At 65.7% G+C, this 110,875-nt stretch carries 111 protein-coding genes and 1 tRNA gene (2 of these 112 cut by a window edge); 73 read left to right on the top strand and 39 right to left on the bottom strand.

Features of this window, described 5'->3' with window-relative positions:
• The 3 genes in view from ACGHN1_RS14445 to ACGHN1_RS14435 are tightly spaced (at most 5 nt apart) and all read left to right on the top strand, a layout consistent with a single transcriptional unit that may run on beyond the window.
• Window positions 1–462: the final stretch of a long-chain fatty acid--CoA ligase gene (locus ACGHN1_RS14445; protein WP_390551579.1), read on the top strand. 1,143 nt of this gene lie to the left of the window's left edge; only the last 462 of its 1,605 coding nucleotides appear in the window; its start codon lies off the left edge, out of view; the stop codon is at window positions 460–462.
• 5 nt (window positions 463–467) lie between these two features.
• The gene (locus ACGHN1_RS14440) at window positions 468–686 is read left to right on the top strand and encodes a hypothetical protein (protein WP_390551562.1); all 219 of its coding nucleotides are present in this window, start codon (window positions 468–470) and stop codon (window positions 684–686) included.
• Window positions 683–1,114, top strand: a complete 432-nt coding sequence (locus ACGHN1_RS14435) for a DUF1330 domain-containing protein (protein ID WP_390551561.1) — start codon at window positions 683–685, stop codon at window positions 1,112–1,114. The genes ACGHN1_RS14440 and ACGHN1_RS14435 overlap by 4 nt, the downstream gene beginning before the upstream one ends.
• A gap of 5 nt (window positions 1,115–1,119) precedes the next feature.
• On the opposite strand, the gene ACGHN1_RS14430 is transcribed toward ACGHN1_RS14435, so the two are convergent.
• The 5 genes from ACGHN1_RS14430 to ACGHN1_RS14410 are packed head-to-tail and all read right to left on the bottom strand — an operon-like array spanning window position 1,120 to window position 5,651.
• Entirely contained in the window at window positions 1,120–1,497 is a 378-nt protein-coding gene (locus ACGHN1_RS14430; RefSeq protein ID WP_390551560.1) for a VOC family protein, read from the bottom strand.
• Between the two features lie 49 nt (window positions 1,498–1,546).
• Window positions 1,547–2,632 carry a PA0069 family radical SAM protein gene (locus tag ACGHN1_RS14425; protein WP_390551559.1) on the bottom strand — a complete coding sequence of 362 codons (1,086 nt, stop codon included), beginning with the start codon at window positions 2,630–2,632 and terminating at the stop codon, window positions 1,547–1,549.
• 40 nt (window positions 2,633–2,672) lie between these two features.
• Window positions 2,673–3,200 carry a molybdenum cofactor biosynthesis protein B gene (gene moaB, locus ACGHN1_RS14420; protein ID WP_390551558.1) on the bottom strand — a complete coding sequence of 176 codons (528 nt, stop codon included), beginning with the start codon at window positions 3,198–3,200 and terminating at the stop codon, window positions 2,673–2,675.
• A 1-nt stretch (window position 3,201) separates the two neighbouring features.
• Window positions 3,202–4,920, bottom strand: a complete 1,719-nt coding sequence (locus ACGHN1_RS14415) for a lytic transglycosylase domain-containing protein (RefSeq protein WP_390551557.1) — start codon at window positions 4,918–4,920, stop codon at window positions 3,202–3,204.
• Complete coding sequence (locus tag ACGHN1_RS14410; protein WP_390551556.1) at window positions 4,917–5,651, bottom strand: hypothetical protein; 735 nt, start codon at window positions 5,649–5,651, stop codon at window positions 4,917–4,919. Before ACGHN1_RS14410 ends, ACGHN1_RS14415 begins: the two co-directional genes overlap by 4 nt.
• An 84-nt stretch (window positions 5,652–5,735) precedes the next feature.
• Between ACGHN1_RS14410 and ACGHN1_RS14405 the strand changes: the two genes are divergently transcribed.
• Genes ACGHN1_RS14405 through ACGHN1_RS14380 form a run of 6 tightly spaced genes read left to right on the top strand, consistent with a single transcriptional unit; the run spans window position 5,736 to window position 11,901 of the window.
• On the top strand, window positions 5,736–7,379 hold the full coding sequence (locus tag ACGHN1_RS14405; protein WP_390551555.1) for an electron transfer flavoprotein-ubiquinone oxidoreductase: 1,644 nt from the start codon (window positions 5,736–5,738) through the stop codon (window positions 7,377–7,379).
• A 12-nt stretch (window positions 7,380–7,391) separates the two neighbouring features.
• Window positions 7,392–8,201 (top strand): 4-(cytidine 5'-diphospho)-2-C-methyl-D-erythritol kinase, encoded by an 810-nt coding sequence (locus ACGHN1_RS14400; RefSeq protein ID WP_390551554.1) that lies wholly within the window; start codon window positions 7,392–7,394, stop codon window positions 8,199–8,201.
• Entirely contained in the window at window positions 8,198–8,926 is a 729-nt protein-coding gene (locus ACGHN1_RS14395) for an N-formylglutamate amidohydrolase (RefSeq protein ID WP_390551553.1), read from the top strand. The genes ACGHN1_RS14400 and ACGHN1_RS14395 overlap by 4 nt, the downstream gene beginning before the upstream one ends.
• Before the next feature lie 40 nt (window positions 8,927–8,966).
• A complete protein-coding gene (locus ACGHN1_RS14390; RefSeq protein ID WP_390551552.1) occupies window positions 8,967–9,320 on the top strand; it encodes a hypothetical protein in 354 nt (117 codons plus the stop codon).
• Window positions 9,317–10,708 carry an NAD(P)H-hydrate dehydratase gene (locus tag ACGHN1_RS14385; protein WP_390551551.1) on the top strand — a complete coding sequence of 464 codons (1,392 nt, stop codon included), beginning with the start codon at window positions 9,317–9,319 and terminating at the stop codon, window positions 10,706–10,708. Before ACGHN1_RS14390 ends, ACGHN1_RS14385 begins: the two co-directional genes overlap by 4 nt.
• A complete protein-coding gene (locus ACGHN1_RS14380; protein ID WP_390551550.1) occupies window positions 10,705–11,901 on the top strand; it encodes a class I SAM-dependent RNA methyltransferase in 1,197 nt (398 codons plus the stop codon). The genes ACGHN1_RS14385 and ACGHN1_RS14380 overlap by 4 nt, the downstream gene beginning before the upstream one ends.
• On the opposite strand, the gene ACGHN1_RS14375 is transcribed toward ACGHN1_RS14380, so the two are convergent.
• Genes ACGHN1_RS14375 through ACGHN1_RS14360 form a run of 4 tightly spaced genes read right to left on the bottom strand, consistent with a single transcriptional unit; the run spans window position 11,898 to window position 14,735 of the window.
• Window positions 11,898–12,686 (bottom strand): hydrolase 1, exosortase A system-associated, encoded by a 789-nt coding sequence (locus ACGHN1_RS14375; RefSeq protein ID WP_390551549.1) that lies wholly within the window; start codon window positions 12,684–12,686, stop codon window positions 11,898–11,900. The genes ACGHN1_RS14380 and ACGHN1_RS14375 overlap by 4 nt on opposite strands.
• Window positions 12,683–13,366 carry a hypothetical protein gene (locus ACGHN1_RS14370; RefSeq protein WP_390551548.1) on the bottom strand — a complete coding sequence of 228 codons (684 nt, stop codon included), beginning with the start codon at window positions 13,364–13,366 and terminating at the stop codon, window positions 12,683–12,685. The genes ACGHN1_RS14375 and ACGHN1_RS14370 overlap by 4 nt, the downstream gene beginning before the upstream one ends.
• 9 nt (window positions 13,367–13,375) lie before the next feature.
• A complete protein-coding gene (locus ACGHN1_RS14365) occupies window positions 13,376–13,714 on the bottom strand; it encodes an acyl carrier protein (protein ID WP_390551547.1) in 339 nt (112 codons plus the stop codon).
• 34 nt (window positions 13,715–13,748) lie between these two features.
• Window positions 13,749–14,735 (bottom strand): GNAT family N-acetyltransferase, encoded by a 987-nt coding sequence (locus ACGHN1_RS14360; protein WP_390551546.1) that lies wholly within the window; start codon window positions 14,733–14,735, stop codon window positions 13,749–13,751.
• A 28-nt stretch (window positions 14,736–14,763) separates the two neighbouring features.
• Between ACGHN1_RS14360 and ACGHN1_RS14355 the strand changes: the two genes are divergently transcribed.
• From ACGHN1_RS14355 to ACGHN1_RS14295, 13 genes are all read left to right on the top strand, one after another.
• Window positions 14,764–16,281 carry an acyl-CoA ligase (AMP-forming), exosortase A system-associated gene (locus tag ACGHN1_RS14355; RefSeq protein ID WP_390551578.1) on the top strand — a complete coding sequence of 506 codons (1,518 nt, stop codon included), beginning with the start codon at window positions 14,764–14,766 and terminating at the stop codon, window positions 16,279–16,281.
• Window positions 16,282–16,289: 8 nt separating this feature from the next.
• Window positions 16,290–17,528 (top strand): pyridoxal-dependent decarboxylase, exosortase A system-associated, encoded by a 1,239-nt coding sequence (locus tag ACGHN1_RS14350; protein WP_390551577.1) that lies wholly within the window; start codon window positions 16,290–16,292, stop codon window positions 17,526–17,528.
• A 189-nt stretch (window positions 17,529–17,717) separates the two neighbouring features.
• Complete coding sequence (locus tag ACGHN1_RS14345; protein ID WP_390551545.1) at window positions 17,718–18,362, top strand: XrtA/PEP-CTERM system exopolysaccharide export protein; 645 nt, start codon at window positions 17,718–17,720, stop codon at window positions 18,360–18,362.
• Between the two features lie 15 nt (window positions 18,363–18,377).
• Window positions 18,378–19,898 (top strand): XrtA system polysaccharide chain length determinant, encoded by a 1,521-nt coding sequence (locus ACGHN1_RS14340; RefSeq protein WP_390551544.1) that lies wholly within the window; start codon window positions 18,378–18,380, stop codon window positions 19,896–19,898.
• Between the two features lie 11 nt (window positions 19,899–19,909).
• A complete protein-coding gene (locus ACGHN1_RS14335) occupies window positions 19,910–20,944 on the top strand; it encodes an AAA family ATPase (protein WP_390551543.1) in 1,035 nt (344 codons plus the stop codon).
• A gap of 4 nt (window positions 20,945–20,948) precedes the next feature.
• A complete protein-coding gene (locus ACGHN1_RS14330; RefSeq protein WP_390551542.1) occupies window positions 20,949–22,613 on the top strand; it encodes a preprotein translocase subunit YajC in 1,665 nt (554 codons plus the stop codon).
• Window positions 22,614–22,626: 13 nt separating this feature from the next.
• Window positions 22,627–23,808: an AAA family ATPase gene (locus ACGHN1_RS14325; protein WP_390551541.1), complete on the top strand. Its 1,182-nt coding sequence runs from the start codon at window positions 22,627–22,629 to the stop codon at window positions 23,806–23,808.
• A gap of 79 nt (window positions 23,809–23,887) precedes the next feature.
• Window positions 23,888–24,733, top strand: a complete 846-nt coding sequence (locus ACGHN1_RS14320) for an XrtA system polysaccharide deacetylase (protein WP_390551576.1) — start codon at window positions 23,888–23,890, stop codon at window positions 24,731–24,733.
• Entirely contained in the window at window positions 24,730–25,794 is a 1,065-nt protein-coding gene (locus ACGHN1_RS14315) for a FemAB family XrtA/PEP-CTERM system-associated protein (RefSeq protein WP_390551540.1), read from the top strand. Before ACGHN1_RS14320 ends, ACGHN1_RS14315 begins: the two co-directional genes overlap by 4 nt.
• 12 nt (window positions 25,795–25,806) lie before the next feature.
• Entirely contained in the window at window positions 25,807–27,039 is a 1,233-nt protein-coding gene (locus ACGHN1_RS14310; protein WP_390551539.1) for a TIGR03087 family PEP-CTERM/XrtA system glycosyltransferase, read from the top strand.
• 70 nt (window positions 27,040–27,109) lie between these two features.
• Entirely contained in the window at window positions 27,110–28,045 is a 936-nt protein-coding gene (gene xrtA / locus ACGHN1_RS14305; protein WP_390551575.1) for an exosortase A, read from the top strand.
• An 11-nt stretch (window positions 28,046–28,056) separates the two neighbouring features.
• Window positions 28,057–29,955, top strand: coding sequence for an XrtA/PEP-CTERM system amidotransferase (locus tag ACGHN1_RS14300; protein ID WP_390551538.1), 1,899 nt, complete (start codon window positions 28,057–28,059; stop codon window positions 29,953–29,955).
• A 189-nt stretch (window positions 29,956–30,144) separates the two neighbouring features.
• Window positions 30,145–31,095: a crotonase/enoyl-CoA hydratase family protein gene (locus tag ACGHN1_RS14295; protein ID WP_390551537.1), complete on the top strand. Its 951-nt coding sequence runs from the start codon at window positions 30,145–30,147 to the stop codon at window positions 31,093–31,095.
• Window positions 31,096–31,098: 3 nt separating this feature from the next.
• Here ACGHN1_RS14295 and ACGHN1_RS14290 read toward each other — a convergent pair whose 3' ends face one another.
• The 6 genes from ACGHN1_RS14290 to ACGHN1_RS14265 form a co-directional block, all read right to left on the bottom strand.
• On the bottom strand, window positions 31,099–31,797 hold the full coding sequence (locus tag ACGHN1_RS14290; protein ID WP_390551536.1) for a pirin family protein: 699 nt from the start codon (window positions 31,795–31,797) through the stop codon (window positions 31,099–31,101).
• A gap of 83 nt (window positions 31,798–31,880) precedes the next feature.
• Entirely contained in the window at window positions 31,881–33,002 is a 1,122-nt protein-coding gene (zapE, locus tag ACGHN1_RS14285; RefSeq protein ID WP_390551535.1) for a cell division protein ZapE, read from the bottom strand.
• Window positions 32,999–33,469: a PaaI family thioesterase gene (locus ACGHN1_RS14280; RefSeq protein ID WP_390551534.1), complete on the bottom strand. Its 471-nt coding sequence runs from the start codon at window positions 33,467–33,469 to the stop codon at window positions 32,999–33,001. The genes zapE and ACGHN1_RS14280 overlap by 4 nt, the downstream gene beginning before the upstream one ends.
• 1 nt (window position 33,470) lies before the next feature.
• Entirely contained in the window at window positions 33,471–34,253 is a 783-nt protein-coding gene (locus ACGHN1_RS14275) for a succinate dehydrogenase iron-sulfur subunit (RefSeq protein WP_390551533.1), read from the bottom strand.
• A 67-nt stretch (window positions 34,254–34,320) separates the two neighbouring features.
• Window positions 34,321–35,487 carry a sugar-transfer associated ATP-grasp domain-containing protein gene (locus ACGHN1_RS14270; protein WP_390551532.1) on the bottom strand — a complete coding sequence of 389 codons (1,167 nt, stop codon included), beginning with the start codon at window positions 35,485–35,487 and terminating at the stop codon, window positions 34,321–34,323.
• Window positions 35,488–35,498: 11 nt separating this feature from the next.
• Window positions 35,499–36,521, bottom strand: coding sequence for a phosphoribosylglycinamide synthetase (locus ACGHN1_RS14265; protein WP_390551531.1), 1,023 nt, complete (start codon window positions 36,519–36,521; stop codon window positions 35,499–35,501).
• Between the two features lie 158 nt (window positions 36,522–36,679).
• Here ACGHN1_RS14265 and ACGHN1_RS14260 point away from each other — a divergent pair, with 158 nt between their 5' ends.
• Window positions 36,680–37,315, top strand: a complete 636-nt coding sequence (locus tag ACGHN1_RS14260; protein ID WP_390551530.1) for a class I SAM-dependent methyltransferase — start codon at window positions 36,680–36,682, stop codon at window positions 37,313–37,315.
• 14 nt (window positions 37,316–37,329) lie between these two features.
• Here the strand turns inward: ACGHN1_RS14260 and ACGHN1_RS14255 are convergent, their stop codons facing one another.
• A complete protein-coding gene (locus ACGHN1_RS14255; protein ID WP_390551529.1) occupies window positions 37,330–40,038 on the bottom strand; it encodes an Rne/Rng family ribonuclease in 2,709 nt (902 codons plus the stop codon).
• Window positions 40,039–40,446: 408 nt separating this feature from the next.
• Here ACGHN1_RS14255 and ACGHN1_RS14250 point away from each other — a divergent pair, with 408 nt between their 5' ends.
• From ACGHN1_RS14250 to ACGHN1_RS14230, 5 genes are all read left to right on the top strand, one after another.
• Window positions 40,447–41,343, top strand: a complete 897-nt coding sequence (locus tag ACGHN1_RS14250; RefSeq protein WP_390551528.1) for an N-acetylmuramoyl-L-alanine amidase — start codon at window positions 40,447–40,449, stop codon at window positions 41,341–41,343.
• Window positions 41,344–41,426: 83 nt separating this feature from the next.
• The gene (locus ACGHN1_RS14245; protein WP_390551527.1) at window positions 41,427–43,943 is read left to right on the top strand and encodes a penicillin-binding protein 1A; all 2,517 of its coding nucleotides are present in this window, start codon (window positions 41,427–41,429) and stop codon (window positions 43,941–43,943) included.
• 84 nt (window positions 43,944–44,027) lie between these two features.
• Entirely contained in the window at window positions 44,028–45,155 is a 1,128-nt protein-coding gene (gene prfB / locus ACGHN1_RS14240) for a peptide chain release factor 2 (RefSeq protein ID WP_390551526.1), read from the top strand.
• Window positions 45,152–45,889, top strand: coding sequence for a class I SAM-dependent methyltransferase (locus tag ACGHN1_RS14235; protein ID WP_390551525.1), 738 nt, complete (start codon window positions 45,152–45,154; stop codon window positions 45,887–45,889). The genes prfB and ACGHN1_RS14235 overlap by 4 nt, the downstream gene beginning before the upstream one ends.
• Window positions 45,890–45,925: 36 nt before the next feature.
• Window positions 45,926–47,332, top strand: coding sequence for an NAD(P)H-dependent flavin oxidoreductase (locus ACGHN1_RS14230; protein ID WP_390551524.1), 1,407 nt, complete (start codon window positions 45,926–45,928; stop codon window positions 47,330–47,332).
• 27 nt (window positions 47,333–47,359) lie between these two features.
• On the opposite strand, the gene ACGHN1_RS14225 is transcribed toward ACGHN1_RS14230, so the two are convergent.
• A complete protein-coding gene (locus ACGHN1_RS14225; RefSeq protein WP_390551523.1) occupies window positions 47,360–47,788 on the bottom strand; it encodes a nuclear transport factor 2 family protein in 429 nt (142 codons plus the stop codon).
• A gap of 41 nt (window positions 47,789–47,829) precedes the next feature.
• Window positions 47,830–48,840: a 2-hydroxyacid dehydrogenase gene (locus ACGHN1_RS14220; RefSeq protein WP_390551522.1), complete on the bottom strand. Its 1,011-nt coding sequence runs from the start codon at window positions 48,838–48,840 to the stop codon at window positions 47,830–47,832.
• A 126-nt stretch (window positions 48,841–48,966) separates the two neighbouring features.
• On the opposite strand from ACGHN1_RS14220, the gene ACGHN1_RS14215 reads away from it, so the two are divergent.
• The gene (locus tag ACGHN1_RS14215; RefSeq protein WP_390551521.1) at window positions 48,967–49,437 is read left to right on the top strand and encodes an SH3 domain-containing protein; all 471 of its coding nucleotides are present in this window, start codon (window positions 48,967–48,969) and stop codon (window positions 49,435–49,437) included.
• A gap of 10 nt (window positions 49,438–49,447) precedes the next feature.
• Here ACGHN1_RS14215 and ACGHN1_RS14210 read toward each other — a convergent pair whose 3' ends face one another.
• Both ACGHN1_RS14210 and ACGHN1_RS14205 read right to left on the bottom strand, forming a co-directional pair.
• Entirely contained in the window at window positions 49,448–49,864 is a 417-nt protein-coding gene (locus ACGHN1_RS14210; protein WP_390551520.1) for a hypothetical protein, read from the bottom strand.
• A gap of 57 nt (window positions 49,865–49,921) precedes the next feature.
• Window positions 49,922–51,118, bottom strand: coding sequence for a thiolase family protein (locus ACGHN1_RS14205; RefSeq protein WP_390551519.1), 1,197 nt, complete (start codon window positions 51,116–51,118; stop codon window positions 49,922–49,924).
• 50 nt (window positions 51,119–51,168) lie between these two features.
• Between ACGHN1_RS14205 and ACGHN1_RS14200 the strand changes: the two genes are divergently transcribed.
• From ACGHN1_RS14200 to ACGHN1_RS14075, 26 genes are all read left to right on the top strand, one after another.
• On the top strand, window positions 51,169–52,635 hold the full coding sequence (locus tag ACGHN1_RS14200) for a coniferyl aldehyde dehydrogenase (RefSeq protein ID WP_390551518.1): 1,467 nt from the start codon (window positions 51,169–51,171) through the stop codon (window positions 52,633–52,635).
• 119 nt (window positions 52,636–52,754) lie between these two features.
• The gene (gene ndhC, locus ACGHN1_RS14195) at window positions 52,755–53,129 is read left to right on the top strand and encodes an NADH-quinone oxidoreductase subunit A (protein ID WP_390551517.1); all 375 of its coding nucleotides are present in this window, start codon (window positions 52,755–52,757) and stop codon (window positions 53,127–53,129) included.
• Window positions 53,120–53,704 carry a NuoB/complex I 20 kDa subunit family protein gene (locus ACGHN1_RS14190; protein ID WP_390551516.1) on the top strand — a complete coding sequence of 195 codons (585 nt, stop codon included), beginning with the start codon at window positions 53,120–53,122 and terminating at the stop codon, window positions 53,702–53,704. The genes ndhC and ACGHN1_RS14190 overlap by 10 nt, the downstream gene beginning before the upstream one ends.
• A 1-nt stretch (window position 53,705) precedes the next feature.
• Window positions 53,706–54,548, top strand: coding sequence for an NADH-quinone oxidoreductase subunit C (locus ACGHN1_RS14185; RefSeq protein ID WP_390551515.1), 843 nt, complete (start codon window positions 53,706–53,708; stop codon window positions 54,546–54,548).
• Window positions 54,545–55,057 (top strand): hypothetical protein, encoded by a 513-nt coding sequence (locus ACGHN1_RS14180; RefSeq protein WP_390551514.1) that lies wholly within the window; start codon window positions 54,545–54,547, stop codon window positions 55,055–55,057. Before ACGHN1_RS14185 ends, ACGHN1_RS14180 begins: the two co-directional genes overlap by 4 nt.
• On the top strand, window positions 55,054–56,271 hold the full coding sequence (locus ACGHN1_RS14175; RefSeq protein WP_390551513.1) for an NADH-quinone oxidoreductase subunit D: 1,218 nt from the start codon (window positions 55,054–55,056) through the stop codon (window positions 56,269–56,271). The genes ACGHN1_RS14180 and ACGHN1_RS14175 overlap by 4 nt, the downstream gene beginning before the upstream one ends.
• The gene (locus tag ACGHN1_RS14170; protein ID WP_390551512.1) at window positions 56,268–56,444 is read left to right on the top strand and encodes a hypothetical protein; all 177 of its coding nucleotides are present in this window, start codon (window positions 56,268–56,270) and stop codon (window positions 56,442–56,444) included. The genes ACGHN1_RS14175 and ACGHN1_RS14170 overlap by 4 nt, the downstream gene beginning before the upstream one ends.
• Complete coding sequence (nuoE, locus tag ACGHN1_RS14165; protein WP_390551511.1) at window positions 56,437–57,105, top strand: NADH-quinone oxidoreductase subunit NuoE; 669 nt, start codon at window positions 56,437–56,439, stop codon at window positions 57,103–57,105. The genes ACGHN1_RS14170 and nuoE overlap by 8 nt, the downstream gene beginning before the upstream one ends.
• Window positions 57,105–57,269, top strand: coding sequence for a hypothetical protein (locus tag ACGHN1_RS14160; RefSeq protein ID WP_390551510.1), 165 nt, complete (start codon window positions 57,105–57,107; stop codon window positions 57,267–57,269). The genes nuoE and ACGHN1_RS14160 overlap by 1 nt, the downstream gene beginning before the upstream one ends.
• The gene (locus tag ACGHN1_RS14155; RefSeq protein WP_390551509.1) at window positions 57,269–57,409 is read left to right on the top strand and encodes a hypothetical protein; all 141 of its coding nucleotides are present in this window, start codon (window positions 57,269–57,271) and stop codon (window positions 57,407–57,409) included. Before ACGHN1_RS14160 ends, ACGHN1_RS14155 begins: the two co-directional genes overlap by 1 nt.
• Window positions 57,406–57,600, top strand: coding sequence for a hypothetical protein (locus ACGHN1_RS14150; RefSeq protein ID WP_390551508.1), 195 nt, complete (start codon window positions 57,406–57,408; stop codon window positions 57,598–57,600). The genes ACGHN1_RS14155 and ACGHN1_RS14150 overlap by 4 nt, the downstream gene beginning before the upstream one ends.
• Complete coding sequence (gene nuoF, locus ACGHN1_RS14145; protein WP_390551507.1) at window positions 57,587–58,879, top strand: NADH-quinone oxidoreductase subunit NuoF; 1,293 nt, start codon at window positions 57,587–57,589, stop codon at window positions 58,877–58,879. The genes ACGHN1_RS14150 and nuoF overlap by 14 nt, the downstream gene beginning before the upstream one ends.
• Window positions 58,876–59,505, top strand: a complete 630-nt coding sequence (locus ACGHN1_RS14140) for a hypothetical protein (protein WP_390551506.1) — start codon at window positions 58,876–58,878, stop codon at window positions 59,503–59,505. Before nuoF ends, ACGHN1_RS14140 begins: the two co-directional genes overlap by 4 nt.
• Complete coding sequence (gene nuoG / locus ACGHN1_RS14135) at window positions 59,498–61,486, top strand: NADH-quinone oxidoreductase subunit NuoG (RefSeq protein ID WP_390551505.1); 1,989 nt, start codon at window positions 59,498–59,500, stop codon at window positions 61,484–61,486. Before ACGHN1_RS14140 ends, nuoG begins: the two co-directional genes overlap by 8 nt.
• Window positions 61,486–61,662, top strand: coding sequence for a hypothetical protein (locus ACGHN1_RS14130; RefSeq protein WP_390551504.1), 177 nt, complete (start codon window positions 61,486–61,488; stop codon window positions 61,660–61,662). Before nuoG ends, ACGHN1_RS14130 begins: the two co-directional genes overlap by 1 nt.
• On the top strand, window positions 61,659–62,708 hold the full coding sequence (nuoH, locus tag ACGHN1_RS14125) for an NADH-quinone oxidoreductase subunit NuoH (protein ID WP_390551503.1): 1,050 nt from the start codon (window positions 61,659–61,661) through the stop codon (window positions 62,706–62,708). Before ACGHN1_RS14130 ends, nuoH begins: the two co-directional genes overlap by 4 nt.
• Window positions 62,705–63,190 carry an NADH-quinone oxidoreductase subunit NuoI gene (nuoI, locus tag ACGHN1_RS14120; protein ID WP_390551502.1) on the top strand — a complete coding sequence of 162 codons (486 nt, stop codon included), beginning with the start codon at window positions 62,705–62,707 and terminating at the stop codon, window positions 63,188–63,190. The genes nuoH and nuoI overlap by 4 nt, the downstream gene beginning before the upstream one ends.
• Window positions 63,191–63,229: 39 nt before the next feature.
• Window positions 63,230–63,850, top strand: a complete 621-nt coding sequence (locus tag ACGHN1_RS14115; protein WP_390551501.1) for an NADH-quinone oxidoreductase subunit J — start codon at window positions 63,230–63,232, stop codon at window positions 63,848–63,850.
• Complete coding sequence (nuoK, locus tag ACGHN1_RS14110; protein ID WP_390551500.1) at window positions 63,847–64,152, top strand: NADH-quinone oxidoreductase subunit NuoK; 306 nt, start codon at window positions 63,847–63,849, stop codon at window positions 64,150–64,152. Before ACGHN1_RS14115 ends, nuoK begins: the two co-directional genes overlap by 4 nt.
• A 6-nt stretch (window positions 64,153–64,158) precedes the next feature.
• Window positions 64,159–66,222 (top strand): NADH-quinone oxidoreductase subunit L, encoded by a 2,064-nt coding sequence (gene nuoL / locus ACGHN1_RS14105; protein ID WP_390551499.1) that lies wholly within the window; start codon window positions 64,159–64,161, stop codon window positions 66,220–66,222.
• On the top strand, window positions 66,222–67,763 hold the full coding sequence (locus tag ACGHN1_RS14100) for an NADH-quinone oxidoreductase subunit M (RefSeq protein ID WP_390551498.1): 1,542 nt from the start codon (window positions 66,222–66,224) through the stop codon (window positions 67,761–67,763). The genes nuoL and ACGHN1_RS14100 overlap by 1 nt, the downstream gene beginning before the upstream one ends.
• Complete coding sequence (gene nuoN, locus ACGHN1_RS14095) at window positions 67,763–69,226, top strand: NADH-quinone oxidoreductase subunit NuoN (RefSeq protein WP_390551497.1); 1,464 nt, start codon at window positions 67,763–67,765, stop codon at window positions 69,224–69,226. The genes ACGHN1_RS14100 and nuoN overlap by 1 nt, the downstream gene beginning before the upstream one ends.
• On the top strand, window positions 69,223–69,960 hold the full coding sequence (locus ACGHN1_RS14090) for a biotin--[acetyl-CoA-carboxylase] ligase (protein ID WP_390551496.1): 738 nt from the start codon (window positions 69,223–69,225) through the stop codon (window positions 69,958–69,960). Before nuoN ends, ACGHN1_RS14090 begins: the two co-directional genes overlap by 4 nt.
• Window positions 69,961–70,752, top strand: coding sequence for a type III pantothenate kinase (locus ACGHN1_RS14085; protein WP_390551495.1), 792 nt, complete (start codon window positions 69,961–69,963; stop codon window positions 70,750–70,752). It abuts the gene before it with no gap.
• Window positions 70,749–72,398 (top strand): ribonuclease J, encoded by a 1,650-nt coding sequence (locus ACGHN1_RS14080; protein ID WP_390551494.1) that lies wholly within the window; start codon window positions 70,749–70,751, stop codon window positions 72,396–72,398. Before ACGHN1_RS14085 ends, ACGHN1_RS14080 begins: the two co-directional genes overlap by 4 nt.
• Before the next feature lie 4 nt (window positions 72,399–72,402).
• A complete protein-coding gene (locus tag ACGHN1_RS14075) occupies window positions 72,403–72,675 on the top strand; it encodes a DUF1467 family protein (RefSeq protein ID WP_390551493.1) in 273 nt (90 codons plus the stop codon).
• Window positions 72,676–72,678: 3 nt separating this feature from the next.
• Here the strand turns inward: ACGHN1_RS14075 and ACGHN1_RS14070 are convergent, their stop codons facing one another.
• Window positions 72,679–75,234 (bottom strand): ATPase, encoded by a 2,556-nt coding sequence (locus ACGHN1_RS14070; RefSeq protein WP_390551492.1) that lies wholly within the window; start codon window positions 75,232–75,234, stop codon window positions 72,679–72,681.
• A gap of 68 nt (window positions 75,235–75,302) precedes the next feature.
• Here ACGHN1_RS14070 and ACGHN1_RS14065 point away from each other — a divergent pair, with 68 nt between their 5' ends.
• The 4 genes from ACGHN1_RS14065 to ACGHN1_RS14050 all read left to right on the top strand — a co-directional run bounded on the left by ACGHN1_RS14065 (window position 75,303) and on the right by ACGHN1_RS14050 (window position 79,290).
• Complete coding sequence (locus ACGHN1_RS14065; RefSeq protein ID WP_390551491.1) at window positions 75,303–75,614, top strand: Hpt domain-containing protein; 312 nt, start codon at window positions 75,303–75,305, stop codon at window positions 75,612–75,614.
• A 101-nt stretch (window positions 75,615–75,715) separates the two neighbouring features.
• Complete coding sequence (locus tag ACGHN1_RS14060; RefSeq protein WP_390551490.1) at window positions 75,716–76,876, top strand: hypothetical protein; 1,161 nt, start codon at window positions 75,716–75,718, stop codon at window positions 76,874–76,876.
• A gap of 42 nt (window positions 76,877–76,918) precedes the next feature.
• Entirely contained in the window at window positions 76,919–77,857 is a 939-nt protein-coding gene (locus ACGHN1_RS14055; protein ID WP_390551489.1) for a hypothetical protein, read from the top strand.
• Window positions 77,857–79,290: a sensor histidine kinase gene (locus ACGHN1_RS14050; protein WP_390551488.1), complete on the top strand. Its 1,434-nt coding sequence runs from the start codon at window positions 77,857–77,859 to the stop codon at window positions 79,288–79,290. The genes ACGHN1_RS14055 and ACGHN1_RS14050 overlap by 1 nt, the downstream gene beginning before the upstream one ends.
• Window positions 79,291–79,293: 3 nt before the next feature.
• Here ACGHN1_RS14050 and ACGHN1_RS14045 read toward each other — a convergent pair whose 3' ends face one another.
• Both ACGHN1_RS14045 and gltX read right to left on the bottom strand, forming a co-directional pair.
• A complete protein-coding gene (locus ACGHN1_RS14045) occupies window positions 79,294–80,580 on the bottom strand; it encodes a citrate synthase (protein ID WP_390551487.1) in 1,287 nt (428 codons plus the stop codon).
• 20 nt (window positions 80,581–80,600) lie between these two features.
• Complete coding sequence (gene gltX / locus ACGHN1_RS14040; RefSeq protein WP_390551486.1) at window positions 80,601–82,040, bottom strand: glutamate--tRNA ligase; 1,440 nt, start codon at window positions 82,038–82,040, stop codon at window positions 80,601–80,603.
• Window positions 82,041–82,068: 28 nt separating this feature from the next.
• Between gltX and ACGHN1_RS14035 the strand changes: the two genes are divergently transcribed.
• On the top strand, window positions 82,069–84,246 hold the full coding sequence (locus ACGHN1_RS14035) for a ComEC/Rec2 family competence protein (protein ID WP_390551485.1): 2,178 nt from the start codon (window positions 82,069–82,071) through the stop codon (window positions 84,244–84,246).
• An 18-nt stretch (window positions 84,247–84,264) separates the two neighbouring features.
• On the opposite strand, the gene lexA is transcribed toward ACGHN1_RS14035, so the two are convergent.
• The 9 genes from lexA to ACGHN1_RS13990 all read right to left on the bottom strand — a co-directional run bounded on the left by lexA (window position 84,265) and on the right by ACGHN1_RS13990 (window position 93,494).
• Window positions 84,265–84,960 carry a transcriptional repressor LexA gene (gene lexA / locus ACGHN1_RS14030; RefSeq protein ID WP_390551484.1) on the bottom strand — a complete coding sequence of 232 codons (696 nt, stop codon included), beginning with the start codon at window positions 84,958–84,960 and terminating at the stop codon, window positions 84,265–84,267.
• Window positions 84,961–85,199: 239 nt separating this feature from the next.
• Complete coding sequence (moaC, locus tag ACGHN1_RS14025) at window positions 85,200–85,673, bottom strand: cyclic pyranopterin monophosphate synthase MoaC (RefSeq protein ID WP_390551574.1); 474 nt, start codon at window positions 85,671–85,673, stop codon at window positions 85,200–85,202.
• Window positions 85,674–85,827: 154 nt separating this feature from the next.
• Entirely contained in the window at window positions 85,828–86,616 is a 789-nt protein-coding gene (gene trpC / locus ACGHN1_RS14020; protein WP_390551483.1) for an indole-3-glycerol phosphate synthase TrpC, read from the bottom strand.
• On the bottom strand, window positions 86,613–87,605 hold the full coding sequence (gene trpD / locus ACGHN1_RS14015) for an anthranilate phosphoribosyltransferase (RefSeq protein ID WP_390551482.1): 993 nt from the start codon (window positions 87,603–87,605) through the stop codon (window positions 86,613–86,615). Before trpD ends, trpC begins: the two co-directional genes overlap by 4 nt.
• Entirely contained in the window at window positions 87,602–88,207 is a 606-nt protein-coding gene (locus ACGHN1_RS14010) for an anthranilate synthase component II (RefSeq protein WP_390551481.1), read from the bottom strand. The genes trpD and ACGHN1_RS14010 overlap by 4 nt, the downstream gene beginning before the upstream one ends.
• Window positions 88,208–88,217: 10 nt before the next feature.
• Window positions 88,218–89,180, bottom strand: a complete 963-nt coding sequence (pip, locus tag ACGHN1_RS14005) for a prolyl aminopeptidase (protein ID WP_390551480.1) — start codon at window positions 89,178–89,180, stop codon at window positions 88,218–88,220.
• Window positions 89,177–90,016 (bottom strand): phosphodiester glycosidase family protein, encoded by an 840-nt coding sequence (locus ACGHN1_RS14000; protein ID WP_390551479.1) that lies wholly within the window; start codon window positions 90,014–90,016, stop codon window positions 89,177–89,179. The genes pip and ACGHN1_RS14000 overlap by 4 nt, the downstream gene beginning before the upstream one ends.
• Window positions 90,013–91,500 carry an anthranilate synthase component I gene (trpE, locus tag ACGHN1_RS13995; RefSeq protein ID WP_390551478.1) on the bottom strand — a complete coding sequence of 496 codons (1,488 nt, stop codon included), beginning with the start codon at window positions 91,498–91,500 and terminating at the stop codon, window positions 90,013–90,015. Before trpE ends, ACGHN1_RS14000 begins: the two co-directional genes overlap by 4 nt.
• A gap of 44 nt (window positions 91,501–91,544) precedes the next feature.
• Window positions 91,545–93,494, bottom strand: coding sequence for a SurA N-terminal domain-containing protein (locus ACGHN1_RS13990; protein WP_390551477.1), 1,950 nt, complete (start codon window positions 93,492–93,494; stop codon window positions 91,545–91,547).
• Between the two features lie 204 nt (window positions 93,495–93,698).
• Here ACGHN1_RS13990 and tpiA point away from each other — a divergent pair, with 204 nt between their 5' ends.
• The 3 genes from tpiA (at window position 93,699) to ACGHN1_RS13975 (ending at window position 96,637) form a co-directional block, all read left to right on the top strand.
• Complete coding sequence (tpiA, locus tag ACGHN1_RS13985; protein WP_390551476.1) at window positions 93,699–94,460, top strand: triose-phosphate isomerase; 762 nt, start codon at window positions 93,699–93,701, stop codon at window positions 94,458–94,460.
• A 64-nt stretch (window positions 94,461–94,524) separates the two neighbouring features.
• Window positions 94,525–94,905: a preprotein translocase subunit SecG gene (gene secG, locus ACGHN1_RS13980; RefSeq protein WP_390551475.1), complete on the top strand. Its 381-nt coding sequence runs from the start codon at window positions 94,525–94,527 to the stop codon at window positions 94,903–94,905.
• Between the two features lie 97 nt (window positions 94,906–95,002).
• The gene (locus ACGHN1_RS13975; RefSeq protein ID WP_390551474.1) at window positions 95,003–96,637 is read left to right on the top strand and encodes a CTP synthase; all 1,635 of its coding nucleotides are present in this window, start codon (window positions 95,003–95,005) and stop codon (window positions 96,635–96,637) included.
• A 302-nt stretch (window positions 96,638–96,939) separates the two neighbouring features.
• On the opposite strand, the gene ACGHN1_RS13970 is transcribed toward ACGHN1_RS13975, so the two are convergent.
• Complete coding sequence (locus tag ACGHN1_RS13970; protein WP_390551473.1) at window positions 96,940–97,425, bottom strand: Hsp20 family protein; 486 nt, start codon at window positions 97,423–97,425, stop codon at window positions 96,940–96,942.
• Between the two features lie 164 nt (window positions 97,426–97,589).
• On the opposite strand from ACGHN1_RS13970, the gene grxC reads away from it, so the two are divergent.
• The 4 genes from grxC to ACGHN1_RS13950 all read left to right on the top strand — a co-directional run bounded on the left by grxC (window position 97,590) and on the right by ACGHN1_RS13950 (window position 99,258).
• Window positions 97,590–97,853, top strand: coding sequence for a glutaredoxin 3 (grxC, locus tag ACGHN1_RS13965; protein ID WP_390551472.1), 264 nt, complete (start codon window positions 97,590–97,592; stop codon window positions 97,851–97,853).
• 1 nt (window position 97,854) lies between these two features.
• Window positions 97,855–98,670 carry a carbon-nitrogen hydrolase family protein gene (locus ACGHN1_RS13960; protein WP_390551471.1) on the top strand — a complete coding sequence of 272 codons (816 nt, stop codon included), beginning with the start codon at window positions 97,855–97,857 and terminating at the stop codon, window positions 98,668–98,670.
• Window positions 98,671–98,677: 7 nt separating this feature from the next.
• Entirely contained in the window at window positions 98,678–99,145 is a 468-nt protein-coding gene (locus tag ACGHN1_RS13955) for a DUF1178 family protein (RefSeq protein WP_390551470.1), read from the top strand.
• 36 nt (window positions 99,146–99,181) lie between these two features.
• Window positions 99,182–99,258, top strand: a tRNA-Arg gene (locus tag ACGHN1_RS13950).
• A 17-nt stretch (window positions 99,259–99,275) separates the two neighbouring features.
• Here ACGHN1_RS13950 and ACGHN1_RS13945 read toward each other — a convergent pair.
• The 4 genes from ACGHN1_RS13945 to hppD form a co-directional block, all read right to left on the bottom strand.
• Entirely contained in the window at window positions 99,276–99,533 is a 258-nt protein-coding gene (locus tag ACGHN1_RS13945) for a hypothetical protein (protein WP_390551469.1), read from the bottom strand.
• A 144-nt stretch (window positions 99,534–99,677) separates the two neighbouring features.
• Window positions 99,678–100,550, bottom strand: coding sequence for a mechanosensitive ion channel family protein (locus ACGHN1_RS13940; RefSeq protein ID WP_390551468.1), 873 nt, complete (start codon window positions 100,548–100,550; stop codon window positions 99,678–99,680).
• 58 nt (window positions 100,551–100,608) lie between these two features.
• The gene (locus tag ACGHN1_RS13935; RefSeq protein WP_390551467.1) at window positions 100,609–101,178 is read right to left on the bottom strand and encodes a VOC family protein; all 570 of its coding nucleotides are present in this window, start codon (window positions 101,176–101,178) and stop codon (window positions 100,609–100,611) included.
• Window positions 101,175–102,296 carry a 4-hydroxyphenylpyruvate dioxygenase gene (gene hppD / locus ACGHN1_RS13930; RefSeq protein ID WP_390551466.1) on the bottom strand — a complete coding sequence of 374 codons (1,122 nt, stop codon included), beginning with the start codon at window positions 102,294–102,296 and terminating at the stop codon, window positions 101,175–101,177. The genes ACGHN1_RS13935 and hppD overlap by 4 nt, the downstream gene beginning before the upstream one ends.
• A 145-nt stretch (window positions 102,297–102,441) precedes the next feature.
• On the opposite strand from hppD, the gene ACGHN1_RS13925 reads away from it, so the two are divergent.
• The 5 genes from ACGHN1_RS13925 (at window position 102,442) to ACGHN1_RS13905 (ending at window position 106,551) form a co-directional block, all read left to right on the top strand.
• Entirely contained in the window at window positions 102,442–102,756 is a 315-nt protein-coding gene (locus tag ACGHN1_RS13925) for a septum formation initiator family protein (RefSeq protein ID WP_390551465.1), read from the top strand.
• Window positions 102,757–102,898: 142 nt separating this feature from the next.
• Window positions 102,899–103,978 carry a pyruvate dehydrogenase (acetyl-transferring) E1 component subunit alpha gene (gene pdhA, locus ACGHN1_RS13920; protein WP_390551464.1) on the top strand — a complete coding sequence of 360 codons (1,080 nt, stop codon included), beginning with the start codon at window positions 102,899–102,901 and terminating at the stop codon, window positions 103,976–103,978.
• A gap of 3 nt (window positions 103,979–103,981) precedes the next feature.
• Window positions 103,982–105,379 carry a pyruvate dehydrogenase complex E1 component subunit beta gene (locus tag ACGHN1_RS13915; RefSeq protein WP_390551463.1) on the top strand — a complete coding sequence of 466 codons (1,398 nt, stop codon included), beginning with the start codon at window positions 103,982–103,984 and terminating at the stop codon, window positions 105,377–105,379.
• A 30-nt stretch (window positions 105,380–105,409) separates the two neighbouring features.
• The gene (locus tag ACGHN1_RS13910) at window positions 105,410–106,057 is read left to right on the top strand and encodes a hypothetical protein (protein WP_390551462.1); all 648 of its coding nucleotides are present in this window, start codon (window positions 105,410–105,412) and stop codon (window positions 106,055–106,057) included.
• Between the two features lie 29 nt (window positions 106,058–106,086).
• Window positions 106,087–106,551, top strand: a complete 465-nt coding sequence (locus tag ACGHN1_RS13905) for a hypothetical protein (RefSeq protein ID WP_390551461.1) — start codon at window positions 106,087–106,089, stop codon at window positions 106,549–106,551.
• On the opposite strand, the gene trmFO is transcribed toward ACGHN1_RS13905, so the two are convergent.
• Window positions 106,548–107,927 carry a methylenetetrahydrofolate--tRNA-(uracil(54)-C(5))-methyltransferase (FADH(2)-oxidizing) TrmFO gene (gene trmFO / locus ACGHN1_RS13900; RefSeq protein WP_390551460.1) on the bottom strand — a complete coding sequence of 460 codons (1,380 nt, stop codon included), beginning with the start codon at window positions 107,925–107,927 and terminating at the stop codon, window positions 106,548–106,550. The genes ACGHN1_RS13905 and trmFO overlap by 4 nt on opposite strands.
• A gap of 67 nt (window positions 107,928–107,994) precedes the next feature.
• On the opposite strand from trmFO, the gene ACGHN1_RS13895 reads away from it, so the two are divergent.
• Window positions 107,995–108,669: a lysoplasmalogenase gene (locus tag ACGHN1_RS13895; RefSeq protein WP_390551459.1), complete on the top strand. Its 675-nt coding sequence runs from the start codon at window positions 107,995–107,997 to the stop codon at window positions 108,667–108,669.
• 7 nt (window positions 108,670–108,676) lie between these two features.
• On the opposite strand, the gene gyrA is transcribed toward ACGHN1_RS13895, so the two are convergent.
• A protein-coding gene (gene gyrA / locus ACGHN1_RS13890; RefSeq protein WP_390551458.1) for a DNA gyrase subunit A crosses the window boundary here: on the bottom strand, window positions 108,677–110,875 show its 3' portion. 645 nt of this gene lie beyond the right edge of the window; 2,199 of the gene's 2,844 nt are visible here — the last part of the coding sequence; its start codon lies off the right edge, out of view — the gene reads right to left on this strand; its stop codon occupies window positions 108,677–108,679.

Genomic DNA, 110,875 nt, shown 5'->3' with positions numbered 1-110,875 from the left:
CTGCAGATCCGCGGTCCCTGGGTGCTCAAGCGGTATTTCAAGGCGGAGGAGGACGCCGTGGATGCCGAAGGCTGGTTCGACACCGGAGATGTCGGGGTGCTTCATCCCGACGGCACGCTTCAGCTCACCGACCGCACCAAGGACGTCATCAAGTCGGGCGGCGAATGGATCAGCTCGGTCGAACTGGAGAACGCCGCGGTCGGGCACCCCGCCGTTGCCGAAGCGGCCTGTATCGGCATGGCGCATCCCAAATGGGACGAGCGCCCGGTGTTGTTCGTGGTGAGGAAGGAAGGCGCCGAATGCCGCGGCGAGGAGATCGTGGAGTTCCTTTCCGACAAGGTTGCGAAATGGTGGCTTCCTGACGCGGTGGAATTCGTCGACGACATCCCCCACACCGCCACCGGCAAGATCAGCAAGAAGGATCTGCGCGAGCGGTTCAGCGACTACCGGCTGGAGGCCTGAGCCCGGTGGCGACCAGCAGCAAGACCTGCCCCAAATGCGGCCGCCGGATGGAGGAGGGCTTTACCATCGACGCCGGCGATTACAATTCTCCCACCGTTCCCGGCTGGCATCCGGGACAGCCGGACAAGAGATGGTACGGGCTCAAGGTCGACAAGGCCGAGAAACGCCCCGTCGCGACATGGCGCTGCACGAGCTGCGGCTATCTGGAGAGCTACGCCTTATGACCCGACCCTACATCGATCCTACACCCGATGGCTTCGAGGCTTTCAAGGGCCTGCCCCGCGACGAGCCGATCCACATGCTCAACCTGCTGCTTTACCGAGAAAGCGCGGAATATCCCGAGGGCCATGCAAACGCGGACAAGCAATGGACCGGGCGCGAGGCCTACCGAGAATACGGGCGGACGAGCGGCCCGATCTTCCGCCGCGTCGGCGGCAGCATCGTCTGGCGCGGCGCGTTTCAGTGCATGGTCACCGGGCCCGAAACCCGCGAATGGCACGATGGCTTCGTCGCGCAATATCCGAACAGCGCGGCCTTCTTCGAAATGATCAAGGATCCCGAGTATCAGAAGGCGGTCGTCAACCGCACCGCGGCGCTGGCCGACAGCCGGCTTGTGCGGTTCAAGCCAGGGGCAGTCGGCAAGGTTTTCTAGCCGGTTCAGTCCGCCATGAAGGTCAGCGCTTCGATCTTGTTGCCATCGGGGTCCTGCACGAAGGCGGCGAAGTAGTTCGCATCGTATTCCGGGCGCAGGCCCGGTGCGCCGGCATCCGTTCCACCCTGCGCAAGAGCGACCCGGTGGAAGGCCGCAACCTGTTCGCGGCTTTCCACTTCGAAGGCCACGTGGACCCCGTTGCCCCGTTCCGCCTTGCCCCCATCGGCGGGCAAGTTGAGACTGAAAACGGTGATGCCCGCGCCGTATCCCACCGCTTCGTCGACATCGAGCGTGCGCCGCAGTCCCAGTTCGCGCATGACGGGGTCGTAGAAGGCCCGGGCCCTGTCGAGGTCGCTGGTTCCGAAGGAAACGTGATGCAGCATGACGGATCAATCGGGTTCGAGGCCGCCCGGTTCCCGTCTGGCGTTGCGATCATAGCAGACGCATCTGCCCGCCGACCTCCGGCTTGCGGAAGCGGGTGCAATCGAGCTCGAATTTCGCAGCGCCGAAGCCCGCGCGCCTGCACGCCAGATTGAACCGGGCGCGGAAGAGATCGGCCCAGACCCCGGTAGGGCGGAGGCGCGAGAAGAAGCTCGGATCGTTGTCCTTCCCGTTGCGGATCGAGCGGACGATGCTCATGACCTTGTCGCCCCGCTCGGGGAAGTGAACCGACAGCCACTCGCGGAACAGTGGCGCGACCTCGTGCGGCAGGCGCAGCGGTATCCATCCGGCGCTGTCCACTCCCAGGGCCGAAGCGCGCGCGACGATTTCTTCCATGAACTCGTCCGTGATGGCGGGAATGACCGGAGCGATCGAACAATGGGTCGGGATGCCGGCTTCGGCGAGTTTGCCCAGCGCCGCCAGTCGTTTGGCAGGCGAAGATGCGCGCGGCTCGAGCTTGCCGGACAGCTTCGGGTCGAGGCTGGTCACCGAAATCGCGACCGCGACCAGCCTCCGGTCCGCCATAGCGCGAAGCAGGTCGATGTCGGCACAAACCCGATCCGATTTGGTGGTAATCGTGACGGGATGCCGCGCCTCCAGGCAGACCTCCAACAGCTCGCGGGTGATGCGGTAGCGTCCCTCGATCGGCTGGTAGGGATCGGTGTTCGTGCCCATCGCGATCGGCTTTGGCTTGTACCCCGGCTTCGCCAGCGTCTTGCGCAGCAACTCCGCCGCGTTGGGCTTGGCGAAGAGCCGGGTTTCGAAATCGAGGCCGGGCGAAAGGTCGTGAAAGGCGTGGGTGGGCCGCGCGAAGCAATAGACGCAACCATGCTCGCAGCCGCGATAGGCGTTGACCGAACGGTCGAAAAAAATGTCCGGCGAGCCGTTGAAGCTCAGGATGGTCTTCGGCTTCTCCTCGGTGACATGGGTGCGCAGGGGCGGCGGGGTGCCGTCGAGGTGCTCGACCCAGTCGCGCCAGTCCCCGTCGATCTCGCGGGTCGCCAGGCCGAACCGGGTGGGCACGGCGGCGGATTGTGCGCCGCGACCGGCCACCTTCGGTTCGAATCGGCGTTCCATTTATGAGAACATATAGGGAACGAAGCCGCGCGAACAGCCCTTACCGTTCTCGCAATCTCGGCATAAGCTCGACGAAGTTGCAGGGCCGGTTGCGGCTGTCGAGCTGTTCGGCGAGGATCCGGTCCCAGCCATCCTTTACCGCCCCGTTGGAGCCGGGGAGGGCGAAGATATAGGTTCCGCGTGCCAGCACCGCACAGGCGCGGCTCTGGATGGTGCTGGTGCCGATGGTCTCGTAGCTCACCCAGCGGAACAGCTCGCCGAAACCGGGGATGTCCTTGTCCTTCACCCGGTCGAGCGCTTCGGGCGTGACGTCGCGTCCGGTCAGGCCGGTGCCGCCGGTGGTGAGGATCGCGTCCACATCGGGATCGTCGATCCAGCGATGGAGGTGCGCGGCGATCTCGTTGGTGTCGTCACGGCTGATCTCGCGCGCGGCGATTGCATGACCGGCACCTTCGATGCGACCGGCGAGGATATCGCCCGACGTGTCCTCCGCCAATGTGCGGCTGTCCGATATCGTCAGCAGGGCGATGTGGAGCGGGATGAACTTCCTCGTCTCGTCGATGGGCATGCTATCGCTCGCTCGGGAACAGGGGCCAGTCGTTCTGCGCCAGCGCCACGCGGCTCGGGGCCGGGGCATCGGCCTGGCGCAGGTACATCCAGTAATTGCGCATGACGATGTTCACGTAGCTGCGCGTCTCCCAGTAGGGGATCGATTCCATGTAGAGCAGCGGGTCGCCCTGATCGATCACCTCGCTTTCCCAGCGCGCGACCGGGGTCGGCCCCGCGTTGTAGGCGGCCATGACCTTGGGCAGGTGCCCGCGTGTGTAATTGGCGCCCGCCAGTGCCTCCAGCGTCCGCTGGCCGAAGGCGAGGTTTGTGGCCGGTTCCTTGAGGTCCGATGCCGCGCTCAAATTGATCGAGGAGGCATATTCGCGCTGGGTGATCGGCTTGATCTGCATCAGGCCGATGGCATTGGCCGGGCTGACCACGCGTTCGCGGAAGTTCGATTCCTGCAAGGCGTGGGCGAAAGCGAGCGCCGGATCGACCCGCCATCCGCCATAGGGTGTCTGGGTGGTCACCGGCCAGCGCAGCCACGGTTCGGCGGCGGCTCCGCGCGGCGCGTTGTAGGCCATGAAACTCTGCGCGCCCGGAAGGCCGAGCCCCCGGGCAAGCCGGGTGAGCGCGCCGAACTCGGCCGGATCGCCGGTCCGCGCCTGATATTGCAGCGCCTCCTCCGCCCGTTCCCGGCGTCCGAGCTCCGCCAGCATCACCGCCTGGCGCGCCGCGGGCTCGTCGGCCAGCCTTTGCCAGTCGGCTGCGGTAAGGTCCGGGCGGGCATGGTCCTCGGGCAGTTCCTGGCCGAGTTGTTCGCGCGCGAGCATGCCGTAAAGCGTCTCGACGAAGCGCGCCGCCCCGCGCAGCTGTTCTCCGGCGGCTTCCGGGCGGCGGCAGCGGACGAGCGCGCGGCTCGCCCAATATTGCGCCGCGGCGGTCAGCTCGGGATCGGTCGAGAGGCCGGCGGCGCGCTGGAACCCGTCGGTGGCACCGGCGCAATCGCCCAGCCGCCAGGCGGAGAGGCCGACCACCCATTCGCCTTCCGCGACCCAGGGGCCCGACCCTGCCGAGACGGTCTGGGCCAACGCCAATGCCTCGGTGTCGCGATTCTCGATGTAGTAGCTCCAGGCCACCCGCTGGCGCCATTCCGCCCGCGCCTCGGGCGAAAGCGAGGCGTCGATCCCGTCGAGCAGCAATCGCGCCCCGTCGGGATCGTCGTTGCTGATTCGCTCGAGGATCGCCGAGGAAATGTTTCCCGGCATGGTTCCGTCAGCGATGCCGCGCGGCAGCGTGCGGCGGGTGAAGCCGCCCTGGCTCGTCAGCTGGCGCTCGATCGGCAGGCCGGGCTGAGTGGTCAGCCCGCGCGTCTGGGCCAACCGGACGATGCCGGGGGCCTGCGGCAGGTCCGCATAACGGTCGAGCCAGGCGGTGAGCCGGTCGAGCTCGATCCGCGGGCTCTCGGGATGGAGATAATATTCGGCCAGCACCGCGCCGTGGAGCGGCCCCTCCGTTCGCTGCGTCAGCGCCAGTTCGACCCGGTCCCAATTGCGCGCCTCGATCGCCTCGAACAGCGAGGCGTAATAGAGCCGGTCGTCCGCCGACAGCAGCACGGGCAGCGCGGCGGGGCGCATCTGAGTGAAATAGGCGACGCTCTGCGGGTTTGCCGCGAGCGGGGAGACCGCGGGCAGGGCAGCAAGAGCCGTTGCCACGGCGAGGTATTGGCGAAAATTCAAGAAGACCACTCCAGCCATTGATTCCAGAACCGCTTCTTGCGCGCGGGCGAGCGGTCGATGCTTTCGAGCGAGGGGGCGACGAGCAGCGGGCGTCCGTCGACCTCGCGGGTTTCGGGGGTGGCGCCGAGCAGCGGTGCCAGCGTACGGCCGAACACTAGCAGGCGCCGGGGCGCGGCGAGTTCGACATGCAGGCGCAGCAGATCGCCGAGCCCGCGCAGTCCCAGCGCGTTCCAGTCGGGGAGCGCGGTCGGCCGGGGCAGGGCGCTCGCGACGTAGATTCGGTTCTCGGAAAGTCCGGCGGCACGGGCGAATGCGTCGAGCACCCGGCCCTGTTCGCCAGACAGCAGCACCTGCCGATCCTGGGGGTCGGGCTGGCCGACGAGCATCATGATCCCGACACCGGCTTCTCCGCGCGGTGCCACCCGCTCCCCGAGACCTCCATGATCGAGCGAGGGCTCGTGCAGCCAGTATTCGCGGAATGCGGCGAGATCGGTCGGCCAACCCGCCCGGTCCCCGCCGATGGGCGCATCGGAAACGGAGGACAGCGCGCGTTCCAGCGCGTTGCGCTCGCGTGGCGGCGGAGGCGGCGGCGCCTCCTGCACCGGAGTCGGGGGGGCGGCGGCTCGCAGCCATGATGCCGGCTCGTCCACGAAATCGAGGTCGACGCCCGCCTCGCCCCACCAGGTGAGAGCCGCTGCATATTCGGCGAGAAGATCGGTGTGCTGGTTCATCGCGGGCCCTCGCCGGGTCTTGACCTGCCGCACGGGCGTGGGTCAAGGCGGGCGAGCACGCAAACGCGACGAAAAGAGAGAGATATGAGCGAACGCGAATCCATGCCCTGCGACGTCGTCATCGTCGGAGGCGGCGTGGCGGGGCTTGCCACCGCGATCCGGCTCAAGCAGCTGAACGAGGAACTCGAGGTCGTGGTGCTCGAGAAGGGCAGCGAGATCGGCGCGCATGTCCTCTCCGGCGCGGTGGTCGATCCGCGCGCGATGGACGAGCTGCTGCCGGACTGGCGCGACACCGACTGCCCGCTGAAGGAGGTCCCCGTCACCGACAACCAGCACTGGGTGATGAGCGCGACCAAGAGCCGCGAGATTCCGCATCTGTTGATGCCGCCTTTCATGTCGAACGACGGCAATTACACGGTCAGCCTCGCCAATCTCACCCGCTGGCTGGGCGAACGGGCCGAGGAACTGGGCGTGATGGTCTTCCCCGGCTTTCCTGCCGCCGAGGTCATTTTCGATGGCGACAAGGTCGCGGGCGTCATTACCCAGGACATGGGCGTGGACGCCAAGGGCGAGCACAAGCCCGACTATCAGCCGGGAATGGAAATCCAGGCGAAATACACCGTCTTTGCCGAAGGGGTGCGCGGCAATCTCACCAAGATGCTCAAGGGCAAATACGATCTCGAAGCGGATTGCCAGCCGCAGGTCTACGGCCTCGGCGTCAAGGAAATCTGGGACGTCGCGCCGGAACAGCACAAGCCCGGCCTGGTGATCCACACGCAGGGCTGGCCGCTCTCCGAAAGCGAGAGCTGGGGCGGCGGCTTCATCTACCACCAGGCGAACGGCCAGGTGGCGATCGGCTTCGTCACCGCGCTCGACTACAAGAACCCCTACGTCTCGCCCTTCCAGGAATTCCAGCGCTGGAAGCAGCACCCCTCGATCCGGCCGATGCTCGAGGGCGGCAAGCGGGTGGCCTATGGCGGGCGAGCGATCAACGAGGGTGGGTGGCAGTCCGTGCCCAGGCTCGCCTTCCCCGGCGGCGTGCTGGTCGGCTGCGCCGCGGGCTTCGTCAACGTGCCGCGCATCAAGGGCAGCCACACCGCGATGAAGAGCGGCATGCTCGCCGCCGAGAGCATCGCTGCGGCGATCGCAAACGGCTCCGAACACACCGAGCTGATGGACTACGATGCGGCGGTGCGCTCGAGCTGGATTGCCACCGAGCTCAAGAAGGTGAAGAACGCGCAACCCGCCGTCTCGAAATTCGGCGGCGACATTGGCACCGTTCTGGCGGGCATCGACATGTGGATGCGTCAGCTCAAGATCGGCCTGCCGATCACGATGAAGCATGCGCCCGACCACGAACACCTCCAGCGCGCGGACCTGTTCAAGCCGCTCGCCTATCCCAAGCCCGATGGCGAGATCAGCTTCGACCGTCTCACCAGCGTCGCCTACAGCTACACCAACCATGCCGAGGACCAGCCCTGCCACCTCAAGGTCAAGGACATGGAGCTGCAGAGGGTGAGCGAGCTGGGCGAATACGCCGGCCCCTCGACCCGCTATTGCCCGGCCGGGGTCTACGAATGGGTCGGGGTCGAGGAAGGCAATCCCGAGTTCGTGATCAACTCTCAAAACTGCGTCCACTGCAAGACCTGCGACATCAAGGACCCCAACCAGAACATCGAATGGACCACGCCCGAGGGGGGTGGGGGTCCCAATTATCCGAACATGTGACCGACGCGCCTGATGCGCGAGACCGCCTACGCCAAGATCAACCTCGCGCTGCATGTGCGTGCGCGGCGGGGGGACGGGTATCATGCGCTCGAGACGCTGTTCGCCTTCGTCGACTGCGGTGATGTCCTGACGACCCGCGCCGCCGCTCGCGACGAAGTGCGGACCTTGGGCGAGTTCGCCGGCGGGCTGCAGGATCCGTTCGACAACCTCGTAGCCCGGGCGCTCGGCAAGCTGCCGCGCCCCGACGGACTCGCCATCACGCTCGAAAAGAACCTGCCGGTCGCGGCGGGGTTGGGCGGGGGCTCGGCGGACGCGGGGGCGGTGTTTCGTATCGTGCGCGAGCGTTGCGGGTTGCCCGAGGACTGGCGTGAGCGGGCGGCTTCGCTCGGCGCGGACGTGCCCGCTTGCGTCGAGAGCCGGACCTGCATCGGCCGCGGGACCGGGACCGAACTGGAGCCGCTCGACGACGACAGCCTGGCGGGCACCCCCGTCCTGCTGGTCAATCCGCGCGTCCCGCTCGCCACCGGGCCGGTCTTCGCGGGTTGGGATGGCGAGGATCGCGGGCCTCTCCCCACCGGCACCGCGCGCGAGATCGCGCTCGCCGGGCGCAACGATCTCGAAGCCCCGGCGATTGCGCTTGTCCCGCAGATTTCCGCCGTTCTGGAGGTCCTCCAAGGAACTTCCGCATGGCTCGCCCGTATGTCGGGCTCGGGCGCGACGTGCTTCGCGCTCTTCTCGAATCCGGAGGATTGCGGTGACGCCATGGCGTCGATCCGGGCCTCCCATCCGGACTGGTGGCTGATGCGCGGGAGTTTGCGATGATCGACGGACAGCCCTTCCGCCAGGTCGGCGAGGCCGGGCCGACCGGCCTGCTGTGCGTCGCCGATCACGCGTCGGACTTCGTTCCGCCCGACATCGAGCTCGGGATCGATCCGGCCTTGCTCGCCACGCACATCGCGCTCGACATCGGGGTCGGAGGGCTCGCCGACCGGCTCGCGCGGCGTCACCGGATACCGGCCCATATCTCGACCGTCAGCCGGCTGGTCTGCGACATGCACCGCCGCGAGGACGAGCCCGCCGTCGTCCCCACGACCAGCGACGGACACCTGATCCCGGGCAACATCGGCGCAAACGTCGAGAAGCGGCTCGACCGCTTCCACCGGCCCTATCATGCGGCGTTCAAGACGATGATCGAGACTGTTCGACCCCGGCTGCTGGTCGCGCTGCACAGCTTCACTCCGAAGCTCGAAAGCAGCGAGGAAGAGCGTCCCTGGGAAGTGGCGCTGCTCTACAATCGGGACAATTCCGCCGCCCAGCACGCCATCCGCCTGTTCCGCGAGCAGGGGCTCACCGTCGGGGACAACCAGCCCTATTCGGGCAAGCAGCTCAATGCCACGATGGACCGCCATGCCGAAGCCCGGGGGCTTCCCTACCTCACCATCGAAATCCGCAACGACCAGATAGCCACCGAGGCTGGCCAGTCGCGCTGGGCGACGATGATCGCCGACATTACCGGCCGTGTGCTGCTGGCGCTGGAGAACAGCTGAGCTTGCGCGAAGGGCGGTCGCGTGGCAGCCGCGCAGCACGATGCGAACCCTGATCATTCTTGCCGTGCCGATGGTCCTTGCCGGTTGCTGGCAGTCTCCGGCTGCCGAACCCGAGCCCGAGGGCAGCGGGGTCGAATGCGCTCTCGACGGGACGGAGGTGCTCAAGGAGGACTGTACGCTCGAAGTCCGCGGCACGGGTGGAGAATTCGTGATCCATCATCCGGACGGCGGTTTCCGCCGGTTCGCTTACGACACGGGTGGCGGATACACGATTTTGGACGGCGCGGACGCCCTTGTCGTTCGCGACGGACCGGAAGCGCCTCACGTCGAATTCACCGTCGGGGACGATCGCTATCTCGTGCCCCGGTCCCTCATCACCGCAGCGCCGCGATGACCGCGGCGGTGCTGAGCGTCGAGGCCATGCGCGACGCCGAGAGGGCGGCGATGGACGCGGGCGCATCGGAATGGGAACTGATGCAGCGGGCAGGTCGCGGCGCGGCGGGGTGGGTATGGCGCATCGCTGCCGCAAGGGCGGTGACGGTGTTGTGCGGCCCGGGAAACAATGGCGGCGATGGCTATGTGATCGCCGAATGGCTGAGAGTGCGTGGAACCGAGGTCCTGGTCGTGGCTCCGCTGCCGCCGAGAACAGATACGGCGGCGCGCGCGAAGGAGGCATTCCGCGGTGATATTACAACGCAGCTGCCCGGTTCGGCTCATGGTCTCCTGGTGGATTGCCTCTTCGGCCACGGTCTCTCGCGCGCGATCGAGAGCCCCTTCGCGGAATTGCTCGAGGTATCGCACGCAAGCCATTCTTTTTGCATCGCCATCGACCTTCCGAGCGGCATGGACAGCAACACCGGGAAATGGCTCGGAAATAGCCGTTCCTACGATATGACCCTGGCCCTTGGCGCGTGGAAACAGGCGCATTTCCTGATGCCCGGCCGTGCCGACATGGGGACGGTGCGATTGGTGCCGATTGGACTGGACCTGGAAAGTCTTTCAAATCGTGCGAGCACCCGTCCGCAGCTTTGTCCACCTGCGGCCGACAGCCACAAATATCGCCGGGGGCTGGTCGCGGTGGTGGCGGGCGAAATGCCCGGCGCGCCGTTGCTCTCCGCACTCGCGGCGATGCGCGCGGGTGCGGGCTATGTGAAGCTGTTCAGCGAGCATTCGCATCCCGATGCTCCGGCGGAACTGGTCATCGAGGGGGCACGGCTCGAGGATGCCCTGCGCGACGAACGCATCGGCGCGGTGCTGGTGGGGCCGGGTCTGGGCCGCGGCGAGGACAGCCGCCATCGCCTCCGCGCCGCCGTCGCGGCAGAAGCACCGCTGGTGCTCGACGCCGATGCGCTCCACCTGCTCGATCCGGTCCTGATCGACGGTGCAGATCCTTCCGGCATGGTCGCAACTCCCCACGAAGGCGAGCTGGCGAGACTGTGCGAGACCTTCGACGTCACGGCGCAGAGCAAGTTCGACCGGGTCGAGGCGCTGCGCGAAACCACCGGAATGACCATACTCGCAAAGGGTCCGGATACGGTCCTCGCCCCGGCGCGCGGGGGCCTGCGCTTCTTCCCGCGCGGGTCGAGCTGGCTGTCTGCCGCCGGGACCGGGGATGCGCTGGCGGGCATCATTGCCTCGCGCCTTGCGGTGGGCGGCGATCCGGCCATCGCGGCTGAGGAGGCGGTGTGGCTGCACCAAGAAGCTGCGCGCAGGGCCGGGCCGGGCTTCACGGCCGGCGGGCTGGCCGAAGTGGTACAGCCCGCGCTCGCGTCGTTCCTGTGAGCGTGCCGGAAGAAATAATCCGTATCGCCGCCAAGGGCGATGGTGTCACCGCATCGGGTCGCCATATCGCCGGCGCGGTGCCGGGCGATGTCCTACGGGCCGATGGTACGATCCAGCACGGCCCTCACCATGCCACCCCTCCATGCCGCCATTTCGCGCGTTGCGGCGGCTGCCAGCTCCAGCATGCGGACGAAGAGGCACTGCGCCGCTTCGTCACCGATCGGGTGGTCCATGCCGCCGCCTCGCAGGACATCGCGCCAGGCGAAGTGCTTCCCACCCATCTCTCGCCGTCGCAGAGCCGCCGCCGCGCCACACTCCACGGCCTCAAGACGGCCGCTGGCGTGGTGCTGGGGTATCGCGAGGCCGGCTCGCACCGGATCGTCGATATCGGCGAATGCCCGGTGCTGCGGCCCGAGCTCTTCTCGCTCGTTTTGCCCCTGCGGAAGGCATTGGCCGAGGCAGCGGGAAAGCGCCCGGTCGACGTGGCTCTAACTCTGGCAGACCAAGGAGTGGACGTCGCCATTTCGGGCCTCGAGCTCGACGGGCTGGGACCGACCGAGGCGATGCTCGATTTCGCTCGCGACCACCAACTTGCGCGCCTGTCGCTGGACCAGGGCTATGGAGCGGAGCCGATGTGGGAGCCAGAACCGGTGACGGTCACGCTGTCGGGCGTGCCCGTGCCGCTGCCGGTCGGTGCCTTCCTACAAGCCACGGTGGATGGCGAGCGGACGCTGGTGGCGGATGCGGTCGCCTTCGCGAACGGCGCGGGATCGATCGCCGATCTGTTCTCGGGGCTGGGCACCTTCGCCTTCGCGTTTTCCCCCGACACGAATGTGCTCGCTGTCGAAGCGGCGCAGGACGCGCATCTTGCTTCCAAGGCGGTGGCCAACCGGCATGGGAGCTCGATCGCCGCGCTGCACCGCGACCTGTTCCGCGCGCCGCTCCAACCCGACGAGCTGACGCGATTCGACGCCGTGCTGCTCGATCCGCCCCGTGCCGGTGCCCGCGAGCAGATCCGCGAGATTGCCGCGAGCCCGGTGGAAAGGGTGATCTATGTCAGCTGCAACCCGTCGAGCTGGGCGCGCGATGCGCGCACGCTGGTGGATGCCGGCTTCCGCCTCGAAAAGCTGCGCCCGGTCGGCCAGTTCCGCTGGTCGACCCATGTCGAGCTGACCAGCCTCTTCGTCCGTTAGCCGCGCAAGGCCTCCAGCAGGCGTTCGCGCAGCCAGGCGCGTGCCTCGGGCTCGACATAGGCATGGCCCGCGCCGGGGCAGCGCGCGATCCGGTTGTCCAACCGATCCCAGCTTTCGGCGAAGACCTGCGCGGTGCGGTCGCGCTCGGCCAGCAGGATGCGCACCGGGCCGGCAAACGAGGCCAGAGCCGTCTGCATCTCCGCGGCGAGCGAGGTCGGCTGCGCCTTGGGGCCGACCGCCCGCGCAATACCGCGCAGCAGTTTGCGGTAATCCACCCCGCCGCTCAGCAGACGAGCGATTTCCCGGGGATTGCGCAGCTTGGCGAGGTAGCGCGAGCGGATGGCCGACGGAGGAGGCGTGTCGTCCGCTTCGCTCTCGCCGTCGTTCTCGATGGTCCAGGGATTGCTCAACACCAGCGCATCGCAGCCCGCGCCGCCTGCCAGCATGAGAGCCGAGGCGGCATCGCAATTTCCGAAGCCGACCACCTTTTCAAGCTGCGGAGCGAGCGAGCGGAATGCGTCGAGGGCGGCTGCCATGTCGGGGCCGCTCTCCCGAAAGCCGCGGTTGGCGCCTTCGCTGTCGCCGATCCCGCGCCGGTCGAAACGAAACACGGGATAGCCCGCGTCCGCGATCTCCGCGGCGATCCGCGCTTGCCCGGAGAAGGCGCCGCTGCGGATCTCGTTGCCGCCGCCTACGATCAGCAGCCCGGTGGTGCCGGGAGCGCTATCCAACGTGCCCGCGAGCCGGTTCCCTTCGCAAGGAAACGTCATGTGGCGGCGCGTCACTTATCCGACCCGATTGCTGTCGCGAGATTTCCTGCAAGCGCTGCGGCTTGCGCCGGATCCTCGTCCGGCTCGGCCCGCAGCCATAGTGGGGTCCCGCCGACCTCGGCCTGTTCGATCACGCGATCCTCGGACCCACGCTGGTAATCGGCATGCTCGAGTTCGCGGACCATTGTCGGCCCGAGATGCCAGCCGGAGAGCTCGATACCGCGCTCGCGCGCGATGTCCATGATGTCCGGTGCCTTCTCCTCGCGCCCGGCTTCGCGCGCGGCGATGGTCCGCGCCCGGACGAGGCCCCGAAGCAGTTGCGAGCCTTTCTGCGGCGCGTAGGCGATGGCAGGAATACCGTCAGGCAACAGCAATGCACCGCTGCGAATGGCGAAGGCATGGGTGGCACGGAAGCGTGTCGCCGCCGAGCGCGCGGCGATGCGCCAGTCCGAGAGGGTCTGCGCCTCGAGATTGCTCCGACTTTCGTTCGTACCGGGTAAGTCGGGCAGAAAGGTATCGATTCCCGCGAGGTCGAGTGCTCTCATGATTTCAACGGCCTGCCGGCGAAACTTGTTATGCTCGTCGAAGAACGGCGGGATTACCAGCAGCCGTCCGGCGCGCGACCGGTCAAGGACCAGCGCCATTTCCATGCTGTCGCCGCCGCCGGGCGCGGGGGCCTGCCATTGAGTGAACACCGCGAAGGCTCAGCCCTCGACCGTCTTCGCTTCGGCGAAGGCGAGCAGGCCGCCATAGGTCTCGAGCATCTCGCCATCGACATCCTCGTCCTCGATCAGGATGTCGAGCCGATCCTCCATCTCGGTTAGGAGACCGGCGACGGCCATGGAATCGAGTTCGGGAAGATGGCCGAACAGTCCGGTGTCGGCATCGAAGGCGGCGACGCGCGCTTCGTCCAGCCCCAGGACATCGCGGAGAATTCCCCGAAGGACCTTGTCGACTTCGGCGCGGCTCGGACCGGTCGGGTCGCTGCCCGCGGGATTTTCTTGCGCCGTCAGATCGTGCGCGGTCTGGCCGGAGGTGTGCATGGAATTCCTCGATAGCGTCCCGGAAGCGCGCGGCTTAGCCCTGCCGTAACGGCCGTGCAAGGCGAGCGAATGCATGGCGGGCGATATGCCTCACTCCCCGCCACTGCCGCCAGTCGATGCAGGTGAGCGTGTAGGTCGGGCGGATTTCCTCCATCCAGTCGCGCTTGTAGCTGTCCGAACCGGTTCCGAAGTCCACGCGCTCGACACGGTCGCGGTCGATCGCCTGTTCGAACATCGCCGCGCTCAGCGTGGTGCCGGCCGACAGCTTGGCGAATTCCTCGTCGTAGGAGAGCTTGTGGATATAGGCGACGCCGTTCTCCATCGTCCAGAGCTGTGCCGCGACGGCCCTGCCTTCGTGGCGTGCGATGCCCAGCCGCAGCCGCCCGCCCTTACTTTCGTGGCGCGCAAATTCCTCGAGAAGAAGAATGTCTTTTTCTTTGTCCTTCCAGCTTCTTGCGTAGACGTTTTGATATTCCGTCCAGATCGCGGGATCGAAGGCTTCGAGAATTTCGACATCGACCTTCTTCGCCTTGCGCTTCAGCGTGGTGCGCAGGGGGCCCGGGCGCTCGGCCCAGTACTCGGCAAAGCTGCGACCGCCGACACAGAGTTGGTGGCTCTCGCCCGTCGCCTCGAGCCTGGCGATCCAGCCGGCGCGGCGAAAGGCGCGGGCCAGCCGTTCGCCGACTTCGTCGCAATCGTCGATCTGGTCCAGAACCACGCGATGGGATCGGCCGCGAAGCTCGCGCGCCATGCCTTCGAGCGAAGCATCGCTGACCGCACCCGACAGGGCCAGAGGCCGCCAGGTGAAGGCGAAGGGGTGACGCATCGCCCCCAATCCCTGGTCGGTCGGCTGCAGCGACAGGGCAATCGAATTACCGTCCTCGCGCAGCTCGACGATCAGCGGGCTGGTGCCGTGCTTTTCGACGAGTGCATACCATTCGATACTGTCGAAGGGGCCACGGCCCCGGTAATCGGGGGCTTGCAGATCGGCGAAGGTGTCGTGATAGCTGACCGCGTACATTTCCCGCCCCTGTCGGAGACTCAAGGTTATTTCGCCGGACCCCGTTCCTCGCCCGCTGGATCACCTGCTCGAGAGAGGCAATCCGGAATCGGACGCGCTGGTCTTGCGGGGCGAGAGGCTTAGCTACGAAGGGTTAAGAGAGCGTTTGGCATGGCTTGCGGGATGGCTCGCGAGCCTGGCCGAACCGGGTGCGCGCGTGGCAAGCTGGGCGGCGAAGGGAGAGGCGACCTGCCTGCTGCCGCTCGCCGCGGCGCGGGCCGGGCTGGTCCATGTGCCGATCAATCCGCTGCTGAAGCGTGCGCAGGTGGCCCATATCCTTGCCGACAGCGGCGCGAGCGTGCTGATCGGCACCCGCGCGCGCCTGGCGACGCTGGAGGAGGGAGATGTGCCCGCCGCCTGCTGCCTGTTCGACGAGGAAGAGGCGATGCGGCGCGCGAAGGAAGGCGCCCCCCTTTCTCTGCCTTCGGACCGAGACCCGAAGGAGCTCGCGGCAATCCTCTACACCAGTGGCTCGACCGGTCGGCCCAAGGGCGTGATGCTCAGCCATGCGAACATGTGGCTCGGCGCGGTTTCGGTGGCGAGTTATCTCGGGCTTGGGGAAGACGACGTGACACTGGCGGTGTTGCCGCTCTCCTTCGACTACGGCCAGAACCAGCTCTTCAGTACCTGGTATGCCGGGGGCAGCGTGGTCCCGCTGGACTACCTCTTCGCACGCGACGTTCCCAAGGCATGTGCGCGACACGGCGTCACGACCCTGGCCGCGGTTCCGCCGCTCTGGGTCCAGCTCACCGAGGTGGAATGGCCGGAGGAGGCCGTCGCGCCGATGCGCCGTCTGACCAACAGTGGTGGTGCGCTTACCGTCGAGCTGGTGGGCGACTTGCGTGCGCAATTTCCGCAGGCGAAGCTGTTTCCCATGTATGGCCTGACGGAGGCCTTCCGTTCCACATTTCTCGATCCCGATCTGGTCGACCGGCACCCGACCTCGATGGGCGGCGCGATCCCCTTTGCGGAGATATTGGTGGTCACCGACGACGGAGCGATCGCCGCGTCGAACGAGGAGGGGGAACTGGTCCATTGCGGCCCCTTGGTGGCGCAGGGATATTGGCAGGACGAGGCGCGGACCGCCGAGCGGTTCCGGCCCGCGCCGAAAGACAGCGAATATGGCGGCATGGCGGTATGGTCGGGCGACCGGGTCCGGCGCGACGAACAGGGGCTGCTCTATTTCGTCGGCCGGCGCGATGCGATGATCAAGAGTTCGGGCAACCGCATCAGCCCGCAGGAAATCGAGGATGCGGCGCGGGCCACGGGCCTGGTGGCCGAGGCGGTGGCGCTGGGTGTCGCCGACGAGCGGGTCGGGCAAGCGGTTCATCTCGTGGTCCGGGGCGAAGGCGATGCCGCAGCGCTCAAGGCAGCGCTGGCGCGGGAGCTGCCCAATTTCATGCAGCCCCGGTCGATCCACTGGCGCGACAGCCTGCCGCTCAATCCCAACGGCAAGCTCGATCGTGCCGCGATCGCCAGCGAACTGACGAGGGAGCTCGAGAAGTGAGCGAGGAAATGGCGATCAAGCCCAAGCCGGTCGGCCCCATTCCGGAGGGCTACGGCGCGCGCGAGGGTGAACTCGAAATCGGTTGCGAGACGGCGTCCAGGCTGATCGACAGGGCCGGGCGAACGCCGGTATTCCTCTATTCGCGGGCCCTGATGGAGCAGCGCATGGCTCATCTGCGCGGCGCGATGCCCGAGCGTCTCAAGATTAATTATGCGATTAAAGCCAATAGCTTCGAGCCGGTTCTTCAGGTCATGGCGAAACTCGCAGACGGGCTCGACATCGCCTCGGGCGGCGAACTCGATCTGGTTCGGGCGGCCGGCATCGATCCGGAGAGGGTCAGTTTCGCCGGCCCCGGCAAACGTGATGTCGAACTCGAGGCTGCGATCGGCGCGGGTGTGACGCTCAATCTCGAAAGCGAGGGCGAGGCCACCCGCGCCCTGGCTACCGCCGAGCGTCTCGGGCGGGCGCCGCGGCTGGCCGTGCGGGTCAATCCGGATTTCGAGCTCAAGGGTTCGGGAATGAAAATGGGGGGCGGGGCCAAGCCCTTCGGCGTGGATGCGGAGCGAGTCCCGGCGCTGGTGCGCGACATCCTCTCCGCCGGGTGCGAATTTCGCGGCCTCCACATCTTCACCGGCAGCCAGGCGCTCGACGCGGAGGCTCTGGTGGAGGCTCAGGCGAACACGCTGGCGCTGGCGCATCGGATCGCGAGCGAGGCGAAGACGGCGCTCCCCAAGCTGAACATGGGCGGCGGTTTCGGCATCCCTTATTTCCCCGGCGACACGCCACTCGACATCGGCCGCGTCGGCGAAGCGCTCGCGCAACGGTTCGGCGACCTTCCCGATACGCTGGCGCACGCCGAGCTCTTTATCGAACTCGGGCGCTATCTGGTCGGCGAGGCGGGGGTCTATCTCACCCGCATCGTCGATCGCAAAGTCAGCCATGGCGAGACCTATCTGGTGACCGATGGCGGCCTCCATCACCAGCTCGCCGCTTCGGGCAATTTCGGGCAGGTGGTCCGGCGCAATTATCCGGTCGCCATCGCCAACCGCTTCGATGCCGAGGCGACGGAAGTCGCCAATGTCGTCGGCTGTCTGTGCACGCCGCTCGACCGGCTGGCCGATCGAGCACATCTCCCGCGCGCGGAAGTCGGCGATATCGTGGCGGTGTTCTGTGCCGGAGCCTATGGAGCAAGCGCCAGCCCGAGCGCCTTTCTCGGACAGGGACCGGCGGCCGAAATGCTCGTGTAAGGTTTCGCGGGCCGCGCGTACCGTATCGGGACGGGAGGCGCACAAGCGTCGGAAACCCCTCGCTTCGCATGCGATGGCTAACTCTCTGTTCACCTTTATCGGGCATTAATCTCGGCGAACATGGGGATTATGGATGTGCCGCAGGGCGCATCCGATGCCCTGCGAACGCATTGATCGGGGACGAAATCCATGAGCTTTTCCCGCAAGACCGCCGGCATGGCGATGCTGGCCATGGCCGGCACGGGCCTGGCCGGTTGCACGACCGGCCCGAGCGCGGAACTGCCGCCCGCGACCTTCGTCGCCTTGCAGGAAGGCCCCGGCGAGGAATACGTCATCGGCCCGCTCGACAATCTCACCATCCATGTCTGGCGCAATCCAGAGCTCGGAGCGGAGAAGATCCAGGTCCGGCCCGACGGGCGGATCACCATTCCGCTGGTCAAGGACATGCCCGCGGTCGGGAAGACCCCGTCCATGCTAGAAGAGGACATCCGGCTCCAGCTCAGCCAGTATATCGAGGATCCGCTGGTCAGCGTGATCGTCAACGAATTTGCCGGCACATTCAGCCAGCAGGTGCGGATCGTGGGCGCCACGGAACAGCCGGCGAGCCTGCCCTATCGTGCCAACATGACCGTGCTCGACGCGATGATCGCGGTCGGAGGTCTCAGCGAATACGCATCGGGCAACCGCGCCAAGCTGATCCGCTTCGACAAGCAGTCGGGCAATCAACGCGAATATGCGCTGCGTCTGGCCGATCTCCTGCGTCACGGCGATAGCCGCGCCAATGTCATGCTCCAGCCCGGGGATGTCATCATCATCCCCGAATCGACCTTCTAGGGAACCACCGGGAACATGGACCAGGCTTTCGAGGAAGTGCGCGCGGCGCTCCATTCGGTGTGGAACCGCCGCTGGCTGGCGCTCGCCGTCGCCTGGGGCGTGTGCGTCGTCGGCTGGCTGGTGGTGGCGCTGATCCCCAACAGCTACGAAAGCAACGCCCGGATATTCGTCGAGCTCGACGACGTCCTGTCCGAACAGCTCCAGATCGCGGGCGAGGGCAAGCAGGAACTCGTCAAGGTTCGCCAGACTCTGGCGAGCGCGGTCAATCTCGAAAAGGTAATTCGCGCCACGAGGCTCGGCGAGGATATCCGCACCCAACCCGAGATGCAGGCTGCGATCACCAAGCTCACCGAAAACATCAAGGTGGAAAGCACACAGGACAATCTGTTCGAGATTTCCGCCACCATCGGCAAGGGCGATCTGTCTGACGCCGCCAACGCCCAGCTCGCGCAGCAGGTCACGCAGAAGATGATCGACATCTTCCGCGAGGAAAACGTTGCCGGCGCGCGCGGCGAGGTGGCCGACACGATCGTTTTCCTCGACGAGCAACTCGAGGAGCGCAAGCAGGAACTCGAGGCGGCGGAACAACGGCGGATGGCCTTCGAGGCCGAGAATCCGGAGCTGATCGGCGGCACCGCGACGGTTTCCACCCGGCTCACCAACCTGCGCACCGAGATGCGCGGTGTCGATGCAGATCTCGCCGCCGCCCAGAGCGCTCTTGCGGCGATCAGCGGCCAGCTCGCCAGCACGCCGCGAACCATGATCGTGCCGGGGCAGAGCGGCGGGGCACGCGGTGCGCTTGCCGATGCGCGCTCGCAGCTTGCCGGAATGCGCGCCCGCGGCCTCACCGATACCCATCCCGACGTCCAGTCGCAGCAGCGCCAGATCGCGCTGCTCGAGCGTCAGGCAGCCTCGGAAGGAGACGGGAACTACGGTTCGCCCAATCCCGCCTATACCTCGCTCGTCTCGATCCGGGCCGAGCGCCAGGCCAATCTGCAGGCGCTCCAGGCGCGCAAGGCCGCCTTGCAGTCCGACATCACCGCGATGATGGCCGCTCAGGCCAGCGAGCCTGCGGTTGCTGCCGAGGCCAACCGCATCAGCCGCGACTACGAGGTGCTGAAGACCAAGTATGACGAGCTGCTCAAGAACCGCGAGGAGATGCGCCTGCGCGGCGATGTCCAGACGGAACGCAGCGCGCTCCAGTTCCAGGTCATCGACCCGCCGACCCTGCCGAGCGCTCCGGCATCTCCCAACCGACCTCTGCTCCTCATCGGCGTGCTGTTCGCAGGGCTTGCGGCGGGGGCCGGAACGGCCTTTGCGATGGGCCGTCTGCGGGCCGGGTTCAACACTGCCGAAAGCCTCGAGAGGGCGCTCGACCTGCCGGTGGTTGGAACGATCTCGCGTTCGATGACCGCCGCTCGCAAGACACGCGAACGTCTCCGGATGAAGCAATTCGCGGGTGGAATCGCAGCGCTCTGCGGCCTGTGTGTCGTGCTGCTGGCGATCGAATTCATCCAGGTCGGCACGATTGCGTGAAGGAGGGGGATGTGAACAAACCCGTTAAGATCGTCCCTTCCGAGGACACGGCCGAGAACGGCCAGAAGCGGGGTTCGCTGTTCGAGCGGGCGGGCGATTCCTTCGGGCTCGACCGGTTGGCACCGGCCAAGGTTCCCGAGCATCTGCCGGATGCGAGGAAGCGATTGCCGACGCCGGATCCGAAGCCCGCTACCGGAACTGCTCCCGCGCCGCACATGGCTCCGGCGACCCCGGATGCGCCGCCACCGCTGCGGCAGGAACCTGTCCCGGCACCTGCTCGTGCCAAGCGCGAGGAGGTGCGTGGCACCGCCGTCCGTTTCCCCGCTGCGACCCACGCCGTTTCTCGCGATCGCCTGCGCGAGCATGGCCTCATCGATCCCGACGCGGCGACGAGCGCGCTGTTCGAGGAGTTCCGCATCGTCAAACGGCAGATCCTCGCCACGATCGAGGACGAGGGCACCGCCCTGTCCCGCCGGGTCCTGATTACCTCGCCGCACATGGGCGAGGGCAAGACCTTCTGCTCGATCAACCTCGCTCTCGCGCTCGCCGCGGAGGAGAATATCGAGGTTCTGCTGGTCGATGCCGATTTCGCCAAGCCGTCGATCGTGGGGCGTCTCGGTCTGGAAGCCGGTCCTGGCCTGATGGATGCGCTGGCGGGCTCGGATGTTCCGGTCGAGGAGCATGTTCTCAAGACCGATATCGCCAATCTTTTCGTGCTTCCCGCCGGACGGCGCGCCCAGCGCGATGCCGAACTGCTCGCCAGCGAGCGGACATGGGAAGTGCTGGGCCGCCTGACCCGCGGCGCGCCGGACCGCGTTCTCGTGTTCGACAGCCCGCCGGCGCTCGCCGCCTCTCCGGCAGCGGAACTTGCCAAGCATGTCGGCCAGACGCTGCTCGTTGCCCGCGCCGACACCACGTCGCGCGTGGCGCTGGAGGATGCGGTCGATCTGCTTTCCGGGTGTCAGGATATCCGCCTGATGCTCAACGATGCGACTTTCAGCCCCAGTGGGCGCAGTTTCGGGCGCTACTACGGGGTGGGGGATTAATCCGATGCGCAAACCCGTAATCTTCGCGGTCATGGTGCCCTTCGCGCTCGGCGCGGCACCACTGGCGGCGCAATCCTACCAGGGCCGGGACGCCCAGGGTCCGCAGCAGGCCGGCGAAGAGGACGAGGCACCCGCGACGGGCCGCCGCGCTTCGGTCCAGCCCTATATCGAAGCATCGCAGATCGTGACCTGGCAGATGTCGCCGGGCGACGACGTGCTGACCTACACCCAGCTCGCCGCCGGGGTCGATGCCGCGCTCCAGGGCCGCAACAACGGCGCCAGCGTGTCGCTGCGCTACGAGCGCAACTTCGGTTACGGCGATGCTTCCGACAGCGACGCGCTGACCGGTCTTGCCCGGGGCTATGCCACGATCGTGCCGAACACGCTGACCATGGAAGCGGGGGCCCTCGCGTCGCGCACCAGCGTCGACACCGGCGGCGCGAACATCTTCAACCCGGCGATCGACGAGGATCTCTCCACCGAGACCTACGCCGGCTACGTCGGCCCCAATCTGACCACGCGCGTCCGGGACGTCGACGTCACGGCGAACTACCGGCTCGGCTATACCAAGGTCGACGGTCCCGACCTCGTCACCGCCAACGGCAATCAGGTCGACGTCTTCGACGAAAGCGTCACCCACAGCGCCAATTTCCGCGCCGGCCTCGCGCCATACCAACCGCTGCCGATCGGCGTCGGGGTCGGTGCGGGATATTTCCAGGAAGACGTCGACAATCTCGACCAGCGAGTGAGCGATGCGTACGTGCGCGGCGACGTCACCATTCCCGTCACGCCCGTGCTCGCGGTCGTCGCCGGCGTCGGTTACGAGAATGTCGAGGTGTCCAGCCGCGATGCGGTGCGCGATGGCGCCGGTGTTCCGGTGATCGGCGCCGATGGGCGGTTCGTGACCGACGAGAACAGTCCCCGCCGGCTCGCCTTCGAGGCCGAGGGCCTGATCTGGGACGTCGGCGTGGTCTGGCGCCCGAGCCAGCGGACCGCGCTCGAAGCGCATTACGGCCATCGCTACGACAGTGAGACCTTCTACGGCACTTTCACCTGGCAACCCAGCCGCGACACCAACGTCGGCGTCGCCGTCTACGATGGCATTTCCGGCTTCGGCGGCCGCCTGACCAATGCGCTGGCGGCGCTGCCGACCGACTTCCAGGTCATCCGCGATCCGGTGAGCGGCGAGATCATCGGCTGCGCCGGGGCCGTGGGGGCGGGTTCCTGCCTCGACGGCGCGCTCGGTTCGATCCGCTCTTCGGTGTTCCGCAGCCGCGGCGTCGTCGCCAGTTACTCGCGCCAGGTCGGCCAGTCGACCGCCAGCATCGGTGCGGGCTACGATCGCCGCAACTTCATCGGCGCGCCGGGCACCATCCTCGCCACGGCCGATGGCGTCGTCGATGAATCGATCTACCTCAACGCCGGCGTCAGCGGCCCGTTGAGCCGCAATTCGAGCTACACGGTCACCACCTATGCCAGCTGGTTCGACAGCGGCGTGACCAATATCGGCGACACCTTCGCGCTGGGCAGCTCGGCCGCCTATTACCGCAATCTTACGCGCAATCTCACGGCGCGTGCGGCGGTAGCGCTGAATTATCTCGACAGCGAGCTCACGGCCGAGGATCTCAAGACGGCATCGGCGTTGGTCGGCCTGCGCTACGATTTCTGATAGGACGCCTCACATGTTCGAAGAATTCTACGGTTTCAGCGAGCGACCCTTCCAGCTCACCCCCGACCCGGCGTTCTATTTCGAGAGCGTCACGCACAAGAAGGCGCTGTCCTATCTCGGCTACGGGCTGAACCAGGGCGAAGGCTTCGTGGTCATCACCGGCGAGGTCGGTTCGGGCAAATCCACCTTGGTCGCGCATCTCAAGGAGAAACTCGAGGAAGACCGCATGACCGTGGGCGAGGTGGTCACCAGCGCGCTCGACGGCGACGAGATGGTCCATGTTGCCGCACGCAGTTTCGGTCTCGATGTCGCCGGGCAGGACAAGGCAGGGGCGCTCGCGGCAATCGAGGCCTTCCTGCACGAGGAAGCGCGCGAGGGACGGCGCGTGCTCCTGATCGTCGACGAATCGCAGAACCTCTCGATCGGCGCGCTCGAGGAATTGCGGATGCTGTCCAATTTCCAGCTCGGCGCGCATCCGCTGCTCCAGACCCTGCTTCTCGGTCAGCCCGAATTCCGCCAGCTCATCGCCAAATCCGACGAGCTCGAACAGCTCCGCCAGCGGATCATCGCGGCGCATCACCTCGAACCGATGCAACCGGGCGAGATCGAACCCTATCTGCGCCATCGCCTCGAGCGCGTCGGCTGGGATGGGAATCCGGAGCTCGACCGTGCGATCTTCCTGCCGCTTCACAAGGCGACGGGCGGGATCCCGCGCAAGATCAATCAGGTGATGACCCGCCTCCTGCTGCTCGGTGCCGTGGAGAAGCAGGGGGTGCTCGACGCTGATCTGCTCGATGCGGTGCTCGTCGAGATGCAGGGCGATTCAGCCGAGGAGGCAACGCCGGAGACGCAGCGGCCGCGCCCCGAGCGCGACAATCTCCCGGCCGCCCAGGCGCTTGCCGAAGCGCGCAATCGCGGCACGCCGGAGCCTGCGCGCCACGACGGTGGCGGCCTGGCGGAAGCCCAGATCCAGGCGATCGAGCAGGCCTTTGCCGACCGCGACCGGGCGATGAAGGAACTTCGCCGGGAGATCGAGACCCTGCGCGGTGGCACCCAGCCCGAGACGTCGCCCGATATTGGGGATCGGCTCGCGGCGATCGACGCACGCCTCGACGAGCAGGAGCAATCCTTGCGTCAGGTCATGTCTTCGCTCATCGAGGTCCTCGAAACCAGCGGCCGGCGGGAAGCAGCCTGACGCAGGAGCGAGGGCCGATCGGGTGATCGAACGGGCAATCCAAGATACGCGCGGCGGGACCGCCAGGATCGTCAACGGCATGTCCGTCGATGTCGAGGACTGGTTCCAGGTCGGCGCTTTCGAGAACACGATCGCCCGCAGCGATTGGGATGGTCTTGCGCTCAGGGTCGCCGACAATGTCGCGCGCGTTCTCGACCTGTTCGATGCGACCGGGATCAAGGCGACCTTCTTCACCCTCGGCTGGATCGCCGAGCGCGAACCGGCGATGGTGCGCCGGATCGCCGATGCGGGCCACGAATTGGCCAGCCATGGTTACGACCACGCGCGCGTCTTCACGCTCGATCCGCGCGAATTCGCCGAGGATGTCCGCAAGACCCGCACGATCATCGAGGATGCGAGCGGCCAGGCGGTGACCGGGTACCGCGCGCCCAGCTTCTCGATCGACGCGCGCACGCCTTGGGCGCACGAAGTGCTGGCCGAGCACGGCTATGCCTATTCTTCCAGCATCGCACCCGTCGCGCACGATCATTACGGCTGGCGCGAGGCACCGCGTTTTGCCTTTCGCCCCGTGGCGGAGACTCCGCTGATCGAGATTCCGGTGACGACGGCCGTGTTCCGGGGCAGGCGGATGGCGGCGGGGGGCGGAGGGTTCTTCCGCGTCCTGCCCTATGGCTTCACCCGCTGGGCGATCCGCCAGGTCAACCGCGAGGAAGGGCGTCCGGCGGTCTTCTATTTCCACCCCTGGGAGGTCGACCCCGAACAGCCGCGCGCCACGGGAGCACCACTGCGTTCGCGTCTCCGGCATTACACGAACCTTTCGGTCATGGCCGACAAGTTGGACCGGCTCGCGCGCGAATTCGCCTGGGGACGGATGGACGCCCTTGCCGAACTGCAGGCTCAGGGCCGGCTCGAAAAAGCGGCATGAATGCGCCGGTCGCCTTGCCCACGGCGAACATCCGGCTCGCGCGGATGCGCGAAGCCGACGAGATCGCGCGGATCGAGGGCTTCGTGGAGGAGCGGGACGGGTCGCTGTTCCAACGACCGGCCTGGATCGCGGCCGTGGAAAGCGGCACCGGCAATCGCGCCCGCGCTCTGCTACTCGAACGCGGAGGTGCTATTTGCGGATGGTTGCCGCTGAGCGAAATCCGTTCCGGTCTGTTCGGCGACGCGCTGGTGTCCAGCGGCTTCGGGGTCGGGGGCGGGGCGCTCGCGGACCGCGAGGAAGACTGCATCAGGCTGTGCCGCGCGGCGGAGGAACTTGCCGTGCGCGTGGCGGCGGGCACGATCGAATTGCGCGATGGCGAGGGGCCCCGCGACTGGTCCTCGGTCGCCGGCAAGCACGCCAATTTCGCCGCCGACCTTGCCACCGACGACGAGGTGCAATTGCTCGCGATCCCGCGCAAGGCGCGGGCCGAGGTCCGCAAGGGCCTGAATTCCGATCTCCGGATCACGGTGGGAACCGGCGATACGGACCGCGCGGCACATTATGCCGCCTATTCGGAAAGCGTCCGCAATCTTGGCACCCCCGTGTTTCCGCGCCGCCTGTTCGAGGCGATGATCGACGTCTTCGGCAGCGATGCCGAGATCATGACCGCCTGGCATGGCGACGTCGCGGTCTCGAGCGTGCTCTCCTTCTACCATCGCGGGACGGTGATGCCCTATTGGGGCGGGGGAACCCCTGCGGCCCGCGGGCTGCACGCGACCGAGCGGATTTATTACGAGCTCATGTGCCGGGCCCGCCGTCGCGGATGCAGCCGGTTCGATTTCGGCCGTTCGAAGACCGGCAGCGGCCCCTATCGCTTCAAGAAGAACTGGGGGTTCGACCCCGAACCCCTGACATATCGTCGCTGGGCCGCGCCGGGATGCGCAGCGCGCAACATCGATCCCTCCGAGGAGGGGCGCTCGCGCGCCATCGATCTGTGGAAGCGGTTGCCATTGCCGCTCGCCAACCGGCTCGGACCGCCGATCGCTCGCGGGCTGGGCTGAGCCGGCGGCGCCATGGGCGAAATCCTCTTCCTTGCGCATCGCATGCCCTTTCCGCCGGACCGGGGAGACAAGATCCGCTCGCACCACATCCTGCGTGGTCTAGCAGGAATCGCGCCCGTCCACGTCGCCACCTTCGCCGACACCGAAAGCGACCGCGAGATGGAGGCGGCGCTCGGCGAAGTTGCCGCCAGCCATGTGCTCGTTTCCCGCCGCAAGCCCCTGGCGCTGGCCGGGTTGCAGGCGCTGGCGACGGGTAAGCCGGTCAGCCTGACCGCCTTCGCCGATGCCAGATTGCAGGCCTGGGTCTGGAAGACGCTGGCCGAGCGCCCCATCGACACCGTGTTCGTCTTCTCCGGCCAGATGGGTCAGTATGTTCCCGCGGGTTTCGGCGGGCGCGTCATCGTCGATCTGTGCGACGTCGATTCCGCCAAGTTCGGTACCTATGCGGAAACCGCGTCGTGGCCGCGCAGCGTGGCGATGCGGCGCGAGGATCGGCTGCTCAGGGCCGAGGAGGCGCGCCTCGTTGAGCGTGCCGACGTCACCCTCCTGATATCTCGCGAGGAAGCGGCGCTGCTCCATAGCCGTCTGCCCCCAGGCGCAGAGGCCAACCTTGTCGCGCTCGGCAATGGCATCGACGCGACTTTCTTCGATCCCGCCTACGCCGCCGCACATCCTGGTGTCTCTGCGCGGCCAGGGCCGCACATCGTCTTCACGGGACAGATGGACTATCCCCCCAACGTCGCCGCTTCGCTGCGCGTGATCACCCGGTTGCTCCCCGCACTGCGCATCCGTTACCCGACCGCGGAATTCCACGTGGTCGGCAGGGCTCCCGTGAGAGAACTTCTGGAGCACGATGGCAAGGGCGGGGTCACGGTCTGGGGCGAAGTCGCCGACGTGCGGCCGTTCCTCCTTGCCGCGGATTCGGTCGTCGCGCCGCTCGAACTGGCGCGCGGCGTGCAGAACAAGGTGCTCGAAGCGATGGCCATGTGCCGCCCGGTGGTCCTGAGCGAGGAAGCCGCCACCGGCATCGCCGCCACCGACGGCACCCATTTCGCGATCGCGCGCGACGATGCGGCAATGATCGCGGCAATCACCGGTTTGATCGAGGATCGCCCGGCCGCCCACCGCATGGGCCGGATGGCGCGGGACTTCGTGCTGCGCGAACACGGCTGGTCGACGGTGCACGACAAGCTTCGGGACATCGTTTCCCGAAACAGACTGAACGACGTCCGCGATGCCGCCTGATATGGCTCCCAGCCACGCCGTCACCGCCGCCGAGCAGAGGGCAGCCGGCCGGTGGAGCGTGGCCTTGTCCATGCTTGGCCTGGCATCTCTCGCGGTCTTCACGCTGACTGCGCGGGAATGGGGCGAGATGACACACCAGTGGTGGAATAGCGCCACCTACAGCCACATCCTCCTGATCCCTGCTATCGTGGCATGGCTCGCCTGGGAGCGTCGCGATGCCTTGGCGAGGATCGCGCCCGGGGGATCGTGGGTAGGAGTGGTGCTGTTCGCGGTCGCAGCCGGCCTCTGGCTCGCAGGACGGGCGAGCGGCCTCAATCTGCTCGCCCATGCCGGTGCGGTGGGGATGCTGCAGACCGCGGTCTTTGCGCTGCTGGGTGCCCGCGTAGCGGCCCTGCTGGCGCTGCCGCTCGGCCTGATGGTCTTTCTGGTTCCCTTCGGGCAGGAGATCGTCCCCCCGATGCAGGCGATCACCGCCAAGCTCGCCATCGCGCTCACGCATTGGAGCGGCGTTCCCGCCCAGACCGACGGGATCTATATCGATACACCCGCCGGTCTCTTCATCGTCGCGGAAGCCTGCTCCGGAGTCAATTTCCTCGTCGCCGCTTTTGCCATCGGCGTGCTGGTCTGCTTCACCGCCTTCGACGGCTGGGCGCGCCGCGCCGCGTTCATGGCCGCTTCGATCATCGTCCCGATCCTCGCCAACGGCGTGCGCGCCTGGGGCACGATCTACATCGCCCAGAGCCAGGGCGTAGAATTTGCCGCCGGCTTCGATCACATCGTCTACGGCTGGATTTTCTTCGGTATCGTACTGGCGATCCTTCTCGGCGGTGCGCGCCCCTTTTTCCAGCGTACGCCGGAGGAAGCCGGGCTATCGGTGGAAGAGGCGGTCCGCCATCCGCTGGTCATTGCGGCCGAGCAGTTCGGTGGCCGGAGTGCGATCGTTTTCCCGGCTGTCCTGACGATCGCCGCCGTTGCGGCGATTGCCGCCCGGGCGAGCGGGGGCTAGCGACACGCCCCATGTGCGGGATTGCGGGCATCTTCCATTGCGGCACGCCGAAGCCGGTCGATCCCGAACGGGTACGGGGGATGACCGACGCGCTGGCGCATCGCGGGCCCGACGGTTCCGGGGTGTGGACCGCGCACGGCGTCGGCCTGGGCCATCGCCGCCTGTCGATCATCGACCTCGAGGGCTCGCCCCAGCCGATGCATTCGGTGGACGGCCGCGCCGTGATCGTCTTCAACGGCGAGATCTACAATTACCGCGAGTTGCGGCGCGAGCTGGAGAAGGACGGCGCGCGTTTCCGCACCGACGGGGATACCGAGACCATCCTCGCGGCCTGGCAGCGCTGGGGGACCGGCTGCCTCGACCGGCTCGACGGCATGTTCGCTTTCGCTCTCTACGATTGCGATCGCCGCAGCCTGTTCCTCGCTCGCGACCGCTTCGGCGTGAAGCCGCTCTTCACCGCGATGCTGAGCGATGGTAGCCTGGCATTCGCTTCGGAACTGAAGGGCTTGCTGGCGCATCCTCTGACGCGGCGCGAAGTCGATCCCCTGGCGGTCGAGGATTACATGACCTGGGGCTATGTCCCCGATCATCGGTCGATCCTCGCAGGTGTCGAGAAGCTCCCGTCAGGACATTTCCGGCTGCTCGAACACCAACGCGACCCCGCGCCGCCCCGCCAATGGTGGGACATCTCCTTCACCGAACGCGCCCGCGGTCGTCCGGACGATCTGTCGGCGGAACTCCTGCATCATCTGCGCGCCGGGGTTTCCAGCCGCATGGTGGCGGACGTTCCGCTCGGCGCCTTCCTCTCGGGCGGTGTCGATTCCTCGAGCGTCGTCGCGCTTATGGACGAGGCCGACCGTGCGCCGGTGACGACCTGTTCGATCGGCTTCGATGTCGCGGAGGTCGACGAGACCGGCCATGCGCGCCGGATCGCCGCGCTGTTCGGCACGCGTCACCACGAACGCACCGTCGCGGCCGATGGCATCGCCGAGGTCGATCGCCTCGTCGAGATTTTCGACGAGCCCTTCGCCGACGCCTCGGCTTTGCCAACCCTGCAGGTGTGCAGGCTGGCCCGTGAGCACGTCACCGTGGCCCTGTCGGGAGACGGGGCGGACGAGGCTTTCGCCGGCTACCGGCGTCAGGTCTTTCATCGCCGCGAGGAGCAGCTGCGAAGCGTCTTGCCTTCCGCGTTGCGCTCGCCGCTTTTCGGCACGCTCGGACGGATCTGGCCCAAGGCCGACTGGGCACCGCGCCCCCTGCGCGCCCGTTCCACCTTCCAGGCCCTCGCCGAGGATGGTGCGGTGGGCTACGCACGCGCTCTCGCGGTGATCCCTTCCGAACTGCGCGATCGCCTGTTCGGCGAAGGAATGCAGCGAGCAAGGGGCGATTATCGTGCGGAACAAGCGCTGATCGAGACCATGATCGAGACTCCCGGACGCAGCGGTCTCGATGCCGCGCAATACGCCGATCTCAAGTTCTGGCTGCCCGGCGATATCCTCACCAAGATCGATCGCACCAGCATGGCGGTCGGTCTCGAGGCGCGTGAGCCGCTGCTCGATCACCGGCTGGTACAATTCGCCGCCTCGCTTCCCGAAGGTCTGCGCATCCGCGGCATGCAGGGCAAATGGCTGCTCAAGCGCACCATGGAGCGCTATCTGCCGAACGACATTCTCTACCGGCCCAAGCAGGGCTTCGTGGTGCCTCTCGCACAGTGGTTTCGCGGCGATCTGGCGGGGGAGGCGCGGCGCGTCGTGCACTCGGAACGCCTCCTGCAATCCGGCTGGTTCGACCGGACCGCCCTGGCCGATCTTGCCGAAAAACACATTTCCGGCCGGTCGGACAACGGCAGGGTGCTGTGGCAGTTGCTGATGCTGGAAAAATCCTTGGCGCGCTTGGACTTAGCACGCTGAGGCGGGTGTGGCGCAAATGCCGCAAACCGGTGTTTGCGACCGGTTAACTACGTAACGCACGGATTCCTGCGGGATTTTATCGTTGCCACGGGAGTCCCGTCGCCGTTAGATTCCATCAGATAGCGGTGTTCTCAACAGGGTTTTCCACAGTCCCGGGGCCCATCGCACCGGCTTTTGCAGGGGGGCGCAATGGAGCAGGTTCGCATCGGTTCGCAGTCAACGGACGATTACTCAAAGGAAGGGCGGGCCATCGGTCTGACCGACGAGGCCGAACTCTACGCCGAAAGCGCGCGACACACCGCCATCCCGGAAGAGCTCTACCGGCTCGAACAGCTCGACGTCTTCTACGAAGAGGATTGCAAGACCCTGTGGACCTACATGCGGCCAAAGGGCAGGCCCAGCTTCAATCCCGGCATGCTCGGCGATTTCGTCAATTGGCAGCGCCTGATCGAACTCGGGTTTGGCGCCGACAAGGTGCCCTTAAAATTCCTCGTCCTCGGCAGTCGCGCGCCAGGAGTGTTCTGCTACGGCGGCGATCTGGACCTGTTCCGCAGGCTGATCGAAAACCGTGACCGCGAGGGGCTGGTCGCTTACGGCCATCGCTGCTGCCAGATCCTTCACCGCAACATCCATTCATTGGGCATCCCGATGATCACCGTCGGCCTGGTGCAAGGCGATGCGCTGGGCGGCGGGTTCGAGGCGCTGCTCAGTTTCGATTACATCATCGCCGAACGCAGCGCGACGTTCGGTCTGCCGGAAATGATGTTCGGCCTGTTCCCCGGCATGGGCGCGCATTCGCTGCTCAGCCGCATGCTCGGCACCGCCATGGCGGATCGGCTGATCGTGTCGACCGAGACCTACACGGCGCAGCAGATGTACGATCTGGGCATCGTCCACCAGATCGCGGAGGACGGGGAAGGGCTTGAGGCGACCCGCGAGTTCATCCGCAAGTCGAACCGCAAGCACGCCGGCCTCGTCAATTCGCGGCGGGCAATGAAGGTCGCCTGGGATCTCGAACTCGAGGAGCTTACCCGGATCACCGAGCTGTGGGCGGACGCCGCCCTCCAGCTCGGTGAAAAGGATCTCAAGCTGATGAACCGCCTCGTCGGCGCGCAGACAAGGCTCGTCGGTGCCGGCTGACGCCTAGCGGGCGTCGACCATCACCACCTCGGCATCGTCCAGCGCCTCGACGGTTATCGTCTCCTCGCCGGTTATCGCAACACCGTCGCGCGGTGCCGCTTCGACCCCGTTGACGCGGATGCGCCCGGTCGGCGCCACCAGATACTGATGGCGCGAGGCCCCGGTAGTCCAGTGCGCGGTCTGACCGGCCTTCAGCGTCGCGGCGACGACCTTGGCGTCGGTACGGATCGAGAGGGCATCGTCTTCCTCCGGCGATCCGCTGGCGAGCACCTCGAATGCGCCGTCGCGGCTCGCGCGCGGAAATTCGCGCTGGCCCCAGCCGGGTTTCTCGCCGCGGCGGTCGGGGATGATCCAGATCTGGAACAGCGTGGTCGCCTCGTCCTCCAGATTGAATTCGGCATGGGTGATGCCGGTGCCGGCGCTCATCACCTGCACGTCGCCCGCGGCGGTGCGGCCTTCGTTGCCGAGCGAATCCTTGTGCGTGATCGCTCCGGTGCGGACGAAGGTGACGATTTCCATGTCGCTGTGCGGGTGCGGCGGGAAGCCGGACTTCGCGGCGATGGTGTCGTCGTTCCAGACGCGGATCGAGCCCCAGCTCATGCGGTCGGGGTCGTGATAGCTCGCGAAGCTGAAATGATGCCGCGCATCGAGCCAGCCGTGGTCGGCATGGCCGAGGGTGGCGAAAGGTCTTACGTCGATCATGGGTTTTCTCGCATCGGCGGGGAAGTTGAGCCGCCGGGACGGGCCGAAGATAATGCGTCGGGCCTGCCCTGCAAGAGCACGGTTCACGCCGCGCCGTGTCCCCGGGCCATGTAGTCCGCACTCTGCATTTCCTTGAGTCGGCTGACGGTGCGGGCGAACTCGAAGCTGCCGTCGCCGGCGGTGTAGAGGTCTTCGGGCTCGGCCGCGGCGGTGGCGAACAGCTTCACCCCCTGCTCGTAGAGCGCATCGATCAGCTTGGTGAAGCGGATCGCCTCGTTGCGGTTCTCCGGCGAAAGGCGGGGAATGCCGACGACGATCACCGTGTGATAGGCATGAGCGATGGCGAGGTAATCCGCCGCCCCCCGGTTTTCGCCGCACAACCGCTGGAAGCTGAACACCGCCACGCCCTTGAGGCTCTTGGGAACATGAAGCGTCCTGCCTCCGCCGAGGTCCAACTCGCCGCTCGGGACATTCGCGGCATCCTCGGGCTTGTAATCGGTCAGGCGGAAGAAGGCTTCGCGCACTTGCGCGGTCGCCTCGTCGCCCAACGGGACGTGCCAGGTATCGAGGCCGCCCAGACGGTCGAGCCGATAATCGGTCGGGCCGTCGAGCGGCAGCACATCGAGCCTCTGCTGCACGAGGTCGATGAAGGGCAAGAACAGCGAGCGATTGAGCCCGTCCTTGTAGAGGTCCTTCGGCGGACGATTGCTGGTGGTGACGATGGCCACCCCCTCCTCGACGATCAGCGCGGTGAACAGCCGGCTCATGATCGCCGCGTCGGCGGTGTTGTTGACCACCATCTCGTCGAAGGCGAGGCAGCGTACCCCGGAAGCGATCTTCTCCGCCACCGGCGCGATCGGATCGCCTTTCTCGCTTGCCCGCTCGTCGCGGATCATCCGGTCGACCTCGAGCATGAAGGCGTGGAAATGCACGCGCCGCTTGGCCTCGATCGCGAGTGTCTCCACAAAAAGGTCCATCAGCATCGATTTGCCGCGTCCGACTCCGCCCCACATGTAGACGCCGCGCGGGGTGGCCGGCTCGCCGCTGCCGAACAGTCGTGCGAGAAAGCCACCGCCACCGCCGGTTTCCAGCTCCAGTTCCTTCTGGAGCTTCGCCAGTCGCTCGACGGCGGCGTACTGGTCGGCATCGGGTCTGAGCTCGCCGCCGGCGACGAGCGCATCGTAGCGCGCGAGAATGCCGCTCATTGCGAAGGGCTTCGGCGCTGCATCTTCTTGACGATGCCGGAGAAGCTGGCGACCACGCTTTCCTCCTGCTCCACCGTGCCGCGGACGAAGACGAAGCTGCCCGTCTCGCGCATGATCTCGGTGACCGCGTCGAGCGGGCGATCGGACATTCCTGCGCCGGTGAACTGGGTCGACAGCTCGAGTGTGACCGACGGCCCGGGGTTGCCGCTGCCAAGCGTATGCATGGTGGTGAACAGGCTGATGTCGATCAGCGCCAGTGTCACCGCGCCATGGATGATGCCCTGGAGGTTTTCGTGCCGGCGTTCGGGAAACATCCGCAGGCGGGCCCTGCCATCATCGTCGATCCGGGTGATGAGCTTGCCCATCACCGCGCCGTTGAACAGCGTCTCGTCCTTGAGGTTCCAGTGGCGCCAGCCCGGATTGTCCGGGTCCGGCCCGTGCTCGAACACGTCTTCGGGCAGCACCACGTCAGATGTGGCGCTCGGCCAGCATCTTCTTCGTCTCGGCGATGGCCTTGGCCGGATTGAGGCCCTTGGGACAGACGTTGGCGCAATTCATGATCGTGTGGCAGCGATAGAGCCGGAAGGGATCTTCCAGCTGGTCGAGCCGCTCGCCGGTCATTTCGTCGCGGCTGTCGGCGAGCCAGCGATAGGCCTGGAGCAGGATAGCCGGGCCGAGAAACTTGTCGGAATTCCACCAATAGCTGGGGCAAGCCGTCGAGCAGCAGGCGCAAAGGATACACTCGTAGAGCCCGTCGAGCTTCTCGCGCTGGTCGGGCGATTGCAGCCGCTCCTTGCCGCTCGGGGTCGTGCTGACGGTCTGCAGCCACGGCCGGATGCTTGCATATTGCGCGTAGAAATGGGTGAAATCGGGGACGAGGTCCTTGATCACGTCCATATGGGGCAGGGGGGTGATCCGCACTTCGCCCTTCAGATCCTCGATCGCGGTGGTGCAGGCGAGGCCGTTCTTTCCGTTCATGTTCATCGAGCAGGAACCGCAGATCCCCTCGCGGCACGAGCGGCGGAAGGTCAGCGTCGGATCGATCTCGTTCTTGATCTTGAACAGTGCGTCGAGGACCATCGGCCCGCAGGCGTCGAGATCGATATCGAACGTATCGTAACGCGGGTTCTCGCCGCTGTCGGGATCGTAGCGATAGATCTTGAAGCTGCGTGTCCGCCCGCCGCCCTCTGCCGCATGGGTCCGGCCCTTGCCGGTGATCTTCGAATTCTTCGGAAGGGTGAAAGTCGCCATGTCCGCCGTCCTGTTGCGCGGATGGATCAATAGCCGTTGTTGCGCCGGGCGCAAGGGGAGGGGCGCGCTAACCCGCGGTCAGCAGGCGACGATTTTCCATCCTGTCGGCAGTGCGGCGCAGGTGGAATTCGACCAGCTCGCCATAGCGCGTCGCACCGATGCCCTTGCCTGACAGGCGCTGGGTCATTCGGACCGCCGGGCGCTGATTGGCCTCGATCAAAACCGGACCGTGATCCGACAGGCCGATGTCCCAGCCGACGATGACCTGCCGCGGTGCCAGCTGGCGATGCGCCTTGAGGACCAGCTCGCGGGTCTCCGGCCAGTCGGGGGGAATCCGACCCAGGATCGGGGCGCCGCTGACGGGGTGGCGTGCAAACTCGGGGGGATCGTGAATGACCATTCCCATGCCCATCTCCCCGCTGGAGATATCGATGAGGGCACCGAACCCGCCCTGATGGCCATTGTCGACGATCGCCTCGGGGCGTCCGGCGAATCGCAGACCGGCCCAGACGATTTCCGGCGAAAGCGCTTCATCCAGCAGGGTGACGATCCGCGCGGTCGCAAGCACGCCGAACGTGATGGGTCTCAGTTCGGCATGGGGGCGGAGCCGCTCCTGCACCAGGATCTCGCCTTGCCGCAGTGACTCGGGCACATCCCCGTCGCGCAATCGCGATGCTTCGAACACTTCGATACCGTAACCGCCGGACCCCCGTACCGGTTTGCCGAGGCAGTGCCGTATGGAGCGATCATGCCATTCCACCGCTCCGTCGCGCAGTGTCGCAGCGTGACGGGGAATGGGCAATTCCAACGCCTCGCAGCGTTGCTGGAAACGGATTTTGTCGATCATCTCGGCGGAATGGTCGGTCTCTGCGCTTTCCATCGCCCGGATGACGGCCGACTGCTCGAAGCGGCGCTGATGGGTCCTGAGCCCCCCGTTCTCGACGATGGACCACATCGCCAGATCGTTGGGATCGTAGAACCATTCGCGCGCCAGCCTCGTCGCCTCGGCAACCCATCGCCGGTCCTTGTTCCACCGCCGGGCGATATTTGGCGCGCGCACGGGGACCCAGAACCACCAGAACCCGGCGACCAGCACGTTGACCGCGAGCCGGATGGGGCCCTGGCGACGCTTGCGGGCTTCGTAGAGCGGATGGAGGAAGTCGGCCGCTCGATAATCGATCACGCCGGGATAGATGGCGAAATTCAGCCGCAGCAGATCGTAGAGCCGGGCCATGGAGGGGCTTGTCAGGCGGTCTCTGCGATCAGGGCATTGCGGCGGAAGGCTTCGGCAAGGATCGTTTCGAGCAAATCGGCGTGGCTGAAGCCCGCCTGCGCCGCCGCCTTGGCCATGACCTTTTCCGACCACAGATTGCAGTTGAGATTGATCTCGATAAAATTGATATCACCGGTCTTGGGATCGAAGCGGAATTCGATCCGGCCGTAGTCGAAGGGATGGAACTCGCGCGCCACCCTGGCGGCGAGATCGGCCATGCGCGGTTCGAATTCGGGATCGTCAAAGCGCTTGAGCGCGCTCTTCTCGGTGTTCTGGATCAGGTCGCGCTTCTCGTAATAGGTCCACAGCCGCTGTGTGTCCTCGCGCTGGTACCACAGCATCGGGAGCTGAACCGGCTTGCCGTCGATCGTGATGAAGGCGACCTGGACGTCGTAGCCGTCGAGATAGGGTTCGACGATGGCGTCGTGCCCCTGGCCGTGGATGTCGGCCACGGCGTTGGCGACACCGGCGAAATCGTGCGCGTCGGATATGCCCCAGCTGGCCGAGGAGGCGTTGGGCTTGATCACCCAGCGGCCGTCCTTCGAGGGCGGCAAGTCGGCTTCCGTCACCGGCGCACCCCGGCGATAACAGAACCAGGGCGCGGTCGGGACACCGGCGTGCTGCGCCACCAGCTTGGACACCGACTTGTCGTCGCCGAGCCCACGCAGGAACGGCATCGCCCCGACGTAGGGAACCCGCCACATGTTGCACAGCGTCGGGATCACCATCTCCGAATTCACGAATCCCCCGCGGTTGAGAAGCGGGAAGACGAAATCGGCCTGCGGATCGCTGAACAGCACATCGTAGCTGTTGGCGAATTTGAGATTGAGGCCGAGGTTCTCCAGCGTGGTGCGGACCTCGTGATGATAGATCGCGTGATTGCCGTCTTCCGGATGCATCCCACCGCCCCACAGCGCATGCTTGGCCATGAACAGGATGCGGATGCGCTCCTTCGCTTCGGCGGGAATTCGCAGCGGAGCGATGGTCTCGGGCATGACGGGGCGTTCTCCAGACTAAGGGTGAAGCGCGGCGTCTATAACGGATGAGTGCGATCCGCCAACGGTCTTGTGCGGGAGCGAAAGGGCTTGCGCTGGAATCGCTCCGCTATAGCAATGGCGTGGAAGCGGCGAAAACGGCCGCAGGGGAGGCAAGGGTGAGCCTGAAGAGCCTATACGATGCGCATGTGATGCCGCGACTGATCACCTTCGCCTGCAGCCACGACGGGATCGCGGAACGTCGCCGCCAGATCGTTCCGCTCGCCGAAGGCAGCGTGTTCGAGATCGGCTGCGGCGGTGGGCTCAACCAGGCTTTCTACGACACGAGCCGGGTCGTCTCCTTCGCGGGCATCGATCCGCATGCGAAATTGCTCGACGGCACCCGTGCCCGTGCCCGCGAGCGCGGATGGGATTGCGACCTCCGTCAGGGACATGGGGAGGACATTCCCTTCCCCGAGCGCAGTTTCGACACGGTCGTGTGCACCTACACGCTTTGTTCGGTGGAAAACCCGCGCCAGGTTCTGCGCGAATTGCGGCGTATCCTCAAGCCGGGCGGGAAGCTGCTATTCCTCGAACACGGACGCGCACCTGACAAGCAGGTGGTCCGATGGCAGCACCGCATCGAACCGGTCTGGAAACAGATCGCTGGCGGATGCCACCTCACCCGTCCGATTGGCGCGAGTCTCCGCGCCAACGGCTTCGAGGTCGAGCCGATGGGCCGGGCGTATCTGGACCGTGCGCCGCGGCCGATGGGGTGGATGGAATGGGGCGTGGCCCGGCGCCGCGGCGCCTGACCACGCCCGCCTGATCACTCGCCGAAGGTGCGCTGCCACCAGCCGCGGCGCGGCTTGGCATCTTCTATGGTCCCGGCACCTGTCGCGGCTGCTTCGGTATCGCCTTCCGTTTCGGAAGCCGGTTCAGCTTTCTTGCGGGAAGCGGTTTTCGCCCTTGCGGCCGGCTTCTTGGGCGCGGGCGTCTCCTCTTTTGCGCTGTCCTGTTCTGCAGGCTCGGCCTTCTTGCGCGAACGCGGCTTTGGCGCGGGTTTGGCCGGGGCATCCTCGCTCGCGGCCTCGGCCTCGGGTTCCGCTTTTTTGCGCCGGGTGCGCTTGGGCTTTTCGTCGGCCTTGGCCTCCGCATCAGCTTCCGCCGGTGGAGCCGTGTCCGCCTTCTTGCGCCGGGTCCGCTTGGGCTTGGCAGCCTTGTCGCTGTCGGCCTCGGCCTCCGCCGATTCGGCGGTATCGTCCGGACCCGCCACCACGGCCATGTCCTCGACCACGTGTTCGGAGACTTCTTCGAGCTTCTCGGCGTCGTCTGCGGTCACGTCCTTGCGATCGCGTCCGCGTCCACCGCGGCGGCCCCGACCGCCGCGACGGCGGCGCTTCTTGGGCCTTTCCTCGCCTTCGGCGGCACTGTCCCCGTCGGTCCCGTCCGAAGAAGAAGCGTCCTCGTCCTCGTCATCGGACTGATCGGAATCCTGTTCGTCGTCGCGCTGCTTGGTGCGACCCCGACCACCGCGCCGACGACGCTTGCGCTTGCGCCCGCCGCGATCTCCATCGCCGTCGCTGTCCCGCTCGTCCTCTTCGTCGTCGTCGGACGAGAAATCCTCGTCCTCCTCGTCGTCGTCCTCTTCGAGCGCGGCGAGGGTCTCGAACTTCGGCGTGTTCTGCGGACGCGGTCCCGAGCTGGAGACGCTCATCTTGGCGCCTTCGTCCTCGCCCTCGGGGACGACTTCCACGGTGACCCCGTAGAGCTTCTCGATCTCCATCAGTTCGGAGCGTTTCTGGTTGAGCAGATAGACAGCCGCTTCGGTGCTGGCCGCCAGCGTGATGATCGAACCACGACCCTTGGCGGCCTCGTCCTCGATCAGCCGCAGCGCGGAGAGCCCCGCGCTCGACGCGGTGCGCACCAGCCCCGTGCCGTCGCAATGCGGGCATTCGCGTGTGGTCGCTTCGAGCACGCCGGTGCGCAGACGCTGGCGGCTCATCTCCATCAGGCCGAAACTGGAAATGCGGCCGACCTGGATGCGCGCGCGGTCGTTCTTGAGCGCGTCCTTCATCGCGCGCTCAACCTTGCGGGTGTTGCCGTGCCGCTCCATGTCGATGAAGTCGATCACCACCAGCCCGGCCATGTCGCGCAGGCGCAGCTGGCGGGCGATTTCCTTCGCCGCCTCGAGATTGGTGTGGAGCGCGGTCTGCTCGATCCCGTGTTCCTTGGTCGAGCGGCCCGAGTTGATGTCGATCGAGACCAGCGCCTCGGTCGGGTTGATGATCAGATACCCTCCGGACTTCAGCTGGACCATCGGATCGTACATGGCCTTGAGCTGGTCTTCCGCTCCGTAGCGCTGGAACAGCGGCACCGGGTCGGCATATTGCTTCACGCGCCGCGCATGGCTGGGCATCAGCATCTTCATGAAGGCCTTGGCGGACTTGTAGCCCTCCTCGCCTTCGACCACGACCTCCTCGATCTCCTTGTTGTAGATATCGCGGATGGCGCGCTTGATCAGGTCGCTGTCGGAATGGATCAGCGTGGGCGCGGAGGAAGCGAGAGTCTTCTCGCGGATCTCGTCCCACAGCCGCGCCAGATAGTCGAAATCGCGCTTGATCTCGGTCTTTGTCCGGCTGAGGCCGGCGGTGCGCACGATGAGGCCCATCGATTTGGGCAGGCTAAGATCGCCGACGATCGATTTCAGCCGCTTGCGATCGCTCGCGGAGCTTATCTTGCGGCTGATCCCGCCGCCGTGGCTGCTGTTGGGCATCAGCACGGTGTAGCGCCCGGCGAGGCTGAGATAGGTGGTCAGCGCCGCGCCCTTGTTGCCGCGCTCTTCCTTGACGACCTGGACCAGCAGCACCTGGCGGCGCTGGATGACGTCCTGGATCTTGTACTTGCGGCGCAGCGCCATGCGGCGGGCGCGGGCATCGTCGACTTCCTTGGCGCGGGCGCGACCGCCCGGCTTGCCCTGGCGGCGACCTCTGCCGCGCCGGCCACGAGACCGGTTGCCGCCGTTGTCGTCGTCGTCGTCCTCGTCGTCCGAATCGTCGTCCTCGTCGTCGAACCGGCCTTCCTCGATGGTCGAGACATCGTCCTTGTCGGAGGTATCGACCTCTTCCAGACCGTCTTCGGCCAGATCTTCGGCCAGCGCCTCGGAGCTTTCGTCCTCGGCATCGTACTCCTCGCCCGGCATCTCGCCGCGCTCTTCCTCGTCGTCGCGCAGCCGCGCCTCTTCCTCGGCCGCCTCTGCCTCGGCGGCGAGCAAGGCCTCGCGATCCTCCTTGGGGATCTGGTAGTAGTCGGGATGGATTTCGTTGAAGGCGAGGAAGCCGTGGCGATTGCCGCCGAAATCCACGAAGGCGGCTTGCAGCGAGGGTTCGACCCGCGTCACCTTCGCCAGATAGATGTTGCCCTTTATCTGCTTCTTGTCGGCAGATTCGAAATCGAATTCCTCAATCCGGTTGCCTTTGAGCACCGCCACCCGGGTCTCTTCCGAGTGGCGCGCATCGATGAGCATGCGCGTTGCCATGTATGAATCTCCGTGCGCGTGGGGCCGGGGCATGCCCGGCCGTCGTTTCGCGCGTCATGTAGTGAAAACCGCCGGCCGACGGCCTGGCGATCGTGGGATACCGGACGGAGCGGACGGTGCCGCCCCACCGGAATGTCGTGTCTGCCGGACCGAACCCGCCTGCCGTATCGCAGACTGCCCAAGCCGCAAGTTTGCCGCTGCCAGCCTGCGCTCGCTCGGAAATTTGCGGGGAGGGACGGTTCATGTCCTGCTTCAACCTGTCTTCGAAAGGCCGGCGGATCGCCATGCCCATGGGCGAGAAGCCGGGCCGGACGGCCAGAACCTCTCGTCGCGCCGAGCGCTAGCACCGTGGGTATCTCGCGGCAACCATATTGCGCGAACGCGCCCGTGGGCATTAACCAATTGCGCATGGCCCCTCCCCACAGGATCACGGCCGCGGCGGCGATCGCGGTGGCGGCACTGGTGCTGGCCGGCGCAGTTCTGAGCATGCTCGACTGGCGGATACCTGCGCCGTCCTTCGGCCGCGACTATGTGTTGCGGACGGAGTTGCCCGAGGCGACCGCAGTGGATCTGCCCGCAGTCGCTGGGACCGGAGACGACAGGCGGCCGCTGGTCGTCATCGATCCCGGACATGGCGGGCACGATCCGGGTGCGAGCGGGCAGGGACTCCAGGAAAAGACCCTGGTGCTCGAACTCGCACGGGCGCTGCGCGACGAACTGATCGAGCAAGGCGGCCTGCGGGTGGCGCTGACCCGCGAGGACGACCGTTACCTCCTGCTCGAGGAACGCTTCGAGATCGCCCGGCGGCTCGACGCCGACCTGTTCCTGTCGATCCACGCCGATTCCGCCGGGGAATCGAGCGAGGTCGCCGGAGCCAGCATCTATACCCTGTCCAACCAGGCATCGAGCGAGGCCGCCCGCCGCTTCGCCGAGCGCGAGAACGCCTCCGACCGCATCAACGGACAGGACCTCAGTGGGCAGAGCGACAGCGTGAGCGCCATCCTGGTCGAACTTTCGCAGCGTCGCACCCAAGGGCAGTCGGATGCCTTCGCCCGGCTGATCGAGCGCGAGGGGGAGGGCAGTCTGCGCTTCCATCCGCAGGCCCGCCGCGCCGCCGCGCTCAAGGTGCTGCGCGCGCCCGACGTCCCCTCGGTCCTGTTCGAGAGCGGTTTCATCACCAACGAGCGCGAGGCCCAGCGGTTGTCATCGGCGGAAGGCCGCCAGCGCTTCGCCGAGGTCATGGCCCGGGCGATCCGCATCTATTTCGCCCGCTCCGGAGAGCTCACTGCCGGCGCGGGGGAGTGATGCGCGCTTCGTTCTGGCAAGATACAGAACCGCCATGCTAGAGGCGCGCTTCGCAACCCATCACCCATGATGCCCAGGAAAAGATGACCGAGCAGCCGCGCCTCGAATATATTCGCCACCGCCTGCGCGACGATCCGCGCCGCGCGCTTGCGTGGTTCGGCGAGAACTGGCGCCAGAGCCCACGCTTCCGTTACGCCGCGATCGGGCTAGGCGTGGTCCTGACGATCCTCGCATTCGCCTGGACCCTGCTCGTGCGCGGATTGCCCGACGCCGAAACCATGCTCGATTACGAGACCCCGTTGCCCACGGTCGTGCGCGGGATCGACGGCGAGATCGTCCATTCCTATGCCCGCGAGCGGCGGGTGCAGTTGCAATATGCCGACTTTCCCCAGCAATTGATCGAATCCTTTCTCGCGGCAGAGGATAAGACCTTCTTCAGCCACGGCGGCGTCGACCTTACCGGGACGATGAACGCCGTCGTGGACTACGCATCCAAGATGGGCTCCGGCGAACGTGCGGTCGGCGGTTCCACGATCACCCAGCAGGTGGCCAAGAACCTGCTGCTCGGCGACGAATATTCGGTTACCCGCAAGCTCAAGGAAATGGTGCTGGCACGCCGGATCGAGGGCGTGTTGTCCAAGCCGGAAATCCTCACCCTCTACCTCAACGAGATCCCGCTGGGCCGCCGCAGCTTCGGCGTGCAGGCGGCGGCGCGCGCCTATTTCGACAAGGATGTCGGCGATCTCGACCTTCACGAAATGGCGTTCCTCGCGATCCTCCCCAAGGCGCCGGAACGTTACGGCCGTGCGCGCCACGAGCAGCTCGCCATCAGCCGGCGCAATTTCGTGCTCGACCAGATGGCCGAGAACGATTTCGTTTCCGCGCAGGAGGCCGCGGCGGCCAAGGCCCGCCCGCTCGGGCTCGTCGATCAGCGGACCGAACGTTCGGCCGACGCGGGATACTTCCTCGAGGAGGTGCGTCGCGAGCTGATCGAGGATTTCGGCGAGACGGCGGAAGATGGCAGCAACAGCGTCTATGCCGGCGGCCTTTGGGTCCGGACCTCGCTGGATACCGAATTGCAGGATGCGGCGCGGGTCGCCCTGCGGCGCGGGCTCCTCGCCTATCACGGCAACCGCGGCTGGACCGGGCCGGTGGCGACGCTCGATCCGGACAATGGCGATCTCACCAGCCAGCTCGCCTCGTCCTATCTCGGGATCCGCTACGAGGACTGGCGGATCGGCGTGGTCACCGAGCGCAGCGGATCGACCGCGACGATCGGCTTCAGCGATGGCCAAACCGCTCCGCTCTCGGGCTTTCCTGACGCACTGAAGGTCGGTGACGTCGTGGCGGCACAGCCTTCCGGGAGCGGCTACCGCCTGCGCACGGTGCCCGAGGTATCCGGCGGCTTCCTCGCCCAGAACCCCCAGACCGGCCGCATCCTCGCGATGCAGGGTGGGTTCGACAGCCGATTGGGCGATTTCAACCGCGCGACCCAGGCCGACCGGCAGCCGGGTTCGACCATCAAGCCCTTCGTCTACGCCACCGGTCTCGACCAGGGGCTGACCCCGGCGAGCGCGGTGCCCGATCAGACCTTCTGCGTGTGGCAGGGGGCCAATCTGGGGGACAAGTGCTTCCGCAATTTCGGCGGTGGCGGCGGAGGCGTCCACACCATGCGCTGGGGGCTCGAGCAGAGCCGCAACCTCATGACCGTGCACATCGCCGACGATGCCGGGATGAACAACGTCGTCGGAACGTTCAAGCGCGTGGGCATCGGCGATTACGAGCCCTATTACGCGAATGCTCTGGGCGCCGGCGACACCACCGTGCGCAGGATGGTCAACGCCTATTCCGCGCTCGCCAACTGGGGCCGCCAGCATGGACAGGGCACCGTTATCGATTATGTCCAGGATCGGCGCGGCAAGGTGATTTGGCGCGCCGACCGGCGCGAATGCACCGGTTGCAACATGGCCGAATGGGACGGCCAGCCGATGCCGCGCTTCGGCGTCAGCGGTCGGCAGGTGATGGACCCGCGGACCGCCTTCCAGGTCGTCCACATGCTCGAAGGCGTGGTCACGCGCGGCACGGCGGTGCGGTTGCGGAGCCTGAATCTGCCCTTGTTCGGCAAGACCGGGACCACCACCGGTCCGACCAACGCCTGGTTCGTCGGCGGTTCGCCGGAGATCGTCGCGGGGATGTACGTCGGCTTCGACCAGCCCCGCAATCTCGGCGGCTGGGTTCAGGGCGGCAACACCGCCGCGCCGATCTTCAAGACTTTCGTCGAGCGCACGCCCGATCACTGGAGCAAGGGGGAAACCTTCGTTGCCCCGCCCGGTGTTCGCATGGTAAAGATCGACAGGCGCAGCGGCAAGCGGGTGTTCGACGGGACGCCTTCCGACGAACCGCAGGCTGCGATCATCTGGGAGGCCTTCAAGCCCGACACCGAACCTCCGCGGGCGACACGGCAAGACGAGATCGCCGCGAAGCGCGAGGAGATCCTTGATCTCCTGCGCCGGGCGCGGCTTGCCCGGGCTGCCGGCCCGCGACAGCCGCAGATCGAGGCGCAGACCGATTTCGTCGAGGAGCAGGGCGGCATCTACTGACCGCCGCGGGCCTCAGCCCGGCTTTACAATCGTCCTCTGCCCGCTAAGCGGGCGGCCTATCCCGCGTTTCGAAGGAATTACCCCATGCGTGCCGAAGGGCAGGCCCATATCGACCGGATCGACGCCGCTCTGGCGCTGGTGCGGCAATCGCTCGACTGGGAGCGCGCCTTGCGCCGGCTGGAGGAACTCGACGCCCGCGTGCAGGACCCCAAGCTGTGGGACGATCCCAAGCAGGCGCAGGCGATCACGCAGGAGCAGAAGCGGCTCGAAAGCGCCATCAGGACCGTCCGCGAGATCGAGAGAGAGAAGGACGACGCGGTCGAATTCGTCGAGATGGGCGAGGCCGAGGGCGACGACGAGGTTGCGGCCGAAGGTCTTGCCAGTCTCGAGAAACTCGCGGCCCGCGCCGATGCCGACAAGGTCCAGGCGCTGCTGTCCGGCGAGGCGGACGGCAACGATACCTATCTGGAAATCCACGCCGGGGCCGGCGGGACCGAAAGCCAGGATTGGGCCGAGATGATGCTGCGGATGTACGCGCGCTGGGCCGAGCGGCGCGGGTTCAAGGTGGAGACGGTGGAGTATCAAGCCGGCGATCAAGCGGGGATCAAGTCGGCGACTTTGCTGATCAAGGGCGAGAACGCCTATGGCTATGCCAAGACCGAGAGCGGGGTCCACCGCCTGGTCCGCATCAGCCCCTACGACAGCTCGGCCCGCCGCCACACGTCCTTTTCCAGCGTCTGGGTCTATCCGGTGATCGACGACGATTTCGAAGTCGACATCAACGAAAGCGACCTCAAGATCGACACCTACCGCGCCAGCGGCGCCGGCGGCCAGCATGTCAATACTACGGATTCCGCAGTCCGCATCACCCACCAGCCGACCGGCATCGTCGTCGCCAGCCAGAACGACCGCAGTCAGCACAAGAACCGCGCTACGGCGATGAACATGCTCAAGGCTCGGCTCTACGAGCGCGAAATGGCCGCACGCGAGGCGGCAGCGGGCAGCGAATACGACAGCAAGACCGAAATCGGCTGGGGCCACCAGATCAGAAGCTACGTCCTCCAGCCCTATCAGATGGTCAAGGACCTGCGCACCGGCGTCACCTCCCCGACGCCGGACGATGTCCTCGACGGATCGCTCGACGATTTCATCTCGGCGGCGCTTGCCCAGCGGGTCACCGGCGAGACCGTCGAGGTGGAGGACGTCGAGTGACGCGCCGCGCTGGGCTGGCGCTGGCGGCGCTGCTCGCCCTGGGAGCTTGCGAACGGGCGCCCAGCGACCGGCGCCAAGGCGCGCTCGAGTTTCCCCGGCCCGATCGACCGGTGTCCGATCTCGGCGCCAACCAGTTCTCCACCGAGACCGCCCGCGACAGCCGCAACGAGGCCGAGACGGTGATGGAGCTCGCCGCGATCGAACCGGAGATGCGGGTAGCCGACATCGGGGCTGGCGAGGGCTATTACACCATTCGCCTGGCGGACAAGGTCGGCCCGCGCGGGCGGGTGCTGGCGCAGGACATCGACCGGGCGGTGCTCAGCCGCCTCGGCGAACGGGTGGTCCGCGAGCGGCTCGACAACGTCTCGATCGCGCTTGGCGCAGCGGACGATCCGCATCTGCCGGAAAACAGCTTCGATCGAATCTTCATGGTCCACATGTACCACGAGATTTCCGAACCCTATGCCTTGCTCTGGCGCATGTGGCCCGCATTGCGCGAGGGCGGCCAGGTGATCGTCGTCGATGTCGACCGGCCGACGGACCAGCACGGCATCGCTCCCCTGCTTCTATCCTGCGAATTCGAACGGTCGGGATACCGGCTCGTCGCCTTCAGGGATGCGCCTGAGCTGGCGGGCTACTATGCACAGTTCGAAAGAGCCGCTACGAGGCCGGAACCGCAAGACATCGTTCCGTGTCGGGGAGACGCGGTCGGTACGAAGCCCGCAGAGGGCTGATCCGCCTCTCGAGAAGACGCGAAAGAAAGAGATTCCATGGCTTTCAAGGGGCTCCAGCCCATCAATTACGGCGGCAAGGAAGTCTGGCCGCTGATCGAGGGCGGCAAAGGCGTCTCGGCCACTAACCACGCCAGTTCCGGCGCCTGGGCGGCCGCCGGCGGGATCGGGACGGTAAGCGCGGTCAATGCCGACAGCTACGATGCGGAAGGCAAGATCGTGCCGCAGGTCTACGACCAGCTCACCCGCAAGGAGCGCCACGAACAGCTGATCCGCTATGCCATCGACGGCGCCACCGAACAGGTTCGCCGCGCGCACGAGATGTCGTGCGGGAAGGGCGCGATCAACATCAACGTCTTGTGGGAAATGGGCGGCGCGCAGCAGGTCCTCGAAGGCGTGCTGGAGAACTGCAAGGGGCAAATCACCGGCGTCACCTGCGGGGCGGGGATGCCCTACAAGCTCGCCGAGATCGCGCAGCGCTTCGGCGTCCACTACCTGCCGATCATCAGCTCGGCGCGCGCATTTCGCGCACTGTGGAAGCGCAGCTATTCCAAGGTGCCCGAACTGATGGCCGCGGTGGTCTACGAGGATCCCTGGCTCGCGGGCGGGCATAACGGTCTATCCAATGCCGAGGATCCCAAGAAGCCCGAGGACCCCTATCCCCGCGTGAAGGCCCTACGCGACACCATGCGCGCCGAGGGCGTTTCCGAAGATACCGCGATCGTCATGGCGGGCGGGGTATGGTTTCTGCGCGAGTGGGAGAACTGGATCGACAATCCCGAGCTCGGCAAGATCGCCTTCCAGTTCGGCACCCGGCCGCTGCTGACCGAAGAAAGCCCGATCCCGCAGGAATGGAAGGAGATGCTGCGCACCCTCGACGAGGGCGACATCCTGCTCCACAAATTCAGCCCGACCGGCTTTTACTCGAGCGCGGTGAAAAACCCTTTCCTGTGGGACCTTATCCACCGCAGCGAGCGGCAGATACCCTTCAGCAAGGTCGAGGCGGGGGAGCATACCCGCCAGCTCGACGTCGGCGTGCGCGGCCGCAACTTCTGGGTCGCGCCGAAGGATTACGAACGCGCCCAGGCGTGGTTCGCGCAAGGGCACACCGAAGCGTTGAAGACGCCGGACGACACCGTCGTCTATGTCACTCCCGACAAGCGCGACGAAATCCGCACAGACCAGAAGGACTGCATGGGCTGCCTCAGCCATTGCCAGTTCTCGAGCTGGAAGGATCATGGCGACTACACCACGGGCCGTCTCGCCGATCCGCGCAGTTTCTGCATCCAGAAGACACTTCAGGATATCGCCCACGGCGGCCCGGTGGACGAGAACCTCGCCTTCGCCGGACATGCGGCATACCGTTTCAAGCAGGACCCGTTCTATTCGAACAATTTCACGCCGAGCGTGAAGCAACTGGTCGAGCGTATCCTGACCGGCGATTGAGCCGGGATCGAGAGGGTAGGGGCGGTCCTATCGCCAGAGCTGCATCGACTTGACCGCATCCGTCACCCTTGCGTCCCCGTCCGGGCGCGACAGGGTGCGCTCGACGATGCGCCACCGGCGCCTTACGCTTCCGCGCTGCCACAAATCCATGACCCAGGTCGGGCCCGACCAGTCGCGCTCTCCAACACGCGCTTCCAGTTCCATTTGCGTTGCGAAGACGGCGACGCTGCCATGCCGGCGGACGTAGACTTCGTCGAAGCGATAACCGGAACAGCGGAAGCGTGTGGTCGAGGCTTCGAGCCAGCTTGCGCGGTCGAGGATCGCCGCCTTGGTCGAACCGAGCAGGAAGATGAAGTTACGCGCGGCCAAGCTCTTCATTGCGTTGCGGTCGCGGTGCATCCAGCTGCGCATCCAGCGGTGCTCTAGCGCTTCGATCTTCGAGGCGAATTCATCCATGGGCGCGCGCTTACATCATGCGCCAGTGCGGGCAAGAGCCGTCATTCCAGTCCGGGGAGCACCTGATCGGGCGGCCGATGCCCGTCTGCCCACATGCGAATATCGGCGATGACCCTGTGCCCGGAATCCTCCCGCCCTTCGCGGGTGGCGCTGCCGATATGCGGCAGGGTCATCACATTGGGAATCTCGAGCAGGCGCGGATCGACTTCCGGTTCGTCTCGATAGACATCGAGGCCGGCGCCCGCGAGCTTGCCCGATTGCAGGGCCGCGATCATGGCCTCCTGGTCGACGAGATCGCCGCGGGCCGTGTTGATCAGGCAGGCACCGTCCTTCATTCCCGCGAACTGGTCCTCGCCGATCATGTGGCGGCTCTGCGGGTTGGCGGGACAGTGCAGGGTGACGATATCCGACTGCGCCAGCAGTTCGGCCAGCGTCTCGACATGACGCGCGGCGAACATCCGCTCGACCGCTTCCGGCAGCCGTTTGCGATTATGGTAGGCGATCTCCAGCCCGAAGGCCCGGGCGCGGTGAGCGACGGCCTGGCCGATCCGCCCCATGCCGACGATCCCCAACGTCTTTCCCGCCAGCTTGCGGCCGAGCAGCGCGGTTGGCGTCCAGCCGGTCCAGCCTCCGCGCCGGACCAGCGCCACGCCTTCGCGAACCCGGCGCGGGATGCCGATGATCATCTCCATGGCGATATCGGCGGTGTCATCGGTGAACACGCCCGGCGTATTGGTCACGATGATGCCCCGTTCGCGTGCGGCGGCCAAGTCGATATGATCGGTTCCCGCGCCGAAATTGGCGACGAGCCTGAGATCGGGCCCGGCAGCGGCGAGCAGATCCGCGTCGATGCGATCGGTCACGGTCGGCACCAGCACGTCGCACTTCGCGATCGCCGCTTCGAGCTGCTCGCGCGTGAAGGGGACATCGTTCGTGTTGAGACTGGTGTCGAACAGCTCCTCCATGCGCGTTTCCACCTCGGGCATGAGGTGCCGGGTGACGACGACGCGGGGCTTGCGCTCGAGAGGCTTACGGATAGGTTCGGCAGGCATTGGAGAAGCGCTAGGCCGTGGCTCGCGTTGCGGTCAAGGCCGTTCGCAGAGGGAGGCTGACACCGGGGACATCGCGCAGATCGCGATTGCGGGCCCGAACGCGGGCTCTTATGCCGATGTCCGAAAATGCACCGCTTTTCCCTCATCCTGGGCCTGATCCTGGCCATGGCCTGCGCCGGTCCCGCATCGGCGCAGGACCGCGAGGTACCCTATTGGGCCTCGATCCGCGCGAGCGAGCTCAACATGCGGGTCGGGCCGAGCGCGGATTACAAGATCAGCTGGGTCTACCGCCGTCCCGGATTGCCGGTCCAGGTTGTTCGCGTTCACGAGGGGTGGCGCCTGATTCGCGATCCCGCCGGCGATCAGGGCTGGGTCGCGGCGCGACTGCTCAGCCCGGATCGGTCGGCAATGGTCGTGGGCGAAGGGCTCGTCTCGATGCAAGGATCGCCTTCTTCGGCCGGGGCGCCACGCTGGCGCCTCGAACCCGGCGTCGTGGGCCGCCTCGGAGACTGCGACGGCGGGTGGTGCGAGCTCGATGTCGACGGGCGCCGCGGATGGGTGAGCCAGGCCCGGCTCTGGGGCACGGACGGCAGCTAGTTCGGCAACGTCAGGCGGTCGGCTCGGTCGCCAAATTCTCGTCGCCGACACGCCGCACACTTGCGAGGACATTGCCGTCTCCGTCGTGGGTCTGGAAGCTGCCGTCGGGACCGGCCGGACCGCCCGCAAAGCATTGTTCCTCCCCATCGCCTTCTGGATCGAAGCACAATTGCTTCTCGTCCGTGCGCCACGTCCCGGTCTCGATGACTTCGCCATCGGCCATGTCGTTGTAGGTCCCGTCGGAGCGCAGGGTCTGCATCACCACCGTGCCGTTGGCCATGGTCACTTCATAAGTGCCAGCCAAGGTCTCGACCGTGCCGACAGGGGGCGCGGTTGCCGCTACCAGAGGATCGTCGGCTTCCTCTGCGGCATCGTTGCATGCGATAAGCGCGGCGCAAGCCGCCAGCGCGAAGATAGCGGATTTCATCGCATACCCCTTCTCACGGCAGGTAGATCCCTTTGATCGGACATGGCGATTGCTTGATCAGACCATCTCCACCGCTACCGCCGTTGCCTCGCCGCCACCGATGCACAGGCTCGCGACGCCGCGTGTCTTGCCCTGGCGCTTGAGCGCATTGAGCAGGGTCACGATTATGCGGGTGCCGCTGGCGCCGATCGGATGGCCGAGCGCGGTGCCGCCGCCGTTGACGTTGATCTTCTCGTGCGGGATGCCGATGTCGCGCATCGCGAACATGGCGACGCAGGCGAAGGCTTCGTTGACCTCCCAAAGATCGACATCGTCGGCCGACCAGCCGGCCTTGGCGAGCACCTTCTCGATCGCGCCGATGGGAGCGATGGTGAACTTGGCCGGTTCCTGTGCGTGTGCCGCCATCGCGACGATCCGCGCGACGGGCTGCTGCCCGCCGTCTTTGGCCAGACTTTCGCGCGTCAGCACCACGGCTGCCGCGCCATCGGAGATCGACGAGGAAGTCGCGGCAGTGATCGTGCCGTCCTTGGCGAAGGCGGGCTTGAGGGTCGGGATCTTGTCGGGCTTGCCGCGTCCCGGTTGCTCGTCGTGCTCGACGGTCTGCTCGCCCGCGCGTGTCGAGAAGCTGACCGGCACGACCTCGTCGGCGAAGGCTCCGCTCTCGATCGCGGCATTGGCCCGGCGCAAGCTCTCGATGGAATAGGCGTCCATCTCCTCGCGGGTCATCTGATAGTCGTTGGCGGTTTCCTGCGCAAAGGTCCCCATGGCGCGGCCTTCCTCGTAGGCATCCTCGAGCCCGTCCAGGAACATGTGATCGTAAGCGGTGTCGTGCCCGATCCGTGCGCCGCTGCGGTGCTTCTTGAGCAGGTAGGGCGCGTTGGTCATGCTCTCCATGCCGCCGGCAACGACATAGTCCACAGCCCCGCTGGCCAGTGCCTCGGCCCCCATGATCACCGTCTGCATGCCGCTGCCGCAGACCTTGTTGACCGTGGTCGCCTGAACCGATTTCGGCAGCCCGGCCTTGATCGAGGCCTGCCGAGCCGGTGCCTGGCCGAGCCCCGCCGGCAGCACGCACCCCATGTAGGTCCGGTCGAAGCTCTCGGGAGACACGCCCGAGCGCTCGACCGCCGCCTTCACCGCAGTCGCGCCGAGATCGGTTGCGGAGACCTCTGCGAGGGCGCCCTGCATGCCGCCCATCGGCGTGCGCGCGTAGGACAGGATGACGACGGGATCGGAGGCGCTGAACTGGGTCATGCTTGTGCTGGCCTTTCGGTTCTGGAATATCGGTTGCTCGATGCGACTTAGTGTTGCGCCGCAGCGAAGGCAAATGGAGAGCAGGGATGGCCGAGGATCGGACGAGCGAGATGGAAGCGGCGCTGCGCAAGCAGCGGGCCGCCCACAACCAGATGCGGCCCGAGCCGATGGGCCTGAGGAAGAACCGCATCGAACGCGCGATCAAGCTGCTCAAGGATCACGCCGATGATCTGTGCCGGGCGATGAGCGCGGATTTCGGCAACCGCAGCCCGCAGCAATCGATGATGACCGATATCGTCGGGACGGTGAACTTCGGCAAATATTGTCTCAAACACATGGACAGATGGGCGAGAGCGGACAAACGCCATGTCCAGTTTCCGCTCGGTCTGCTGGGCGCGAAGGCCGAGGTCCGCTACGAGCCCAAGGGCGTGATCGGCATCCTCTCGCCGTGGAATTTTCCGGTGAACCTTACCTTCGGCCCGCTGATGCAGGTCTTTGCCGCGGGCAACCGGGCCATGATCAAGCCGAGCGAATTCACCGAGAAGACCAGTATCCTGATGGAGCGGCTGATTGCGGACAACTTCACCCCCGACGAATGCGTCGTGTTCACCGGCGGTCCCGACGTCGCCGCAGCCTTTGCCGAACTGCCCTTCGACCACCTCGTCTTCACCGGATCGACCGGAACCGGGCGCAAGGTGATGGAAGCCGCGGCGAAGAACCTCGTCCCCGTAACGCTGGAACTGGGCGGCAAGTCGCCGGTGTTCCTGGGCGAGAGCGCCGATTTCGCCAAGGCGGGCGAGCGGATCGCGATGGGCAAGATGATGAACGCGGGGCAGATCTGCCTCGCCCCCGACTATCTCTACGTGCCCGAGAGCAAGGCCGACGAGGCGGTCCACGGCGTATGGCAGGGGACGGCCGACATGTATCCTTCGCTCCTGGAGAACGACGACTACGCCAGCATCGTCACCGACCGGCATTTCGACCGTCTGCAATCGATGGTCGAGGACGCCCGCGACAAGGGCGCGGAGGTGATCGAGGTCAATCCCGGAAACGAGGATTTCTCGAACACCAACGCCCGCAAGATGCCGCTGACGATCCTCAGGAACGTGACCGACGACATGCAGGCGATGCAGGAGGAAATTTTCGGGCCGGTGCTGCCGGTCAAGACCTACTCCCATATCGACGAGGCGATCGATTATGTGAACGAGCGCGACCGGCCGCTGGGGCTCTATTACTTCGGCTCGGATTCGAACGAGGAGGAGAGGGTTCTGCGCAAGACCATCTCCGGGGGCGTCACCGTCAACGATGTGATCTTCCACGTCTCGATGGACGATCTGCCCTTTGGCGGGGTCGGACCGAGCGGGATGGGCAGCTATCACGGTGTCGAGGGCTTCCGCGAATTCAGCCATGCCCGCAGCATCTACAGCCAGCCGAAGATCGACTTGGCCAAGCTCGCCGGCTTCAAGCCGCCCTATGGTGGCAAGACCGACAAGGCGATCGCAGGACAGATGAAATAGAAGCACGGGAAACCGCGCGGATTGCACTGTCCCCACCCCTTGCACCCGTGCGGCTAGGGGCCTAGAGCGCCACCCGAACCTGCCACCCGAAACCGCCCCCAAAGGCTTGGAAATCCCCCGTGGTCGACCTTTCGCAATACCTGCCCATCCTGATCTTCCTGTTCATCGCCGTCGGTCTGTCCGCCGCCTTCGTGTTCCTGCCGATGGGCGTCAGCCGGCTGACCGGGACGCACAACCCGACGGCGGAGAAATACAGCGAATACGAATGCGGCTTCCCCGCCTTCGAGGAGCCGCGCAGCCAGTTCGACGTGCGCTTCTATCTGGTCGCGATCCTGTTCATCATCTTCGATCTCGAGGCGGCATTCCTGTTCCCTTGGGCGGTGAGCCTCGACCTCACCGGCTGGCCCGGCTGGATCACCATGATGGTGTTCCTGGGAGAACTGATCGTCGGCTTCGCCTACGCCTGGAAAGTGGGAGCGCTGGAATGGGAGTAGACCACAGCCCCACCAATCCGAATCTCAACCCGGCGCTGCATGATGCCCCGACGGCGCAGGGCGGGCAGGTCCTGCGTCCCGACCAGGATTTCTACGATTCCCTTTCTTCCGAGGTGAACGACAAGGGTTTTCTCGTTACCAGCACCGAGGAGCTGTTCCAGTGGGCGCGCACCGGCAGCCTGTGGTGGATGACCTTCGGCCTCGCCTGCTGCGCGGTGGAGATGATCCACGTCAACATGCCGCGCTACGACATGGAGCGGTTCGGCGTCGCCCCGCGCGCGAGCCCGCGCCAGAGCGACGTGATGATCGTCGCCGGCACGCTGTGCAACAAGATGGCGCCGGCGCTGCGCAAGGTCTACGATCAGATGTCGGACCCCAAATACGTGATCAGCATGGGCAGCTGCGCCAATGGCGGCGGCTATTATCACTACAGCTACAGCGTCGTGCGCGGCTGCGACCGGATCGTGCCGGTCGACATCTACGTGCCCGGGTGCCCCCCGACCGCGGAGGCGCTGCTCTACGGCGTGATGCAGCTCCAGCGGAAGATCCGCCGCGTGGGGACGATCGAGCGGTAATATGGCCGTCCTGCATTCCGCACCGCGCTTCACCCGCATCGAAGGGCTGAAGGATACGCTTTCGAAGGCGATCGGCGAGCATCTCGTCGAGGCGCACGAGGAGCATGGCGAGCTGTTGCTGACAGTGAAGCGCGACAGCATCGAGACGGTGCTGCGGACGCTGCGCGACGAACACGCTTATCAGCAGCTGATGGAGATCGCCGGGGTCGATTACCCCAGCCGGCCCGAGCGGTTCGAAGTGGTCTACATGCTGCTGTCGGTGACGAAGAACAGCCGGATCATGGTCAAGGTCACCGCGAGCGAGGACACCCCGGTGCCGACCGCGACCACCCTGTGGCCCAACGCCGGCTGGCTCGAGCGCGAGGTGTTCGACATGTACGGCGTGCTTTTCGATGGCAACACCGATCTGCGCCGCATCCTCACCGACTACGGCTTCGAGGGCCATCCCTTCCGCAAGGACTTCCCGCTCACCGGTTACGTCGAGCTGCGCTATTCGGAAGACCAGAAGCGCGTCGTCTACGAACCGGTCGATCTGCCGCAGGATCTGCGCCAGTTCGATTTCATGAGCCCCTGGGAAGGCGCGGACTACGTGCTTCCGGGCGACGAGAAGGCGGACACCCCGCCGGTCGATGATCCCAAGGTGACCGAGAAGCCCTCCGACACCGGCGCGGGTGCCAAGACCGACGAGGAAGCGGCCGAAAAGGTCAGCGCCGGCTCGCCCGCGGAGGAGGATGCGGGTGAGGATCGCACGCCGCCGCCGGCGCCGACGGAGGACCGCGCGGACCGCCCCAAGCGCAAGGGCAAGACCACCGATACCGACGATGCGACCGAGGTGAAGAAATGAGGGCCGCCGTTATCCCGGCTGCTTTGCTTCTCGCCGCCTGTGGCTCGCAGGCGCCCGACGGCACCGAGTCCGCAGAGGACTACGCGGCGCGCGTAGGTGCCAGCGGTTCGGCGGCGGAGGGTGCCGCGCGCCCCAATGCCGCCCAGCCGGTCGCTCCCCCGGCGGGAAGCGATGCCCGTCGGCTCGAACGGCTTGGAGACATTTCCAGCGTGAATCTCGGTCTGCGCGACGGAGCCTGCACCTTCAGCGCGGACGGCGAAGCGCTGCTCGTCGCCGCCGCCCCGTCGGAACAGACCTTGCCCGGCAAGGCGACGGTGCGGATCGGCGGGCAATTGCTCCTGCTCGACGCGCTTCCCGGCGGACTGGACGAGGTGCGCCAAGGCACAACTTTCCGGGGCGAGGGCTTCACCGCCGAACTCGCGCGCGCAGCCAACGACAACGCCGAACTGACGATCACCGACCAGGAAGGCGAGGCACGGATCATCGCCGGAAAGTGGGCCTGCACATGAGCGCCGCCATGCAACTCGAGAAATCGCCCACCACCGGCGACGAGACGATCACCAATTACACGATCAATTTCGGGCCGCAGCACCCGGCCGCGCACGGCGTGCTGCGCATGGTGATGGAACTCGACGGCGAGATCATCGAACGGATCGATCCGCATGTCGGCCTGCTCCACCGCGGCACCGAGAAGCTGATCGAGCACAAGACCTATCTCCAGGCGCTGCCTTATTTCGACCGGCTCGATTATTGCAGCCCGCTGGCGCAGGAATACAGTTACGTCCTCGCAATCGAGAAGCTGCTCAACATTGCCGTGCCGGAGCGGGCGCAGTATCTGCGCGTGCTGTTTGCCGAGCTGACCCGCATCTGCAACCACCTGCTCAATATCGGCGCGCATGTGATGGATGTCGGCGCGATGACGCCCAACCTGTGGGTGTTCGAACTGCGCGAGGATTGCCTCAATTTCTTCGAGCGGATGAGCGGCGCGCGGATGCACCACGCTTACCTCCGCCCCGGCGGCGTACACCAGGACGTGCCCGAAAAGCTGCTGGTCGATATCGGCGAATGGCTCGACACCCGCTTCCCCGAACTCTTCGGCGACGCGATGAGCCTCGTCACCGACAACCGCATCTTCAAGCAGCGCAATGTCGATATCGCGGTGGTGGGCAAGGACGACGCGCTGGCCTGGGGCTTCTCCGGCCCAATGATCCGCGCTGCCGGAATTCCGTGGGATTTGCGCAAGAGCCAGCCCTACGATGTCTACGACCGGATGGAATTCGACATTCCGGTGGGCACCAATTCGGATTGCTACGACCGCTTCATGGTCCGCGTGAAGGAGTGCTACGAAAGCAAGAAGATCATCAAGCAGTGCCTTGCAGAAATCCCGCAGGGCCCGGTGGCGAGCGACGACCGGAAGGTGGTTCCGCCCAAGCGCGCTGAGATGAAGCAGTCGATGGAAGCGCTGATCCACCACTTCAAGCTCTACACCGAAGGCTTTCATGTGCCCGCGGGCGAAGTGTATGTCGCCACCGAAAGCCCCAAGGGCGAATTCGGCGTCTACCTCGTCAGCGACGGCAGCAACAAACCCTATCGCTGCAAGATCCGCCCGACGGCCTTCAGCCACCTGCAGGCGATGGATTTCATGTCCAAGGGTCACATGCTACCCGACGCAACTGCCATTCTCGGCGCGATCGACGTGGTGTTCGGGGAGTGCGACCGGTGAGCAGGCTCAGTTTTTTCGTGGCGGCTCAGCTTGCCTTGGCAAGCCTGCTCCTTCTCGATTTGGTGGATATGATTAACCTTGGCGTCATGATTTGGCCCGTGGCCGCTTTGGGAATTCTCGGCTCAATCTTCATCATGAACGAGCAGCATTCGCGCAGGTCCTCCAATGGCTGAGCGCGCGCCCGCACCCGATACCCCCGAACTGCGCGAACGTTGGGGAGGCTTCGAGTTCACCGAGGCCTACCGCGCCCGCGCGGACAAGGCGATTGCGCGCTATCCCGAGGGGCGGCAGCGCTCGGCGGTGATGCCGCTGCTCGACCTTGCCCAGAGGCAAGTCGGTGAGGAAACCGATACGCAGGGCTGGCTGCCGCTGCCGGTTATCGAATACGTCGCCGACTATCTCGACATGCCGGTGATCCGCGTGCTGGAGGTCGCGACCTTCTATTTCATGTACAACCTCGTGCCGGTCGGGAAGTACCACGTGCAGGTCTGCGGCACGACGCCATGCATGCTGCGTGGCTCGGACGCGCTGTTCGAGACATGCAAGGCGCGCGGGATGCGCAAGGGCCAGGTCTCCGAAGACGGGCTGTGGACGCTCACCGAAGTCGAATGCATGGGCAATTGCGCCACCGCGCCGATGGTTCAGATCAACGACGACAATTACGAGGATTTGACCCCCGAACGCCTCGACACTATCCTCGATGCGCTGGCCGCGGGCGAGCAACCGAAGCCCGGCACACAGGAGCCCGGCCGTCACACCAGCGAACCCGCCGGCGGCCCGACCACGCTCAAGGAAATGGTCGACGCCAACCACGATTACCGGGGGGATTGGTGATGTCCCCCAAGCTCATGTACCAGCTCGCCTCGGTCCTGTTCTTCGTCGCCGCGATCGGTTTCTTCGTCGCCAACAACGTTGCGCTCGGCGCGACCTTCATCGCGCTCGGGGCGGCGTTCCTCGCCATTTCGAACAGCAAGGCGGGCAAGGGCGGGGGCAGCTGATGGACATCGTCACCATCCTCGTCGCGCTCGTCCTCATCTTCATCGCGTGGAAGGTGCTGATGGGGGTGATCAAGTTCGGCGCGATCGCGCTGATCGTCGTCGCCGCGATCTGGTTCCTCTCCACGGGGGGCATGGCATGAACGCGCCCATGCTCCGCACCCTCAGCCGCGTCGCCGCGGTCGCTGCGCTGGTTGGCCTGGTGCTGCTGGTCTACGGGCTGGCCACCGGGGGTTCGCCGGCCGGACCCTCGGCGCTCGTCCTGATCGCCATCGTGCTGTTCTTCACCTTCCGCCATCTGCTCAACAAGGACGGCACCGATGCTGGCCGATAAGGACCGGATCTTCACCAATCTCTACGGCTTCCAGGACTGGGGGCTGAAGGCGGCGCGCGAGCGTGGCGACTGGGACGACACCAAGGCGCTGATCGCGCGCGGCCAGGATTCGATCATCGAGGAGATGAAAGCGAGCGGGCTGCGCGGGCGCGGCGGGGCGGGGTTCCCAACGGGGCTCAAATGGTCTTTCATGCCCAAAGAGAGCAAGGACGGACGGCCGAGCTTCCTGGTCATCAACGCCGACGAATCCGAACCCGGTTCGTGCAAGGACCGGGAAATCATCCGCCACGATCCGCACAAGCTGATCGAAGGCGCTCTGGTCGCCGGCTTCGCCATGCGGGCGCGGGCGGCCTATATCTACATTCGCGGCGAATACATCCGCGAGGCCGAGACGCTGCAGGCTGCTATCGACGAGGCCTATGACGCCAAGCTGATCGGCAAGAACGCCAGCGGTTCGGGCTACGATTTCGACGTCTTCCTGCATCGCGGCGCGGGCGCCTACATCTGCGGCGAGGAAACCGCGATGATCGAGAGCCTGGAGGGCAAGAAGGGCCAGCCGCGCCTCAAGCCGCCGTTCCCGGCCGGGGCGGGGCTCTACGGCTGCCCGACCACGGTCAACAATGTCGAGAGCATCGCCGTGGTGCCGACCATCCTGCGGCGCGGTGCGAGCTGGTTCGCGGGTTTCGGTCGCGAGGGCAATGCCGGCACCAAGCTGTTCCAGATCAGCGGCCATGTCGAACGGCCCTGCGTGGTCGAAGAGGCGATGAGCATACCGTTCAGGGAGCTGATCGAGAAACATTGCGGCGGCATCACCGGCGGGTGGGACAACCTCCTTGCGGTTATCCCCGGCGGTTCCTCGGTCCCTCTGGTTCCCGCCGAGCAGATCATGGACTGCCCGATGGATTTCGACGGGCTCAAGGAGGTCGGCTCCGGCCTCGGCACGGCGGCGGTGATCGTGATGGACAAGTCGACCGATATCGTTCGCGCGATCAGCCGCATCAGCTATTTCTACAAGCACGAGAGCTGCGGCCAGTGCACCCCCTGTCGCGAGGGCACGGGCTGGATGTGGCGGATGATGGAACGCCTGCGCACCGGCGACGCCGCGATCGAGGAGATCGACATGCTCCAGCAGGTGACCAAGCAGGTCGAAGGCCACACCATCTGCGCATTGGGCGATGCGGCGGCGTGGCCGATCCAGGGCCTCATCCGCCATTTCCGGCCCGAACTCGAGCGCCGGATCGAGGAACACAACGCGAAATTCCTGGAGGCTGCGGAATGAAAACTCTCACTGCCCTGTCCGTTTTGTTCGTCGCCGCTGGTATGACGGTGCCCGCCGCGGCCCAGGATGGGTCTCCTAGCGATTCTGCCGCCCGTGAAGCACTCGACGGGTACGGAAAGTGTGTCGCCGAACGTAACGGAAGCGAGGCACGGCGCGTTCTGACGCAGGATTTCCGGTCGGCCACGTACCGGACCGGCCTCAAATTGCTGTCGCAGGCTGCGGAGCGCGATTGTGCCGAGCGCGTCGGGCGGGCCAATGTCATGCGCAGCGCCAATCTGCTCTTCGCCGGCGCGGTCGCCGAGAACCTGCTCGAAACCGATGCGGAGCCGCTCAATGTCCGGCTGATCCGCGCTTCGGAAAACGAAGCGCAGGCTTTCGCTCCTACCGATGCGGTGGCACAATGCCTGGCGCGTTCGATGCCCGATCAGGTCGCAATCCTTTTCGGGACCCGCCCGGGTTCGCCCGAGGAAACCACGGCCATCGCTCCTTTGACGGCTGCCGTCGCGCCTTGTTCGGACGCTGCGAAGGTCGGGTCGCGGGTCGAGGTGTCGGCGTCCGCCATGCGCGCCATGATCGCCACTGCCGCACTGCGCCTGATCGAAGGTTCGGGAGATACCGATGCCTAAAGTCACCGTTGACGGAAAGGAAATCGAAGTCCCCGACGGCGCGACCGTGCTGCAGGCCTGCGAGATGGCCGGGAAGGAAATTCCGCGCTTCTGCTATCACGAGCGGCTGAGCATCGCGGGCAATTGCCGGATGTGTCTGGTCGAAGTGAAGCCCGGACCGCCCAAGCCGCAAGCCTCCTGTGCGCTGCCCGCAACCGATGGCCAGGAAATTCGCACCGACAGCCAGATGGTCAAGACCGCGCGCGAGGGGGTGATGGAGTTCCTGCTCATCAACCATCCGCTCGACTGCCCGATCTGCGACCAGGGCGGCGAATGCGACTTGCAGGACCAGTCGATGACCTACGGTCGCGGCGCGACCCGCTATCGCATGAACAAGCGGGCGGTGACGGAGAAATACATGGGTCCGCTGATCAAGACGATCATGACTCGCTGCATCCACTGCACCCGCTGCGTGCGCTTTTCCGAAGAGATCGCCGGGGTGGACGAGATCGGCGCGCTTGGCCGCGGCGAGGACATGCAGATCACCACCTACCTCGAACAGGCGGCCGAGCACGAGCTGTCGGCCAATGTGATCGACCTGTGCCCCGTGGGCGCTTTGACCTCGCGTCCCTATGCCTTCGAGGCGCGGCCCTGGGAACTGCGCAAGACGCTGAGCATCGACGTGTCCGACGCGGTCGGCGCGAACATTCGCCTCGACAGCCGCGGGCGGCAGGTGATGCGCGCGCTTCCGCGGATCAACGACGAGGTCAACGAGGAGTGGATCTCCGACAAGGCGCGCTACCAGGTGGATGGCCTGAGCAGGCGCCGGCTCGACAAGGTCTTCATCCGCCGCAAGGGCAGGCTCGAGGCTGCCGGTTGGGACGAGGCCTTCAAGGCGATCGCCAAGGCGAAACCCGGCAAGTCGATCGCGGCCATCGCCGGCGACCTCGTCGACTGCGAGACCATGTTCGCGGCGAAGGCGCTGCTGAAGGCGCTCGGCTCGGACATGCTGGAAGGCCGTCAGACCGGGATGGATTACGACGTTTCGAACCTCGCCGCTGTCAATTTCAACTCCACGCTGGCGGGTATCGAGAACGCCGATGCGATCCTGATCGTCGGCAGCCATGTCCGCTGGGAAGCGCCCCTGGCCAACGTCCGCCTGCGCAAGGCGGCGAAGCGCGGCGCAAAGGTCTTTCTGGTCGGCCCGCAGTGGGAAACCACCTATCCGGCGGAGTTCGTCGGCACCGATCTCGGCGTGCTCAACGATCTGCCCGACCATGTCGCCGAAGCTTTCACCAAGGCGGAGAAGCCGGCAGTGATCGTCGGCGGCGCGGGCCTCAAGGGCGCGCACGGCAAGGCCTTGGCGCTGGCAAGCGCATGGGGCGCGGAATTCAACGTGCTGCACATGTCCGCCGCGCGAATGGGCGGGTTGATGCTCGGCTTCGCGCAGAAGGGCGGTATGGCGGATATCGCCAGAGCCAGCCCGAAAGTCCTGCTCAGCCTCGGCGCGGACGAGATGGATTATGCGCCCTTCGCCGACAGCCTCAAGGTCTATATCGGCCACCACGGCGACAAGGGCGCGCATGCCGCCGACATCGTCCTGCCCGGCGCGAGCTATGCCGAAAAGGATGGCACCTACGTCAACACCGAAGGACGGGTGCAGTTCGCGGAGAAGGCCGTGTTCGCTCCGGGAGACGCGCGCGAGGACTGGACGATCCTGCGCGCGCTGGCCGATGCGCTGAAGGTCGATGTCGGCTTCAACTCCTTCGCCGAACTCCAGAACGCGATGATCCGCGACGTCACGGCGCTGGGTGAGGAAGGGCTGGCCGATTACGGTACGCTTCCGAAGGCCGACGTGAAGGCCAAGGCCGAGGGATCGATCGACGCCTATCCGATCCAGGATTTCTACCTCACCAACCCCATCGCCCGCGCCAGCGCGGTGATGCAGCAATGCTCGGCCGAGCTGCTCCACGGCGCTGGTATGCTGGAGGCCGCGGAATAATGGCCGTGCCCGTCATCCCCCTCGCCTTCGTCGGCTTCGCTTCCTACGCGGTATGGAAGGCGTTTCGCGACGATCGCAGCCACCGCGCCGGATCGCACAATGGTTGGCGCAACGAGGCGTTTTCGAAGACCGAGGATTCCAAGCAACGCGATCGTGCGAAGGAGAAACGGAAATGACCGCTTTCTTCGACCAGTGGTTCACCTACGAGGCGTCTTGGACCATCGCGACCATCGCCGGCATCCTGCTGATCGCGCTGCCGCTGATGCTGGCGGTGGCGATGGTGATCTACGTCGACCGCAAGGTCTGGGCGGCAATCAACCTGCGGCGCGGCCCAAATGTCGTCGGGCCCTTCGGCCTGCTGCAGAGCTTTGCCGACGGGCTGAAGGTGTTCCTCCAGGAAACCATCGTCCCGAGCGCGGCGAACAAGGGCATCTTCATTCTCGCGCCGATCGTCACCTTCACCGTGGCGCTGGCCGCCTGGGCGGTGATCCCGTTCAGTGCGACCGCGGTGCTGGCGGACATCAATGTCGGCCTGCTCTACATTCTCGCGATCAGCAGCCTGTCGGTTTACGGCGTGGTGATGGCCGGGTGGGCCAGCAACTCGAAATACCCGTTCTTCTCGGCCATGCGTGCCGCCGCGCAGATGATTTCCTACGAGGTCTCGATCGGCTTCATCCTGATCTGCGTCGTGCTCTATGCGGGCACGTTCAACCTCAACGAGATCGTTGTCAGCCAGACCGGGCATGGCTTCGGCATTGTGAATGCCTATGCCTTCAACCTGCTGCTCTTCCCTATGTGGGTGATGTTCTTCATCAGCTCGCTCGCCGAAACGCAGCGCGTGCCGTTCGACCTGACCGAGGCGGAAAGCGAGCTCGTCGCGGGCTACCAGACCGAATATTCGTCGATGAGCTTCGCGCTGTTCTGGCTCGGCGAATACGCCAACATCCTGCTGATGTGCAGCCTCAACACCCTGTTGTTCTTCGGCGGGTGGCTGCCGCCGCTCAACGTGGACCTGATCCCGTGGTTCGACGTGCCCGGCATCGTCTGGTTCCTGGGCAAGACGTTCTTCTTCTTCTTCATGTTCAGCTGGGTCATGGCGACCGTGCCGCGCTATCGCTACGACCAGCTGATGCGGCTCGGGTGGAAAGTGTTCCTGCCGCTCAGCCTGCTCTTCGTCGTTCTCATTTCCGGGTGGCTCATGGCCACGGGACATTATTCATGACCATCGCATCGACCATCAAGGCCTTCACCCTGTGGGAGTTCGTCAAGGCGCATGCCCTGACGTTGAAGTATTTCTTCAAGCCCAAGGTGACGATCAACTACCCGTTCGAGAAGAACCCGCTCAGCCCGCGCTTCCGCGGCGAGCATGCGCTGCGCCGCTATCCCAATGGCGAGGAGCGCTGCATCGCGTGCAAGCTGTGCGAGGCGGTCTGCCCGGCGCAGGCGATCACCATCGAGAGCGAGCCGCGCGAGGACGGCAGCCGCCGCACCACGCGCTACGACATCGACATGACCAAGTGCATCTATTGCGGCTTCTGCCAGGAAGCCTGCCCGGTCGATGCCGTGGTCGAGGGGCCGAATTTCGAATACGCCACCGAAACCCGCGAGGAGCTGCTCTACGACAAGGCCAAGCTGCTCGCCAATGGTGACAAGTGGGAGCGGGCCATCGCCGCGAACCTTGAAGCCGATGCACCCTATCGCTAACCGCCGCGCAACCGAATCCCGGGGCTTTTCAATCCACGCATGATCCACACAATCGCCTTCTACCTGTTCGCGTCACTGATGCTCGCTTCGGCGGTGATGGTGATCACTGCGCGAAACCCCGTGCACAGCGTGCTGTGGCTGATCCTCGCCTTCTTCAATGCGGCGGGGCTGATGGTGCTGGTGGGCGCGGAGTTCATCGCGATGCTGCTGGTCATCGTCTATGTCGGCGCGGTCGCGGTGCTGTTCCTGTTCGTCGTCATGATGCTCGACATCGATTTCGCCGAGCTACGCGCCGGGTTCATTAGGAATGCACCGCTGGGGCTGGTGATCGCGCTGGTTCTGCTGGCGGAGCTGGTGCTGGGCATTGGTGCCTATCGTGCCGGGCAGATCGATCTCGGAGTGGCGACAGGCGAGGGCGCGGCCGCCATCGGGGCGAGCAACACCGCCGCCATCGGCGCGCTGCTCTATTCCGATTACCTGTTCCTGTTCGAGGCGGCGGGCCTGATCCTGCTAGTGGCGATGGTCGGCGCGATCGTGCTCACACACCGCCCGCCCAAGACCGTGCGCGGTCACCAGGACATCGGCAAGCAGGTCCGCCGCGATCCGGAGGCGGCAACCGTAATGAAGCAGCCGACGATCGGCGAGGGGGTCGAGCTGTGATCGGGATCGAACATTACGTCGTCGTCAGCGCGATCCTGTTCGTGCTCGGCGTGCTCGGCATTTTCGCCAACCGCAAGAACATCATCGTCATCCTGATGTCGATCGAACTCATCCTGCTGGCGGTGAATATCAACCTCGTCGCCTTCAGCGCCTTCCTCGGCGATCTGGTCGGGCAGGTCTTCGCCATGTTCGTGCTGACCGTGGCTGCGGGCGAGGCGGCAATCGGCTTGGCGATCCTGGTGATCTATTTCCGCGGGCGCGGCACCATCGCCGTCGACAGCGTCGATCGGTTGAAGGGGTAATCACGCGTGCAGACGTCGATCCTCCTCATCGTTTTCCTGCCGCTGCTCGCCGCGATCGTCGGTGGGCTCGGCAATCGCGCGCTCGGTAATGTCGTGGTCAAGTCGATCACGATCGGCGCGCTGTTCGTATCCTGCGCGCTGTCCTGGCCGATATTCCTCGGCTTCGTTTCGGGCGATGCGAGCGCCACCGTGGTGCCGGTGCTGCAGTGGGTGCAATCGGGCGACCTCAGCTTCGACTGGGCGCTGCGGGTCGATACGCTGACGGCGGTCATGCTGGTGGTGATCACCACCGTCTCTGCGCTCGTGCACCTCTACTCCTGGGGATACATGGCGGAAGACCCCGACCAGCCCCGTTTCTTCGCCTATCTCAGCCTCTTCACCTTCGCGATGCTGATGCTGGTGACGGCGGACAACCTCGTCCAGATGTTCTTCGGATGGGAAGGCGTGGGGCTCGCCAGCTATCTCCTCATCGGCTTCTGGTTCCGCAAGCCTTCCGCCAACGCCGCCGCGATCAAGGCCTTCGTGGTCAACCGCGTCGGCGACCTCGGCTTCATGCTCGGCATCTTCGGGACCTATCTGGTGTTCGGGACCACCTCGATCCCGGAAATCCTTGCCGCGGCGCCAGCCATGTCGGGGGCTACGATCGGCTTCCTCGGCTACCGCGTCCAGACGATGGACGTGCTCTGCATCCTCCTGTTCATCGGGGCGATGGGCAAATCGGCGCAGCTCGGCCTTCACACCTGGCTGCCTGACGCGATGGAGGGGCCGACACCCGTTTCCGCGTTGATCCATGCCGCCACCATGGTGACCGCTGGCGTGTTCATGGTCTGTCGCCTGTCGCCGATGTTCGAGACCGCGCCGGTGGCGCTGGGCTTCGTGACCTTCATCGGCGCGGCGACCTGCATCTTCGCCGCCACCGTCGGCACGACGCAGTGGGACATCAAGCGCGTGATCGCCTATTCCACCTGCTCGCAGCTCGGCTACATGTTCTTCGCCGCGGGCGTCGGCGCATACGGCGCGGCGATGTTCCACCTGTTCACCCACGCCTTCTTCAAGGCGCTGCTGTTCCTCGGCGCGGGCAGCGTGATCCACGCGATGCATCACGAGCAGGACATGCGCTATTACGGCGCGCTCAGAAAGCACATCCCGCTGACCTTCTGGGCCATGCTGGCCGGCACGCTGGCGATCACCGGACTGGGGGTCTACCACCTCGGTATCGGCTTCGCGGGCTTCTGGTCGAAGGACGCGATTATCGAGGTCGCCTTCGCCCGCGGCACCGAAGTCGGCAGCTTCGCCTTCTGGATGGGCGTTTCCGCGGCGCTTCTGACCAGCTTCTACAGCTGGCGGCTGATGTTCCTGACCTTCTGGGGCAAGCCGCGCTGGGCCGACAGCGAGCATATCCAGCACGCGGTCCATGCGGGGCACGACGAGCCGGACGAGCACAATCCGCCGGTGCAGGAAGATGCGGGGCACGATGCGACGCATCACGTGCCCTCCAAGGAATACGAAGCGGGCACCGCCGGCTATCACCCCCATGAAAGCCCACTGACAATGCTCATCCCCCTGGGCGTGCTGTCGCTGGGCGCGATCCTTGCCGGCCAGCTCTTCGCGCCCGCTTTCCTCGACAGCGCGGAATTCTGGAACGGCTCGATCTTCTACAACGAGGCGCTGATCCACGCGATGCACGCTGTGCCCTATCCGGTGAAATACGCTGCGCTGATCGTGATGCTGATCGGGTTTTTCTTCGCCTGGCTGTTCTACATCAAGGACACGTCCAAGCCGGCCAAGGCTGCCGAGCAGCTCGGTCCGATCTACCGCTTCGTCTACAACAAGTGGTACTTCGACGAGCTCTACAATTTCCTGTTCGTGCGACCTGCTTTCTGGATCGGCCGCCAGTTCTGGAAGCGCGGCGACGAGGGCACCATCGACCGCTTCGGCCCCAACGGCGCGGCCTGGGTGGTGCAGCAGGGGGCGGGGCTCGCCCACCGCTTCCAGTCCGGCTACGTCTATAGCTACGCGCTGGTGATGCTGCTCGGCCTCGTCGCGGCTGTCACCTGGGTGCTGTTCTGATGGGCTTCCCGATCCTTTCCCTGATGCTGCTGGTGCCGCTCGCGGCATCGATCGCCTGCCTGTTTCTGGGCGCCAAGACCGCCCGGACCGTCGCACTGGTCGCGACGCTGATCGATCTCGCACTCGGGATCGTGCTCTGGCTCAATTACGACATCGGCGGCGCCCAGTGGCAATTCACCGAGCGGGCCGAATTGTTCGCAGGCTTCGCCTATGCGCTCGGGATAGACGGCATCGCGCTGATGCTGATCATGCTCAGCGTCTTCCTGATGCCGATCTGCATCCTCGCCAGCTGGGACAGCATCGACCGGCGGGTGGGCGAATACATGGCGGCCTTCCTGCTGATGGAAGTTCTGATGCTGGGCGTGTTCATGGCGCAGGACCTTTTCCTGTTCTATATCTTCTTCGAGGCCGGCCTGATCCCGATGTATCTGATCATCGGCGTGTGGGGCGGGGACAACCGCATCTACGCCAGCTACAAGTTCTTCCTCTACACGCTGCTCGGCTCGGTGCTGATGCTGATCGCCATGCTGTGGATGGTGAACGCCGCGGGGACGACCGACATCCCCACGCTGATGCAGTTCGATTTCCCGCCGCAGGCGCAGACCTGGCTGTGGCTCGCCTTCTTCGCCAGCTTCGCGGTCAAGATGCCGATGTGGCCGGTGCACACCTGGCTTCCCGACGCGCACGTACAGGCGCCCACGGCAGGCTCGGTGATCCTTGCGGGCGTGCTGCTCAAGCTCGGGGGCTACGGGTTCATCCGCTTCAGCCTGCCGATGTTCCCCGAGGCCTCCGCGCAGTTCATTTGGCTGGTGTTCGGCCTCAGCATGGTGGCGGTGATCTACACCTCGCTGGTCGCGCTGGTGCAGCACGACATGAAGAAGCTGATCGCCTATTCCTCCGTCGCCCACATGGCGATCGTCACCGCCGGCCTGTTCGCCTTCAACGTCCAGGGGCTGGAAGGCGCGATGATCATGATGCTCAGCCACGGGCTGGTCTCGGGCGCGCTGTTCCTGTGCGTCGGCGTGATCTACGACAGGCTGCACACGCGTGAGATCGACCGCTACGGCGGGCTCAGCATCAACATGCCAAAATATGCGCTGTTCTTCCTGTTCTTCACCATGGCCAGCATCGGCCTGCCCGGCACCAGCGGCTTCGTCGCCGAATTCGTCAGCCTGGCCGGCGTCTATCAGGTGTCGACCTGGGCGACGCTGGTGCTGACGACCGGGATCATCCTGGGCGCAGGCTACATGCTTTATCTCTACCGCCGGGTCGCCTTCGGAATTCAGAAGAACGCGGATGCGGCGGCGATGCCCGATCTCACCGCCCGCGAATGGATCATGCTCGGCCCGATCGCCGCGGCGGTGCTGTGGATGGGGATCTATCCCGAAAGCTTCATGGCTCCGATGCGCCAGGACATCGCTGCGCTCGATGCGCGCCTCGCCCGCGCCGCGCCCGAGGGCGATTCCCGGCCTGCAGTGGGCACGCCGCGAGACCACGCAGCCAATTACGTCGGCGAAGCCGGTGAGGCGGGGGCGCACTGATGGACTATGCAACCTCCTTCTATTTTACCGGCGCGGAAGTCGGGCTGTCGATCGCCGGCCTGGTGCTGCTTCTGGTGGTGGCCTGGACCGGCGAGAAAGCCGCTCGCGGCGTCACCATCGCCGCGGTCGCCGCGCTGTTCGGGGCGAGCTTCTGGGCCGGGCATCTATTGCTCGATCCCGCCTTCGAACTCGGGGGCGACGCCTTCGGCGGGCTTTACCGGATGGACGGCTTTGCCAATTTCGCCAAGCTGCTGATCTATCTTGCGACCATCGCGATACTGGTGGTGACCCCGCGCTTCTTCGATGCGCGCGGGCAATACCGCGGCGAATACCCGGTGCTGATGCTTTTCAACGCGGTCGGCATGAGCATGATGGTCTCGGCCGTCGATCTGATGACGCTGTACATCGGCCTCGAACTGTCGAGCCTCGCGTCCTACGTCCTCGCCAGCTTCCTGCGCAACGACATGCGCTCGAGCGAAGCAGGCCTCAAGTATTTCATCCTCGGCGCTCTTGCGTCCGGCATCATCCTCTACGGGATGAGCCTTGTCTACGGCTTCGCCGGGACGACCGCTTACGAGGGCATTCGCCTCGCCTTCGCTTCGAGCTTCCCCACCGGCGCCCTGTTCGGGGTGGTGTTCGTGCTGGCCGGTCTCGCCTTCAAGGTCGCTGCGGTGCCGTTCCACATGTGGACGCCGGACGTCTACGAAGGCGCACCGACCCCGGTCACGGCCTTCTTCGCCAGTGCGCCCAAGGTTGCGGCGGTGGCGATGCTGGTGCGCATGGCGCTCGATCCGTTCGGCAGCCAGAGCGCTGCCTGGCAGCAGATAGTCATCTTCGCCGCGCTCGCCTCGATCGTGGTGGGCGCGCTCGGGGCGATCGGACAGGAGAATTTGAAGCGCCTGCTCGCCTATTCCTCGATCAACAATGTCGGTTTCATCCTGATCGGGCTTGCCGCGGCGACGCCCTCCGGGGCGAGTGCGACGCTGGTCTATCTGGCGATCTACGTGCCGATGACCATCGGCAGCTTCGTGGCGCTGCTCATGCTGCGTTCGCCGCTGGGCGAGCCGCTCGAAACCTTTGCCGACATTCGCGGCCTCTCGACCACACGCCCGGCGCTGGCGTGGTGTGTGCTGCTGCTGATGTTCAGCCTGGCGGGCATCCCGCCGCTGTTCGGCTTCTGGGGCAAGTTCGTCGTTTTCCAGGCCGCGGTCGAGGCGGACATGATCGCGCTCGCCGCCATCGGCATCGCCGCCAGCGTGATCGGCGCCTTCTATTACCTCAAGTTCATCAAGGTGATGTTCTTCGACGAGCCGCAGGGCGAGTTGGAGACGCGCAGCCCGAAGGGACACTGGGCTGTGCTGGCGATCAGCGCGGCCCTGATGTCGCCGTTCGGATATCTGCTTACGCCGATACTCGGCGAACTCGCCGACCGTGCGGCCAGCGCCCTGTTCTTCGCGGTTTGAGCGTAGCCCCGACGATCCGCAGGGTGGCCGAGACCGGTTCCACCAATGCCGACCTGCTCTCGCTGCTGAGCGCCGGCGATACGGCGCATGAAGGCGAATGGCTCGTTGCCGACCGGCAGGTCGCGGGGCGGGGCAGGCAGGGGCGGGACTGGTTCGACGGCAAGGGCAACTTCATGGGCTCGACCGTCGTCAGGCTCTCGCCCGCCGGCCCGGCCGCATCCACGCTGTCTTTCGTTGCGGCCCTAGCCCTTTACGAAGCCGTCCTCCCGCATATGGCGAGCCCGTCCGCTCTGACGCTCAAATGGCCGAACGACCTGTTGCTCGATGGCGGGAAACTGGCCGGAATTCTTCTCGAGCGGGCCGGCAATGCGATCGTGGCCGGCTTCGGAGTCAATCTGGCAGCAGCGCCTTCCTTGCCCGACCGGCCCACCCGGGCGCTCAGCGATATCGGTCCCGCGCCCGATCGCGAGCTGTTCGCCGACAGTCTCGCCCGATCCTTCGCCACCGAACTCGAACGTTGGCGCAGCTTCGGGCCGGACCCGATCCTGAGGCGCTGGCAGGCGGCGGCCCACCCGGTCGGTACGCCGCTTTCCGTATCACCACCCGGCGAAGGGGGCATTTCCGGGCATTACGCGGGTCTAGAACCCGACGGTGCGCTGCGGCTACGCTTGGCGGACGGAACCATTCGTGCCATCCACGCCGGCGACGTGATGCTCGCCACTGGAGATCGATAGATGCTGCTCGCCGCCGATGTCGGCAACACCAATGTCGTCTTCGCGCTGTTCGATCTCGAGGTGGGTGGCACGCCGGTCATCAAGACCCGCTGGCGTATCGCCACCGACCCCCGGCGCACGGGTGACGAATATGCCGTCTGGCTTTTGCAATTGATGCAGATCGAGGGATATTCGCGCCCCGATGTCGACAGCTTCATCATCGGGTCGGTGGTCCCCCGTGCGATCCACAACCTCACCGTATTTTCGCGCAAGTATTTCGGGGTAGAGCCGCTGATCGCCGGACAGGGCAGGGCGGAATGGGGCATCGCCGTCGATGTCGACCAACCCAGTTCGCTCGGTGCCGACAGGGCGCTCAACGCCATTGCTGCCCATGCCAAATACGATGGCGACCTGGTCGTGGTCGATTTCGGCACCGCCACCACCTTCGATGCCATCGATTTCACCGGTGCCTACAAGGGCGGGATCATCGCTCCGGGCATCAACCTTTCGCTCGATGCTCTGGTCGGCAACACGGCCAAGCTGCCGCGGATCGCCATCGAGAGGCCGGAAACCGACAGCGTGATCGGTCGCAACACCGAGGATCAGATGCTGATCGGCGTCTACTGGGGTTACGTGGCGATGATGGAAGGATTGGTATCGCGGATGAAGAGCGAGATAGGCCGGCCGGCCAAGGTGGTCGCGACAGGCGGTCTGGCACTGCTGTTCGACGAACACACGGATCTGTTCGATGCGGTCGACAGCGACCTTACGCTAGACGGGCTGGCGATTCTCGCCCAGCGGGTGGCCGCTTGAGAAAGGATTTCACGCCCGAAGACGAACTGCTCTTCCTCGCCCTTGGCGGGTCGGGAGAGATCGGCATGAACGTCAACCTCTACGGTTGCCGTGGCAAATGGTTGATGGTCGACCTCGGCATGACCTTTTCCGGCGATCAGTACCCGGGGATCGACCTCGTCTTCGCCGATCTCGAATTCATCGAGGAACGTGCCCGCGATCTCGAGGCCATCGTAATCACTCACGCGCACGAGGATCATATCGGCGCGGTGCCCTATTTTGCCGCCGACCTCGGCGTGCCGATCTACGCGACCCCGTTCACCGCCGATCTGGTCCGCCGCAAGCTCGAGGAAGCCGGCGTCGCGCGGGACGTGGAATTGCACGTCGTCGACGACGATCACGGCCGGTTTGCGGTCGGCCCCTTCGCCGTCACCTATCTGCCGCTCGCGCATTCGATCGCCGAGGGCAACGCACTGCTTATCGAGACACCCTACGGCCACGTTTTCCATACCGGCGACTGGAAACTCGACGAGGATCCGATCATCGGCGAACCCACCACCGAAGAAGAACTGAGCGCGATCGGCGACGAGGGCGTTCTGGCGCTGGTGTGCGACAGCACCAATGTATTCAATCCCGCGCCGAGCGGTTCGGAAGGGGCGGTGCACAAGGGGCTGCTGGAGGAAGTGCAGCGCCATTCCGGCAAGCGCGTTCTGGTTACGACCTTTGCCAGCAACGTCGCGCGGCTCCAGACGTTGGGCGACGTGGCGCGCGAGACCGGCAGACAGCTTTGCGTCGCCGGGCGCTCGCTCGACCGGATCATCGAGGTTGCGCAGGACAACGGCTATCTCGAGGACTTTCCCCAGCCGGTCGATTTCGACACCGCCATGGCTCTGCCGCGCGGCGATCTCCTGATCCTCGCCACCGGTGGGCAGGGCGAACCCCGGGCGGCGCTTTCGCGGATTTCGGAGGACAACCATCCTCTCGAACTCGTCCCCGGCGACGTGGTGCTGTTTTCCAGCCGCCAGATCCCCGGCAACGAACTCGCGATCGGTGCGGTCCAAAACCGCCTGGCTGGGAAGGGGATCACCATGGTGACCGATCGCCAGAGCCTGATCCACGTGTCCGGTCATCCTGGGCGTCCGGAGCTAGAGGCGCTCTATGGCTGGCTGCGACCGGAGATACTCGTACCCGTGCATGGCGAGATGCGGCACATGCAGGAGCAGGCGCGGCTCGGGCAGGCAAGCGGGATCGGCGAGGCGGTCGTTCAACAGAACGGCGACATCGTCCGGCTCGCGCCGGGGGCACCTGGCAAGATCGCAGAGGTGCGAACCGGACGTCTGGTGCTGGATGGAGACATCATCGCTCCCGCCGATGGCGAGGCGGTGACCATGCGCCGCCGCATCGCGCGCGAGGGTGTGGTGGTGGTGACGCTCGCCCAGAACCACCGCCCGCATATCGAACCCGTCGGCCTGCCGCTCGACGAGGATATGGCCGATTTCATCGACGAGGCGCGGACGGACATCGAGAAGGCCATAGGCCGGTTGAAGGGCAAGACGCGCGACGATGCCGGGGAGGTCAAGGAAGCCGCCCGGCTTGCCGTGCGCCGCGCGGCGACCCGCTGGTCCGGCAAGCGCCCTCAGGTTCGCGTCATACTGATGGAGCGATAGAGCCATGCAGTGGACGTCCATCCTGGCGATCTATGTCCTGTTCTGGGTGATCAGCGCCTTCGTCATGCTGCCTTTCGGGGTGAAGACCCACGACGAGCTGGGCATCGACAAGGTCCCGGGCCAGGCCGACAGCGCGCCGGCCAATTTTCGGCCGCGCAGGGTCTTGGTCCGGGCGACTGTGATCGCCGGGTTTCTGACCGCGCTCTATGTCGCCAACTATGTCTACGGATGGATCGGCGTCGAATGGCTCGACGTCTCTCGCCTGACAGCCAGTTGAACGTCAGTCGCGCAGCCGCTGGATCGCCTGGGCCAGCGCGACATAGAGTTTGCCCATGTCCGAACTCAACACCGTGACCCCCAGCGCATGGCCGTCGCGGGTCGAGAGCAGCATCCGCAGCATCGATTCGAAATCGTGGATGTACCGGCTGACATGCTCGCGAAAATCGGGATCGGCATCGAACAGTTCGGCAATCTCGCGCAGTTCGGAATTGTCGAGCAGGCGCACCGCACGCCGGGTGAATATGCCACGGTCGCCGCGCAGATAGGCGGTCCAGGCCGTGTCGGTCACTTCTGTCGATAGCGCCTTGCCGATATCGATGGCGTTGGAGTTGAGACTTTCGGTGATCAGAGCGACGCGGCGCGAAAAACCATTGTTGGCCTGTTCCTCTGCCTGCGCACGTGCATGCGCGACTCGGCTTTCGAGATTGCTGGTGAGGTCGTTCACCTTCGCCAGCTGATCGCGCAACTGGACCGCGGCATCACGCGAAGCTTGCGAGGCGCGCTGAGCGCCCTCCTCGAATTCCGCGATCATTGCGGCCAGTTTGTCGGCCATGGCCCGGTCGATCGCATCGCCGCTCTGCGAAGCCATCGCTTCTGCCAGATGCCGGATCCGATCGGCTTGCCCGTCCTCGATGGTTCCGAGGACCGACTGCGCACGGTGCTGCAGCTCGTCGAGCGCCGCGGTGAGATCGTCGCGGATGGTAGCGATGGTTTCGCGGTTCCTGCCGTCGAAGGCGGTCAGCAACTCGTGAAGGTTCGCCAGCACCTTGCCCTGTTCGGACGTCGTGTCGGCGATCCTCGCGGTGACTTCGTCGAGACCGGTGGCAGCGGAGAGCGACTTCGCCTCTGCCTCGCCCACCGTTTCCGACAAACGATCGCCCGAGGCACTCGCTTCGGACAGCATGGTGGCGAGACCCGCCGCGCGATCGTGAGCCTGCATCAGACGCGTTTCGAAATCGCCGATGGCAGCAGGCAAATCCTCGCGGCTGTGAGTGGCGCTGGCCCGCACCAGTTCGAGCAGTCGTACCGAAGCGTCGGTAAGGTTCGAAAGCGAACGTGCGGTTTCCTCCAGAGCCTCCCTGCTGCCGTCCACCGTTCCGGAAAGATGATCGGCGGATCGCCCGATCGTTTCTTCCGCTCCCTTCGCCCGCTCGGCGATGCTTTCGATCTTACCGGCCAGGAGGTCGAGTTCGTCCCGAAGCCGCTCTCCCGATCCTTCGATGGTTGCGAGATGCACAAGCTCGGTTTCCCGCCGCTCGCCGAAATCCGCGTCGAGCCTTGCCAGTCGTTCCGACAGCCGGGCGAGGGCGGCGTCCTCGGCGTCATCGAGCGCCTTCTGTCGCTCGTCGAGCTTGACGGCGAACTGCCGGTCCCTCTCGGCCAGCAGCCGATCGACATTCTGGGCCTCCGAGATCAGTGCAGCGAGTTTGTCGTTCGAAGCTTCGAGCGCCTGCTCGTCGAGCCTGATGACTTCGGCGACGATTTTCTCGAGTCGGTCCCGCAAGGCGGTATTCTGCGCCTCCCAGATTGCAAGGGCGCGATCCTGCCCATCGCGAATTTGCTCCGAACTCTCGCGGGCTTCCTCGCGCAGCGCGGAAATGCGACGCTCGAGCCCGGCCAGCGCCTCCACCTCGTGCGATCCCAGTTCCGTCCGGAAATTCTCGCCCATGCGACGCAACGCATCGAAGCGCTCTCCGGCCACCTCGCCAAGTCGCTCCGTCGCCTGCGAGAACTCGCACAAGGCGCCATCGATCCTCTCGCACAGCTCCACGACCCGGCGATCACTTTGCGAACCCGCATCGTTCAATCGGTCGAAACCCGACGCGAGGTTCTCCAGGCTCTCGTTCGCCCGCTCGCCGGCATTGCCGATCTGGCTCGCGACATCCCTCGCCGAATTGGCGATCACAGGAAGATCGTTGCGCAGCTTCTCCATGTTGTCCCGCGCGGTGAAGCTGACGTTTGCGATGGTATCGAGCTGCTGCCCGTTATTCGAAATCAGCGATTGGAGATGCCCCGCATGGTCGGACAAGCGCTCCGTCGCGGTCCGCCCCAGGGCGTCCAGGGCGCGGGTCTCGGATTGCAGGAATTCCCGCGCCAGGCTGAGCTCGCGATTGACCACGAGAAGGCGGGTTTCGAGGCGCTCGCTCTCTCGCGAAAGGGCTGCTGCGGCATCGGTATAGCGCGCCGCCTCGCGGGTCGAATTGCGCAGCACCAGCAGCCATACGGCAAGGACGAGGACGACGGGAAGGCTCCATTGCCCGACCCATGCGATCCCGTCCGCCACCGAAGCTCCGGCCATGACCTGACGATGGATTGCCCAGGCGAAAAAGCCGGTCCAGCCGGCGATCAGCAATACGAACAGCGCCGGCAGAATCCAGCGGCGGCGAGTCGATGGAACGACATCGTCGTCGAAGAAATCGTCCTCTACCAAATCGTCGACCGGCGCTTCCTCCTGCGAATCGTCAACCTCGGTATGGGCATCCTCTCCGGATGCCGATTGCGCCGCACGCCTGCGTCCGGCCTCGCCCACCGCGCGAATGTATGAACCGTTCCCCATGAAACCGAAGCTATCACAGATTTGGAAGGGTTGAAGCAGTTTTAACCTTTCCTAGCCAAGCTGGGGCGATGGCCTATGAATTCGGCAATTTCGATACCGCTCTGGCCGCTGCCGCCGGGAACGATGCCGCCATGGCAATGGAATTGCGCCGTGGTTACGCCGAAAGCATTGCGCAGCATGTGGATCTGCTCTCCAGGGCGCGCTGCGACGCAAACTGGGTGACCGCCGCCGCGAGATTACGCAGCCTGGCCGCCGGATTTCATGACGACGGACTCATGGAACTGGCCCAGGCCGCGCTTATGGGGGCACCGGGGGAGCCGACGATCGTCCGGGATATCGAGAACCATCTTCGCGAACTCCGGGGATCGTTGCCGGACTAGCGCCGTGGCGGTTGGTCTGAGCAGGCGGAGCCGCTATCAGGACGGCACTCGCCGGAGCGGCGCCAGCGGAGCGTAAATTGCGAATTGCCCTTTTGACGGCCATGGCCAGGATGCCGGGAACCGACCGTCGCCGGGCGCTCAACTGCTTTCTTGGGCGAAGCGTCCTCTCGCACCAGGTCGACTGCGCGCTCGAATTGGAATGCGAAGCGATCCTGTGCCTCGTCGACGGGGTGGGGCAGGACATCATCGATTGCCAGCATCGGGCCGAACGCGCTGGCGCCCGTTTCCAGACCGTGGGCCATACCCACGCATTGTCCTCCCTGGTCCGGGCCGGGGACGATCTCGTCGTGATCGCCGACGGTCTGCTCGTCGACCCCGAGATCCTCGCGGCGCAACTCGAAAAGCGGCAGGCCCTGGTGACATTGCCGGCCGATGCGGTTGGAGATCGGGATTTCGAGAGGCTGGACGCCGCGCAGGTGTGGGCAGGCGCTCTTCGCATCGGCGGCGACAGCGTCGAACGCCTGCGGCAACTGCCCCCCGACGCCGGAGCCGCATCCGCCTTTGTCCGGATTGCCATGCAGACGGGGGTGGCCAAGGTTCCGCTCGACCCCGCAATCCTGGCCGAGGGTCGCTGGGAGCCTGCCGGACAGGCGGAGAGCGGCAGGCTGCGCGAAACGGCTTGGATCGGTCGCCGCATCGTGCCCGTGGGGTTCGCCGCGCCCGGGCTGGCGGTCGCCGAGCGGCTCGGCTTGCGTCTCGCGCGCGACGTCCTTGGTCGCCGAACCGAGCGGATACCCCTTTTTGCGGCGCTGGGCTTCGGCATGATGGCGGGCATGGCGAGCATCGTCGGCAGGCCGGCCATCGGCCTCGTGCTCGCCCTGCCGATGATGTTCGCTATTCCGATCGCCTCGATGATCGAACGCGTGGGCAAAATCGGAACCCGCGCGCGACGAAGCCTGCCGCTGTTGCGGATCCTTCTCGTGGCGACGGATGTGCTGCTCGTCGCGCTGGCCGCGGCCGCGCTGCCACCAACCGCGGAGGCGGGCTGGCTGAACCTGTTCTATCCGCTGGTGTTGATCCTCGCGCTCCGGGTTGGCCAGCGTTTTGCGGCACCGCACTTGCGCGATCTCTATCGCGATCGCATCCTGCTCGTGGGGATCCTCGCTTTCGCGGCGATCTTCGGGGTGCTATTGCCGGTCGTCGCGGTGCTTTGCGCGCTTGCGCTGGCGGCCGTCCTGATCCCCGATATAACCACGGATTAACCATCGCGATGCTAGGGGCTGCGCATGACGAGGGATGGTGCCTTGGCTGATGCCGGATGGGCCGATGCCGCCGCGCTGCGCGATGCGCTGACGCGCGCAGACGCGCAGCTTTCGTCCGCTGCACCGCTGCTTCGCCACCTCCTGTCTGCGCGAGACCAGTCCCTCTTCAGCGATTCCCTGGTCGCCCGCATTCGCGGAATGCTGACCAATCTCGCCTGGCAGATGCTTCGCATCCAGGCAGAGGCGACCGGAGAGAAAGCGCGGGAACAGTTCGCCGAACGCCACGGAGAGGCACTGGCGGAACGTTTCTTTGCCAGCTCCGACCTCGTCGATCTCTGCCATTCGTTGGCGCTCGAATGGCAATTGGCCGGCGAGCTGGAAAACCGGCTCGGCATCGATCCCGTCCTTTCGCCCCTGATCCAGCAGAGCATCGGGGCCGAGAAGGCGGAAGTCGCAAGCACGGCGATGGCGGTGCTCGCGGCGCAGACTCGTTTCGTCCGTCAGCAGGAGCGCATGGAGCTTCCGCTTACCGAGCTCGCTGGCGAGTTGTTCGACGAGACCGTCCGCATCTGGCGGGAGTTCGTGCAGGACGACAGTTCGGACGCCCTGACGCGCGCGGAAAGCCGTCTCCGCTCCGAGTTCGACGAGGGTTCGGGGCGCCTTGCGCTTCTCGCAAGATTCATCGCCGCGCTCGGTTCGCGTCATCAGGAGGTCCTTTCCGTACAATCGGCCGGGGTGGCGATCTTCCTCAGCGCGCTGGCGATCCGGACCGGCCAGGGACGGGTGCTGACGGTGCGTTCGACCAACGAAGGCCAGATCGTTCGTCTGGCGCTGAGCCTGCGCGCGGCGGGGCTCAAGGCCGGCGAGGTGGACACCCAATTGCTGGCGATCCATCCCGACCTTCGCCGCTCTGCCGATCTCGACGAGCTGGGCACGCGCGAGGCCGCAGATTGGCTCTCCTCGGCGAGAAAAGGATCGTGATGGCCAGCGTCGAAAGCCAATATGTCGCGCGCGGACGAGTCGATGCGGAGGGTTGCCTTGTCGAGGCCGATGGCCCGCTGGTCAATCTCCAGCACGCCTGCGGCGGCGATATTGGCGGTCCGCTGGCGATTCCCGAATTGCTGGGATTGGTCGCGAAATCGCGCGAGTTCGGTCTGCGGCTGTCGCGGCAGTTCGGCGCCATCGACGGCGAGGAACGGGTTACCGCCTGGGCGGAAATCGAACCACGGATGGCGGAAAACGGCGCTGTCGACACCGTCGAACTGCGTATGTCGAACTGGCAGACCGAAGCCTACGATCCCGACAGCAGCGAGGCGACGGACCTTCTACACAAGAGCCTGCGTCGGGAGCTTTCGGAGCTTACCGCGCGCCTCGATCCGCAGCAGAACCTCCTCGCGGTCGAGGTCGACGCACCCGACCTAACGCGGCTCGGCATGGCGATGGAGACAGGGATCGGCCGGCCGTGGACCGACTTCGTTTCGTTTCCGGGCAATGCCCACGAACAGCCACTCCATTGGCGGCTTCTCGATGGTGCGCAATGCACGGTCGAGGGCAGCAAGCGCCGCTGGAAGGCGGATCTCGAACCGTTGGGACGGGGCGAACCCGGCGCGGGCGGCTTCCGGCTGTCGCTTTCGTCCGAACAGGCGTTGCCCCTCGGGCAGTTCGGCACTTCGGGGAGTTCGGCCACGGTGCCTTCGCTCGGACGCGATCTCTCGCCGGTTCTGCGCCAGCCGATCAATCGCATCATCGCCAATGCCGAGACGATCCGCACCAAGCTCGCAGGACCACTGGCCGAGGAATACAGCGACTACGCGGCGGACATCGCCACCGCCGGCCAGCACTTGCTGTCCTTGATCGACGATCTCTCCGATCTCGAGGTCGTCGAATCGGAGGATTTCGTCACTGCCCCCGACCGCATCGAGCTGGCCGACGTGGCGCGTCAGGCTTGCGGCATTCTCGGAGTGCGGGCGCGGGAAAAGGGCATTCAGCTGGTTCCTCCCACCAAGGGAGAGACCCAGCTGGCCATCGCCGAGTTTCGCCGGGTTCTTCAGGTGCTGATAAACCTGATCGGCAACGCCGTGCGCTATTCACCGGAAGGCAGCCAGGTCTGGGTCAGGCTGGACCGGATCGGCGAGCGGGCCATGATCTGCGTCGCCGATCAGGGACAGGGCCTCGATAGCGAACAGCAGTCACGGGTCTTCGAGAAGTTCGAGCGGCTCGGCCGCAGCGGCGATGGGGGCTCGGGGCTCGGGCTCTACATCTCCCGACGCATAGCGCGCGCGATGGACGGCGATCTGACGGTGGAAAGCGCGCCCGGACAAGGAGCGCGTTTCACCCTCTCCGTGCCTGCCGCCGCAGATTTGCGAACCGAGGAACGGGGCGATCCCGCCGTACCAAACAAGGACGGCGGCTGAAGCTCAGCGCTTGTCGATGGGTACGTAATCGCGCTCGGTCGGTCCGGTGTAGAGCTGCCGCGGCCGCCCGATGACCTGGCCGGGATCGGAGATCATCTCGTTCCACTGCGCCACCCAGCCGACCGTGCGGGCGAGGGCGAAGAGCGCGGTGAACATGGTGGTCGGGAACCCGATCGCGTTGAGGATGATCCCGGAATAGAAATCCACGTTGGGGAAGAGCTTCTTTTCCTTGAAGTAATCGTCGCTGAGAGCGAGCTCCTCGAGCTTGAGTGCGGTCTCGAACACCGGATCGTTGACCTTCAGCGCATCGAACACCTCGCGCAGCGTCTGCTGCATCACCGTCGCGCGCGGATCGTAGTTCTTGTAGACCCGGTGGCCGAAGCCCATCAGGCGGAACGGGTCGTTCTTGTCCTTGGCGCGCTCGATATAATGCGGGATGCGATCGGGCGAACCGATCTCCTGCAACATGTTGAGCGCCGCCTCGTTCGCGCCCCCATGCGCCGGGCCCCACAGGCAGGCGATGCCGGCCGCGATGCAGGCGAAGGGATTGGCGCCCGACGAACCGGCAAGCCGCACGGTCGAGGTCGAGGCGTTCTGCTCGTGATCGGCGTGGAGGATGAAGATCCGGTCCATCGCGCGTTCGATGGCGGGATGGATTTCGTATTCTTCGGCCGGGACGCCGAAGGTCATGCGCAGGAAATTGCCGGTGTAGCTGAGATCGTTCTGCGGCTGCATGAAGGGCTGGCCGATCGAATACTTGTAGGCCCAGGCCGCGATCGTCGGCATCTTGGCGATCAGGCGGTGGCTCGAGATCTTGCGGTGCTCGGGATCGGAGATGTCGGTGCTGTCATGGTAGAAGGCGGACAGCGCGCCGACCACGCCGCACATGATCGCCATCGGGTGCGCATCGCGCCGGAAGCCCTGGTAGAACTGCCGCAGCTGATCGTGCAGCATCGTGTGCCGGGTGATGGTGTAGGTGAATTCGTCGAGCTCGTCCTGCGAAGGCAGCTCGTTGTTGAGCAGGAGGTAGGAGACCTCCATGAAGCTCGAATGCTCGGCCAGCTGGCCGATCGGATAGCCGCGATGGAGCAGCACGCCCTCTTCGCCGTCGATGTAGGTCAGCGCGCTTTCGCAGCTGGCGGTCGACTTGTATCCGGGGTCGTAGGTGAAGGCGCCGGTCTGGCCATAGAGCTTGCGAATGTCGATGACGTCCGGACCGACGCTGCCCTCCAGCACCGGTAGGTCCAGGGAATTGCCGCCGAGTTCGAGTTTCGCCTGCTTGTCGGCCATTGCCGTCTCCTTCGTAGATATCATTCCGTTTCTTTCGCGGGTGCGGCCTGGGCGTCGATCCGCGCCAGCGACTCGTCCTTCCCCAGAAGGACCAGCACATCGAAAATCCCTGGTGACGTGGTCGTCCCGGTCAATGCCGCGCGCATCGGCTGCGCGAGCTTGCCGAGACCCAGTCCGAGCTCTTCCGCGAGCGCCTTCGTAGTGGCTTCCAGGGTCTCGATTGTCCAGTCGTTTTCGGCGCGCAGCCGGGCCGCGACACGGGCCAGTCGCGCGCGACCGTCTTCGTCGAGGAGCGCCGCCGCCTTCTCGTCCATCGCAAGGGGTCGCGTCGCAAAGAGAAACGCCGCACCTTCAGCGAGTTCGTTGATGGACTTCGCACGCGGCTTGAGGACGGGCATCGCCTGTTCGAGACGTCCTTCGTCCACATTCCCGCCGATCCGTTCGGCGACCAGACCCGCAAGCCGGCGGTCGTCGGCCTCGCGGATGTAGTGCCCGTTGAGGTTCTGCAGCTTCTTGATGTCGAAACGCGAGGCGCTCTTGCCGACCCCGTCGAGATCGAACAGCGCAATGGCTTCCTCGCGGTCGATCTCCTCGCGATCGCCGTGGCCCCAGCCGAGGCGGAGGAGATAGTTGAACAGCGCTTCGGGCAGAACGCCTTCCTCGTCGCGATAGGCTTCGACGCCGACCGCGCCATGGCGCTTGGACAGCTTGGCCCCGTCCGCCCCGTGGATCAGCGGGATGTGCGCATAGACCGGCTCGTCCCACCCCATCGCCCGCATCACCGGCAATTGGCGGAAGGCATTGTTGAGATGGTCGTCGCCACGGATGACATGGGTGCAGCCCATGTCGTGATCGTCGACCACCACCGCGAGCATGTAGGTCGGCGTACCGTCCGCGCGCAGGATGATGTAGTCGTCGATCTCCGAATTGCGCACGGTCACTCGGCCCTGCACCGCATCGTCGATCACGGTCTCGCCCTCTTCGGGGGTCCTCAGGCGAATGGTGTAGGGGGCATCGGCCGGCGCTTCCGAAGGATCGCGGTCCCGCCAGCGCCCGTCGTATCGCATCGGCTGCTTGGCGGCGCGCTGTTCGGCGCGCATCGCCTCCAGCTCCTCGGGGGTCGCGAAGCATTTGTAGGCCTGGTCCCGCTCGAGCAGTTCGAGCGCCACTTCGCGGTGCCGGTCGGCGCGATCGGACTGGAAGACCGGGGGTTCGTCGTAATCGAGCCCGAGCCAGTCCAGCCCCTCCAGGATCTTATCGATGGCTTCCTGTGTCGAGCGCTTGGTGTCCGTGTCCTCGATCCGGAGCAGCGCCTTGCCGCCGTGATGGCGCGCGAAGAGCCAGTTGAAGAGCGCGGTCCGCGCCCCGCCGATATGCAGGAAGCCGGTGGGCGAGGGGGCGAAGCGCGTAACGACCTGGCCGGCATTCCCGCCAACGTCGCTTGCTCCGGAGCTTGCCATCCTTGCCCGTTTCCTTCCTAATCCCGGCATGGCCACGCGCAGCCCGCATGTGCCCTTCGACGAGGGCCACGACGCCCCCGATGTTGCAGTGCAGCGCCCTTGGCGCATGCGCTCCGCCTTGTCCAGCATCGCGGACCGTATCGAGACGGGGCTGGCCGGTTCCGGGACGGATCGCGGGCCCTGGCTGGCGGTGGCCTTCGCGGCGGGCATCGCAGCCTGGTTCGGACTCGCAACCGAATGGAGCTGGGTCGCGGCGATAGCGGCTGCGCTGCTGTGCGCCTTGGGGGCTGTCAGCCTCTGGCGCGGATCGGACGAGCGCTCTCATCTCCTTCTGGCGGTCGTCGCCGCATCGCTGGCCTTCGGAGCGGGAGCGACGACCATCTGGGCACGCTCCGCCATGATCGGTGCCGAAGCTATCGACTATCCGCGCGTGGAAAGGTTCGAAGCCCGTATCCTCGAACGCGAGGAACGCCCCGCCGAAGAGCGGGTGCGGCTGACCATGGCCTTTCATGATCCCGAGACCGGGCGGGCGCTGAAGGTAAGGGTCAACGTGCCCCAAACCGACGATTCCCCCGGACTGGACGAGGGTGCGGTGGTGCGGATGCGCGCACGCCTGATGCCGCCGGCCCCGCCGATCCTGCCCGGCGCCTACGATTTCGCGCGGCGCGCCTGGTTCGAGGGGCTGGCCGCGACCGGCACGCTGATCGGGCCGATAGAGGTGATCCACACGGCCGAGGGGAGCGACTGGTTGGGACGAACGCAAAGGGCTCTCTCGCAGCATGTCCGCGATCGACTCGATGGCTCCGCCGGCACCATCGCCGCGGCCTTCGCCAGCGGCGATCGCGGCGCCATCGCCGAGCGCGACGAGGAAGCGATGCGCGATGCCGGGCTGACGCATCTGCTGTCGATCAGTGGCCTGCACGTCAGCGCGGTCATCGCGGGGGGCTACTTCCTCGCGCTCAAGCTGCTCGCTCTGTGGCCCTGGCTGACCCTCCGGATCCGATTGCCGCTGGTCGCCGCCGGGGTGGGGGCGATGGCCGGGATCGGTTACACCTTGCTGACCGGGGCCGAGGTGCCGACAGTGCGCAGCTGCGTAGGCGCGGTCCTGGCTCTCATCGCCTTGGCGCTGGGGCGCGAGCCGCTGTCGATGCGGATGGTTGCGGTGGCGGCAATCGTGGTGCTCATGCTGTGGCCGGAATCGCTCGTCGGCCCCAGCTTCCAGATGAGCTTCGCCGCCGTCATTGCGATCGTGGCACTGCACAACGCTGCGCCGGTGCGCGCTTTCCTCGCGCCCCGGGAGGAGAGCTGGCTTCGCTGGTTCGGCCGGCGCATGCTGATGCTGTTCCTCACCGGGCTGCTGATCGAGATCGCGCTGACGCCGATCGTGCTGTTCCATTTCCACCGCGCGGGGCTCTACGGCGCGTTCGCCAACGTGCTCGCGATCCCGCTGGTGACCTTCGTCTCGATGCCGCTCATCGCCTTCGCACTGCTGCTCGACACCATGGGCATCGGCGCGCCGGTGTGGTGGCTGGTGGGGCTGTCGCTCGACCTGCTGCTGGGGCTCGCCCATTTCACCGCAGCGCAGCCGGGCGCGGTGAAGCTGGTGCCGCAGATGGGTCTCGGCACGCTGTTGCTGTTCGTGGCGGGCTCGCTGTGGCTGGCGCTGTGGCGAGGGCGGCAGCGGTTCTGGGGGCTTGCTCCGGCCGGCATCGGAGCCGCGCTGCTGGCGGCGACCCCGACCCCCGACGTACTGGTGACACGCGACGGGCGGCATGTCGGGATCGTCGGCGAGGACGAGCGCCTGCTGGTCCTGCGCGAGAGCCGGAGCGATTATGCGCGGGACAATCTGAGCGAACTCGCCGGGGTAGCGGCCGAACCGCTCCCTCTCGACCAGTGGCCGGGTGCGCGTTGCTCGCCCGAATTCTGCGTGCTGACGCTGGAACGGGCGGGACGCGGGTGGACGCTGCTGATGGCGCGCAGCAACGAAATGGTCGAGGAACGCGCGCTCGCCGCAGCCTGCGACAGGGCGGACATCGTCGTCGCCGACCGCTTCCTTCCACGAAGCTGTCGCCCGCGCTGGCTGAAGGCCGACCGGCGCTTCCTTCAGCGCGAGGGCGGGCTGGCGATCTATCTGGAACGGCCACGGCTCGTGACGGTCGCCCAGTCCCAGGGCGCGCATGGATGGTGGCGCGACGCGTCGCGATAGCCGCCTTGGGCGGCCGCCTCAGTGGTAACGCCGGAGGAGCCCCGCCAGCTTGCCCTGAACCTGCACCTGGTCCTGACGATAGACCTGCGGCGCATAGGAGGAGTTGGCCGGGTCGAGCGTGATCGAACTGCCGTTGCGGCGCAGATACTTGAGTGTCGCTTCCTCGTTTTCCACCAGCGCGACGACGATTTCCCCGTCACGGGCGGTGTCGGTCCGGCGGATGAGCGCGAAGTCGCCATCGAAGATCCCGGCCTCGATCATCGAATCGCCCGAAACCTCGAGCGCGAAATGCTCGCCGGGGCCGAGCAGCGCTGCGGGAACCGGCAGGCTGGACTGTCCCTCGATCGCCTCGATCGGGGCACCGGCGGCGATCCGTCCGTGAAGCGGGATGTCGATCACATCGTTCGCCGGTTCGGGCGCGACCGCCTTGGCCGTCAATGCCGCCGCCATTGCGTCGTTAGCGGGCGTCGGCGCCGATGCACGAGGCGCGCTCACCGCATCTTCGGGCAGCTTGACGATCTCCAGTGCGCGCGCCCGGTTGGGCAGCCGACGAATGAAGCCGCGCTCTTCCAGCGCCGAGATCAGCCGGTGCACGCCGGACTTGCTCTTGAGATCGAGCGCCTCCTTCATCTCCTCGAAGGATGGGGAGATGCCGGTCGCCTCGAGCCGGGTCTGGATGAAACGGATCAATTCGTGCTGCTTGGCGGTCAGCATTGTGCGCGCTCCTCGGGTCGCCGTGTTCGCCGCTGCCGACAGTGATTGTGGACAAGGCTGTGAACGAATGTGGAACAAGTAAGCAACACAATTCGGGAAGTCAAGCGATCCCGCCATTTCCGAGCCAATAGCACGGAACAGGCGTTCTGGATTTGACCTCTCGCGCCTCGGCAGGCCGATCGGTCAGGAGATCCGCCGATGCGCGTACGGGTGGAGTTAGTCGAGCGCAGCGGGTTCCTTCATGGGTCCGCGCGCCATTCGCCCGATTTGCCGCCGCTCTTTTCCAGCAGGCGGATGTCCTCGACCACCATCGCCCGGTCCACGGCCTTGCCCATGTCGTAGAGCGTCAGCAGCGCGACCGAGACCGCCGTCATGGCCTCCATCTCGACTCCGGTGCGGCCGGTGAGCGAGGCGGTGGCGGTGGCGCGGACGGCGCCCTCCTCCTGCGCGAGATCGATCGACACCGCATCGAGCCCGAGCGGGTGGCACATAGGGATCAGCTCGCCGGTCTTCTTGGCCGCCATGATCCCGGCGATCCGGGCGGCGGCGAGTGCGTCGCCCTTGGCCCCCGGTCCCTCGGTCAGCGCAGAGAGCGCGGCGGCGCTCATCCGGATGCGCCCGGTCGCGACCGCCCGGCGGGCCGTGGCCGGCTTGCCACCGACGTCGACCATCCGCGCCGCGCCCTCTTCGTCGAGGTGGGTGAGGCCGCTCACGGCAACGAAACCCGTGTTGGACATGGACCGGGTGTTACACGGTCCAGGAATAGAAAATTCGGGGCACTACGGCGGGTTTGCCGGATGAAGCGGGGTTGGGTGGCGAGCATCGTCATGCCCGGCCTGTGCCAGAAGCGCGCGCTGTAGGACAGCCTCAGCCGTGCAGCAGGCGACGGGTGGCCGCCTCGACATCGTCCTGCCGCATCAGGCTTTCGCCAACGAGGAAGCTGCGCACACCGGCATCTGCGAGACGCAGGCAATCGGCGTGGCTGGCGATGCCGCTTTCGCCGACCACCAGCGCATCGTCCGGCATCAGCGCTGCGAGCCGTTCGGTGGTGGCGAGATCGGTGCGGAAGGTCCTGAGGTCGCGATTGTTCACGCCGATCAGTCGTGATCGCAGGCGACCAAGGGCGCGTTCAAGTTCGGTTTCGTCGTGCACTTCGACGAGCACGTCCATGCCGTGGTCGAGGGCGGCAGCCTCGATCTCCGCCATCGCTGCGTCTTCGAGCGCGGCAACGATCACCAGCACGGCGTCGGCGCCGAGCGCCCGGGATTCCGCGACCTGCCAGGGATCGACCATGAAGTCCTTGCGCAGAACCGGCAGATCGCAGGCGGCGCGCGCGGCGAGAAGGTAGTCGTCGTGCCCCTGGAAATAGGGCGCGTCGGTGAGGACCGACAGGCAGGCGGCACCGCCGGCGGCATAGTCCCGCGCATGCGCTGCGGGATCGAAATCCTCGCGAATCAATCCCTTCGAGGGCGAAGCTCGCTTGATTTCCGCGATCAGTCCGAAGCCCGAGCGCTGTTTCGCGTCGAGTGCGGCGCCAAAACCGCGCGGCGCGGTCTGCATCTGCGCCGCCTGCTCGAGATCGGCGAGCGTTCGCGCCTGCTTGCGCTCTTCGACCTCGACCCGCTTGTTGGCGCAAATCTCCGTGAGCTTGCTCACCGCGTCATCTCGATCCAGTCGGCGAGCAGGGCGCGCGCACGGCCCGAACCGATCGCCTCGCGCGCCAGCTCGGTGCCCTCGACCCAGTCTTCCGTTTTGCCGGCGACGATCAGCGTGGCGGCGGCGTTGAACAGCACGGCGTCGCGATAGGAGCCGGGAGCGCCGTTCAACAGGGCCTCGAGCGCCCGGGCATTGTGCTGCGCGTCGCCGCCGCGGATCGCCTCCACCGGGGCATGGGGAAGATTGGCCTGAACCGCGACCACGCGGCGCATCTCGAAATCGTCGCCGCTTACGTCGGCGAGCTCGTTGCCGCTCGCCAGGCTGAGCTCGTCGAGCCCCTCGTCGCCCGAAACGATGAAAGTGCGTTCGGTCCCCAGCCGGGCCTTCGCCGCCGCATAGATGGGGACATAGGCCGGCCGGGCGATGCCGATGAGCTGGCGTTCGACCATGGCGGGATTGGACAGCGGACCCATCAGGTTGAAGATCGTGCGGATGCCGAGCCTCTGGCGGATGGGCTGGATGCGCGCCATCGCCGGGTGGTGGTTCTTGGCGAAGAGGAAGCAGATGCCAATTTCGCCGAGCGTCTTCTCGGCGGTTCGTCCCGCCGCTTCCATGTCGAGCCCGAGCGCTTCCAGCGTGTCCGCCGCGCCCGACTTGCTGCTCGCCGCGCGATTGCCGTGCTTGGCCACCGGCACGCCGCAGGCCGCGACGACCAGGCTGACCGCGGTCGAGACGTTGAGCGTATGGTGCCCGTCGCCGCCCGTGCCGCAGCAATCGACCGCGCCCGGCGGCGCCGCGATCGGAATCATCCGGGCGCGCAGGGCGCGTGCGGCACCGGCGATTTCCTCGGCGGTTTCGCTGCGCTGCGACATGCTCACGAGAAACGCGCCGATCGCCTCCTCGCTCGGTTCCCCGTCGAGGATCCAGCCGAAGACTTCCTCGGCCTCGGCCTCGCCGAGGTGGCGGGTGGCGTCGGGAAGGTCCTTCATGCCGCCGCCCTCGCATCCACGCCGCAGATCGCCAGGAAGTTGGCGAGGAGGGCATGGCCGTGCTCGGTGGCGATGCTCTCCGGGTGGAACTGCACGCCGTGGATCGGCAGATCGCGGTGGCGGAACCCCATGACGCATGTGCCATCGAGACCGGGGGTCGCGCTGGTGGCATTCACCGCGAGCACATCCGGCACACCCTCGACCACCAGCGAATGGTATCTGGTGGCGGTGAAGGGCGAGGGCAGGCCGGCGAAGACGCCGCTGCCGTCGTGCTCGACCGCGCTGGTCTTGCCGTGCATCAACCCGCCGCGCACCACCCGTCCGCCGAAATGCTGCCCGACTGCCTGGTGGCCGAGACAGACGCCGAGCAGGGGGAGGGCCTTATCGGAACAAGCGGCGACCAGATCGAGGCTGATGCCCGCCTCGTCCGGCGTGCAGGGCCCGGGCGAGATCAGCACGCCGCGCGCGCCGCTGCCCACCGCCTCCACGGCGCTCAGCGCGTCGTTGCGTTCGACCCGCACCTCGGCCCCCAGCTCCATCAGGTAATGGACGAGGTTGAAGGTGAAGCTGTCGTAATTGTCGACGACGAGGATGTCGGCCATGGCGTGCGGGTCAGCCGGTCCGGTCGGCGAATTCGTCGGTCGCGCGCACCAGCCCGTCGATGATCCCCGGTTCGCCCGCCGAGTGGCCGGCGTCGTGGACGATCCTGAGATCGACCTCGGGCCAGGCCTTCTTCAGCGCCCAGGCGGAGGTGGGCGGGGTGCAGATGTCGTGGCGTCCCTGGACGATGATGCCGGGAATGCCCTTGAGCTTGTCGGCATTCGTCAGCAGCTGCGCTTCTTCCAGGAAGAAATCCTCGAGGAAGAACCGCGCGCAGATGCGGGCGAACGGCACGGCCTTGGCCGGATCGGCGAAGCTGCCGAGCAGCTCCTCGTTAGGCAGGAGGGTGGCGACGTTGCCTTCCCACAGCGACCATTGCCTGGCCGCGGAAAGGCGGGTCTCCTCGTCCTCGCTGGTCAGCCGCGCGTGATAGGCGGCGACGAGATTGCCGCGTTCGGCTTCCGGGATCAGCCCGGCGAATTCGTCCCACTGTTCGGCCATGATCTCGCTGGCACCGTAGGAATAGAGCCAGTCTTTTTCCTTCTGTCTTGCCAGGAACACGCCGCGCAGGATCAGTTCTGTGGTTCGCTCGGGATATTTTTCGGCATAGGCGAGCGCCAGCGTCGCGCCCCAGCTGCCGCCGAAGACCTGCCAGGCCTCGTGGCCGCACATGGCGCGCAGGCGCTCCATGTCCTCGACGATGCGCCAGGTGTCGTTGTTCTCGATCTCGGCGAAGGGCAGCGACTTGCCGCAGCCGCGCTGGTCGAACAGCAGCACGTCGTAGCGTTCGGGATCCCACTGGCGGCGATGGGCGGGCGCCATACCGCCGCCCGGGCCGCCGTGGAGGAAGACCGCGGGCTTGGCGCCGGGGGTGCCGACCCGCTCGTAATAGAGCGAATGGCCCTCGCCGACATCGAACATGCCCGATTCGTAGGGTTTGATCTCGGGGTAGAGCGTGCGTTCGTAAGTGGTCATTGGGGCGCGGTGGCGCGTTTCGTCACGACGATCAAGGGGCCGAGCGGCGCCCCGCCGTCGAGCCGGCCGGTCGCCGGGTTCCACAGCGCCGAGACACTCCCGTCGAGAAACAGGGCGTTGGGGGTCTCGAGCTCATCACGATAGAACCGCGCCAGCTTGCCGAATGAGACCGGTGCGTTGGAAATGACGAAATGCGCCCGCCCCTGGCCGTCGACGCCGACCGCGTTGCGGACCAGGCGCGAAGGCCCGTCGGCGGTGATTTCCGGATGGATCTTGCCGTCGATCACCAGCATCGGGCCGGACTGGGTTCCGAACGCCGGGCGCTCGGTGACATTGGCGAGGAAATCCTCGGTGCTGCGGACCGCCCAGCTTCCGTCGCTTCCGTAGAAAACCCCGTTGGGCTTCATATGGAAATTGCCCTCGCCATCGGCGGTGTTGAGTTCCTTCAGGCGTTCGCCGCCTTCGACGAAATAGCCGACCGGGTCGCCTTCGTCGTCGAACATGCCGGCATTCATCGCGAAGGCGACGGTTTCGGGATCGAGCGCCGCCGAAAGGGCCTGCAACCCGCGGTAATTGGCACCGTCCTCGCCGGCCAGCGCGGTCTCGATGCGATGGCGGGCAGGGACCGCGAGGCAATGGGTGAGCGGCGTGTTTTCGAAGATCACGGAACGGCAGGCGCTCTCGACCTGGCTCGTCAGCGTCTCCGCCGGGCTCGGCGAAGCGGAGGGCGCGCCCTGCTGTCCGTCGATTCGCGTCCTCGTGACGGGTTCGCCGGCGGGCTGCTGATCGCAAGCCGTGGCCAGCAGCGCCACGATGCAGAGGGCGAGCCGCTTCACTGCCCGAACCCCGATTCGGCGGCGACGCGGATTGCCTCGGCGGCCGCGGCACCCAGCGCGCCGGCCTTCGCATGGCACTCGCGCAATTCGTAGTCCGGGTCGCTGTCGGCGACGATGCCGGCACCGGCCTGCACGTGCATGATACCGTCCTTCACCACTGCCGTGCGCAGCACGATGCAGCTGTCGATCGATCCGTCTGGCGCGAAATATCCCACGCCCCCGGCATAGGGACCGCGGGCCTCGCTTTCCAGTTCCGCGATGATCTGGCAGGCACGGATTTTCGGCGCCCCGCTGACCGTGCCGGCGGGAAAGCCGGCGAACAGTGCCTCGAGCGCGTCGGCATCGGGCCGCAGGCGGCCGACGACATTGCTGACGATATGCATGACGTGACTATAGCGCTCCACGGCGAAGCTGTCGGTAACCTCGACGCTGCCGCGCGCCGCGACCCGGCCGACGTCGTTGCGTCCCAGATCGAGCAGCATCAGATGTTCGGCGCGTTCCTTCGGGTCCGCGAGAAGCGAGGCTTCGGCCTCCCGATCCTCGGCCGGGGTCGCACCGCGGGGGCGGGTCCCGGCGATAGGCCGCACGGTCACTTCGCCGTTCCGCACGCGCACCAGGATTTCCGGGCTCGAACCGACGATGGCGAAGCCGGGAAGGTCGAGGAAATAGAGGAAGGGCGAGGGATTGACGCGCCGCAGCGCGCGGTAGAGCGCGATCGGGGGAAGCGGAAAGTCGCAGGCGAAGCGCTGCGCCAGCACCACCTGGAAGATATCCCCGGCGGCGATGTATTCCTTCGCCCGCTCGACCCGGGCGCGGTAATCTTCGGCAGGGAGTTGCGGCTGAAGAGCCGGCTCGGAACGCGGGGCGTTCCCCTCCGGCGGCAGTAGCAAGGGAGCGGCGAGCCGGCGCAGGGCGTCATCGATCCGCTCTTCCGCTTCGGCGACGATCCGCGCCCCGTCGCCCCCGGGCCAGACCGGCGCGATGCAGAAAAGCTCCTCGCCCAGCCGGTCGAACACCAGCAGGACCCGCGGACGCGCCAGCAGCATGTCGGGCAGGTCGAGCTCCGAAGGTCCGGCGCCCGGAACATCCTCGACCAGCCCGATCGTCTCGTAACCGAAATAGCCGACGACGCAGGCGAGGGCGGGGGGCAATTCGGCGGGCACATCGATGCGACACTCGGCGAGCAGGGAACGCATTGCCGCCAGCGTTTCCTGCTCGCACGGCAGGAAAGCGCTGCGATCGACAGCCCAGGACCGGTTGATCTGGGCTCGCGTGCCTTCCGCGCGAAACAGAAGGTCGGGATCGATGCCGAGGAGCGAGTACCGGCCACGCACCTCGCCGCCCTCTACCGATTCGAGAAGGAAGTCGCCGCGGCCCGGCTCGATCAGCTTGAGCGCGGCGGACACGGGGGTTTCGGTGTCGGCAACCAAGCGACGCCACACCAGCGCCGGCCTGCCGGCGGCCAACGCTTCGCGCGCCGCCATTGCTCCTGACAATCCGCTCAGAGCGACCTCCCGATCGCCGCCGCCTATAGCCCGGCCGGCAAATTGCCGGTCAGCTGACTGCGCACTGCCTCGATGGCGTCGGGATTGCGCTCGACCCCGACTTCCTCGCGCATCGCGGCGACCATCTGCCGCTGGTACTCGTCGGCGACCTGCGCTCCGAGCTGCTGCCGGGCCTGCACGACGAGCGGATCGTCGGCGGCGATCTCGCCAAGTTCGATGGAGTTCAAATCGACCACGTACCAGCCCTGGTTGCCGGCGATCTCGAGCCGCTTGGCCGTTCCCTGTGCCATGCTGAACATCAGTGCCAGCGGCGGGGGCACACGGCGTTCGCCCTGGCTGGCCAGGTCTTCGCGCGTCATGGAAACGTTCTGCACGGGAGGCAGGTTCTTCTCCTCGGCGCGAAGCGCCGCGGCAAGGGTACCATCGTCGCGCAGCCTGCCAATCACTCGAGCCGCAGCCTCGCGCGCAGCCTGCGAGCCCTGGGCCAGCTTCCACGCGGCGACGACATCCTCGCGTATCTCGGCCAGCGGTGCCGCGGCGGACGGGGTGATGTCGGATACCTCGAACGCGACATAGGTTTCGCCGCGCTCGACTTCGCCGACCTGCGGCTCGCTTTCCTCCATCTGGAAAGCCGTTGCAATGGTCGGAGCGAGCGCCGGAGGCACCGGTTCGTTGGACCCGCCGTAGAAACGTCCGTCGGCAGTCAGTGGGCGGGTCGTCTGCAGTTCGAGCCCGAACTGCCGCGCGACTTCGGCCAGGGTCGCACCGCCGTCGATCTCTTCCTCGATCTGCGCAGCGAGGTCGGCCAGGGCGCGAAGCCGCTTTTCCTCGCGGATGGTCTCGGCGATGTCGGCGCGGGCCTGGGCCAGCGACCGCGCTGCGGAGGTCTCCACATCGGTCACCTGAGCGATGTGCCAGCCGAGCGGACTTTGTGCGGGCTGCGAGACGGTTCCGCGCGGCGTGGCGAAATAGGCCGCGGCGACCGCCTCGGAACTGTCCCCGCGGATGGAGGCGCGGGTCGCATCTTCGACGTCCACGACCGAAAAGCCGGCCTCTCGTGCAACCGAATCGAGCGAGGCACCGGCGTTGACCCGCTGGCGGATCGACCGAGCCGCGGCCTCGGTCGGAACGATGAGCTGGGAGAAGCTGCGGGTTTCGCTGGCGGCGTATTCCGCGGCGTCCTGCTGATAGCGCTGGCGGATTTCGGCATCGGTCGGTTCGATCGAATCGGCCACCGCCGCGCTGTCGAAGCTTGCGTAGCGGATCACACGCCGTTCGGGACGGATGAAGCGACTGCGGTTGTCCCGATAGAATTCGGCCAGCACCGCATCGCTGGGATCGCCGGTCGGCGCGTATAGCGCGGCGGGAAGCACGGCGATGCCGCCGGTGCGGCGTTCCTTGAACAGCTGCGCATAGCGGCGCGCGATCGAGGCCGGCATGGCGGCCCCGAAGGTTGCCGGCGTCAGCAATTGCCGGGCGATCAAGCCCGTCCTGATATCGTCGCGAACCATGGAATCGCTGAGACCCTGCTGGGCGAGCGCCTGATTGTAGGCATCCTGGCTGAAATTGCCGTCGGGCCCGCGGAAGGCGCCGATCTGCTGGATTTCGCTGTTCACGAGGTTGTCGCCGGCTCTCAGGCCCAGTTCGCGCCCGAAGGAATCGATGGCGTAGCGGTCGATGAGCTGGTCGAGCACTTCCTCCAGACCGCCCTGCTCGACGAAGGCCTGCATCGAGATCGTCGGGTCTTGCTGGCGAACACGATCGAGCGCCGTGCTGGCCGTCTGGCTGAATTCGGCAGTGCCGATCTTGACGTCCCCGACCACCGCCACACGCTCTCCGCCAGCGACGCCGCCGAAGGTGCCGGTGTTGGCAACATCGGAACTCGCGAAGGCGAAAGCGATCAGCGCGAGGAAACCGAGCGTGAGCCCGAGACCGATCTTGGATTTGAAGAAATTGCGGAAAAAGGTGAGCATGGTGGAGGACTGGTCCGCTACTGGCGGGGAGGGACAATCCGCCCCGCGAAGACGTCGAAAGAAGGCCCGCGCCTTATCGCCCTCGCGGCATTGCCGCAACAGGTCGCGAAGGTTTTGACCTTGGCGTTAACCTCGGCTAGCGCACGCCGCCCGGCCAACCCTATATCCGGCCGAGAAATCACCAAACAGGCAGGACACGCAGATATGGCCGAACGGCCCTACATCGTCGGCAACTGGAAGATGAACGGCACCCGCGCGATGCTTTCCGAAGCCCGCGCGATCGACCGCGCGGCGCAGCGCTACATGAAGGTGGAGGTGGCGGTGGCGCCGCCCTTCACGCTCATTCACGCCTTCCACCGGGAGGCGGAACAGATCGGCGTCGGCGCGCAGGATTGCCATGCCGAGGAAGGCGGCGCGCACACGGGCGATATCTCGGCGACGATGGTCGCCGATTCCGGAGCCAAGTTCGTAATCCTGGGACATAGCGAACGCCGCGCCGATCACCGCGAAAGCGACGAGCTGGTGGCGCGAAAGACCGCCGCCGCGCTCGGCGCCGGTCTGCGTATCATCCTGTGCTGCGGGGAAAGCCTCGAGACGCGCGAGCAGGGAGCCGCGGAAGAATTCGTTCTCGGCCAGCTCAGGGCAGCTTTGCCGAAGATCGAAGATGCCGCCGAGCGCGTGACCGTGGCCTACGAACCGATCTGGGCGATCGGCACCGGTCGTACTGCCGAACTCGAAGACATTCGCAGAATGCACGCAGCAATCCGCGACCTGCTGGTGGAATCCTATGGCGAGGACGCGGCGCAGGCCATCCGTATTCTCTACGGCGGTTCGGTAAAGCCGGACAACGCCTCCGAAATCCTCGCACTGGCAAATGTCGACGGGGCGCTGGTGGGAGGCGCCAGCCTTTCCGCCGAAAGCTTCCTCGGCATCGTCAACGCCGCCTCCGAAGCGCAGAGCGAGTGAACTTGCGGCGGCGCGCCGCGGACCCTAGATGCGCGTCTGACCCTATCGATACGGAACCGACCGAATGTTTCTCTTCCTCACCGTAGTCCAGGCGCTCGTCGCCGCCGCCCTCGTCGGCGTGATCCTGATGCAGCGTTCGGAAGGCGGCGGGCTGGGCATCGGCGGAAGCCCCACGGGCATGCTCAGCGCGCGCGGCGCGGCGGATTTCCTGACGCGGTCCACCCGCTGGCTGGCGATCCTTTTCGTGGTCCTGTCGATCGCGCTGGCCGCGATGGCGGCGGAGACCGGTTCGGCGTCGATCGAATCGACCCTCGACCGCACGGTCAGCCCGGTCGAGAGCGATCCGCTGGGCGGTGCGCTGGGCGGTCCGACCACGGCTCCCGCAGCCGCGCCCGCCGAGGTGCCTGCCCAGGCGCCGGCCAACGACGACCCGCTGGCCGAGTAACCCGCACCTTCGAACTGTGGATTGCGCCTCGTTTGGGCGCAGGGGTGGCGCTTTGCGCTTGCACCGAATCCCAACCCATCCCTAAGGGCCGACTCCCATGGCGCGGTATATTTTTATCACCGGCGGCGTGGTCTCCTCGCTCGGCAAGGGTCTCATGGCAGCATCGCTCGCGGCGCTGCTCCAAGCGCGCGGCTACAAGGTCCGCATCCGCAAGTTCGACCCCTATCTCAACGTCGATCCGGGGACGATGAGCCCCTATCAGCACGGCGAGGTCTACGTCACTGACGACGGTGCGGAGACCGATCTCGACCTCGGCCATTACGAGCGCTTCACCGGCGTCTCCGCGCGCCAGAGCGACAACGTCACCTCCGGCCGGATTTACCAGCAGATCATCGCCCGCGAGCGGCGCGGCGATTATCTCGGCGCCACCGTCCAGGTGATCCCGCACGTCACCGATGCGATCAAGGAGTTCGCTCTCGCCGATCAAGGCGATCACGATTTCATCCTGTGCGAGATCGGCGGGACCGTTGGCGACATCGAGGGCCTGCCCTTCATGGAGGCGATCCGCCAGCTCAGGAACGAGCTGGAGCCGCTTCAGACCCTTTCGGTCCATGTCACCCTTGTGCCCTACATCAAGGCCGCGGGAGAGCTGAAGACCAAGCCCACCCAGCACTCGGTCCGCGAGCTCGCCAGTCTCGGGATCAAGCCCGACCTGCTGCTGTGCCGCGCCGAACATCCGATTCCCGACAGCGAGCGGCAGAAGATCGCCAATTTCTGCAACGTCCGCAAGGAAGCGGTAATCCCTGCGCTCGATGCGCCCTCGATCTATGCGGTGCCGCTGCAGTATCACGGCGAGGGGCTCGATGCCGAAGTGCTGCGGGCCTTCGGCATCGCCGACGCGCCCGATCCCGACCTTTCACGCTGGCACGACGTGGTCGATCGCTACGCCAATCCGGAAGGCGAGGTCACCATCGGGGTGGTGGGCAAATACGTCGGGCTGCAGGATGCCTACAAATCCTTGAACGAGGCGCTGGTCCACGGCGGGCTGTCGCACAGGGTCAAGGTCAATCTGCGCTGGCTCGATGCCGAGCTCTTCGAGCAGGACGATGCCGACATTGCCGCACAGCTCGAGCCGATGCACGGCATCCTCGTGCCCGGCGGGTTCGGCGAGCGAGGCAGCGAGGGCAAGATCGCCGCGGTCCGGTTCGCCCGCGAGCGCAAGGTGCCTTTTCTCGGGATCTGCCTCGGCATGCAGATGGCATGCATCGAGGGTGCGCGCTCCGCAGGAGTTGCGGGCGCTTCATCGACCGAATTCGGCGAAACCAGCGAGCCGGTGGTCGGCATCATCACCGAATGGATGAGCGAGGAAGGGTTGCAGCAGCGCGAGGCCGGCGGCGATCTCGGCGGGACCATGCGGCTCGGTGCCTACGAGGCCGCGCTTTCGGGGAACAGCCACGTCTCGCGCATCTATGGCGGCGCCGAAAGGATCTCGGAACGCCATCGCCATCGCTACGAGGTCAACAGCAAATACATCGCGCCGCTGGAAGCGGGCGGGCTAGTCTTCTCGGGCATGTCGCCGGACGGGCTTTTGCCGGAAATCGTGGAACGACCCGATCATCCCTGGTTCGTCGGGGTCCAGTTTCATCCCGAGCTCAAATCGAAGCCGTTCGATCCGCATCCGCTGTTCGCGGGCTTCGTCGGCGCCGCGCTCGAACAGGCGCGACTGGTCTAGCGCCCAAAGCCCGGCCCGACGCCAGCCCGATTCGCGACAAATCGGGTTTCGATCAGCAATTCACTTTATCTTTTGCTAAGTTGGTGCGACAGTGTCGAGCAATTCCCGACTCAGCACCCGAAGCAGAGGGTGCCTGTTTCGCCGTCGGGAAGTCGAAGCAAACGGTGGGGCTTGCCTCGACGCTGGCTGTCTTCTGCGACCCGGACAGCCGATATCGGGGCTCGGCGGCGTTTACGTCGCGGAGGGCGGGACTTTCGTCCCGCCCTCTACAATCAGGGTCCGATCAGCCGGACCATTTACAGTCAGGCGGCTTCGCTGGCGCTATCGTCGTCCGAACCGCGCGCATCGTCCGACTGGACGATCTCGAGCTTCTGCCCGCCGATCGCGATCTTCTTGGGCCGCATGGCATCGGGCACTTCGCGCACCAGATCGATGACCAGCAAGCCGTCCGCAAGATCGGCATTTTCGACCCGCACGTAGTCGGCGAGTTCGAAGCGGCGCTCGAATCCGCGATTGGCGATGCCCACGTGGAGCATGTCGCCCGAGGCATCCTCCTCGCGCTTGCGACCCTGGATCACCAGCAGGTTCTGCTGCGCGGTGATGTCGAGATCGCCGGGGCGGAACCCGGCCACGGCGAGCGTGATGCGATAGGCATCCTCGTCGCGGCGCTCGATGTTGAAGGGGGGATAGTTGTCGCCGCCGTTGCGGACCTGGTTCTCGAGCAGGTCGAACAGCCGGTCGAAACCGACGGTGGTGCGGCGATAGGGAGTGAAATCAAGACGGTTCATCGAAACAAATCCTCTTTTGAGCAATTTGATATACAAGCGGAAACCCGGACCAGCCGGCGTCTCCAGTTCATTCCGTCACTCCACGAAGGCAGTGCCGGACGATTGAAAAATAGGATCGCGAAAAGTCTGTTCAAGATGTTCCGCGTACGCAAGGAAGCGATGACATGAGCCAACCGGAAATCACCATCTACACCAAGTTCGGCTGCGGATATTGCTATCGCGCCAAGCGGCTGCTGGACAGCAAAGGCGTCGATTACACAGAGCACGACATTACCATGGGTGGGCCCAAGCGCGACGAAATGCAGGAGCGCGCACCCAATGCACGGACGGTCCCGCAAATATTCATCGGTGGCAGCCATGTGGGCGGTTCGGACGAGCTGGCCACGCTGGAACGCGAGGGCAAGCTCGACGCGATGCTGAAAGCGTAGAATGCCGCGTATCGCCGTGCTCCAGATGACTTCCGGAATCGATCCGGAGGCCAACGCGGAAACGATCCTGCGCGCGCTGGCAGACGCGCGCGAGGGCGGGGCAAAGATGCTATTGACGCCCGAGATGAGTCTGCTGCTCGACCGCGACCGCCAGCGCGCAGCCCCGAACATACTCGGTGAAAAGGAATCTCCCTTTCTGGCCCGGTTCGCGAACGCCGCCCGAGAACAGGATATGTGGCTGACGGTCGGCGCGCCGGTCCGGCTCGACGATGGCAAGTTCGCCAACCGCCAGTGGGTCTTCGACCCTGCGTGCACGCATCCGGTGTCCTACGACAAGATCCACATGTTCGACGTGACGCTGGCCGATGGCGAAAGCTGGCGGGAATCGAACGCCTATCGTCCGGGCGAGGAGGTGGTCACGATCGAGGACACACCGGTTCGGCGACTAGGGCTGACGACCTGTTACGACATTCGCTTTCCCGCCCTGTTCGAGGCCCTCGGACGGCGCCGATGCGATCTGATCGCCATCCCTGCCGCCTTCACCTGTCCGACCGGGGCGGCACATTGGCACACGCTGGTCAGAGCCCGGGCGATCGAGGCGAGCGCCTTCGTCGTTGCACCCGCCCAGGTTGGTTCGCACGAGGACGGACGCCTGACTTATGGCCACAGCCTGGTGGTCGATCCCTGGGGCGAGGTCCTGCTCGACATGGGGGGAGAGAAGGCTGGTCTGGGCTTTGCGGACGTCGACCTCGCCCGGATCGACGAGGTACGTCGTCAGGTGCCGAGCCTTGCCAATCGGCGGGAAATCGCCAACTGATCCGCCGATGATCGTCTTCGACCTTTCCTGCGACAACGCGCACCGCTTCGAGGGCTGGTTCCGCTCGTCCGGAGATTTTGCCGATCAGCGCGCCAATGGTCTGTTGTGCTGTCCTACGTGCGGCAGCGAGGCAGTCGACAAGGCGCCGATGGCTCCCGCCGTGCCGGCCAAGGGCAATGCCGCGATTCCCGAAAAGCGCAGCGAGGCTGGGCCGACACTCGCGAACGCGCCTCTGCCGGCCGAAGTAAGGAAAGCCTTCGATGCGCTGGTCAAGGCTCAGACGAAGGCGCTCGAGACCAGTCGTTGGGTCGGTGGCAAGTTCGCCGAAGAAGCCCGGTCCATGCATTACGGCGAGAAAGACGAGGCACCGATCCACGGCCGCGCCACCCGCGAGGAAGCCGAGAGATTGTTCGAAGAGGGCATCGCGGTCGCGCCGCTGCTGGTGCCGATCGCCCCGCCCGACGAGATCAACTGATGGACAGGCCGCCGCGCTTTGCTAATACGCGCGCGGGCGCCCGTAGCTCAGCAGGATAGAGCACCAGATTCCTAATCTGGGGGCCACAGGTTCGAATCCTGTCGGGCGCACCAGTCCTCGTGCATCAATCTCAGTCTTCGCCTGATGCTTTTTCTGCACTGGCGACCCTTCGTCGTCCCCAGGCGAACTTGAGGGCGACGCACCCGAGAAGGAAAAGTATGGCGCCTGAAATCGCCCACAATGGCGCGGGGCCGGTGACCGGCGTGCACTCGCCCAGACAAGCGACGGGTTCGATGACCACGAGACCCGTTCCCTGTAGAAACCACAAACCGCCGAGCAGAATGGCAACGACCCCAATCACAGCAGAAGCGAGAACCACGAGCCTCATGTTCTACCCCTTCGGGCCGAAATCTAAGTCAATCCTCGTCCAGTGTCCAATTCTTGAAACGGTCGCGCACCCAACAGCATCGCAATCCGGGCGACGCGAACCGCCGGTCGATCGGATCCATGACCGCCGCACCTTGCACCGATCCTAGTTGACGGTGTCGCCTGCTGTATCGCCCAATGGTACTTTCTCCTTGAAGGTGTGCGTGACGTAGGGGAACGGGATTTCGATTCCGGCCTCGTCCAGCCCTGCCTTGACGGCGCGCACGACCCTGTCCTTGCTTTCCCAGCCGTCGCGCGGGGTCGATCCTGCCCACCAGCGGATAAGGAAATCGACCGAGCTCGAATTGAATTCCTGCGCGAAGACATCGATCCCCTTGCTGGCAAGAACGGTGTCCACGCCCTCGACCGCGCTGCGAATGACTTCGGCCGCGTGGTCCAGATCGGTATCGTAGGATACGCCGCAGACGATCTCGTGCCGCCGCTGATCGTGATCGGTAAAGATTTCCACCGGGTTCTTGAACAGGATCGAATTGGGAACGACCGTCAGTTCGCCCGAAAGCTTGCGGACATGGGTTTCGCGCAAGGTGATGTGTTCGACCTTGCCGGTGATCCCCTCGCATTCGATCACGTCGCCAATACGCATCTTCTCGCGCACCATGATCAGGACGCCGGCGAGGAAGTTCTCGAATATGTCCTGAAATGCGAAGCCGATGGCCACCGCGCCGATGCCGAGCCCGGCGAGCAGGCTGGCCGGAGTAAGGTCGGGCATGACCACAACCGCCGCGATGAACAGGCCGACGATCCAGATCCCCAGCTTGACGACCGTGTCGATCAGGTTCTTGAGGCTGGCCCGGATTTCCGTGCGGCCGACGATCATGTCGGAAATGCGGACCGCGAAGCGCGCGACGATCCAGGTAACGAAGACAATTAGCAACGCGATCGCGAGCGAGGGCAGGGCCTGGACAAAGCCTTCGCCCATGTCGCGCAGCTGGTCGCGCAGCGTACCGATGTAATTCACGTTTCAGGAACTCCCTTTCGCCTCCAACGCGGCAGAAAGGGCGGTGTTCCGCCGGAATTCAGGCTTCCGCGCGTTCCTTTCGCGCGAGCTCGTGAAGCCAGTCGGCGTGGCGCGGGGCCTTCTTGGTTTCGCTCCACTCGTCGAGCATCATCGGTGCGACGCGCTTCAGTTCGGCATATTGCTCGTCGGTCCCGATGTCCGCGGCGAGTTCGACACGGTGGCCGTTCGGATCGAAGAAATAGATCGACTTGAAGATGCCGTGATGGGTCGGGCCGAGGACATCGATCCCCATTCCCTCGACATGCTCTTTGGCGGCGAGGAGCTCCTCCTCGCTGCCGACCTTGAAGGCGAGGTGCTGGACCCATTGCGGCGTGTTCTCGTCCCGCCCCATGTCCTTCTGGTTGGGGAGTTCGAAGAAGGCCAGGATATTGCCGTTCCCCGCGTCGAGGAAGACATGCATGTAGGGGTCGTAATCGCCGGTCGAGGGGACGTGATCCTCGGCAAATGCGGTGGTGTATTCCATGCCGAGGACGTCGCGGTACCACTCGACCGTTTCCTTCGCGTCCTTGCAACGATAGGCGGCGTGGTGGACGCCGCCGAGCTTGATGGGGTGCGTACTTCCGGTCATTCCGCAGGCTCCACTTCGACGCTCTTCGCATCCTCGACGCTCAGCGTTCCGCGCTTGATCTGGTCGCGTTCCATGCTCTCGAACAGGGCCTTGAAATTGCCTTCGCCGAAGCCTTCGTCGCCCTTGCGCTGAATGAATTCGAAGAACACCGGGCCGACCTGCGCCTCGGCAAAGATTTGGAGGAGCAGTCGGGGCTGGCCGCCCTCGGTGGTGCCGTCGAGCAGGATACCGCGCGCCTTGAGCTGATCGACCGGCTCGCCGTGATCGGGCAGGCGCTCGGGCAGCATCTCGTAATAGGTCTCGGGCGGCGCGGTCATGAAGGGCACGCCGAATTCCTTGAGGCGGTCCCAGGCCTTGACGAGGTCGTCGCAAATGAGGGCGATGTGCTGGATGCCCTCGCCGTTGAACTCCTTCAGGAACTCCTCGATCTGGCCCTTGCCGCCGTCGCCTTCCTCGTTGAGCGGAATGCGGATCTTCCCGTCGGGCGCGGTGAGCGCCTTGGAGGTGAGACCGGTGTATTCGCCCTTGATGTCGAAGAAACGGATTTCGCGGAAGTTGAACAGGCTTTCGTAGTAGTCGGCCCAGTAGGCCATGCGGCCGTTGTAGACGTTGTGGGTCAGGTGATCGATGACCTTGAAGCCAGCACCTTCGGGATGCTTGTCGACACCGTCGAGATATTCGAAATCGATGTCGTAGATCGACAGCCCATGACCATCCTCGCCCTCGTAGCGGTCGATGAGATAGACGATCGCGCCGCCGATCCCCCGGATCGCGGGAATGCGCAGTTCCATTGGTCCGGTGTCGACCTGGACCGGCTCGGCGCCGCGCTCGAGCAGTTCGGCATAGGCCTTCTTGGCATCGCGGACACGGAACCCCATGCCGCAGGCCGAGGCACCATGCTCGCGCGCGAAGAACCAGGCCGCGCTACGCGGCTCGTAATTGGCGATCAGGTTGATCTGACCCTGTCGCCACAGCTGAACGTCCTTGGAGCGATGGCTGGCCACATGCTGGAAGCCCATGCTTTGGAACACCGGTTCGAGCACGCCTTTCTCGGGTGCACAGAACTCGACGAACTCGAAGCCGTCGAGGCCGATTGGATTGTCGAACAGGTCTGTCATGGGTCTCTCCGCAGGCTGAAATAGTATCATCGGAAACTATATTGCCACGATGCTCTCTTGTCAAGTCGAACGATGGGAAACCGGCGGTGTTCCATGATCGCCGAAAGCGCTTGCGCCGCGCCGGTAACTGTGATTCTGTCGTCTTATGACCAAGTTGCGCGACATCGTGCCGGGACTCGGCGGCGGCCGTACGGAAGCCTATGCGCTCGTCGGACTTCTGCTGATGGGCGGTCTGGCGGTTGCCGGTCCTTCGGGTCTGCTCGCGTGGAGCGAGAACCTGCGCCTGCGCGAACAGCGGCAGGCGCAGCTCGCGGTTCTCTCCGAACAGCGCGACGCGCTCAAGAACCGGGTAGAACTGCTTCATCCCGACCATGCCGATCCCGACATGGTGGGTGAACTCCTGCGCAGCCAGATGAACGTCGTCCATCCCGACGAGGTGGTGATCCAGCTCGAGGATTAAGCGCGGGTCTCTAGCGCCGACCCTACGCCCGTTCCCTAGCGTAATCGGCCGGCACCCCTGATCGCACGGCGTTGCGCGACCTGCCGGCTTGTGCCTATAGGCGGGGGCACTTTCCTCCCCGACCTCGAAGGATTTCCCAGCCTTGGCAAAAGCTCCCAGCCGCAAATCGAAGGATGCCGCCCCGACAGCGGCGACGGATGAGGATTTCAGCCTCCATTCGCTTCAGGCAGCCTTCGAGAAAGCGAAGCGCTACGACGCTTCGGAAGAGGAGATGCTGCGCTTCTACGAGCAGATGCTGCTGATCCGCCGGTTCGAGGAGAAAGCGGGCCAGCTTTACGGGCTGGGCCTGATCGGCGGCTTCTGCCATCTCTACATTGGCCAGGAAGCGGTGGCGATCGGGCTGCAGTCGGCGCTCGACAACGATCGCGACAGCGTCATCACCGGCTATCGCGACCATGGCCACATGCTCGCCTATGGGCTCGATCCCAAGGTCATCATGGCGGAGCTGACCGGGCGCGAAGCCGGCATTTCCAAGGGCAAGGGCGGCTCGATGCACATGTTCAGCACCGAGCACAAATTCTACGGCGGCCACGGCATCGTCGGCGCGCAGGTCCCGCTCGGAGGGGGGCTGGCGCTGGCGCACAAATACCGCGGGGACGGCGGCATCTGCCTCGCCTATTTCGGCGACGGAGCGGCCAACCAAGGTCAGGTCTACGAGACCTTCAACATGGCCGCGCTGTGGAATCTCCCGATCGTGTTTGTGGTCGAGGACAATCAATATGCCATGGGTACCGCGACCAAGCGCTCCAGCGCGGAAACGCGCTTCTATCGACGCGGTACCGCCTTCCGCATTCCCGGGATGGAAGTGAACGGAATGGACGTGCTGGAAGTGCGCGCCGCCGCCGAAGTCGCGTTCAAACACGTGCGTGAAGGCAACGGGCCGGTGCTGATGGAATGCAACACCTATCGCTATCGCGGCCATTCGATGTCGGACCCTGCTAAATACCGCACCCGCGACGAGGTGCAGGAACAGCGTGAGAAGCACGACCCGATCGAAGGTCTCAAGAAGGTGCTGATGGAAGCGGGCAAGTCGGAAGACGACCTCAAGGCGATCGACAAGGACATCCGCAAGACCGTGAGCGAAGCCGCCGATTTCGCGGAGAATTCGCCCGAGCCGGATAAGGCCGAACTCTACACCGACGTTCTGGTGGAGGAGTACTGAGCCATGGCGATCGAACTCAAGATGCCCGCACTTTCGCCCACCATGGAAGAAGGCACGCTCGCCAAATGGCTGAAGCAGGAAGGCGACGCGATCGAGCCCGGCGATATCATCGCCGAGATCGAGACCGACAAGGCGACGATGGAATTCGAAGCCATCGACGAAGGCACGCTCGGCAAGATACTGGTCGAGGAAGGGACCGAAGGGGTGAAGGTCGGCACCGTCATCGCGATGATGGCGGGCGAGGGCGAAGACGTCTCCGATATCGAGGCTCCTGCGCAAGAGTCCGCCGAGGCGCCGAAGGAATCCGTTGCAGGCGAGGGCAAGGATGTCGGGCGCGAGGATAACGACGGCAGCGTCACGTCGGCGCCGAAGAAATCGCAACCCAAGGCCGATCCCGAGGTCCCCGAAGGGGCGAGCTACACGAGCACCTCCGTCCGCGAAGCGCTGCGCGACGCGATGGCCGAGGAAATGCGCGCAGACGACCGGGTCTTCGTGATGGGCGAGGAGGTCGCCGAATACCAGGGCGCCTACAAAGTCACGCAAGGCCTGCTAGACGAATTCGGGGCCAAGCGGGTCATCGACACGCCGATCACCGAATACGGATTCGCCGGCATCGGCACCGGTGCCGCAATGGGCGGGCTGCGCCCCATCGTCGAGTTCATGACCTTCAACTTCGCGATGCAGGCGATCGACCACATCGTGAATTCGGCGGCCAAGACCAATTATATGTCCGGCGGCCAGATGCGCTGCCCGGTCGTATTTCGCGGGCCCAACGGCGCGGCGAGCCGGGTCGGCGCGCAGCATAGCCAGAACTACGGCCCGTGGTATGCGAGCGTCCCCGGCCTGATCGTCATCGCACCTTACGATGCGGCGGATGCCAAAGGGCTCATGAAGGCCGCGATCCGCACGGAGGACCCGGTGGTCTTCCTCGAGAACGAGCTGCTCTACGGCAAGAGCTTCGACGTCCCCGATCTCGACGATCACGTCCTGCCGATCGGCAAGGCGCGGATCGTGCGCGAGGGCGCGGACGTGACCATCGTCAGCTATTCGATCGGAGTCGGCTTCGCGCTCGAAGCCGCCGAAGCGCTGGCGGGGGAAGGGATCGAGGCCGAGGTGATCGACCTGCGCACCCTGCGCCCACTCGACAAGCAGGCGGTGCTCGACAGCCTTGCCAAGACCAACCGCCTGGTGATCGCAGAGGAAGGCTGGCCGACCTGCTCGATCGCATCGGAGATCATCGCGATCTGCATGGAGGAAGGTTTCGACCACCTCGATGCACCGGTGCTGCGCGTCTGCAACGAGGACGTGCCGCTGCCCTATGCCGAGAACCTCGAGAAGCTGGCCCTGATCGACGCGCCGCGAATCGTCGCAGCGGCCAAGAAGGTCTGTTACGTCGACTGAGCGACCACGCAACAAGGGGGGGCGACGCTTATGAGCGAACCGTCTCCCATCGAACTTCCCGAGGTCGTCCGGCTGGCACTCGCGTCGGCGCGCCCGCGCGATCGACCGATATTCGAGATCGCGTTTGCGCTCGACGCTCGTCTGGCGCGGATCGTCGGCGCGACGAGCGAGCCGATGCTCGGGCAGCTGCGGCTGTCGTGGTGGCGCGATCAATTGTCGGGAGACGGTGCGATCGATCGGAGGGGCGAACCGTTGCTCGAGCGGATCGACAGTAGCTGGAGCGGGTCGCGGGCTGCGCTGATCGCGCTCGTCGACGGTTGGGAAGCCTGCCTGCTGGCGGAGCAGAACGGATGGCGGCACGCGGCTCAAGGCCGGTCCGCGGTGTTTGCCGCAATCGCCGAACGGATCGGATCCTCGAGCAGCGAAGATTATGTCGCTGCAGCTACCGGAGCCTGGACCGCTGCCCAGATCGGAGCAAGCGAACCGTTCCGAATTCGGCAATCGCAGGGCGACGGTTCGATTGCGCTTTCGGACCCGGCTCCGCTCGACAAGGCAATGCGCCCGCTGGCGGTTCTGGCGGGATTGGGGCGGCGGGCGCTGCGGCATGGCCATTCCGACTTGATGGCCGGGCGGACGATGCCCTTCGTCGCCATGCGGCTTGGCTTATTCGGCAGATAGCTTATCCTCTTCGCCGGGGGGGGCTGTTCATGAACCGCATCGTTCTCGGAGCCGTGCTGGCGCTGCTGCTGGTCGGCGTCGGGCTGTTCTGGTGGCAGGGCCGGGCGGAGGTCGAGCAGGGCGCTCCGCCGCCCGATCCGGCGGCTCTGGACACGGCACCCGATGAAACCGAACTGCCGGTCGCCGACGCGTCCGACATGGTGGGGCCCGCGCCGCCCGAGGCGACCGAACTGACTCGCGAGCAGCGCCGCTTCTTCCGATACGACCGCAATCGCGACTGGAAAATCAGCCGGGTTGAGATGCTCTCCACCCGCACCGATGCCTTCCGCAAGCTCGATGCCGACGGAAACAATCTGCTGAGCTTCGAGGAATGGGCGGTGGCCACCGCCACGCGTTTCGACGGTGCGGATGCGGACGGCGACCGAGAGCTCACGCCGAGCGAATTCGCTACCACCGCGCCCACGCGCCGCGCCAAGCCCGCCTGCCGCTGCTAGGCGGGCTCGAGCGCCGCGTGGTCGAGCCATTCGGCAAGATCGGCCTTGGCGCGTTCCGTATAGGCTTCCTTGCGCTGCTTCTTCCCGACTTCGTGAAGCGGCGGGAACAGGCCGAAATTGACGTTCATTGGCTGGTAGGTCTCCGCTTCTGCATCGCCGGTGATGTGCGACAGCAACGCGCCCATCGCGGTGGTCGGCGGCGGTGCGGACCAGTCGCGCCCGGCCAGCTCGCTAGCTGCCATCAGACCGGCCATGAGTCCGACCGCAGAGCTCTCGACATAGCCCTCGCAGCCGGTCACCTGACCGGCGAAGCGGATATGCGGAGCGGATCGCAGGCGCAGCTGGCGGTCGAGCAGGGTCGGCGAATTGAGGAAGGTGTTTCGATGCAAACCGCCGAGCCGCGCGAATTCGGCATTCTCGAGACCGGGAATGGTCCGGAACAGCTCGACCTGCGCGCCGTATTTCAGCTTGGTCTGAAAGCCGACCATGTTCCACAGCGTTCCGAGTTTGTTGTCCTGGCGCAATTGCACCACGGCATGGGGCCAGCGGCCCTGCGGGAATTCCGGCGTGGTATCGCGCGGATTGTCGAGCCCGACCGGCTTCATCGGTCCGAAGCGCAGGGTATCGACGCCGCGCGCCGCCATCACCTCGATCGGCATGCAGCCCTCGAAATAGGGCGTGTCGGTTTCCCATTCGCGGAATTCGGTCTTCTCGCCATCGAGCAGGCCCTGATGGAAGGCGCGATATTGCTCCTTCGTCATGGGACAATTGATGTAGTCGCCGCCCTCGTTGGAGGCGGCATTGCGCTTGTTCCAGCGCGACTGGATCCAGCATATGTCCATGTCGATGCTGTCGCGGTGGACGATGGGGGCGATGGCGTCGAAGAACGCCAGCCGATCCTGCCCCGTCGCCGCGACGATGCTTGCGGCCAACGCCTCCGCAGTCAGCGGCCCGGTCGCGACGATCGCCGGGCCGGACGCGGGAAGCGTATCGATCCGCTCGCGCGCGATTTGGATGTTCGGGTGGGCCTCGAGCGCCTTCTGCACCTCGGCGGAGAACACGTCGCGGTCCACCGCCATCGCCGACCCCGCGGGCACACGGGCAATCTCGCCCGCCCGCATCACGATGCTGTCGAGCGCGCGCATTTCGTGATGGAGCAGGCCGACCGCGTTCTTCGTGTCGTCGTCGGATCGGAAGCTGTTGGAGCAGACCAGTTCCGCTAGCCCGTCCGTCTGGTGCGCGGGCGTGGAGCCGCCCTCAGGGATATTGGCCCCGCGCATTTCGGAGAGCCGGACCTTGAACCCGCGCCGGGCGAGCTGCCACGCCGCCTCGCTTCCGGCGAGGCCGCCGCCGATGATGTGGATGTCATGTGTCATTGCCGGCCTCATCTAGAGCTTGTCACCCATGCCCATCAAGCCGTAGCGGGGCCGGGAGGGAGACCCCATGCCGAAACGCGCACTCGTTGAACACCGGCCGTGGCTTTTCGCCAGCATCATCGCCGCAGTGAGCTTCTTCTTTCTGGCCGACGAAACGGTCCCCGGCGTTTTCCAGATGGTATGGAAAGGCCTCGGGGTCGGCCTGCTCGCCGCCTATGCCTGGCTGCGCGGCCGCGGAACCGATGGCATGATGATCGCGCTGGTCATGTCGATCTGCGCGCTGGCCGACGTGGTGCTGGAGATTTCCTTCCTGATCGGTGCGGGGATCTTCGCGCTGGCGCATCTCGTGGTGATCACGCTTTACTGGCGCAATCGGCGTCCCGGCCCTGCGGTGAGCCAGCGATCGGCAGGGTTCGCGCTCTTGATCGGGGTTCCGGCGATCTCGGCCATGATCACCTGGCCGCGCGAGAACTGGCATTTGGCCACGGGTTACGCCCTCGTGCTCGCGGCGATGGCGGCGACGGCGTGGACCAGCCGGTTTCCCCGCTACAGGGTCGGAGTCGGCGCGGTGCTGTTCGTCGTTTCCGATCTGGTGATCTTCGCGCGCGAAGCAGGCCGGTTCGATCCCGACATCGCCGGTTGGCTGATCTGGCCGCTATACTACGCGGGGCAATTGCTGATCGTGACCGGCGTAGTGCAGACCACCCGGTCGGACGCCCGTTCCGGACTTCGAACCGCCTGACGCCGTATCAGCTGCTGTCGGGCTCGTCCTCGACGTTATCGTCCGAATGGAGGGTCGTATAGGGCTCGGTCCGGGTCAGTCCGCCGCGCGCGGCGATCTCGTCGGCGACCTTCTCCTCCGCCTCGTTCTCAGGCTCCGCGCTTTCGTCGATCCGTGCTGCGCCGACGATCTGCTCGCCCTTGGCGACGTTGAAGATCCGCACGCCCGACGAGACCCGGCCGGAGATCGAATAGCCCTTCATCGGCGGCTCGAAGCCCCCCTCGATCAGGTGGCGGAAAGTGATCGGCAGGCGGATCAGCTTCGCCTGATCGGTGACCAGCATCAGCTGCATCCCGTGGCGGACGGGGAAGCTGGCGACGACCGGCCCGTTGCGGGAAGGGTTCGCGGAAGGTTCGCCGATATTGGTGAGTCCCTGACCGCCGCGACCGGTGGTGCGGTATTCGTAAGCCGAGGAGATCTTGCCGTAGCCATTCGCGGTGAGCGTCAGGATGAATTCCTCCGCCTCCGTCATTTCCGCAACCTTTTCCGGGTCGAGCGCAGGCGCGACGTCGTTGTTCTTCCAGTCCGCCGCCCGCAGATAGGTGTCGCGCACCTCCGTATCGCGCTCCCCGGCATCGAGCACCGCCATGGAGACGACCTTCTCGCCATTCCTGAGCTTCATGCCGCGAACGCCGATACCGGTGCGGCTCTTGGTCTCGCGCGCGTCGGTGGCGGAGAAGCGGATCGCCTTGCCAGCATCGGAGGCGAGGAAAATCTCCTGCTCCTCGGTCAGCAGGCGCACGCCGATCAGCCGGTCGCCGCTGCCCTCGACGAAGCCCATCGCATATTTGCCGCCCGTGGGGACGTTGGTGAAGGCATCCATCGAATTGCGCCGGACCATTCCCTGCTCGGTGGCGAAGACGATGTTGAGCCTGCTCCACTCGTCCTCGTCTTCGGGGAGGGGCAGCACGTTCGTCACCCGCTCATCGTCGCCGAGCGGGAGGAGATTGACCATCGGCCGCCCCTTGGTCTGGGGGCCGCCCTCGGGCAGCTTCCAGACCTTGAGACGATAGACCCGGCCGGTGTTCGTGAAGAACAACACGGGGTTGTGCGTCGAAGTGACGAACATTTCGACGACCGCATCCTCGTCCTTGGTCGCCATACCGCTGCGGCCCTTGCCGCCGCGCGCTTGCGCCCGGAAGGCGTCGAGCGGAGTGCGCTTGATGTATCCACCGTGGGTGACGGTTACGACCATCTCTTCGCGCTCGATCAGGTCCTCGTCCTCAAGCCCGTCCCAGGCGGGCGCGATTTCCGATACCCGCGGCGTGGCGTAGGTCGCCTTGATCTCTTCCAGTTCCTGGCGCATCACGCCGTAGAGCTTCACGCGGTCGGCGAGGATCGAGAGATATTCCTCGATCGCTGCCGCCAGCTCCTTGAGCTCGTCCCCGATCTCGTCGCGCCCGAGCGCGGTCAGGCGATGAAGCCGCAGTTCGAGGATCGCCTTCACCTGCCGTTCGGAGAGGCGATAGGTTCCGCCCTCCTGTTCCGAATTGGGCTCTATAGCCTCAACCAGCGCGATGTATTGCGCGATGTCGCCGATCGGCCATTCCTTGACCAGCAGCCGCTCGCGTGCCTGCGCCGGGTTGGAGGCGCCGCGGATCATCGCCACCACCTCGTCGAGATTGGAAACGGCGACCACGAGACCGAGCAGGATATGAGCCCGGTCACGCGCCTTGTTGAGTTCGTATTTGGTCCGGCGCGTGATCACTTCCTCGCGGAAGCCGATGAAGGCCTGGACGATGTCTCGCAGGGTCAGCGTTTCGGGCCGGCCGCCGCGGATCGCCAGCATGTTCGCCGGGAAGCTCGCCTGTGCCGGAGTGTGCCGCCAGATCTGGTTGAGCACGACCTCGGGGGTCGCGTCGCGCTTCAGGTCGACGACGACCCGCATGCCTTCGCGCGAACTCTCGTCGCGGATGTCGGACACGCCCTCGATCCGCTTGTCCTTCGCCGCCTCGGCGATCTTTTCGACTAGGCCGCTCTTGCCGACCTGGAAGGGAATCGAGGTGAGGACGATCGAGCGGCGGTCGTTCCGCCCGGTCTCGACCTCGTGCCGGGCACGCTGGAGGATCGAGCCGCGACCGGTGGTATAAGCGGCACGCGCCCCGGACTTGCCGAGGATCAGCGGTGCGGTCGGAAAGTCGGGCCCCGGAATGATCTCGAACAGTTC

This window comes from Qipengyuania sp. MTN3-11 (assembly GCF_042851825.1).
GTDB lineage: Bacteria > Pseudomonadota > Alphaproteobacteria > Sphingomonadales > Sphingomonadaceae > Qipengyuania.
The sequence above is the reverse complement of the archived record's forward strand: the minus strand, read 5'-3'. Positions and strand labels throughout refer to the sequence as shown.

What these genes read in the sequence shown, in the direction of transcription:
- ACGHN1_RS14435 (WP_390551561.1), top strand. Translation starts at nt 683, where the DNA reads ATGACCCGACCCTACATCGATCCTACACCCGATGGCTTCGAGGCTTTC.
- ACGHN1_RS14430 (WP_390551560.1), bottom strand. Translation starts at nt 1,497, where the DNA reads ATGCTGCATCACGTTTCCTTCGGAACCAGCGACCTCGACAGGGCCCGG.
- ACGHN1_RS14425 (WP_390551559.1), bottom strand. Translation starts at nt 2,632, where the DNA reads ATGGAACGCCGATTCGAACCGAAGGTGGCCGGTCGCGGCGCACAATCC.
- moaB (WP_390551558.1), bottom strand. Translation starts at nt 3,200, where the DNA reads ATGCCCATCGACGAGACGAGGAAGTTCATCCCGCTCCACATCGCCCTG.
- ACGHN1_RS14410 (WP_390551556.1), bottom strand. Translation starts at nt 5,651, where the DNA reads ATGAACCAGCACACCGATCTTCTCGCCGAATATGCAGCGGCTCTCACC.
- ACGHN1_RS14405 (WP_390551555.1), top strand. Translation starts at nt 5,736, where the DNA reads ATGAGCGAACGCGAATCCATGCCCTGCGACGTCGTCATCGTCGGAGGC.
- ACGHN1_RS14400 (WP_390551554.1), top strand. Translation starts at nt 7,392, where the DNA reads ATGCGCGAGACCGCCTACGCCAAGATCAACCTCGCGCTGCATGTGCGT.
- ACGHN1_RS14395 (WP_390551553.1), top strand. Translation starts at nt 8,198, where the DNA reads ATGATCGACGGACAGCCCTTCCGCCAGGTCGGCGAGGCCGGGCCGACC.
- ACGHN1_RS14390 (WP_390551552.1), top strand. Translation starts at nt 8,967, where the DNA reads ATGCGAACCCTGATCATTCTTGCCGTGCCGATGGTCCTTGCCGGTTGC.
- ACGHN1_RS14385 (WP_390551551.1), top strand. Translation starts at nt 9,317, where the DNA reads ATGACCGCGGCGGTGCTGAGCGTCGAGGCCATGCGCGACGCCGAGAGG.
- ACGHN1_RS14365 (WP_390551547.1), bottom strand. Translation starts at nt 13,714, where the DNA reads ATGCACACCTCCGGCCAGACCGCGCACGATCTGACGGCGCAAGAAAAT.
- ACGHN1_RS14360 (WP_390551546.1), bottom strand. Translation starts at nt 14,735, where the DNA reads ATGTACGCGGTCAGCTATCACGACACCTTCGCCGATCTGCAAGCCCCC.
- ACGHN1_RS14350 (WP_390551577.1), top strand. Translation starts at nt 16,290, where the DNA reads ATGGCGATCAAGCCCAAGCCGGTCGGCCCCATTCCGGAGGGCTACGGC.
- ACGHN1_RS14345 (WP_390551545.1), top strand. Translation starts at nt 17,718, where the DNA reads ATGAGCTTTTCCCGCAAGACCGCCGGCATGGCGATGCTGGCCATGGCC.
- ACGHN1_RS14340 (WP_390551544.1), top strand. Translation starts at nt 18,378, where the DNA reads ATGGACCAGGCTTTCGAGGAAGTGCGCGCGGCGCTCCATTCGGTGTGG.
- ACGHN1_RS14330 (WP_390551542.1), top strand. Translation starts at nt 20,949, where the DNA reads ATGCGCAAACCCGTAATCTTCGCGGTCATGGTGCCCTTCGCGCTCGGC.
- ACGHN1_RS14325 (WP_390551541.1), top strand. Translation starts at nt 22,627, where the DNA reads ATGTTCGAAGAATTCTACGGTTTCAGCGAGCGACCCTTCCAGCTCACC.
- ACGHN1_RS14320 (WP_390551576.1), top strand. Translation starts at nt 23,888, where the DNA reads ATGTCCGTCGATGTCGAGGACTGGTTCCAGGTCGGCGCTTTCGAGAAC.
- ACGHN1_RS14315 (WP_390551540.1), top strand. Translation starts at nt 24,730, where the DNA reads ATGAATGCGCCGGTCGCCTTGCCCACGGCGAACATCCGGCTCGCGCGG.
- ACGHN1_RS14310 (WP_390551539.1), top strand. Translation starts at nt 25,807, where the DNA reads ATGGGCGAAATCCTCTTCCTTGCGCATCGCATGCCCTTTCCGCCGGAC.
- xrtA (WP_390551575.1), top strand. Translation starts at nt 27,110, where the DNA reads ATGCTTGGCCTGGCATCTCTCGCGGTCTTCACGCTGACTGCGCGGGAA.
- ACGHN1_RS14300 (WP_390551538.1), top strand. Translation starts at nt 28,057, where the DNA reads ATGTGCGGGATTGCGGGCATCTTCCATTGCGGCACGCCGAAGCCGGTC.
- ACGHN1_RS14295 (WP_390551537.1), top strand. Translation starts at nt 30,145, where the DNA reads ATGGAGCAGGTTCGCATCGGTTCGCAGTCAACGGACGATTACTCAAAG.
- ACGHN1_RS14290 (WP_390551536.1), bottom strand. Translation starts at nt 31,797, where the DNA reads ATGATCGACGTAAGACCTTTCGCCACCCTCGGCCATGCCGACCACGGC.
- zapE (WP_390551535.1), bottom strand. Translation starts at nt 33,002, where the DNA reads ATGAGCGGCATTCTCGCGCGCTACGATGCGCTCGTCGCCGGCGGCGAG.
- ACGHN1_RS14275 (WP_390551533.1), bottom strand. Translation starts at nt 34,253, where the DNA reads ATGGCGACTTTCACCCTTCCGAAGAATTCGAAGATCACCGGCAAGGGC.
- ACGHN1_RS14270 (WP_390551532.1), bottom strand. Translation starts at nt 35,487, where the DNA reads ATGGCCCGGCTCTACGATCTGCTGCGGCTGAATTTCGCCATCTATCCC.
- ACGHN1_RS14265 (WP_390551531.1), bottom strand. Translation starts at nt 36,521, where the DNA reads ATGCCCGAGACCATCGCTCCGCTGCGAATTCCCGCCGAAGCGAAGGAG.
- ACGHN1_RS14255 (WP_390551529.1), bottom strand. Translation starts at nt 40,038, where the DNA reads ATGGCAACGCGCATGCTCATCGATGCGCGCCACTCGGAAGAGACCCGG.
- ACGHN1_RS14250 (WP_390551528.1), top strand. Translation starts at nt 40,447, where the DNA reads ATGGCCCCTCCCCACAGGATCACGGCCGCGGCGGCGATCGCGGTGGCG.
- ACGHN1_RS14245 (WP_390551527.1), top strand. Translation starts at nt 41,427, where the DNA reads ATGACCGAGCAGCCGCGCCTCGAATATATTCGCCACCGCCTGCGCGAC.
- prfB (WP_390551526.1), top strand. Translation starts at nt 44,028, where the DNA reads ATGCGTGCCGAAGGGCAGGCCCATATCGACCGGATCGACGCCGCTCTG.
- ACGHN1_RS14230 (WP_390551524.1), top strand. Translation starts at nt 45,926, where the DNA reads ATGGCTTTCAAGGGGCTCCAGCCCATCAATTACGGCGGCAAGGAAGTC.
- ACGHN1_RS14225 (WP_390551523.1), bottom strand. Translation starts at nt 47,788, where the DNA reads ATGGATGAATTCGCCTCGAAGATCGAAGCGCTAGAGCACCGCTGGATG.
- ACGHN1_RS14220 (WP_390551522.1), bottom strand. Translation starts at nt 48,840, where the DNA reads ATGCCTGCCGAACCTATCCGTAAGCCTCTCGAGCGCAAGCCCCGCGTC.
- ACGHN1_RS14215 (WP_390551521.1), top strand. Translation starts at nt 48,967, where the DNA reads ATGCACCGCTTTTCCCTCATCCTGGGCCTGATCCTGGCCATGGCCTGC.
- ACGHN1_RS14210 (WP_390551520.1), bottom strand. Translation starts at nt 49,864, where the DNA reads ATGAAATCCGCTATCTTCGCGCTGGCGGCTTGCGCCGCGCTTATCGCA.
- ACGHN1_RS14205 (WP_390551519.1), bottom strand. Translation starts at nt 51,118, where the DNA reads ATGACCCAGTTCAGCGCCTCCGATCCCGTCGTCATCCTGTCCTACGCG.
- ACGHN1_RS14190 (WP_390551516.1), top strand. Translation starts at nt 53,120, where the DNA reads ATGGGAGTAGACCACAGCCCCACCAATCCGAATCTCAACCCGGCGCTG.
- ACGHN1_RS14185 (WP_390551515.1), top strand. Translation starts at nt 53,706, where the DNA reads ATGGCCGTCCTGCATTCCGCACCGCGCTTCACCCGCATCGAAGGGCTG.
- ACGHN1_RS14180 (WP_390551514.1), top strand. Translation starts at nt 54,545, where the DNA reads ATGAGGGCCGCCGTTATCCCGGCTGCTTTGCTTCTCGCCGCCTGTGGC.
- ACGHN1_RS14175 (WP_390551513.1), top strand. Translation starts at nt 55,054, where the DNA reads ATGAGCGCCGCCATGCAACTCGAGAAATCGCCCACCACCGGCGACGAG.
- nuoE (WP_390551511.1), top strand. Translation starts at nt 56,437, where the DNA reads ATGGCTGAGCGCGCGCCCGCACCCGATACCCCCGAACTGCGCGAACGT.
- ACGHN1_RS14160 (WP_390551510.1), top strand. Translation starts at nt 57,105, where the DNA reads ATGTCCCCCAAGCTCATGTACCAGCTCGCCTCGGTCCTGTTCTTCGTC.
- ACGHN1_RS14155 (WP_390551509.1), top strand. Translation starts at nt 57,269, where the DNA reads ATGGACATCGTCACCATCCTCGTCGCGCTCGTCCTCATCTTCATCGCG.
- ACGHN1_RS14150 (WP_390551508.1), top strand. Translation starts at nt 57,406, where the DNA reads ATGAACGCGCCCATGCTCCGCACCCTCAGCCGCGTCGCCGCGGTCGCT.
- nuoF (WP_390551507.1), top strand. Translation starts at nt 57,587, where the DNA reads ATGCTGGCCGATAAGGACCGGATCTTCACCAATCTCTACGGCTTCCAG.
- ACGHN1_RS14140 (WP_390551506.1), top strand. Translation starts at nt 58,876, where the DNA reads ATGAAAACTCTCACTGCCCTGTCCGTTTTGTTCGTCGCCGCTGGTATG.
- nuoG (WP_390551505.1), top strand. Translation starts at nt 59,498, where the DNA reads ATGCCTAAAGTCACCGTTGACGGAAAGGAAATCGAAGTCCCCGACGGC.
- ACGHN1_RS14130 (WP_390551504.1), top strand. Translation starts at nt 61,486, where the DNA reads ATGGCCGTGCCCGTCATCCCCCTCGCCTTCGTCGGCTTCGCTTCCTAC.
- nuoH (WP_390551503.1), top strand. Translation starts at nt 61,659, where the DNA reads ATGACCGCTTTCTTCGACCAGTGGTTCACCTACGAGGCGTCTTGGACC.
- nuoI (WP_390551502.1), top strand. Translation starts at nt 62,705, where the DNA reads ATGACCATCGCATCGACCATCAAGGCCTTCACCCTGTGGGAGTTCGTC.
- ACGHN1_RS14115 (WP_390551501.1), top strand. Translation starts at nt 63,230, where the DNA reads ATGATCCACACAATCGCCTTCTACCTGTTCGCGTCACTGATGCTCGCT.
- ACGHN1_RS14100 (WP_390551498.1), top strand. Translation starts at nt 66,222, where the DNA reads ATGGGCTTCCCGATCCTTTCCCTGATGCTGCTGGTGCCGCTCGCGGCA.
- nuoN (WP_390551497.1), top strand. Translation starts at nt 67,763, where the DNA reads ATGGACTATGCAACCTCCTTCTATTTTACCGGCGCGGAAGTCGGGCTG.
- ACGHN1_RS14085 (WP_390551495.1), top strand. Translation starts at nt 69,961, where the DNA reads ATGCTGCTCGCCGCCGATGTCGGCAACACCAATGTCGTCTTCGCGCTG.
- ACGHN1_RS14075 (WP_390551493.1), top strand. Translation starts at nt 72,403, where the DNA reads ATGCAGTGGACGTCCATCCTGGCGATCTATGTCCTGTTCTGGGTGATC.
- ACGHN1_RS14070 (WP_390551492.1), bottom strand. Translation starts at nt 75,234, where the DNA reads ATGGGGAACGGTTCATACATTCGCGCGGTGGGCGAGGCCGGACGCAGG.
- ACGHN1_RS14065 (WP_390551491.1), top strand. Translation starts at nt 75,303, where the DNA reads ATGGCCTATGAATTCGGCAATTTCGATACCGCTCTGGCCGCTGCCGCC.
- ACGHN1_RS14060 (WP_390551490.1), top strand. Translation starts at nt 75,716, where the DNA reads ATGGCCAGGATGCCGGGAACCGACCGTCGCCGGGCGCTCAACTGCTTT.
- ACGHN1_RS14050 (WP_390551488.1), top strand. Translation starts at nt 77,857, where the DNA reads ATGGCCAGCGTCGAAAGCCAATATGTCGCGCGCGGACGAGTCGATGCG.
- ACGHN1_RS14045 (WP_390551487.1), bottom strand. Translation starts at nt 80,580, where the DNA reads ATGGCCGACAAGCAGGCGAAACTCGAACTCGGCGGCAATTCCCTGGAC.
- gltX (WP_390551486.1), bottom strand. Translation starts at nt 82,040, where the DNA reads ATGGCAAGCTCCGGAGCAAGCGACGTTGGCGGGAATGCCGGCCAGGTC.
- ACGHN1_RS14035 (WP_390551485.1), top strand. Translation starts at nt 82,069, where the DNA reads ATGGCCACGCGCAGCCCGCATGTGCCCTTCGACGAGGGCCACGACGCC.
- lexA (WP_390551484.1), bottom strand. Translation starts at nt 84,960, where the DNA reads ATGCTGACCGCCAAGCAGCACGAATTGATCCGTTTCATCCAGACCCGG.
- trpD (WP_390551482.1), bottom strand. Translation starts at nt 87,605, where the DNA reads ATGAAGGACCTTCCCGACGCCACCCGCCACCTCGGCGAGGCCGAGGCC.
- ACGHN1_RS14010 (WP_390551481.1), bottom strand. Translation starts at nt 88,207, where the DNA reads ATGGCCGACATCCTCGTCGTCGACAATTACGACAGCTTCACCTTCAAC.
- pip (WP_390551480.1), bottom strand. Translation starts at nt 89,180, where the DNA reads ATGACCACTTACGAACGCACGCTCTACCCCGAGATCAAACCCTACGAA.
- trpE (WP_390551478.1), bottom strand. Translation starts at nt 91,500, where the DNA reads ATGGCGGCGCGCGAAGCGTTGGCCGCCGGCAGGCCGGCGCTGGTGTGG.
- ACGHN1_RS13990 (WP_390551477.1), bottom strand. Translation starts at nt 93,494, where the DNA reads ATGCTCACCTTTTTCCGCAATTTCTTCAAATCCAAGATCGGTCTCGGG.
- tpiA (WP_390551476.1), top strand. Translation starts at nt 93,699, where the DNA reads ATGGCCGAACGGCCCTACATCGTCGGCAACTGGAAGATGAACGGCACC.
- secG (WP_390551475.1), top strand. Translation starts at nt 94,525, where the DNA reads ATGTTTCTCTTCCTCACCGTAGTCCAGGCGCTCGTCGCCGCCGCCCTC.
- ACGHN1_RS13975 (WP_390551474.1), top strand. Translation starts at nt 95,003, where the DNA reads ATGGCGCGGTATATTTTTATCACCGGCGGCGTGGTCTCCTCGCTCGGC.
- ACGHN1_RS13970 (WP_390551473.1), bottom strand. Translation starts at nt 97,425, where the DNA reads ATGAACCGTCTTGATTTCACTCCCTATCGCCGCACCACCGTCGGTTTC.
- grxC (WP_390551472.1), top strand. Translation starts at nt 97,590, where the DNA reads ATGAGCCAACCGGAAATCACCATCTACACCAAGTTCGGCTGCGGATAT.
- ACGHN1_RS13960 (WP_390551471.1), top strand. Translation starts at nt 97,855, where the DNA reads ATGCCGCGTATCGCCGTGCTCCAGATGACTTCCGGAATCGATCCGGAG.
- ACGHN1_RS13955 (WP_390551470.1), top strand. Translation starts at nt 98,678, where the DNA reads ATGATCGTCTTCGACCTTTCCTGCGACAACGCGCACCGCTTCGAGGGC.
- ACGHN1_RS13945 (WP_390551469.1), bottom strand. Translation starts at nt 99,533, where the DNA reads ATGAGGCTCGTGGTTCTCGCTTCTGCTGTGATTGGGGTCGTTGCCATT.
- ACGHN1_RS13935 (WP_390551467.1), bottom strand. Translation starts at nt 101,178, where the DNA reads ATGACCGGAAGTACGCACCCCATCAAGCTCGGCGGCGTCCACCACGCC.
- hppD (WP_390551466.1), bottom strand. Translation starts at nt 102,296, where the DNA reads ATGACAGACCTGTTCGACAATCCAATCGGCCTCGACGGCTTCGAGTTC.
- ACGHN1_RS13925 (WP_390551465.1), top strand. Translation starts at nt 102,442, where the DNA reads ATGACCAAGTTGCGCGACATCGTGCCGGGACTCGGCGGCGGCCGTACG.
- ACGHN1_RS13915 (WP_390551463.1), top strand. Translation starts at nt 103,982, where the DNA reads ATGGCGATCGAACTCAAGATGCCCGCACTTTCGCCCACCATGGAAGAA.
- ACGHN1_RS13910 (WP_390551462.1), top strand. Translation starts at nt 105,410, where the DNA reads ATGAGCGAACCGTCTCCCATCGAACTTCCCGAGGTCGTCCGGCTGGCA.
- ACGHN1_RS13905 (WP_390551461.1), top strand. Translation starts at nt 106,087, where the DNA reads ATGAACCGCATCGTTCTCGGAGCCGTGCTGGCGCTGCTGCTGGTCGGC.
- trmFO (WP_390551460.1), bottom strand. Translation starts at nt 107,927, where the DNA reads ATGACACATGACATCCACATCATCGGCGGCGGCCTCGCCGGAAGCGAG.
- ACGHN1_RS13895 (WP_390551459.1), top strand. Translation starts at nt 107,995, where the DNA reads ATGCCGAAACGCGCACTCGTTGAACACCGGCCGTGGCTTTTCGCCAGC.